The sequence below is a fragment of the Pseudomonas sp. FG98 genome (genome assembly GCF_057808595.1).
Genome location: NZ_JBMDIJ010000008.1, coordinates 57,385 through 157,243 on the forward strand (window position 1 = coordinate 57,385; position 99,859 = coordinate 157,243).

Below are 99,859 nucleotides of genomic sequence, written 5' to 3' on the forward strand. Positions count from 1 at the left end.
CAACCTCAGCTTCGTCGCCCGCCACGATTGGCCGGACGGCATGCCGCTGGACACCTTCGAAACCTTCGTCGACGGCTGTCGCAGCCACACCGCAGTGACCTTGAAGCGCTTCAAGTCGCTGTGCAGTGAGGGCGCGCAGGAGCCGCGCAGCCTGCTGCGACAACTGGGCATCGGCGTTCCGGATACCGACCCGGTGGTGCTGGTGAAAGGCCTGGAAGTCCTCGGTCGCCTGGACACCCGGGCGGCATTGCAGGCCTATGCCGGGCCGCAACTGCACCTGTTCGCCGGTGCCGACGAGCTGGTACCGGTCGAGGCCGCCCGGGCCCTGAGCGACTGGCTGCCGGATGTCGAAGTGGGCCTGGTCGAGGGCGCATCCCACGCCTTCATCCTCGAATATCCACAGGAGCTGGCGGCCAATATCAAGACCTTCCTGCATGAGAGTGGCGATGACTGATCTATCCCAACCGGGCCTGCCTGGCGCCTTGCCCGACAAGCGCCAGGTCGCGGCGTCGTTTTCCCGTGCCGCCGCCAGCTACGACAGCGTCGCCGAGCTGCAACGGGCGGTAGGTGGCCATCTGCTGGCGCAGTTGCCGGAGGATCTGGCGCCGCGTTGCTGGGTCGACCTGGGCAGTGGCACCGGGCATTTCAGCCGTCAGTTGCAACAGCGCTATGCCCAGGGACTCGGGGTGGCGGTGGATATTGCCGAAGGCATGCTGCGCCATGCCCGCGAAGCCGGTGGTGCGGACTATCACGTTGCCGGCGATGCCGAGCGCCTGCCGCTGCGCGAGGCGTGTGCCGGGCTGATGTTCTCCAGCCTCGCCGTGCAGTGGTGTGCGGATTTCCGGGCGGTACTGGCCGAGGCGCGGCGGGTGCTGCAACCGGGTGGCGTGCTGGCTTTCTCCAGCCTTTGCGTGGGCACCCTGCATGAACTGCGGGCCAGTTGGGAGGCGGTCGACGGGCTGGTGCACGTCAATCGCTTCCGCCGCTTCGAGGATTACCAGCGCTTGTGCGGCGACAGTGGCCTGGATGTACTCGATCTGCATGCACAGCCCCATGTGTTGCACTACCCTGATGTGCGCAGCCTGACCCATGAGCTCAAGGCCCTGGGTGCGCACAACCTCAATCCGGGTCGCCCTGCCGGGCTGACCGGACGCGCGCGGATGCAAGGGCTGCTGCAGGCCTACGAGCAGTTTCGCCAGCCGTCGGGCCTGCCGGCCACCTACCAGGTGGTCTACGGGGTATTGCGCAAGCCGCTGACAGAAGGGGAGTGAGATGACTGCGGCCTACTTCATCGCCGGAACCGACACCGATGTGGGCAAGACCACCATCGCTGCCGGCCTGCTGCATGCAGCACAGCAGGCCGGGCTGAGCACGCTGGGCGCCAAGCCGGTGGCCTCGGGCTGCGAGGTAACGCCCAAGGGGCTGCGCAACAGCGATGCCCTGGCATTGATGGCGCAGAGCACGCTGAAGCTGCCTTATGAGCGCATCAACCCTTTCGCCTTCGAACCGGCCATCGCTCCCCATCTGGCGGCGCGGGAGGCCGGGGTCGAACTCAGTGTGCAGAGTTTGCTCGGGCCGATGCGCGAGGTGCTGGCGCAGCAGGCGGACTTCACCCTGATCGAGGGGGCGGGTGGCTGGCGGGTGCCGTTGTCCCATCACGCCAATCTGTCCGACCTGGCCGTGGCCCTGAAGCTGCCGGTGATCCTGGTGGTGGGGGTGCGGCTGGGTTGCATCAATCATGCGCTGCTCAGTGCCGAGGCGATTGCCCGGGATGGCCTGCAACTGGCGGGCTGGGTGGCCAATATCGTCGATGCGCGGACCTCGCGCCTGGAAGAGAACCTCGCCAGCCTGGCCGAGCGCCTGCCGGCGCCGTGCCTGGGGCGGGTGCCGAAGCTGAAGATCGTCTCGGCGGAGGCCGTGGCGGAGCATTTGCAGATCGATCTTCTCGATTGAACGGATCTGGAAACTGGTGAACAACCCTGTGTGGGCTTGCCAGCGATGAGCATGGGTATCTACACAACTTCAGATCACCACAAAATGATGCGCGCCGCGTACTTGTGGGAGCGGCTGTTAGCCGCGATTGGGCGCGAAGCGGCCATAAAACCTGTGCCCTCGGTGTGTCAGGAAAACCTGGGACTCAAGTTTTACGACGGCTTCGCCGCCGATCGCGCGGTCCGGCGTCCCGGCTAACAGCCGCTCCCACAGGGTCCGTGTTGTACCTGATAGAGATGTGTAGATACCCATGCAGCGATGAGGCCGGCATTAGCAACGATGTTGTCAGGTCTGGCCCAATCGCTGGCAAGCCAGCTCCCACAGGGTTTTGTGTTGTTTCACTAGTGCCTCTCTATCGCAAGGCCCCAGGCCATTAGCCTTTTCAAAGGGCAATTTCCGCCCGTCTCTGCTTCAATAGGCCACTGTATTGCCATCCTCTTTCTGGAGTCTTTGAAATGGAAATCTCGGGCAGTTCCGCATTCTATGCCGGCCTGGGCGCCATTCAGGCCGGTCAGCAACGGGTCGACCAGGCCGCCAGCCAGATCGCCAACAACACTGTCGAGCGCGCCGCCACCAGCCAGTCCAGCGACTTCCAGGCCGAGCGCCTGCGTTCCGTAGACCGCAGCCAGCAGATGGACATGGCCACCGCCACCGTCGAGCAGGCCATGGGCAAGCATCAGGTCGAACTCGGTGTCAAAGTGGCCAAAGCATCGGACGAAATGCTCGGTACCCTGATCGACACCTACGCCTGAGGCGCGACGCTTCAGGCTTCATCTTTCCTCGATACCCTTTATTCATCAGCGCCTTGGCGATTTTGCCGGGCGTTCGGCTGCGTGTTTTCTACACTTTTTGTAGCGACTTCCTACAAACGGGGGATGACGGAAATGCCATCGGCGGGGTGCTTGACAAGTTTTCGGCTTAAACGTAAGTTTCAAACAACTGTTTGACCGGAAGCCGGCATGGGTTTGTACGAGAAGTGTCTGCGCGGCGATCAGGCAAGGCGAAAACGGGCGAGGAAGCGGAGTTTGCTGGTTGCAAATGAGCATTCCGAGCCTGTTTTCAACGCAGCATGATCGTCGCGTAGGCACTTCTCGTACAAAGCCAGAGCTGGTCGGTGTGGTCTCTCTACAACAACCAGGATTCATCAGCAGAGGTTCATCGCTATGCCTGAATACAAAGCCCCCTTGCGTGATATTCGTTTCGTCCGTGATGAACTGCTCGGCTACGAAGCGCACTATCAGAGCCTGCCGGGTTGCCAGGACGCCACGCCGGACATGGTCGACGCCATCCTCGAAGAGGGCGCGAAGTTCTGTGAACAGGTACTGGCCCCGCTGAACCGCGTCGGTGACCTGGAAGGCTGCACCTGGAGCGAGTCCGGTGTTAAGACCCCGACCGGTTTCAAGGAAGCCTACAAGCAGTTCGTCGAAGGCGGCTGGCCGAGCCTGGCCCATGACGTCGAGCACGGTGGCCAGGGCCTGCCTGAGTCGCTGGGCCTGGCGATCAGCGAAATGGTCGGCGAGTCCAACTGGTCCTGGGGCATGTACCCGGGCCTGTCCCACGGCGCGATGAACACCCTGTCCGCCCACGGTACCGCCGAGCAACAGCACACCTACCTGACCAAGCTGGTCTCCGGCGAGTGGACCGGCACCATGTGCCTGACCGAGCCGCACTGCGGCACCGACCTGGGCATGCTGCGCACCAAGGCCGAACCTCAGGCCGACGGTTCCTATAAAGTCACCGGCACCAAGATCTTCATCTCCGCCGGTGAACACGACATGGCCGACAACATCGTCCATATCGTCCTGGCCCGCCTGCCCGATGCACCGGCCGGCACCAAGGGCATTTCCCTGTTCATCGTGCCGAAGTTCCACGTCAACGCCGAAGGCGGCGTGGGCGAGCGCAACGCGGTGACCTGTGGCTCCCTGGAACACAAGATGGGCATCCACGGCAACGCCACCTGCGTGATGAACTTCGACGCCGCCACCGGCTACCTGATCGGCCCGGCCAACAAAGGCCTGAACTGCATGTTCACCTTCATGAACACCGCTCGCCTGGGGACCGCGCTGCAAGGCCTGGCCCACGCCGAAGTCGGTTTCCAGGGTGGCCTGAAATACGCTCGCGACCGCCTGCAAATGCGTTCGCTGACCGGCCCGAAAGCGCCGGACAAGGCAGCTGACCCGATCATCGTCCACCCGGACGTGCGCCGCATGCTACTGACCATGAAGGCCTTCGCCGAAGGCAACCGTGCCATGGTCTACTTCACCGCCAAGCAGGTGGACATCGTCAAGTACAGCCAGGACGAAGAAGAGAAGAAGAAAGCCGACGCACTGCTGGCCTTCATGACCCCGATCGCCAAGGCCTTCATGACCGAAGTCGGCTTCGAATCCGCCAACCACGGCGTACAGATCTACGGTGGCCACGGCTTCATCGCCGAGTGGGGCATGGAACAGAACGTGCGCGACAGCCGCATCTCCATGCTGTACGAAGGCACCACCGGCATCCAGGCCCTCGACCTGCTGGGCCGCAAGGTGCTGATGACCCAGGGCGAAGCGTTGAAGGGCTTCACCAAGATCGTGCACAAGTTCTGCCAGGCCCAGGAAGGCAACGAAGCCGTCAAGGAATTCGTCGAGCCGCTGGCCGCGCTGAACAAGGAGTGGGGCGAACTGACCATGAAGGTCGGCATGGCCGCCATGAAGGACCGCGAGGAAGTCGGTGCTGCTTCGGTGGACTACCTGATGTACTCCGGCTATGCCTGCCTGGCGTACTTCTGGGCCGACATCGCCCGCCTGGCCGCCGAGAAACTGGCTGCCGGCACCACTGAAGAAGCCTTCTACACCGCCAAGCTGCAGACCGCGCGCTTCTACTTCCAGCGCATCCTGCCGCGCACCCGCACTCACGTTGCCACCATGCTGTCCGGTGCCAACAACCTGATGGCGATGGACGAAGAGCACTTCGGCCTGTCCTACTGATTCATCTGCTTCGGCGAAAAACGCCTGCCCTCACCGGCAGGCGTTTTTTTTCGCCTTGTGAAAACCTTGAGGGCCACAAGTTGGACTGTGGCGCCGCGAGCCCTGTGGGAGCCGGCGTTGCCGGCGATGAGGCCGGTATTGACGACACATCTCTCCAATTGATCCAGCAAATGAGCTTCAAGCTCCAGCCCCTTGCTGCCGTTAAAGAAATTGACGCCAAAAATTTATCTATTCATGTGCATTGTCGATACAGTGAAGGCACAATGACATTATCGATCTGCTGGATCGGAGAGTTCTCTTGTTTCGTTTTTCCGCTGTAAAAGTCAGTCATTTCCTTCCCGGAGCCTTCCTCCTGCTGTCCGGGCTCGCGGCCGCCTACGTGCGCGATCTGTCGGTGTTCTTCACCTCGCTGTTCAACGTACTGCCGACCCTGGTGCTGCTGCTCGGCGGCGCCTACTGCGCGGTTTACCGCCGGCAGCGCGAGCTGTTCCTGATGATCACCGTGTACATCGCCTACTACTTGCTCGACACCCAGACCGATTTCTATCGCGACCACGGTCGGGTGCGCGAGGACGCGGCGGTGGTGTTCCACCTGGTCTGCCTGCTGCTGCCCATGCTGTTCGCCCTGTTCGGCGCCTGGCAGGAGCGCACCCACCTGTTCCAGGACATGGTCGCGCGCTTCGCCGTGTTGCTGGCGGTGGGCAGCGTGGCGCTGGGCCTGGAGCAGAGCTACCCGCAGGCGTTGCTGAACTGGCTGGCCGAGATCCGCTGGCCGGCCCTGCACGGGCAATGGATGAGCCTGATCCAGATGTCCTACCCGGTGTTCTTCCTCGCCTTCGTGGTCCTGGTGGTGCAGTACTTGCGCGAGCCGCGGCCGTTGCATGCGGCGCAGATCATCGGTCTGATCGGCATCTTCTGGATGTTGCCGCAGACCTTCATCCTGCCCTTCACCCTGAACATCATGTGCAGCCAGGTGATGCTGATGATTGCCGCGGCGGTGTCCCACGAGGCCTACCAGATGGCCTTCCGCGATGAGCTGACCGGTCTGCCCGGACGCCGCGCGCTGAACGAGCGCATGCAGCGTCTGGGCCGCAACTACGTGCTGGCGATGACCGACGTCGACCACTTCAAGAAATTCAACGACACCCATGGCCACGATGTCGGTGACCAGGTGCTGCGCCTGGTGGCGAGCAAGCTGGACAAGGTCACCGGTGGCGGACGCGCCTACCGCTACGGCGGCGAGGAGTTCGCCCTGGTGTTCGCCGGCAAGACCATCGAGGAGTGCATTCCGCACCTGGAAGCGGTGCGCGAGATGATTGCCAACTACGCTATCCAGCTGCGCAATCAGGAGAGCCGTCCGCAGGACGACCAGCAGGGCCGCCAGCGCCGCGGATCGGCAGGCGGTGGTAGCGTGTCGGTGACCATCAGCATCGGCGCCTGTGAGCGCCTGGCCGAGCACCGCAGCCCCGACGAAGTGCTGAAAGCCGCCGACCAGGCGCTCTACAGCGCCAAGGGCGCCGGGCGCAACTGCGTGATGAGCCACGGTCAGAAGGAGCGCCGTGGGGCCATGCGTGTGGCGTGACCAAAACTGACTGCTCGGTCTCTAGATGACCCTATGTGTCGCAAAAGTTGTTCGGTTACACTTCTGGCCTTACGTTAACGGTCCGTCCAGGACTGCCCACGACTCAAGGTGTGAGAGGTTGCCATGGCTGACTACAAAGCGCCGCTGCGCGATATGCGCTTCGTCCTCAACGAAGTCTTCGAAGTCTCGAAACTGTGGGCAGCCCTGCCCGGACTGGCCGACGCGGTGGATGAAGACACTGCCATGGCGGTGCTGGAAGAAGCCGGCAAGGTCACCGGCAAGACCATCGCTCCGCTGAGCCGCGCCGCCGACGAGGAAGGCTGCCACTGGGACAACGGCAGCGTGCGCACCCCGGCCGGCTTCATCGACGCCTACAAGACCTACGCCGAAGGCGGCTGGGTCGGCGTCGGTGGCGACCCGGTATACGGCGGCATGGGCATGCCCAAGGTGATCTCGGCCCAGGTCGAGGAAATGGTCAACTCGTCGAGCCTGGCCTTCGGCCTGTATCCGATGCTGACCGCCGGTGCATGCCTGTCGATCAACGCCCACGCCAGCGAAGAGCTCAAGGAAAAGTACCTGCCGAACATGTACGCCGGTGTCTGGGCCGGTTCCATGTGCCTGACCGAGCCCCATGCCGGTACCGACCTGGGCATCATCCGCACCCGTGCCGAGCCGCAGGCTGACGGCAGCTACAAGGTCAGCGGCACCAAGATCTTCATCACCGGCGGCGAACACGACCTCACCGAAAACATCATCCACCTGGTACTGGCCAAGCTGCCGGACGCACCGGCGGGGCCGAAGGGCATCTCGCTGTTCCTGGTGCCGAAGTTCCTGGTCAACGCCGACGGCAGCCTGGGCGCACGCAACCCGGCCACCTGCGGTTCGATCGAGCACAAGATGGGCATCCAGGCCTCGGCCACCTGCGTGATGAACTTCGACGAAGCTGTCGGCTATATCGTCGGCGAGCCGAACAAGGGCCTGGCGGCGATGTTCACCATGATGAACTACGAGCGCCTGGGCGTCGGCATCCAGGGCCTGGCCTCGGCCGAGCGCTCCTACCAGAACGCCATCGAATACGCCCGTGACCGCCTGCAAAGCCGTTCGCCGACCGGCCCGCAGGCCAAGGACAAGGTGGCCGATCCGATCATCGTCCACCCGGACGTGCGCCGCATGCTGCTGACCATGAAGGCCCTGAACGAAGGCGGCCGCGCCTTCTCCACCTACGTCGCCATGCAACTGGACACCGCCAAGTACAGCGAAGACGCCACGACCCGCAAGCGCGGCGAAGACCTGGTGGCGCTGCTGACTCCGGTGGCCAAGGCCTTCCTCACCGACCTCGGCCTGGAAGCTGCAGTGCACGGCCAGCAGGTGTTCGGCGGCCACGGCTACATCCGCGAGTGGGGCCAGGAGCAACTGGTGCGTGATGTGCGCATCACCCAGATCTACGAAGGCACCAACGGCATCCAGGCCCTCGACCTGATGGGCCGCAAGGTGGTTGGCAGCGGTGGCGCCTTCTACAAACTGTTCGCCGACGAGATCCGCCATTTCACCGCCAGCGCCGGTAGCGAGTTGGGTGAATTTGTCAAACCGCTGAATGCCGCCCTGGACGACCTCGACGCGCTGACCGCCTGGGTCCTCGACCGGGCCAAGGGCAATCCCAACGAGATCGGTGCTGCTTCGGTGGAGTACCTGCACGCCTTCGGCTATGTCGCCTACGCCTACATGTGGGCATTGATGGCGCGTACGGCGCAGGAAAAGCAGGGCGAAGAAGACTTCTACGCCAGCAAGCTGGGCACCGCCCGCTTCTACTTCGCCCGTCTGCTGCCGCGTTTGCAGTCGCTGTGCGCGTCGGTCAAGGCCGGTAGCGAGTCCCTGTACCTTCTGGATGCGGAGCAGTTCTGAGGTAAATGGGTCATGTAAGCATTTGCTTACATGACGTGGTGACGATTGCCGTCTTTCCCGAAATTGGATCCGAAGTTAATCTTCTTTCCATGGACGAAGCGCAGGACGCGCAAAGTACATCACAAGGACGGAACGAAGGAAGCCTGCCCGGGACGGTGGGAAGAAAGGGAAGTCAAAGGGAAACAGTCTGAGAAAACCTCGCTTCGGCGGGGTTTTCTTTTGCCTGCGATTTTTACCCGGACGCCGCTAGCCCAGCACGTCCAGCGGCGACACTCCCATCTGCCTCGGGTCGATCTCTTCCTCCAGCAGGGTCCGCAGCAGCTCCACCGAAGCTTGCTGGCGCTGCGCATCGCGGAACACCAGACCGACCTTGAGCGGCACCCGCGGCTCGCTCAACGGTTTCCACAGCAGTTCCTGATCGTCCGAAGCCTCCTGCGCCCGCCCCGGTAGCACCGTCGCCAGCGAGGTGTGCGGCAGGCTGTCGAGAATCCCGCCCATATTGTTCATTTCCGCCTGCACCTGCGGGCGCCGGCCGAGGTTGGCCAACTGGCCCTGCCAGATCTGCCGTACCTGGAATTCCTCGCCGAGGAGGATCATCGGCAGTTCCGCCGCCTGCTTCAGCGAGACCTTCTTGAATTCGCGCAGCGGATGGGTGTTGGGGATCACCACCTGCAATTCGTCCTCGTACAGCAGCAGCCCGTGCAGCCCCGGCTGGCGCGGCGGCAGGTAACTGATACCGATGTCCAGGCTGCCGTTGAGCAGACGCCGCTCGATCTCCATCCCCGACAGTTCATAGATCTGCACCACAAGATGCGGCTGCGCCTTGCGTACCCGGTCGAGCAACTGCGGCACCAGGCTCGGCCGTACCGTTTGCAGCACGCCGATGGCCAGGGTGCGCAGGGCCTGGCCCTTGAAGTTGCGCAGGGCGTCGCGGGCGCGCTGCATGCCGTCGAGCAGGGGCAGGGCGTGGTTGTACAGGGTATGTGCGGCGAGGGTCGGCAGCAGGCGCTTGTTGCCGCGCTCGAACAGGCTGACATCGAGGCTGTGCTCAAGCTGGCGGATCTGCTGCGACAGGGCTGGCTGGGACAAGGACAGGCGTTCGGCGGCGCGGCCGACATGGCCTTCTTCATACACCGCGACGAAATAACGCAGTTGGCGGAAATCCATAAGACTTACTTATCGAAAATGCTCGAAAAACGAAATGGCCCCGGGGCCGTCGGAGGCCTACTCTACGCCCGTATTCACAAGGTTTACAGGCCCAGAGGGCGCAATGAACACCGTACATGTGGATGGCGTTTACATAGGCAAGGCTAAAAATCTCGGTTATGGACTCATGACCGATATCGATAAGGAAGAGGTTGCACGGCGGCTCTGGTTATGGCCGCAGGGGCTTGGAAGCGACGAACACGGCGACCCACGTTTCCATACCGGCCCGGAACGGGCCCTGCACCACTATCCGGCCGAGCACTACGCCTGGTGGCGGAAACGTTATCCACAGGTGGACTGGCAGGCCCCGGCGTTCGGCGAAAACCTGTCGACCCATGGCGTCGATGAGCACGATGTCTGCCTCGGCGACCTGTTCCGCTGGGGCGGCGCGTTGTTGCAGATCAGCCAGCCGCGCTCGCCGTGCTATCGCCTCAGCCATCGCTGGGGCTTGCAGGAACTGCCGCAACTGGCCCAGGAAACCGGGCGCTGCGGCTGGTTCTACCGGGTGCTGAAACCCGGCTTCGTCAGCGCCGACGAACCGTTCGAACTGATACAGCGCAGCTATCCGGGCCTGACCGTGGCCTGGGCGCTGCACGCTTTTTACCGTGAACCTCTGGAGCATGCGGGTTTGAAGAAACTGGTGGATTGTCCGGCCCTGTCGTCACGCTGGCGCGATATCGCGATCAAGCGCCTGCGCAGCGGTCGCGTCGAAGACTGGAGCGCCCGCCTGCTCGGCCTGCCACTGGAAGGGCTGCGTGCATGAACCTGTTCAACCTGCGCCGCCAGGCGGCCCCGGCGGTCGAGGTCGCGCCGCTGCCGAGCGAGCCCGTCGATCCACTTTCGCGCGAGTGCCTGATGCCGGCCAGGCAGCTTGCGGAGCAAGTCTTCGTCCGTGGCCAGGGCTCCTGGCTGTGGGACAGCGAGGGCCGCGCCTTTCTCGATTTCACCCAGGGCAATGCGGTCAACAGCCTGGGCCACAGCCCGAAAGCGCTGGTCCAGGCCCTGAGCGGCCAGGCCCAGGCGTTGATCAACTCGGGGGCGGGCTTTCATAACCGCGGGCACCTGAAACTGGTCAACCTGCTCTGCGAGCGTACCGGCAGCGACCAGGCCTACCTGCTCAACAGTGGAGCCGAGGCCTGCGAAGGGGCGATCAAGCTGGCGCGCAAATGGGGCCAACTGCATCGCAATGGCGCCTATCACATCATCACCGCCAGCCAGGGCAGCCACGGCCGCAGCCTCGGCACCCTGGCGGCGTCCGACCCGCTGCCTTGCAACCGCTGCGAGCCGGGCCTGCCGGGCTTCAGCAAGGTGCCGTTCAACGACCTGGCGGCGCTGCACGCAGCGGTGGATTCGCGCACCGTGGCGATCATGCTGGAGCCGATCCAGGGCGAAGCCGGGGTGATCCCGGCGACCCGGCATTACCTCAAGGGCGTCGAGCGCCTGTGCCGCGAGCTGGGCATCCTGCTGATCCTCGATGAAGTGCAGACCGGCGTCGGCCGCTGCGGCACCCTGCTCGCCGAAGAAACCTACGGCGTGCGCGCCGACATCATCACCCTGGGCAAGGGCCTCGGTGGTGGCGTGCCGCTGGCTGCGCTGCTGGCCCGTGGCACCGCATGCTGCGCCGAGGCCGGCGAGCTGGAAGGCAGCCATCACGGCAACGCGCTGATGAGCGCTGCCGGGCTGGCGGTGCTGGAAACCATCCTCGACGGCGGCTTCCTCGATCAGGTCGGCGCTGCCGGTCGACACCTGCGCGATGGTCTGAGCCGCCTGGCCGGTCGCTATGGCCTGGGTGAAGTACGCGGGCAAGGCCTGCTTTGGGGCCTGGAGCTGCATGAGCCGCTGGCTGCCGAGGTGGTCAAGGCGGCCATGCAGGAAAGCCTGCTGCTCAACGCGCCGCAGCCCAACGTCCTGCGCTTCTCGCCGGCGCTGACCGTCAGCCACGGCAACATCGACGAAATGCTCCTGCGCCTGGCCCGTGCCCTGGCCAGGGTGAACACCGCGCAACTGAGCCGCCAGCGCCGCTCGTAACGCATCAACCGAACCGTCTCGCGTGTCTGCGCGTCGCCCTGGACCTGTTGTTTTTGGTCCGGGGCGTTTTTTTGTGTGCGGGAAACAAGCGGAACCGCCGGGCTTGAGCCAGAGTCAGAGGGAGGACATCACTTAGGGAGCCTTTCCATGGACTTTATCCGCATCATCATCGCCATCATCCTGCCGCCGCTGGGGGTGTTTCTGCAGGTGGGGTTCGGCGGGGCGTTCTGGCTGAACATTTTGCTGACCCTGCTGGGCTATATCCCGGGGATCGTGCATGCGGTGTACATCATCGCCAAGCGCTGACCTTGGGGGCCTCATCGCCGGCAACGCCGGCTCCCACAGGGTCCGGCGGTGCATGCGATCTCTGTGGGAGCCGGCGTTGCCGGCGATTGGCCCTCAAGGCTGGTCAAGAATCCTGCTGTAGAACTTCCATTCCTCTTCCAGCGCATGGGCCAGATTGGCCGCCGTCCTGAAGCCATGCCGCTCGGTCGGATAGAAATGCCCCTCGGCCTTGATCCCGTTGGCCTTCAGTGCCTTGAGCATCGAACGGGTCTGCTCCGGCACCACCACTGCATCCAGCTCGCCCTGGAAGAAGATCACCGGCACGCGGATATTGCCCGCATGCAGTAGCGGCGTGCGCGCACGGTAGCGTTCGATATCCCGCTCGGGATCGCCGATCAGCCAGTCCAGGTAATCCCCTTCGAACTTGTGCGTGGCCTTGCCGAGGGCCAGCGGATCGCTGACGCCATACAGGCTGGCGCCACCGCGGAACACATCCTCGAAGGCCAGTGCGCACAGGGTGGTATAGCCACCGGCGCTGCCACCGCGGATGAACGCCTGGTACGGATCGATCAAGCCTTCACCCGCCAGATGCAGTACCGCCGCGCAGGCGTCCTGCACATCGACCTCGCCCCAGCGCAGGTGCAGCGCCTGGCGATAGGCGCGACCATAGCCGCTGCTGCCGCGGTAGTTGAGGTCAGCCACGGCGAAACCGCGCTGGGCCCAGTACTGGATGCGCGGGTCGAGCACCGGGTAGCAGGCCGAGGTCGGTCCGCCATGGACGAATACCACCAACGGCGCCGGCCTCTTGCCGTTCATCGCTGGATAGAAGAAACCATGGGCCTCGCCGTCGCCGCTGGGATAGCTGAAGCCGCGCGGCTTGCTGACGTGCTCGTCCGGCAGCGGTTGCACGCCACCGGCCAGCACCTGCACCGAGTGATCGCGGCGGTCGATGGCGATCACCGCCGCCGGGTGCACCGGCGAGGCGGCAACGGCGTAGATGCAGTCGGCGTCCAGGTCCAGGCAGCGGAAGCGGCTGTAGTCGCTGTCGATCACGGTCAGTTCGCCGTTTGCGCGGCGCAGGCCAAGGCGCGAGAAGCCCTGTTCGAACCAGGTGGCGAGATAGCCGTCGTCCAGCGGCAGCCAGGTGCTGGCGCCCAGTTGCCATGGCGCGGCGGCATGGTCGGCAGGGCAACTGGGCAGCGCCTGCCAGCCCTGCGCGGTTTCGCCCCAGGGCTGCCAGAAGCCGTCGAGATCGGAGAGGCAATACAGGCGGCCCAGGCGGTCGAAGCGCGGCTGTTGCAGGGATTGCGCCGGCCCTTCGTCCCCGGCGATGCAGCGGGTCTGCCCGTCGCCTTCGCGGACGTAGAGGCGGGTGGCGGTCCATGGCTGTGCCGGGCGGCTCCATTCGATCCAGGCCAGGCGCCGGCCGTCGTCGCTGAGGGTCGGCGAGGCGTAGAAATCGGCACCTTCGGCGAGAATCTCGCGCCCCCCTTCGCTGATCGCCACCAACCGGTGCTGGATGCCTTCTTCCTCGACCGCCAGCACCCGACCATCGGCCCAGACCAGATCGCCATAGCGCCGTTCGCCCTGGGTCAGCGCCTGCGGCTGGCCGCCGTTCAGTGGCTGGCGATAGAGCTGCTGGTCTGCCTCGTTGACGAAGATCAGCGCGTTATCGGCCACGCAGAACGAACGCCCGCCGTATTCATACACCCGGCTACGGACACTGAAGCCATCCGGAGTCAGGCATCGGGCCTGGCCGTCGCGCCACTGCCAGATCCGGCAGGCACCGTCGCGGGGGCGGAATTCGTTCCAGAACAGGCCGTGGCGGCTGGCCTCCAGTTCGGCGAAGTCGGTGCCGGCGGCGACCGCCTGTTCGGCGCTGAAGCGCTCAGCTGCGGGCGATAAGTCGTGAGGTGCGCTCATTGCGGAAAGTCATCTCCTTGATGGTCAGGGTGGCGGTCTCGGCCTCCTCCCTGGCTGCGAGGATAAGGCCGTGGTCCGCCGATTTGGCACACACCGGGTCGGCCTTGCTGGCATCGCCGGTGAGCATGAACGCCTGGCAGCGGCAGCCGCCGAAGTCGCGCTCCTTTTCGTCGCAGGAGCGGCAGGGCTCGGGCATCCAGTCGTAACCCCGGTAGCGGTTGAAACCGAAGGAGTCGTACCAGATGTGCTGCATGCTGTGCTCGCGCACGTTGGGGAACTGCACCGGCAGTTGCCGCGCGCCATGGCACGGCAGGGCGGTGCCGTCCGGGGTGACCGTGAGAAACACGCTGCCCCAGCCGTTCATGCAGGCCTTGGGCCGTTCTTCATAGTAGTCGGGGGTGACGAAAATGAGCTTGCACGGATTGCCGGCGGCCTTGAGCCGTTCCCGGTATTCGTTGGTGATGCGCTCGGCGCGCTCCAGCTGCGCCTTGGTCGGCAGCAGCCCGACCCGGTTTAGGTGGGCCCAGCCGTAGAACTGGCAGGTGGCGAGCTCGACGAAGTCGGCTTCGAGGGCGATGCACAGCTCGATGATGCGGTCGATGCGATCGATGTTGTGCCGGTGGGTGACGAAGTTGAGCACCATCGGGTAGCCCTGGGCCTTCACCGCCCGGGCCATCTCCAGCTTCTGCGCGAAGGCTTTCTTCGAACCAGCCAGCAGGTTGTTCACCTGCTCGTCGCTGGCCTGGAAGCTGATCTGGATATGGTCCAGGCCGGCCTTCTTGAAGGTGGCGATCTTCTCTTCGGTGAGGCCGATGCCGGAGGTGATCAGGTTGGTGTAGTAGCCCAGCCGCCGGCCTTCGCCGATCAGCTGGGCGAGGTCCTGGCGCACCAGCGGTTCGCCGCCGGAAAAGCCCAACTGCGCGGCGCCCATCTCCCGCGCCTCGGCCATTACCCGGAACCACTGCTCGGTGGTCAGCTCCTTGCCCTGCTCGGCGAAGTCCAGCGGGTTGGAGCAGTACGGGCATTGCAGCGGGCAGCGGTAGGTCAGCTCGGCCAGCAGCCACAGCGGCAGGCCGACCTCGGGCTTGCCGGGTTGCTCACTCAAGGGTGATCCAGTGTTCGGCACGGGCCACCTCCATGAATTGCTCGATGTCTTCGGGAAGCTCGGGCACGCCAGGGAATTTTTCGTCGAGCAGGGCGATGATCGCCGCCACGTCGCGCTCGCCGTCGATCAGCTCGCCGATCAGCGCCGCGCTTTCGTTGAGCTTGATCATGCCCTCGGGGTAGAGCAGCACATGGGCCTTCTGCGCCGGTTCGTACTGGAAGCGGTAGCCGGGCCGCCAGCGCGGGGTCAGGTGACGGTCGAAGCTCATAGCGCGATCCCCTTGTGCCAGACCCGCTCGCTGGTGACGCTGTGGTAGGGCGGGCGATTGAGTTCGTAGGCCATGCTCATGGCGTCGAGCATGCTCCACAGGATGTCCAGCTTGAACTGGAGGATTTCCAGCATACGCTGCTGGCCCTCGACGGTCGTGTAGTGCTGCAGGGTGATGCTCAGGCCGTGCTCGACGTCACGTCGCGCCTGGCTCAGGCGGGTGCGGAAGTAGCTGTAGCCAGCCGGGTCGATCCATGGATAGTGCTGCGGCCAGGTGTCCAGGCGCGACTGGTGGATCTGCGGGGCGAACAGTTCGGTCAGCGAGCTGCTGGCCGCTTCCTGCCAGCAGGCGCGGCGGGCGAAGTTGACGTAGGCATCGACGGCGAAGCGCACGCCGGGCAGCACCAGTTCCTGGGACAGCACCTGCTCGCGATCCAGGCCCACCGCCTCGGCCAGACGCAGCCAGGCCTCGATGCCGCCGGACTCGCCCGGCGCGCCGTCGTGGTCGAGCAGGCGCTGGATCCACTCGCGGCGCACCTCGCGGTCCGGGCAGTTGGCGAGGATCGCGGCGTCCTTCAGCGGAATGTTGACCTGGTAATAGAAGCGGTTGGCGACCCAGCCCTGGATCTGCTCGCGGGTCGCGCGGCCTTCGTACATCGCCACGTGGTAGGGGTGGTGGATGTGGTAGTAGGCACCCTTGGCGCGCAGGGCCTGTTCGAATTCGGCAGGGGAAAGCGGCTTGCTCATGGACGGCTCCTAAAGCTCGATGCTCATGCCGTCGAAGGCGACTTCCACGCCACGGCGGCGCAGCTCGGCACGCTCGGCCGAGTCCTCGTCGAGAATCGGGTTGGTGTTGTTGATATGGATAAGCACCTTGCGCTGGTCCGGGAAGGCTTCGAGCACTTCGAGCATGCCGCCGGGGCCGTTCTGCGGCAGGTGGCCCATCTCGCTGCCGGTGCGGGTGCCGACGCCGCGGCGCTGCATTTCATCGTCGTCCCACAGGGTGCCGTCGACCAGCAGCACATCGGCGTCGTGCATGCGTTGCAGCAGGCTGGCGTCGACCTTGCCCAGCCCAGGAGCGTAGAACAGTTTGCCGCCGGTGCGCAGGTCTTCGACCATCAGCCCGAGGTTGTCGCCGGGGTGCGGGTCGAAGCGGTGCGGCGAGTAGGGCGGTGCGGCGCTGCGTAACGGGAAGGGGCTGAAGCGCAGGTTGGGGCAGGCTTCGATGGTGAAGCTGGCGTCCAGCTCGATGCGGTTCCAGGCCAGCCCGCCGTTCCAGTGTTCGAGCATGTTGAACAGCGGGAAGCCGGTGGTCAGGTCCTGGTGGACCATGTCGGTGCACCAGACCTGGTGCGGGCAGCCTTCGCGCAGGCTGAGCAGGCCGGTGGTGTGGTCGATCTGGCTGTCGAGCAGGATGATCGCGTCGATGCCGGTGTCGCGCAGGGCCCGGGCCGGTTGCATCGGGGCGAAGCCTTGCAGTTGAGCGCGGATGTCCGGCGAGGCGTTGCACAGGACCCAGTGCTCGCCGTCATCGGACAGGGCGATCGACGACTGGGTGCGGGCCGTGGCGCGCAGGCTGCCGTCGCGAAAGCCCTTGCAGTTGGCGCAGTTGCAGTTCCACTGCGGGAATCCGCCGCCGGCGGCGGAACCCAGGATCTGGATGTACATGGTTGCTCCTGTCCGTCCGAAAATGAAAACGCCCCGGCTGGCCGAGGCGTCGTACTGCGAAAAAGACTCAGCGATTCGCGAAGTACATGGTCACTTCAAAGCCGATACGCAGGTCAGTGTAAGCAGGTTTGGTCCACATGGGATTACTCCTTCCGGATAGGTCAGGTGAGGGACGGCTACTCATTTAGTCCACCCGGTGGGGCTGGCGTTCAACGAGTCGGGATTGCGCAATCCTACAAGATTTTTTGTACCGGATGGTTAATCAAGGATGAAAGGTGTTTTACCTGGGCGGTAAGAATCCTTCTGGCGCGGGGCTGTTGGCGAGGATCAGCCAGTGCCTTTCACTGCCCAGGTCGTTCCAGGCGCGGTCGAGATCGGCCTGTTGCAGATGGCGGATTTGCCTCGCGAGCTGTTCCGGCTCGGCGCTGTCATTGCCCGCCAGATGTGCCTGCCACAGCCATTCGGCGACCTCGGCATTGGGCATGGCGGGTTCGTGGAATTGCCCGGCCAGGACTTCACGGGACGCATCGAGCTGTGGCGTCGGGCGGGCGAAGAAGTCGCGCAGGTGGCCGAGGATGTCCGCGTGGCTGGCGCTCGGCGACTGCACGCCGAACATCAGGCCGCTGTGGCCCTGGACCTGACGGAAGCTGCTGAACACTGCGTAGCCCAGTTGCAGTTCGCTGCGCAGGCGCTGGTAGAACGGGCCCTGGATGAGTTGGGCCAGCAGGCGGCCTGCCGCTTCGTCGGCTACCGGGGCGAACAGCAGCAGGGCCGCTTCGCCATCGGCTGCCGGGCACTGTTGCCAGCGCACAGGTTGGGGCCGGGGCGGCACGGGGGCTTGCGCAGTGTCGGGCAGGCGCTTGAGCAGATGGTTCAGGGCATTCAGGGCCTGCGCGTCGAAGCCTGTCGCCAGTGCGGTCCAGCCGGGTTGGTTTTCATTGGCCAGGATGTGCGGCAGTTGCTGCATCAGTTGGCGGATCGGGATCAGCGGCGGCTCACTGGTCGGGGCGGCGGTCGGCGGGTTTTCCAGGATCGCCAGCGCCAGTTCGATTACCCCGAGCACCGCTGCCGGAGCCCCGGCGCAGCGCAGTTGCCAGCTGCTGGCGCTGCGGGTCCAGTGCAGCTCGACCCCGGCGCGGTTTGCCCGCTCGATCAGCGGCTTGAGCACGTCCTGCAAATGCCCGGCCTGCCAGCGCAGGTAGAGCACGGCGTATTGACGGGAGGTCGGGAGGATGTGACTGATGATCAATCCGGCGGGGACGGGCGTCGCTTCTCTTGCGGGAACGACTGCCGCCAGCAGCGGCTCCGGTGCCGGGAGTGTCCAGGGATGGCGGGAAACACCGGGGTACTTCGGCACCGTCGGTTCGCCCTCATCCTGCCGGGCCAGCTCCAGCGCGCCGGGCAGGCGACAGGCTTGCAGCCGTTGATATTCCAGCAGCAGCTCCGTGTGATCGGCATTGGCGAAGAACACCAGCCAGTCGCGGACCAGTCTCCCGGTCTCCGTCCTGTCCGCCATGGCGCCCAGCTTTGCCCGCACATGCAGCAACGCCTGCCCGGCGAAGCTGTACAGCGTTGTGAAGGCGAAGTCCTCCAGCCAACCGCGCTCACGCAGCGCGTGCACCAGCCCGCCGGAGCGACCATCGGCGATCCAGGTGGCGAGGTAGTCGAGGGAGGCGTTGTCGGGAAGGTCTTCGTGGGCGATCAACAGGTCCAGTTGCCCGTCGATCTGTTCGGGTTGCAGCGGCCCTTCGAGCAGCGGTGGGGGAGCGGTCTGCGTGACCTTCGCGCCTGCTGCGAACAGCCCGCCGAACTGCCGCGCCAACTGCTCAAGTGCCCCCAGCGATTGCGGGCCGCTCAGGGTCAGGATCATCTGTCCGGCTTGATAGAACTGGCGGTGGAAACCCGTCAGTGCTTGCTGGAACGCCGCTTCATGCATCGGCAAGGAATCCCGGTTGCCCGCATGGAAGCCGCTCAAGGGATGCCGCGCCGATACGCTGCGCAGCAGCTCATATTGGCGCTGGGCTTCGGCATTGCCACACCAGGCGACCCACTCGGCATGGATCACTTCGCGCTCGGCCTGCTGGCGCTCCGGCGTCAGCAGCGGTTGGGCAAGCATCTCGCACAGCCGCTCCAGTGCCCCGGCCATGGCGCCCGGCGGCACTTCGAAAAAGAACTCGGTATGGCGCTCGCGGGTGCTCGCGTTGAGCTGTCCGCCCTGGCCCTGGACGAAGCGCATCAATCCGTCTTCCACCGGAAAACGTGCGGTGCCGAGAAAGAACAGGTGTTCGAGAAAATGCGCCAGCCCCGGATAGGCCAGTGGCGCGTCGTGGCTGCCGGCCTGCACTCGTAGCAGGGCGGCGCAGCGCTTCAGGTGCGGCGCATGGCACAGCCTGACCCGCAGGCCATTGCTCAGGACGAGGTGCTGGAAGGGGCTGGACATGACGGCTCCGGAACGTGCGAGCCGTCATGCTAGCGGATAAATCAGTCCCGTGGCGCGCTGTGCAGCTCGGCGCGCAGGTCGTGCAGGTACGGGGTGCTGGCGCGGCCTTCATGGACCCGTTGCAGGTCGATATCGGCCGAGAGCATCACGCTGTCGCGGCCGGCCATGGCGAGGATGCTGCCGTCCGGCCCGACGATGCTGCTCTGCCCGCAGTAGCGGATTTCGCCTTCGGCGCCGCAGTAGTTGGCGTACACCAGGTAGCACTGGTTCTCGTGGGCGCGGCTGCGCACGGTGACCTGGCAGATGAAGTCGTAGGGCTCCATGTTGGCCGTCGGCACCAGGATCAGCTCGGCGCCGTCGCGGGCCAGGCGCCGGGCGTTCTCCGGGAACTCGATGTCGTAGCAGATCAGCAGGCCGAGCTTCCAGCCGTTCAGCTCCACCACCGGGAAGTGATTGCCGCCGGGGCTGAACATGGCCCGGTCGAGGCCGCCGAACAGGTGGGTCTTGCGGTAGTTGGCCAGGCTGCTGCCGTGGCCGTCGATCAACTGCACGCTGTTGTAGATTCGCCCGTCCTCGCCCAGCTCCGGGTAGCCGTAGACGATGGCGATGCGGTTGGCCTGGGCGATTTCCACCACGCGCAGCGCCGACACGCCGTCGGCCTCCTCGGCCAGGCGCGCGACCGCCTCGCTGCCGATGTTATAGCCGCTGAGGAACATCTCCGGACACACCAGCAACTGCGCGCCACGGGCGGCGGCCAGTCGCGCCTGGTGCTCCAGGCGCTCCAGGTTGCCGGGGACGTCCAGCGGCTGCGGCGAGCCCTGGTAGAGGGCGATACGCATGATCAATCTCCTGTCAGTCGGCCAGGGCGATCGGGCCGATCTCGTCGAACACATCGCCCGGGCCGGGGTTGTCGGGGTGGGTGCGACCACCGAAGTGGTTCATGATGCCCCAAACCGCGTTCAGCGAGGTCTGCACCGCGCCTTCCACCCAGGCCGGGGTCCAGGATACGTCGTCGCCGGCGATGAAGATGCCGCGCTGCTCGGCGGGCATCTCCTGCTGCATGAAGTGCGCGTACATGCGCTGGTTGTAGCGGTAGTGACCAGGCAGGGCGCCCTTGAAGGCACCGAGGAAATGCGGGTCGGCTTCCCACGACACGGTGATCGGGTCGCCGATGATATGCCCGGCGATATCCACCTTCGGATAGATCTTCTTCAGCGCATCGAGGGCCAGTTTGACGCGCTTTTCCACCGGGTGCGGGAGCATCTTCAGGGCGTCGCTCATCCACGAGTAGGACAGGCAGATCACCCCCGGCTTGTCGTCACCGTTGTCGAACAGGTAGGTGCCGCGGGTCAGGCGGTCGGTGAGGGTCATGCTCATCAGGTCGCGGCCGGTTTCCGGGTCCTTGTCCTTCCAGAACGGCCGGTCGACCATGACGAAGGTCTTCGACGACTGCATGTAGCGGGTGCGGTCCAGGGCCATCCACATCTTCTGCGAGAACAGCGATTCCTCGCATTCGATCTGGGTGGTCAGCAGCCAGCTCTGGCAGGTGGTCAGCACGGCGGCGTAGTTGCGCGTGTCGCCCCAGTTATCGGTGACCGCCAGGCTGCCGTCGGCGTTGCGGGCGATGCGCTTGACCCCCGGACGCGGCGCGCCACGGTGCAGCGAGGCCAGGCTGGTGCCGGCCGGCCAGTGCGCGCAGCGCTCGGGCACGTGCTTCCAGATGCCCAGCGGCACCTGCTCGACACCGCCGACCACCAGGTGCTGGTGGTCGTCGCAGTTGGTCATCACCACGCGGAAGATTTCCAGCATCGAGTTGGGGAAGTCCGAGTCCCAGCCGCCGGTGCCGAAGCCGACCTGGCCGAACACCTCGCGGTGCAGGAAGCTCAGTTTGGCGAAGGATTTCGAGGTGGCGACGAAGTCGTAGAAGGTGCGGTCGTCCCACAGCGGCACGAGGGTGTTCCACAGCTCCTTGAGGCGCGGCACGTCGCGGTCGCGGATGGCCTGCTGGATATCGCCGAAGCGCGCGCCGTCTTCCAGGGCGTCGGCCCAGGCATCGGCCACTTCCTGGAACAGCGCCGGCAGGTCGGCGAGTTTTTCCGCGTAGTGGGTCTGGCCTTCGAGGTCGATCACCGTGCTGCCCGAGGCCGGGGTCAGCGGGTTGGGGAAGGGCTTGGTCTCAAGGCCGAGCTTGTCGACGTAGTGATAGAAGGCCGTGGACGACACCGGAAAACGCATGCCGCCCAGCTCGGCGACGATGCCCTCGGTACCGGCGAAGGCTTGCGAGCGCAGGCGTCCGCCCATCTTCGAGGCCTCGTACACCACCGGCTTGAGGCCCAGCTTCATCAGTTCGTAGGCCGCCACCAGCCCGGCGATCCCGGCACCGACGATCGCCACTTCCTCGCCGTGGCGTTCGGCGGGAATGCTGCCCAGTCCGGCGGGGTGCTCGATCCAGTCGTCGAAGGCGAAGGGGAAGTCGGGGCCGAAGATGGTGACGGGCTTCTTGCCGTCGGCGGGGTGGCGGTTGTTCTTGTTCATGAGTGACCTTGCCAGCGGGGCTGCGCGGGGTGCGGAGCCTGAGTATAGGAAATGCCTGGGGGTCAATTTTAGGGAGGCGGGTGTTCGTAATTAAGATGCAGAGTGTTGTCGTTTTGTGGGTTTTTTGGTCGATGTGACCAAAGTTTTATACATATTGGCTGGTGCAGTGATTCTTATGGCCTCATCGCTGGCAATGCCAGCTCCCACAAGACCGCGTGCGCCGCTTAACCCTGTGGGAGCCGGCGTTGCCGGCGATTGGGAGGACCACAGATCAAACAGGCTGCCCGCGATCCACCTTGCTGCTGAGGATGATCGAGGTAGTGGTCTTCTCCACCCCTTCCAGGCTGCCGATCTGGTCGAGCAACTGGTCCAACTGCTCCGGCGAATCGCTCCTCAGCCAGGCCACATAGTCGAACTCGCCACTGACCGCACACAACTGCTGCACCTGCCCCATGGCACTCAGACGGCGGACGATCTCGCGCCCGGCCCGGGGCTGCACGGTAATGCCTACATAGGCCTGCAAGCCGCCATCGATCACCCGCTGCCCGAGCCGTACGCCATAGCCGCTGATGACCTTGCTCTTTTCCAGCCGGGCGATGCGCGAAGTCACCGTGGTGCGGGCGATGCCCAGTTGCCTGGCGAGGGTGGCGACGCTTTCGCGGGCGTTGATCTGCAGTGCGGCGAGCAACTGGCGGTCGATTTCGTCGAGGGCGAGGGTGCGGCTGTCGGACATGGGCTTCTCAAGGGCAACGCGGAGACCGGCCCAGTGTACTCAACCCGTCGCCTTGAAGCAGTGTTCCAGCCCGGGGAACTGTCCGCCGCGTACCTCCCGCGCATACTCCCCCAGTGCCTGGTCGATCGAGCCGTGCAACTCGGCATAACGCTTGACGAAGCGCGGCTGGTATTCGCCGAACAGGCCCAGCAGGTCCTCGGTGACCAGCACCTGGCCGTCGCAGGCGGGGGAAGCGCCGATGCCGATGGTAGGAATCTCCAGCTCCTCGCTTAGCGCCCGCGCCAATGGCTCGGCAATGCCTTCGAGGACAATGGAGAAGGCGCCGGCCTGCTGCATCGCCAGGGCATCGCGACGAACCCTTGCCGCGCTTTCAGCATCACGTCCCTGGGCCTTGAACCCACCCAGCGCATTGACCTGCTGCGGCATCAGGCCGACATGGGCCATCACCGGGATGCCGCGCTTGACCAGGTAGGCCACGGTCTCCGCCATCTCCTCGCCACCTTCCAGCTTGAGGCCCTGGGCACCGGTCTCGCGCAGGACTTTCGCGGCATTCATGAAGGCCTGCTTCAGCGAGGCCTGGTAGCTGCCGAACGGCAGGTCTACCACCACGCAGGCCCGCTGTGCGCCACGCATCACCGCCTGGCCGTGGGCGATCATCATGTCGAGGGTGACGCCCAGGGTACTGGGCATGCCGTACAGCACCATGCCCACCGAATCGCCGACGATGATGACGTCGGCATGGGCATCGACCCAGCGGGCCATCGGCAGGCTGTAGGCGGTCAGGGCCACCAGGCTGCCGGCGCCCTTGCGCTGGCGGATGGCGGGGATGCTCAGGCGGCTTTGCTGAACCTGCGTGCTCATGAATGAAACTCCTGTTGTTCAAGCAGACGCGGCGCAGGCTAACATCGGCATCTGTGGCTCACTTGAGCAAAGGGGACGATCAATGCAGCACACGGGACAAAACTCGGTACCGCCCGTGCCGGAGCAACTGGTGCGGCCGGTGCATGGGCGCATGTTCGATATCCCGGCGGGATACCGGATCGACATGCACAGCCATGAATGGGTGCAGTTCACCTATGCCGGCGCCGGGAGCATGCAGGTGCTCACCGAACAGCACAATTTCCTCCTGCCGCCACAGTGCGGCATGTGGCTTCCCGCCGGCCTGCGCCACACGGTGTACAGCGAGCGGACCCTGGCCTTCCGCAGCCTGTACCTGAGCGAAGCGGTGCTCAACGGTTACCAGCGTGACTGCTGCGTAGTGCAGGTCACTCCGTTGGTACGCGAGTTGATCGAGAAGGCCAGCGGCTTCGGCAACGACTATCCGGAGCAGGGCCCGCAGGCGCGGCTGTTGCAGGTGCTGGTGGATGAGATCCGCGACCTGCCGGAAGCGCCCTTCAACCTGCCGCTGCCCAGTGACCCGCGCCTGCGGCGGATCACCGATGCCTTGCAGGCTACCCCCGAGGACAACCGCAGCATCGAGGCCTGGGCGCAGCAGGTGGGGGCGTCGCGGCGCACTCTGGCGCGGTTGTTCCAGGCGCAGACGCAGATGCCTTTCCAGACCTGGCGCCAGCGTCTGCGCCTGCTCGCCGCGCTGCCGATGCTGGAACAGGGCGGCAGCGTTACGGCGGTGGCCAACGAGCTGGGCTACGACTCGGTGTCGGCCTTTATCGCCCTGTTCCAGCGGCATTACGGCACCACACCGGGGGCCTGGGCCGCACGGCTTTAACGCAACGGCATGGCGATCGGCCGCAGCGGTGCCGAGTCGCCGCCACGAATCTTCAGCGGCCCGCCAATAAAGGCGAACTCGTAGACCTTGTCCCGGGCCAGGTCGTCCAGCGCCACCAGTTCCATGATCGGCACACCTTTCTGCGCCAGCAGGTAACTGTGCAGCGGCACGTAGTCATCGGCGACCTCGGACGGGAAGGCCTCGAAGCTCAGGTTGTCGGCACCGAGGATCATCGCCTTGCCTTCCTCCACCAGATAGCGCGCGGCATCCAGGCCCATGCCCGGAGACTGGCGCATGTAGGCCTGGGGCTGCTCGTAGAGTTTCATCCGCCCGGTGCGAATCAGCACGATATCGCCGCGTTCCAGCTTGGTGCCCTGGCGCTTCAGGGCGTCCTGCAGATCGTCGCGGGTGATGCGGTAGTCGTCCGCCAGCATCTCCACGCCCTTGGCTGCCGCCACATCGATCAGCACGCCACGGGCCACCAGGGGCGGGAATTTCTCCACGCCGGTCTTTTTCCAGCCACGGTCGCCCAGGTGCTGGTCGGCGCTGAAGCCGTTCCAGATCTTGCCGTCGATGCCGAAGTGGTTGAGGGCATCGATATGGGTGCCGGTATGGCCGTACATGGAGAACGCCGTGCCGGTGTAGCTGCGCAGGGCGTTCATCTCGTGGCCGACGCCGAGCGGATCGTCGACCACCGTGCCGCGCGGGGTGTGGGTCATCCAGAACTGGTAGTGCGGATCGCCGGCGGCCTGCCAGCTGGGCATGCCGATGTAGTACTCGGTGGCGAGGTCGTAGACCTTGCTGGCGTCCACTCGCGACATCACTGCGGCACGGGATTTGTCGGTGATCAGGTTGAGCCGGCCGATCTCGTCGTCCGGGCCCCAGGGGCTGATGCCGACCTTGGGCGCTTCGGCGGCGTGGGCAGCGCCGGCCAGGGCCAGTGCCAGCAGGGTGGAAAGCAGTGGAGTGTTCATACGCGTCGTTCCTGTGTCGCCAATGCCCGGGCGCGGCTGTCCCTTGGCGCGCCGGTGGCGGCCACGGGGACAGGGCGGGGCGGGAAGGTTGGGACTGCGTCGGGCCCGACGAAGTGGCTCCAGTCTAGGCGTGACGCCCGGCGGGATTAAGACGCGGGCGGTGCAGGAATATTTCGCTCAGGGTTGATAATCCCGGCCCATGGCGGCAGGCAGGTGCGCGGCCAGGTAGTCGACGAACGCCCGTACCTTGGGCAGCAGATGCCGACTGGTGGGGTACACGGCGTAGACCTGGCGATTGTCTTCGTGACCCGGCAGCACCTGGACCAGACCTCCGTCGGCCAGCGCGGCGTCCGCGAGGAATGACGGCAGCCAGCCGATACCCAGCCCGGCGATCAGCAGTTCGCGCAGCATCAGGCTGTTGTTCACCGTGACCCGTGGATCCTGGCCGGGCGCGGTAGGCGTTTGCTGGCTGAGGCTGTAATGCAGTAACGCGTGTCCGGCCAGATCGTCGAGGCTGGATGGCTGGCCATGGCGGTGCAGGTAGGCGGGCGCGGCACAGAGCACCTGGCGCAGCGACGCCAGGCGCCTGGCGATCAGCGAGGAGTCGGCCAGCGCCGGGGCCAGGCGGATCGAGACATCGAAGCCCTGGCTGACTGCCTCTACCAGGCGGTCTTCCATGACCAGGTCCAGTTCGATGTCGGGATGCGCTTCGAGGAAGCCGGCGAGCAGCGGCGACAGGGTACTCAGGGCAAAGGACAGCGGCGCGTTGACCCGCAGCTTGCCGCTGATCCGTTGCGACTCCTGGTGCACCGAGCGCTCCAGCTGTTCGAGCTGGTCGAGCAGTTCGCAGCAGCGCTGGTAATAGGCCTGGCCGGTGGCGGTCAGGCTCATGCGCCGGGTGGTGCGTTGCAGCAGCACGGTGCCGAGGTGGGCTTCGAGAGTGCGCAGTTGCTTGCTCAGGCCGGCAGCGGAGAGATCGAGGTCTTCCGCCGCCTTGCCCAGGCCGCCCAGTTCGACGATGCGCCTAAAGGAGCGCATCAGGGTGAAGGTGTCCATGCTCGCCCTCCCTAGGGTCTGTCTGAAAAGCCTTGATACTCGGTGATGCTGCGTTGAAAACAGCCTCGGAATGCTCATTTACAACCAGTAAACTCCGCTTCCTCGGCTGTTTTCGCCTTGCCTGACCTTCGTCTCAAGACTTTTCAGACAGACCCTGGTTTCGAGGCGAGCTATTTGATCAGATCCGGAAGCGCGCGACGACCTGGTTGAGGTCCTCGGCCAGGCGCGAGAGCTCGTTGCTCGACGCGCTGATCTGGTTGGCGCCCTGGGTCGATTCGCTGGACAGGTCGCGGATATTGACGATGTTGCGGTCCACTTCGCGGGCCACCTGGGCCTGTTCTTCGGCAGCGCTGGCGATCACCAGGTTGCGGTCGGAGATCTGGCTGACCGAATCGGTGATCTGTACCAGCGATTCGCCGGCGCCCTTGGCCATGTCCAGGGTCGATTCGGCACGCTGGCAACTGGTGAGCATGGCGTCCAGCGCCTGGGAGGAGCCGCTGCGGATGGCGGTGACCATGCCGTCGATTTCCAGGGTGGATTGCTGGGTGCGGTGGGCGAGGGCACGGACCTCGTCGGCGACCACGGCGAAACCACGTCCGGATTCGCCGGCGCGGGCGGCCTCGATGGCAGCGTTGAGGGCAAGCAGGTTGGTCTGCTCGGCGATGGCGCGGATCACGTCGAGGACCTTGCCGATGTCCTGGGACTGGTCCACCAGCCGGCGTACCAGGCCGGCGGTGCCCTGTACGTCGTCGGTCAGGGTCTGGATCGATTCCACGGTCTCCAGCACCCGGGTCTGCCCGGCGCGGGCGGAGTCGCTGGTCTGGCTGGAGGCATCGCAGGTCGAGGCGGCATTGCGCGCCACTTCTTCCACCGCCGAGGTCATTTCGTTGACCGCCGTGGCCGCCTGCTCGATCTCGGCATTCTGCTGGTGCAGGCCACGGTAGCTGTCTTCGGTGACCGAGTTCAGTTCGGTGGCGGCGCTGGCCAGCTGGGTGGCCGAGTCGCTGATATGGCGCATGGCTCCGCGCAGGTTGTCCTGCATCTGTTGCAAGGCGCGTTGCAGGCGGGTGACTTCGTCGTTGCCTTCGATATGGATCTGCTGGGTCAGGTCGCCCTCGGCCACATGCTCGGCGGTGCGCACGGCGCGCTCCAGCGGGCGGACGATGCCCCGGGTCAGCCACAGCGCCAGGGCGATGGTGGCCAGGGCGGCGATCAGCACGAAGACGATGATGATCTGCAGCGAGCGGTCGTACTGGGCTTCGGCGGCTTTGCCCTCGGCGTCGATCTGCTTGCCGTAGAGTTCGCCGAAGTCGGCCAGGGCCTTGCCGGAGTTTTCCACCACTTGCTTCATGTCCACCAGCAGCAGCTGGTTGAGGCCGGCGAGGTCTTTTTGCCGGGCCAGCTCGAAGGAGCGTGCCAGGCCACTGCGGTATTGCTCCAGGCTGGTGCGGAAGGCCTGCGCCAGGGCCTGTTCCGCCGGGGTGTCGATAAAGCCGTCGAGCACTGCCAGCTTGCTGTCGAGGTCCTTCAGGCGGGTGTCCATCTGGCCCTGGTAGGTCGCGGTGTTGGCCGGGTCGGGGTCGAGGGCCATGCGCAGGGAAATGGTGCGGATACGCAGCATGATCTCGCGGGTATCGGCGATCACCCGCAGGCTCGGCACCCAGTTGGTCTCGACGGCGACTTCGCTCTGGCGGATGGCCTGCATCTGTACCACGGCGAACCCGCCGAGCAGGGCGACCAGCAGGGAAATCAAGGTAAAGCCCAGGCCGGCGCGGCGGGCGATGGTCAGGTGGCGTAGGTTCATGGGGCAGGGATCCAGGGTGAGAGGCCGGTTTTTATAGTTGTACGATAACGTTCTCCATTTATCGGCGAATCCAGCCCCTTCTTGAGCTCCCTCGCGCGTATAAACAGGCTTTTTGCTAATAAAAGACCGATGAACGGTAGGTTGAGATCTGATGACTGGTGCATTTGTCCTGTTTCAGGGGCTAGTCATCGTACAACTTGTACGATAACCTACATCTACTTCGAAGCACTTACCTTCATCACCCAAGCGCCACAGGATGCCTACAACAATGACTCCACAAGAACTGCGCACCGTCCTCTCCCATGGCTTGCTGTCTTTCCCTGTCACCGACTTCAATGCCCAGGGCGACTTCCACCAGGCCGGTTACATCAAGCGTCTGGAATGGCTCGCCCCTTACGGCGCCACTGCCCTGTTCGCCGCCGGTGGTACCGGTGAGTTCTTCTCCCTGGCCGCCAGCGAATACAGCCAGGTCGTGAAGACCGCCGTCGACACCTGCGCCGGCTCCGTACCGATCCTCGCCGGCGTTGGTGGCTCGACCCGCCAGGCCATCGAATACGCTCAGGAAGCCGAGCGCCTGGGCGCCAAGGGCCTGCTGCTGCTGCCGCACTATCTGACCGAAGCCAGCCAGGACGGTGTTGCCGCCCACGTTGAAGCGGTGTGCAAATCGGTGAAGATCGGCGTGGTGGTGTACAACCGCAATGTCTGCCGCCTGAACGCCACCCAGCTGGAACGCCTGGCCGAGCGCTGCCCGAACCTGATCGGCTACAAGGACGGCCTGGGCGACATCGAACTGATGGTGTCCATCCGTCGTCGCCTGGGTGATCGCTTCAGCTACCTGGGTGGCCTGCCGACCGCCGAGGTTTATGCTGCTGCCTACAAGGCCCTGGGCGTACCGGTGTACTCGTCCGCGGTGTTCAACTTCGTGCCGAAGACCGCCATGGACTTCTACAACGCCATCGCCCGCGACGACCACGAAACCGTTGGCAAGCTGATCGACGATTTCTTCCTGCCGTACCTGGACATCCGCAACCGCAAGTCCGGCTATGCCGTGAGCATCGTCAAGGCCGGCGCCAAGCTGGCTGGCTACGACGCAGGCCCGGTGCGTACCCCGCTGACCGACCTGACCGCTGAAGAGTACGAAATGCTCGCAGCCCTGATGGACAAGATGGGTCCGCAATAAGCGTCGACCCTGCGGCCTGCCCCCAAGCCGCGCACCGGAGCGGGAAATCCCCGCTCCGGCTTACAACTCAAGAGCCCGCACAAGAATAATTAGTGGGAGTAACTTCAGATGCATGCGACTAAAAAGACGCACGTCCGTTATCTGATCCTGTTCATGCTGTTCCTGGTGACCACGATCAACTACGCCGACCGCGCAACTATCTCCATTGCCGGCTCGAGCCTGCAGAAGGACCTCGGCATCGATGCTGTCACCCTCGGTTATATCTTCTCGGCATTCGGCTGGGCCTATGTGCTCGGTCAGATTCCAGGCGGCTGGCTGCTGGACCGCTTCGGTTCGAAGAAGGTCTACGCCTTCAGTATCTTCACCTGGTCGTTGTTCACCGTATTGCAAGGCTTCGTCGGCTACATGCCGGTAGCCAACGCGATCATCGCCCTGTTCATGCTGCGTTTCCTGGTGGGCTTCGCCGAAGCGCCGTCCTTCCCTGGTAACGCGCGTATCGTCGCGGCCTGGTTCCCGACTGCCGAACGCGGTACCGCTTCGGCGATCTTCAACTCCGCGCAATACTTCGCCACCGTGCTGTTCGCTCCACTGATGGGCTGGATCGTCCATGCCTGGGGCTGGGAGCACGTGTTCATCGTCATGGGCGTCATGGGCATCCTCTTTGCCGGGGTCTGGCTGAAGGTGGTGTACAACCCGAAGGAACACCCGATGATCGGTGCCCAGGAACTGGAGCACATCGAGAAGAACGGTGGTCTGGTGGACATGGACAAACCCAAGGCGGCCGGTGCCAGCGGTCCGAAGTGGGGCTACATCAAGCAACTGCTGTCCAGCCGCATGATGCTCGGCGTCTACCTTGGCCAGTACTGCATCAACGCCATCACCTACTTCTTCCTCACCTGGTTCCCGGTGTACCTGGTGCAGGAGCGCGGCATGTCGATCCTCAAGGCGGGCATCATCGCCTCCTTGCCGGCGATCTGCGGCTTCGTCGGTGGCGTGCTGGGCGGGGTGATCTCCGACCACCTGCTGCGCCGCGGCAACTCGCTGACCTTCGCCCGCAAGGCGCCGATCGTCATCGGCCTGCTGCTGTCGACCTCGATGGTGATCTGCAACTACGTGGACGCCGAGTGGATGGTGGTCGGCATCATGGCCCTGGCGTTCTTCGGCAAAGGCCTCGGCGCGCTGGGCTGGGCGGTGGTATCGGATACCTCGCCGAAGCAGATCGCCGGCCTGTCGGGCGGTATGTTCAACACCTTCGGTAACATCGCCTCGATCACCACGCCGATCATCATCGGCTACATCATCAGCGCCACCGGTTCGTTCAAGTGGGCCCTGGTGTATGTCGGCGCCAACGCCCTGGTGGCGGTGTTCAGCTACCTGGTGATCGTCGGCCCGATCAAGCGGATCGAGCTGCGCGATACCCCGAAGGATGAAGCCACGGGCGTGCCTTCGGGCAAGCTGGCCGAATCGTCGAACTAAGAAGAACACGCAGCGCCCGGCCTTTTGGCCGGGCGTTCGCGGAAGAAACAAGCCTGAGAGATAACAAGAAGGGCACCATCATGCAGTTGATCGAAACTTCCGACTCGCCTCGCTATGTACGCCTGCACGATGACGACAATGTCGTCGTGGTGGTCAATGACGGTGGTCTGGGCGAGGGCGCCCGCTTCGCCGACGGCCTGACCTTGGTCGAAGGCGTGCCGCAGAGCCACAAGGTGGCTGTCACCGCGATCGCCAAGGGCGAGCCGGTGCGGCGCTACGGGCAGATCATCGGCTATGCCCTGGAAGACCTGCGCCAGGGTAGCTGGGTCAAGGAAACCCAACTGGCCATGCCCGCCGCGCCGGAGCTGGACAGCCTGCCGCGCTGCGACGCCGTGCCCGATGCCCTGCCGCCGCTGGACGGCTATACCTTCGAGGGCTACCGCAACGCCGACGGCACTGTCGGTACGCGCAACATCCTCGGCATCACTACCACCGTGCAGTGCGTCACCGGCGTGCTCGATCACGCGGTCAAGCGCATTCGCGAAGAACTGCTGCCCAAGTATCCCAACGTCGATGACGTGGTCGCCCTGACCCACAGCTACGGCTGCGGCGTGGCGATCAACGCCCGCGACGCCTATATCCCGATCCGCACCGTGCGCAACCTGGCGCGCAACCCCAACCTCGGCGGCGAAGCCCTGGTGATCAGCCTGGGCTGCGAAAAGCTCCAGGCCGGCCAGGTGATGCACGACAACGATCCGTCGGTGGACCTCAGCGAGCCATGGCTGTACCGCCTGCAGGACGCCAGCATGGGCTTCGTGGAGATGATCGAGCAGATCATGGCCCTGGCCGAAGCGCGCCTGGCCAAGCTCGACCAGCGCCGCCGCGAGACCGTGCCGGCCAGCGAGCTGATCCTCGGCATGCAGTGCGGCGGTAGCGATGCCTTCTCCGGCATCACCGCCAACCCGGCCCTGGGGTACGCCTCCGACCTGCTGGTACGGGCCGGCGCCACCGTGCTGTTCTCGGAAGTCACCGAAGTGCGTGACGCCATCTACATGCTCACCTCCCGTGCCGAGTCCCAGGACGTGGCCGATGCGCTGATCCGCGAGATGGACTGGTACGACCGCTACCTGGAAAGCGGTGCTGCCGACCGCAGCGCCAACACCACGCCGGGCAACAAGAAAGGCGGCTTGTCGAACATCGTCGAGAAGTCCCTCGGTTCCATCGTCAAGTCCGGCAGCGGCGCCATCCAGGGCGTGGTCGGGCCGGGCGAGCGGGTTGACCGCAAGGGCCTGATCTTCTGCGCCACCCCGGCCAGCGACTTCGTCTGCGGCACCCTGCAACTGGCCGCCGGGATGAACCTGCACGTGTTCACCACCGGTCGCGGCACGCCTTACGGCCTGGCCATGGCGCCGGTGGTCAAGGTCTGCACCCGTACCGAGCTGGCCCAGCGCTGGCCCGACCTGATCGATATCGACGCCGGCCGCATCGCCTCGGGCCGCGCCACCATCGAGGAGCTGGGCTGGGAGCTGTTCCACTACTACCTGGATGTCGCCAGCGGCCGCAAACAGACCTGGGCCGAGCAGCACAAGCTGCACAACGACATCACCCTGTTCAACCCAGCCCCGATCACCTGACTCAAGAGCACCTCAATCCCTGTGGGAGCTGGCTTGCCAGCGATTGCAGCTCCCACTGATTCAACCTTGTCCACAGGAGCCCCGAAATGCCAGAGATCCTCGGCCACAACTTCATCGCCGGCCAGCGTAGCGCTGCCGGTTCGCAGCGCCTGCAAAGCCTCGACGCCACCACCGGCGAAGCCCTGCCGTACAGCTTCGCCCAGGCCACCGAAAGCGAAGTGGACCAGGCCGCCCAGGCGGCTGCCGCTGCCTTCGCCGAATTCCGCCAACTGGCCCCGGCCCGTCGTGCCGAGTTCCTTGATGCCATCGCCGCCGAGCTGGACGAACTGGATGACGCTTTCGTCGCCATCGTCTGCCGCGAAACCGCACTGCCCGCCGCCCGTATCCAGGGCGAGCGTGGTCGTACCAGCGGTCAGATGCGTCTGTTCGCCCAGGTCCTGCGTCGTGGTGATTTCCTCGGTGCGCGTATCGACCTGCCGCTGCCTGATCGCCAGCCGCTGCCGCGGGTGGATATCCGCCAGATGCGTATCGGCGTCGGCCCGGTCGCGGTGTTCGGTGCGAGCAACTTCCCGCTGGCCTTCTCGACTGCCGGTGGTGACACCGCAGCGGCCCTGGCTGCCGGCTGCCCGGTAGTGTTCAAGGCCCACAGCGGCCACATGGCTACCGCCGATCTGGTCGGTTGCGCCATCCAGCGCGCCGCCGAACGTACCGGCATGCCGAAAGGCGTGTTCAACATGGTCTTCGGTGGTGGTGTCGGCGAGTGGCTGGTCAAGCACCCGGCGATTCAGGCGGTCGGCTTTACCGGTTCGCTGAAAGGTGGTGATGCCCTGTGCCGCATGGCCGCAGAGCGTCCACAGCCGATTCCGGTGTTCGCCGAGATGTCCAGCATCAACCCGGTGATCATCCTGCCGGCGGCCCTGGCCAAGCGTGGCGAGGCCATTGCTCGTGAACTGGCTGGTTCGGTGTGCATGGGCGCCGGTCAGTTCTGCACCAACCCGGGCCTGGTCATCGGCCTGCAATCGCCGCAGTTCAGCCAGTTGCTGGCTGATGTGGGTGGCCATCTGGATCAGCAGGCCGGGCAGACCATGCTCAACGCTGGCGGGCTGCGCAGCTATGTTGGTGGTCTGGAGCATCTTCAGGCGCACGATGGCATCCAGCACCTGGCCGGTCAGGCGCAAGAGGGCAGCCAGGCCCGTGCCCAGCTGTTCAAGGCGGACGCCCGTCTGCTGGTGGAGTCCGATCCGCTGTTGCAGGAAGAAGTCTTCGGTCCGACCACCGTTGCCGTCGAAGTTTCTGACAACGAGCAACTGCGCAGTGCGCTGCTGGGCCTGCGCGGCCAGTTGACCGCCACCCTGATCGGCGAGCCGGAAGACCTGGAAGCCTTCGCCTGGCTGGTGCCGCTGCTGGAAGAGAAGGTTGGCCGGATCCTGATCAACGGCTACCCGACCGGTGTGGAAGTTTGCGATGCCATGGTCCACGGCGGTCCGTACCCGGCCACCTCCGATGCTCGCGGTACTTCGGTGGGCACCCTGGCCATCGACCGCTTCCTGCGCCCGGTGTGCTACCAGAACTACCCGCAATCGCTGCTGCCGCAAGCGCTGCGCGACGCCAACCCGCTGGGGCTGCGTCGTCTGGTCAACGGTCAGTGGAGTGATGGCGCGATCGCGTGATCCTGCCGTAAAGAACAAGCCCCGCAATTGCGGGGCTTGTTCGTTTCAGGCGGTCTGGCTTTGCTGCTGTTCGGCGTCTTCGTGGGCCTGGCGCAGGCGCTCGCGGCTGTTGCTCAAGTGCATGCGCATGGCCATCTTCGCGCCTTCGCTGTCGCGGCGGGCGATGGCTTCGTAGATCGCCTCGTGCTCGTGACGCAGGCGGCCGAGGTAGTGGGACTGGTCGTCATGGGCCAGGTGCGCCGAATTCAGCCGGGTGCGCGGAATGATGCTGGTGCCCAGGTGGTTGATGATGTCGGCGAAGTAGTGGTTGCCGCTGGCCTGGGCGATCTGCAGGTGGAACTGGAAGTCCGCCGACACCGCGTCCGAGGCATGGGCGGCGCTCTCGTTCAGCTCATCCAGAGCCGCGCGCATACCGGCCAGGGCCTCGTCGCTGCGCCGCTGTGCGGCCAGGCCGGCCGATTCCACTTCCAGGGCGATACGCAACTCGAGGACCGCGAGGACTTCACGCAGGGTCACGATGGTTGCCGGATCGATGCGGAAGCTGCCGCCGCTGGGCTGGTCGAGCACGAAGGTGCCGATGCCGTGGCGGGTTTCCACCTGGCCGGAGGCCTGCAAGCGCGAGATGGCTTCGCGTACCACCGTGCGGCTCACGCCTTCCTCGGCCATGATCTGCGACTCGGTGGGAAGCTTGTCGCCGCGCTTCAATTGCCCGCTACGAATCCGCTCGGTCAGCACCGCGACCAGTTCCTGGGCCAGGCTACGCGGCTTGCGCCGGCCCCGCACCTGTACCTGCTGCTCTGTCATGCCTGTGTCGTTCATGTTGAAAAATAACCGTCATCATAGCTGATGCGGTTGTACGATCACATGGGCGGAGTGGGGAAAAGGGTAAAGAAAAATGAGGGTAGGACCAAGAGTCTGACTTGGTCCCAATTAGGGATCTTTAGGTCCCAAAAAAGGACCTATTGGGGCGAGACCATTGCCTGGTAGGTAGCGACCTGAAGTTTGGCTGTGGCTGCTATCAGCTCTGCTAGCAGATTCTCGTCCTCATCCATGTAGCCTTCATATTCCGCGAGGTTTCTTCGTTCGTGACAAAGCGCAAACAGGCGCACAGCAGCTTTGTCCAATGCCAGGGTATGACAGAGGCATTGAAAGACCAGATAGCGCCGATCAGAGCGGTATCCCTGGAGGCGCAAGGCAACAAGCGCCAATGCATGGGCCGAGTTGTAGGCGAGATCGAAACGGCTGGAAAACGATAGTCCTGATGCCTGGGCGTCCTTCAGGCGGTCGGTCGCTGATCTGAACAGACCCTCACATTCCTTGATGTCGTGCGGCTCAGCCTTGAGGCCTCCGGAGCGAACGAGGTTCTCCAGGCTGTCGTTGCTACCCATGTACGGCAACTTCCGGATCGTGTCCTACCAGTTCGATTTTTTCCTGCTCTGCTACTCGCAATACAAAGCTGTTTCCGGCGGCTTTCTTTTTCTCCCAGTCCGCAGGGGTATACAGCGTCGGGTTGATGGTTCTACCCAGACGTTCCTCGACGGGTAGCAAGCGCTCCATCACATCGCCGTAAACAAGGCCGTCACCGATCAGCATCAGATCCACATCACTACCTGCATGATCACTGCCTTTTGCAATGGAGCCATACACGAAGGCCCAGACCAGTTGCCCGGCAAGCGGCTCCAGCGTCATGCGCAACTGTTCGGCAATGCCAAAGGTCTTGCGCACGATGCCCAGAAGTTCGGCATGAATCGGGCAATCCGGATTGGCTTGGTAATGCGTTTGGTTGCCCTGGCGTTTCAGGGTCAGGATGCCGGACTGATGGAGGCGTTCCAGTTCGCGAAGGAGGCCGCCTTTACCCACCTGTGCCCAGCGGGAAATTTCGTTGGTGTAGAAGCTTTGGTCCGGCTTGCCGTAAAGCAGGCTCAGGATTTTTTGCTGCGTAGTGGAGAACAGGACAGCGCTGAGTGATATGGCTGGCATGAACGTCTCAAGAGGTCTCAAAAAAGGAACGATAGGTCCTGTTTTGGGGGCTTTCAAGTCATGGCTTTCGCAATTCCTCATCAAGGCTCCGAATCCCTCCACCATCTCGGCAAAAATGTCACGTTTCACAAGAGTTCCTCATGCACAGTTCGACTACGAAGGAAAATGAGCGGTGGGGAACAGCTTCCTCCATAAGCGGCGAGCGATTAAGAGGACGACGTCTGACGTGAAGGTAGGATCGGTCTGGCTTTTCTTACGCCCATAAAAAAGCCGCGCATTCGCGCGGCTTCGGCGTATCTGGTGGGCCCACACGGAAAAGGATCATGAGCCCGAGAAGAACGCCCATGGTCGTTGGTAAAACTCAGCATCTAGCTGATTTTATTGGATATTGAAATTTATTGAGGCGCGATATCCGATCCCGGTGTGGACGTGATGTGGACGCTCAGAACTGTACCACCCTTCACACCTTTTCAATTCCTTGCACACCGTGCAATGCCTCTCGCCTGCCCAGGGCCCACGGGGGGGCTGATCCGCGCCCCCGTTTCATCGCACCTGATTTTTGCATTTTTTCTGATGCAAAGCGCGTCGGCGGGAGGGGGATAAGTGATTTTTCGTGCAGTTTTTTTCTCGCGCTGAAGATTTCCCTCGCCGACACTGAGTGGCGTTGGGGCGCGGTTGCGGCACTAGCAACTCAGTATATGCTTGAGCAGCAGATATAGAGGGGGATCGAAAAGCTATTCGAAGCGCACCGTTTTGATGATATGGCTTAGCATAAATTTTGGCATTAATAAAATAATCAGGGGTCGTCAATGTTTCTAACTAAAAGTTGTAGGCGGGAGTTTAATGTAAGGAATAGTGGAACATTGATGCTGGGGACACTTCATGAGTACAGAGAAACTGAAGAAGACCAAATAGCGGATAGGAATGAAGGGGAACTGATTTTTGAGCTTGAGTTTAACGGAGAGGTAAATATACCGGTTCATTGGTTCAATGCATTCACCAATGGCGCGATTCTAATTCCCGTAGAGCCGTTTCCGCGGTTCCCTGGACACACAAGCGCCATGTTCGAACGGCTGGAAATTCTAAAAGCTAATAGAACGTCTGTGACTGTTTGCAATACTAAAGCATTGATCCATCGTCAATCTCTTAACAGCTTCGTGTATTGCATGTCTGCGGTTGCGCAGCCGGATCAATGCAAGGGAATTTTCCAGGGATATGATGATTATTGGCACATTGATGCGAAACATGTTGGTAACTTCTCACGTGGAATGTGCCAGGCTTTGAGGACCAAGATTCAAGACGGGCGTGAGAGAAATGAACATATTGTCCCTCCCGAAATTAATTTTAACAATTTAATTATACATGTTATGGCGGACCACGTTAAGTATATTCCAAGGAGCTATGAATTCACTAACGCCAATCAGCAGGAGATGGAAGAATTTTTTAGGAGGATGGCATATATGGCATTTATAAAGCCCCCGGAGAAATTTTCGCACGAGAAGGAGTTCCGATTTGAGTTTGCAATGTCGTATGAGGATGAGTATGTTGAGCCGCTGATGAAGAATGTGATATTGAACTCTAGGTTTTTAGAGCAGTATTTACTCTAGATCTATCCTGGGATTGTTATGGGCTTCATGACTCCTGAGAACTTCCGGGCGGCTAGTTGATAGGCTGCAAATGCAGCAGCGTTGTTTGGAACTGGGCTTGAAGCATGGGTGTGGCTTGCGATCTGATCGTTCATTTGTTCAACCAGGTCCAGCAGGTCGCACAGCACCTGTAGCACGTTCACCCCTTCGAACCCCAGCCAGGTCTTCGGCGCGATGCTCCGTCGAATGCCCTGGATGCGCTCCTGCAGGTCGCCGCCGACCGTGGTGTTCAGCTTCTGCCCGACCACCAGGTTCAGATCCCGTCCAGTCGCCTGGTGCAGGTCGTCGATCGCCGCCAGGCTGGCCGCTCCGCCCGACAGCAGCTTGAGCGCGCCCAGGGCCTCCACTCGCGCTCGATCGTTTCCGCCCCTCTGACATAGCCAGTTCCCGCGTCGACGCGCTGCTGGGATGCTGTCAGACCTAGTCCTTTTCGGTGCTCGGGGCCAGGCCGTGCGGCATGAATTGCTGGATGAAGGGCTTATGCAGCAGGCCGTATCGAAGGGCAGCGGCTGCATGACTTGCTGCTTTCTTTGCAGCAGGGTGGACGTTTTGTGGGCATTTCAGTTCTGAGTGATCTCGTGAACTGATTCGCCAGAAACGCGAAAGCCGCGCAGTGCGCGGCTTTCAACCTGGTGGGCCCACACGGACTCGAACCGTGGACCAAAGGATTATGAGTCCTCTGCTCTAACCAACTGAGCTATAGGCCCCAGTGGTCGCGGATTATATCGAGGGATTCCAGGCAGTGCCATCCGAAAGATCGGAAAGTACTATGCGCAAAAACGACTCGGCGAAGGCGTTTGCCGGTAGCGGCAGACTGACGATGTAGCCCTGGATCTGTTCGCAGCCTTCGTCGGCGAGGAATTGTTGCTGGGCCTGGGTTTCCACGCCTTCGGCGATGACCGTGAGTTGCAGGCTGCGGCCGAGGGCGATGATGGCGCGGGCGATGGCGGCGTCGTTGGGGTCGTCGGGCAGGCCGCGGATGAAGGATTGGTCGATCTTGAGGATGTCCAGCGGCAGGCGCTTGAGGTAGCTGAGGGACGAGTAGCCGGTGCCGAAATCGTCGATCGCCAATTGCACGCCGAGGCGCTTGAGCTGGTGGAGGATCGCCAGGCCTTCTTCGGCCTGGCTCATGATGAAGTTCTCGGTGATCTCCAGTTGCAGGTCGCCGGCCTTGAGCTGGCAGCTTTTGAGCAACTGTTCGATGCGTCGCACCAGGCCCGGCTGGCGCAACTGGGCGCCGGCGAGGTTGACCGAGAGCGGGCCGAAGGCCTGGTATTGGCGTTTCCAGGCCTGCATCTGCCGGCAGGCATGCTCCAGCACCCAGTCGCCGAGCTGGAGGATCATGCCGTTTTCTTCCGCCAGGGGGATGAAGTGCTCGGGAGGGACGTCGCCGAAGGTCGGGTTGCTCCAGCGGATCAGCGCTTCGGCACCGACCAGGCGCTGGGTCTTCAGGCTCAGCTTGGGCTGAAAGTACAGGCGCAGTTCGTTGCGCTCGATGGCCCGGCGCAGTTCGTGTTCTAGGGCGATGCGCTCGCTGGCCTGGGCGGTTAGGTCGCGGGTGTAGGCTTCGACACGGTTGCGGCCCTTGGCCTTGGAGCGGTACATGGCCGCATCGGCGTTGCGGATCAGCGAGGCGACATCGGTACCGTCCTGTGGATAAAGGCTGATGCCAATGCTGGCGCTGGAGAAGAACTCGTGGTCGCCGGCCTGGAAGGGCGCGTTGAAGCAGGCCAGGACCTTCTGCGCGATATGCTCGGCGTCGCTGGCCTGATGCAGGCCGGGCAGGAGAATGATGAATTCGTCGCCGCCGAGGCGGGCGACGGTATCGATGTCCCGTACCTGTTCCTTGAGACGGTGGGCGATGGCCTTGAGCAGCAGGTCGCCGACCGGGTGGCCGAGGCTGTCGTTGATGTGCTTGAAGCGGTCCAGGTCAAGAAACAGCACCGCGCCCTGGCGGCTCGATGCCTGTGGACAACTCAGTGCGCCCTGCAGGCGGTTCTCGAACAGGGTGCGGTTGGGCAGGCCGGTGAGCGGGTCGTGGTGGGCCTGGTAGTCGAGCTTGGCCTGGGCGTGCTTGAGACTGGAGATATCGGCGAACACGGCGACGAAGTGGGTGGTGCCCAGTTCCGGGTTGCGCACGGCACTGATGGTCAGCCAGGCGGGATAGAGCTCGCCATTCTTGCGCCGGTTGAGGATCTCGCCCTGCCAGTGGCCATCGGCACTGAGCTGGTGCCACATGGCGGCGTAGAACGCGCTGTCGTGCTGGCCTGAGGCAAGCAGGCGCGGGGTGCGGCCAAGGGTCTCGGCCTCGCTGTAGCCGGTGATTTCGCTGAAGGCGCGGTTGACTGCGCTGATGCGTTGGTCGGTGTCGGTGATCAGTACGCCCTCGGCGGTGTTTTCGAAGACGGTGGCTGCCAGTTGCAGCTTTTCCTGCATCTGGTGACGGTCGGTGATGTCCCGGGCGATGGTCAGCATGCAGTCGGTGCCGCCAATCGGCAGCGGCCTGGCCGACAGCTCGCAGAGACGGATCTGACCGTCGGCACGGCGCAGGTTGCAGCTGTAGTCGCGTACGAAACCGTCTCGTTTAAGCAGTTCGAGCATCTCTCGGCGTTCGTTGAGGTCGACCCAGATTCCCAGGTCGATCGCGGTATGGTCGAGGGAGTTCTGCATTTCGAAGCCGGTCAGGCGGCAGAAGCCTTCGTTGACCTCCAGCAGCAGGCCATCGCTCTGCCGTGACAGCAGCATGCCGTCGGGAGAGGCATGGAAGGCCTTGGCGAATTTCTCTTCGGAAATCTGCAGTTGTTCCTGGGTTTCCTTGAGCTGGCTGATGTCGCGCACCGACACCACCAGCGCCGGGGTGCTTTCCAGGTCGAAGGACTCGGCGGAGATCAGGCCGGTGAACAATTGGCCGTTGCTGCGCCGGAAGGTCATTTCCAGGTTGCGCACGCTACCCCGTTGCAGGCGCTGCAGCAGGTTGGGGCCGATGCCGTCGATCCCCCAGATATTCAGCTCGGTGGCGGTGCGGCCAATGACCTGGGCCGGTGTGAGGCCGATCTGTTCCTCGAAGGTTTCGTTGATTTCCAGCAGGCAGCCATCGCTGAGGCGGGCGATGACCAGGATGTCCGGGCATTGATGGAACACCGAGGCGAACTTCTGTTCCGACAGGCGCAAGGCCTGTTCGGTGTGTTTGGCCTCGCTGATGTCGATCATCAGGCCGCGCATTACCGGGCGGTGCCCGTGTTCGATAAGGCTGACGATGTCGCGGATCCACAGGGTCCGGCCGTCGGCACGGATCACCCGGTAGTCGAGGCTGTGATCGCGACCGGCGGCGGTTTCCGCATCGCAGTAGGCCTGGGCCCACAGGGCGTCATCAGGGTGCAGGATGGAGCGCCAGAAACCAGGGGTGAGCCAGTCGCTCAAGGGATAGCCGAGCAGATCCTCGGCGTGGGGCGAGACATAGTTGTAGGTGAAGTCGTTGGCGTCGGCTTCCCAGGCAATGGCCGAGAGGCTCTCGACCAGGCCGCGATAGTGGTATTCGCTGCTGCGCAGTTCCTGTTCCAGGGCGATGCGTCGGGAAATTTCCGAGCTGAGGCGGCGATTGACGCGAATCACCGCCGCCAGGATCGCCACCAGGAACAGCACGCCGGGCAGACCGTAGAGCAACAGGTCGCGCCATAGCGGGCGCTGGTCGAGTACCTTGCCGACCCAGCGCTCCTGGATGCTGGCGATTTCTTCCGGGGTCATGTCCGCCAGCACCTTGTCGAGGATGCCGACAAGGACCTTGTTCTCCGGCGGCGTGCCCATGGCCAACTGATAGCGGTAGGGCGTTTCGCCGCTGACGTAGAGGCCTTCCAGTTTGAGTTCGCGCAGGCTCCAGACGCTTGAGGCCAGATCGCCGACCACCGCATCGACCTCATCGGTGGCCAGCGCCTGCAGCGCCGAACTGACGTTGGGCATGGCGACCAGGTTGAGGTCCGGATAATGGGTGCGCAGCAGTTCGTGGGGGGCGTAGTTCTCCACCACGGCGATCTTCAAGCCGTACAGGTCCTTGATCGTACTGGGATGCGGGCCGCCTTCGTGGGCGAGGATGACGATGGGGAAATCCAGGTAGGGGCGCGTGAAGGACAGGTAGGCCTGGCGCTCCGGCGTGGACATGGCTGCGGGCAGCAGGTCGAGTTGCTTGTTCTGCGCTTGTTCGAGCACCTGGGTCCAGTTGGCGGGTGCGCCGAGGACGAAGTTGATTCCCAGGCGTTCCCGGATCACGGCGATGTAGTCGGCGGCCAGTCCCTGGTAGCGGCCTTCCTGGTCCCGGTATTCGAAGGGTAGCCACGAAGCGTCAACGCCGAGGCGCAGGCTGGGGTGGGCATCGAGCCACGCCTGCTCTTCATCGGTCAGGGTCAAGGCGCCGGCCACGGCGCTCCAGAAAGGCAGGAGCGACAGTAGAAGGGCCGGCAATCTCGGCATAGCGGCCTCGTCGAACAAATGGATAGCTTCGAGTGTAGACGGGCATTCCGCCTTGAGGGCTGCGGTCGACCGGCAGTTTGCCGTTGCCGAAAAGAAAAACCCCGGCGGCTGCCGGGGTTCGTCTTGTTACTCGTCGAGGAAGGAGCGCAGATGCTCGCTTCGCGTCGGGTGGCGCAGCTTGCGCAGCGCCTTGGCTTCGATCTGACGGATCCGCTCGCGGGTCACGTCGAACTGCTTGCCGACTTCTTCGAGGGTGTGATCGGTGTTCATGTCGATACCGAAACGCATGCGCAGCACCTTGGCTTCGCGTGCGGTCAGGCCCGAGAGCACGTCACGGGTAGCTTCCTTGAGGCTTTCCACCGTGGCCACATCGATTGGCGACTGCATGGTCGAGTCCTCGATGAAGTCGCCCAGATGCGAGTCTTCGTCGTCACCGATCGGGGTTTCCATGGAGATCGGCTCTTTGGCGATCTTCAGTACCTTGCGGATCTTGTCCTCAGGCATTTCCATGCGCTCGCCCAGCTCTTCCGGGGTCGGTTCGCGACCCATTTCCTGGAGCATCTGCCGGGAAATGCGGTTGAGCTTGTTGATCGTCTCGATCATGTGCACCGGGATACGGATGGTGCGCGCCTGGTCGGCGATCGAGCGGGTGATCGCCTGGCGAATCCACCAGGTGGCGTAGGTCGAGAACTTGTAGCCGCGACGGTATTCGAACTTGTCCACCGCCTTCATCAGGCCGATGTTGCCTTCCTGGATCAGGTCGAGGAATTGCAGGCCGCGGTTGGTGTACTTCTTGGCGATCGAGATCACCAGACGCAGGTTGGCCTCGACCATTTCCTTCTTGGCGCGACGAGCCTTGGCTTCACCGATCGACATGCGACGGTTGATGTCCTTGATCTCGGCGATGGTCAGGCCGGTCTCGGCCTCGAGGTCGACCAGCTTCTGCTGGCAACGCACGATGTCGGCGTCCAGGCGACCCAGGGCTTCGGCCCACTTGGTGCTGCGCTTGGAGAGATCGCCGCTCCAGGTCATGTCGACTTCGTTGCTCGGGAACAGACGCAGGAAGTCGGCACGAGGCATGCGGGCATCACGAACGCACAGTTGCATGATGGCGCGTTCCTGGGCACGCAGGCGATCCAGGGCACCGCGCACGCGCTCGACCAGGGATTCGAACTGCTTCGGCACCAGCTTGATCGGCATGAACAGCTCGGCCAGGGCCAGCAGCTCGGCAACGCCTTGCTTGCTGTCGCGACCATGCTTTTTCAGGACCTTGACGGTGGCTTCCAGTTGCTCGGCGACGGCGCCGAAACGCTGGCGGGCGACTTCCGGATCGGGACCGCTTTCGGTCTCTTCCTCTTCGTCGCCGTTTTCGTCCTTTTCCTCGTCCTCGTCGTCACTCTCTTCTGCCGGGGCAGCCTTGGGGTCGACGGGCGGTGGCATCTCGGCCGGGGCCGCGATGCTGTCATCGGGATCGATATAGCCGCTCAGGACGTCCGACAGACGGCCGCCTTCAGCGGTAACGCGATCGTATTCACCGAGGATGTATTCGACGGTACCGGGGAAGTGGGCGATGGCGCTCATCACTTCGCGAATGCCTTCCTCGATCCGCTTGGCGATTTCGATCTCGCCTTCACGGGTCAGGAGTTCGACGGTACCCATTTCGCGCATGTACATGCGCACCGGGTCGGTGGTGCGACCGATGTCGGTTTCCACAGCCGCCAGCGCAGCGGCGGCTTCTTCGGCCGCGGCTTCGTCGGTGTCGGCTTCGGCCAACAAAAGGGCATCCGCATCCGGAGCACTCTCGAATACGTTGATCCCCATGTCGTTGATCATGCGGATGATGTCTTCCACCTGTTCCGGATCTGAAATATCCTCCGGCAGGTGGTCGTTGACCTCCGCGTAAGTCAGGTAGCCCTGCTCACGACCGCGGGTGATCAACTCTTTGATGCGAGACTGCTGTTGCGCTTTTCCGGACATAACACCCTATCCACTGAAGGTCTTGGCGGGCAAAAAACAAGCCGAGGATTATACCCGAGCATGGACCTCACGCGCCAGTTGAGGTCGGGGTTTGTGCGGGAACATTGCGACTCAGGAGGTCGCGCAGCTGATTTTTTTCCTCTGCGCTCAATTCGCTCTGACGTGCTTTCCGGAGCAGATGTTCCAGGCTGCGCTCGCGTTGGCGAGCGGACAAGCTAGTTATAGTGTCGAAAAACTGTTGTTCAAGGTTGTCGGCATCGATCAGCCATTCCTTTTCCGCCAGCGCCCGCAGCAGACGGCCCTGCTCGGTACCGTGCCAGCGCGCGATCAACTGTAGTGAGCGTAGCTCAGGATTCTTTTGCAGGGCCTCCAGCAGTGCCACCAGCAACTGGGCGTAGACGTGCTCTTCGTCGGCGAAGTGGCTGGCGTCCTCGACCTTGCGCGCCAGTGCCGGGTGGTGCAGCAGGGTGCGCAGGGCGCTGAGCGTCGGCGGTTCGACCGAGGTCGGCACCCGTGGTGGATGATTCTGCTGCTGGCCGTTGCGATCCCAGGGCTTGCCCTTGCCGCCTTTCTTGTCCCACGGCTTGCCGTCCCACTTCTTCTTCTGCTGGCCGCCACCCTGCTGTGGTGTCCACTGTTGCTGCGCCTGCGCCTGCGGCTGGAAATGTTCCGCGTGGTGGAAGTCGCTGTAGTCCGGGCTGTAGTCGGGAATCGCATCGTAGTCGATGCCCGGGTCGTAGGCCGGCGGCGGGGTTTCCCGCGGCGCACTCTGGGCCAGTTGCTCGACCTGCTGATTGTCCAGGCCGGTGATTTCCTTCAGGCGGTTGCGCATCAGCGCGCGCAGGTTGGCACCCGGGACCTTGTCGATCAGCGGCGCGGCCAGGGTGGCCATGTGCGCCTTGCCTTCCAGCGAGCGCGGGTCGGCTTCCTCGGTGAGTTGCTGGAAGAAGTAGTCGGCCAGGGGCTGCGCATGCTGGTTGATGCGGGCACGGAAGGCGTCGGTGCCTTCGGCGCGGACCAGGGTGTCCGGGTCCTCGCCCTCGGGGAGGAACAGGAAGCGCGCCTTGCGCCCATCCTGCAGACTCGACAGCGTGGCCTCCAGCGCTCGCCAGGCGGCGTTGCGGCCGGCCTGGTCGCCGTCGAAGCAGAACAGCACGCTGGGCACCACGCGGAACAGGCGCTTGAGGTGTTCCTCGCTGGTCGCCGTGCCCAGGGTCGCCACCGCATTGCGCAGGCCCTGCTGAGCCAGGGCGATGACATCCATGTAGCCCTCGACGACGATGATCTCGTCGAGGTTGCGATTGAACTTGCGCGCCTCGTACAGCCCGTACAGCTCCTGGCCCTTGTGAAACACCGGGGTTTCCGGGGAGTTCAGGTACTTGGGCTTGTCGTCGCCCAGTACCCGGCCACCGAAGGCGATGACCCGGCCGCGGCTGTCGCGGATCGGGAACATCACCCGGTCGCGGAAGCGGTCGTAGCGCTTGCCGCTTTCGGCGTTCTCGATCAGCAGGCCGGCGTCGATCATGGCCTTTTGCTGCAGATTGTCGCTGCTCAGGTGCTTGAACAGGTTGTCCCAGCCCGGCGGGGCAAAGCCCAGGCCGAAATCACGGGCGATTTCCCCGGACAGTCCACGACCTTTGAGGTACTCCACGGCGGCCTTGCGGGTCGGGTGGCTTTTCAGGGCCTGGCGATAGAACTCGGCGGCGGCGGTAAGCAGCGGATAGAGCGGCGAGTCGGTGGGTTGGCGCGGTGTGCGTCCGCGTCCGCCTTCCTCGCGGGGGATCTCCATGCCGGCGGCTTTCGCCAGTTCCTCGACCGCCTGGGGAAAGTCCAGGTTGTCGTGGTCCATGATGAAGCCGAGGGCATTTCCGCCAGCGCCGCAGCCGAAGCAGTAATAGAACTGTTTGTCGGGACTGACGCTGAAGGACGGGGTCTTTTCCTTGTGGAACGGGCAGCAGGCGGTGAGGTTCTTGCCAGCTTTTTTCAGCTGCACGCGCGAACTCACCACATCGACGATATCGGTGCGGTTGAGAAGGTCGTCAATGAAACTCTGGGGAATCAGCCCGGCCATGGCTCTCTCGTCATCAGGCGATAATCAAGTCTATCGCTAATGCTGCGGGAACGACGGTGCATTCGAAACCAGGTCGAATGGCAGACGCAAGAAACGGAAAAGAAGATGTGCTCGTCGATAACCCGTGAGGGCCCGTCAGTGTGACGTGCACGACTGGCGATAAAGCCAGTTCTGACGATTGGGGCAGGCTGCCCGGGCTGGGAACCAGTCTGGGCGTCTCCGGCGATACGACAGGTGTCGTGGCTGGAGTGAACAGCTCAATCGACTGCCGGCAGCCCGGCTTTAGGCCGGGCGAGGCAGAAGCTTGCGTAGAACGTCTGTATCAGTACAGACGAACGGCGCGGCGCTGTTCGCGCTGAACTTTCTTGGCGTGACGCTTAACAGCAGCAGCTGCTTTGCGCTTACGCTCGGAAGTCGGCTTCTCGTAAAATTCGCGGCTACGAACTTCAGCCAGTACACCGGCTTTTTCGCAGGAGCGCTTGAAACGACGCAGAGCTACGTCGAAGGGTTCGTTCTCTTTAACTTTGACGGCTGGCATCCAGAGCTACCTTCATTCATTACCGGGGTCAACGAACTCGTGGCAGAAAATGTGCACTGGAGTACGTCGGTTTTTAAGGGTTGCGGATGTTAACTCTTAGCCAGCCGGAATGCAAAGCCTCTGATCGAAAACCGCTGGTCGGCACCGGGAGCGAGGACTATCATGCGCGCCTTCGAATTCAGCCTCGACAAGGCAAGAACCCATGCTAGTACTGGGATTGGAAACATCCTGCGATGAAACCGGCGTCGCCCTCTACGACAGCGAGCGCGGCCTGCTGGCCGACGCGCTGTTCAGCCAGATCGACCTGCACCGCGTCTACGGCGGCGTGGTGCCGGAGCTCGCCTCCCGCGACCACGTCAAGCGCATGCTGCCGCTGATCCGCCAGGTCCTGACCGAGGCCGACTGCGTCGCCACCGATATCGATGCCATTGCCTACACCGCCGGTCCCGGCCTGGTCGGCGCCTTGCTGGTCGGCGCGTCGTGCGCCCAGGCCCTGGCGTTCGCCTGGGGCATCCCGGCGCTGGGCGTGCATCATATGGAAGGTCACCTGCTGGCGCCAATGCTCGAAGAGCAGCCGCCGGAGTTTCCGTTCGTCGCCTTGCTGGTTTCCGGCGGGCATACGCAATTGGTTCGCGTCGATGGCATCGGTCGCTACGAACTGCTCGGCGAGTCGCTGGACGACGCCGCCGGCGAGGCCTTCGACAAGACCGCCAAGCTGATCGGCCTGCCTTATCCCGGTGGTCCGGAAATCGCCCGTCTGGCAACCCAGGGTGTGCCGGGGCGCTTCACCTTCCCGCGGCCGATGACCGATCGTCCCGGCCTGGATTTCAGCTTCAGTGGCCTGAAGACCTTCGCTCTGAACACCTGGCAGCAGTGCAAAAGTGCTGGGGACGACGGAGAACAGACTCGCAGCGACATCTCTCTGGCCTTCCAGCAGGCGGTGGTGGAGACTCTCACCATCAAATGCCGTCGCGCCCTCAAGCAGACTGGCCTCAAGCGTCTGGTGATCGCCGGTGGCGTGAGTGCCAACAAGGCGCTGCGGGCTTCGCTGGAAGAAATGACTGCCGGACTCAAGGGCAATGTCTTCTACGCTCGCCCGAAGTTCTGCACTGATAACGGTGCGATGATTGCCTACGCCGGTTGCCAGCGCCTCGCCGCCGGTCAGCAGGAAACCCTGGCGATCAGCGTGCAGGCGCGCTGGCCGATGGAAACCTTGCAGGCGATTTAAAAGTGACGCTCGCGTCCGGCGAACAGATCGCGCAGGTTGCCGCGATGACGCCAGACGATGAGCAGGGTCAGCAGGGTCATCGGCAGCAGCGCTTCCGGCTCGCGCCAGGCCAGCAATGGCAGGGTCAGCGGCGTGGCGATCAGCGCCGCCAGCGAACTGGTACGGGTGAGGTAGAAGGTCAGCAGCCAACTGGTGATGGCCAGCAGGGCGGCCGGGGGATACAGGCCGAGGAGCATGCCGGCGGCGGTGGCGACGCCCTTGCCGCCGCGGAAGCGGAAGTACAGTGGAAACAGATGGCCGAGTACCGCGCAGAGGCCGATCCAGGCCTGTTGCTGCTGGTCCAGGCCAGCCAGTTTGGCCAGCAGGACTGGCACCAGGCCCTTGCACAGGTCGCCGAGCAGGGTCAGGATCGCCAGTTTGCGCCCCGCCAGGCGCAGCATGTTGGTGGCACCGGCGTTGCCCGAGCCGCTCATGCGCGGGTCGGGGCTGCCGTTGAGGCGGCTGAGGACGATGGCGAAGGACAGAGAGCCAAGCAGGTAGGCGAACATCGCCAGTAACCAAAACATGCTAACTATTCCGGGCAAGGACGCCCCTGATTCTAACGGCGCAAGGCGCCCTTGTCGTGCTGTGGAGAGAAGTGCTTGGACAGAGTGTTCATCGAGGGGCTGGAAGTCGACACCGTGATCGGCGCCTACGACTGGGAGCGGGGCATTCGCCAGTGCCTGCGCCTTGACCTGCGGTTTGCCTGGGACAATCGCCCGGCCGCGGCCGGCGACGACCTCACCCTGGCCCTGGACTATGCCAGCGTTTCCGCGCGCATCCAGGCCTTCGCCGAGCAGGCGCAGTTCCAGTTGGTGGAAACCTTCGCCGAGCGCCTGGCCCAGGTGCTGATGGAGGAGTTCAACATTCCCTGGCTGCAACTGAAGCTGACCAAGCCCGGCGCAGTGCCGGCAGCTACCGGTGGTGTCGGCGTGGAGATCGAGCGCGGATGCCTCTGATACGGGTTTACCTGGGGCTTGGCAGCAACGTCGAGCGCGAGCGGCACCTGACCGCCGGGCTCGATGCGCTGGCCGGCTTTCTCCAGCAGATGCACTGCTCGCCGGTCTTCGAGAGCCAGGCAGTGGGTATCAAGAGCGGACCCTTTTTCAATCTGGTGGTGACCGGCCTGACCGACCTGCCACTGATCGAACTGGATCGCCGGCTCAAGTTCATCGAGGCCGACAACGGCCGCTATGCGCCGGAGCGCAAGGGCCTGCCGCTGGATATCGACGTGCTGCTGTACGGCGATCTGCACGGCAATTTCGATGGGCTGATCCTGCCCCGCGCCGAGATCCTGAAGAACGCCTTCGTCCTTTGGCCGTTGTCGTTGATCGCTCCCGAGGTGCTGCATCCCGGTGCGGGCAAAACCATGGCCCAGCTGTGGAGCGAGGCGCAGATCGAGCAAGTCCTGGCCCCCGTGCCGTTTCTCTGGCATGAGCAGCAACTGACGCCTGCCACTCTCTGAGCGATCGGCAGGCGGAGTACAAGAAGGGTTGCGATGCATGTGATAAGTCTTATCATTCGCGTCTTGTTCCCTTCTCCTACTGCGTGCCGCTGCCATGCCTTCTTCCCCTCAGACCGGTACTACCGATATTGCGGCGCTGTATGACAGTCAGCACCGTTGGTTGCTGAACTGGCTGCGGCGTCGGCTGAACTGTCCGCAAAGCGCCGCCGACCTCGCCCAGGACACCTTCCTGCGTCTCCTGGCAAAAAATCAGCCGCTCGAGATCCATGCTCCGCGCAGTTTCCTGGCGACGGTGGCGCAGAGTGTGCTGTCCAACCATTTCCGTCGGCAGAAGCTCGAACGTGCCTACCTTGAGGCTCTGGCAGCCATGCCGGACGCGCTTGCCCCCGATCTGGAAACCCAGGCCATTCTTCTGGAAACCCTGGTAGCACTGGATGCCGTGCTGGAGCGATTGGAGCCGCCGGTACGTCAGGCGTTTCTTTGGTCGCAGCTGGATGGCCTGAGCCATGCGCAAATCGGCGAGCGGCTTGGCGTGTCGGCGTCCACCGCCATGCGCTACATCGCCAGGGCCGGGGCCCGCTGCATTGTGCTCGACCCCAGCCTGGACCTGGCATGAGCGGCGCTGCGGAGATCACCCTGGAAATCGCCGAGCAGGCGATGTCCTGGTACCTGGAACTGGCGGAACCGCAGGTCAGCGCCGAAACCCTGCTGGCCTGCCAGCGCTGGCGGCAAGCCAGCCACCTGCATGAACAGGCCTGGCAGCGCGCGGAAAACCTCGGCCGACGCATGAGCGGCATGCGCCAGCACCGACCGTTGGCCAACGCCACGCTGTGCGGTGGTGGATCGCGTCGCCGGGTGATCAAGCAACTGGCCCTGTTGCTGGTGGCCGGGGCGGGCACCTGGGCCGCGCGGGAAAGCGGACTGGTAGCACCCCTGCTTGCCGATTACCGCAGTGCAGTGGGCGAGCGACGTAACCTCGCGCTAGCCGATGGCCTTCAGCTTCAGCTCAACACGGACAGCGCCATCGATGTTCAGGAGCGGCGGATCGAGCTGCTACGCGGTGAAATCCTGGTGACACTCGACCGTTCTGCGCCGGGCCGGCGCTTGCGGGTTGAAACCCGAGAGGGGGCGGTGACCTCGGCGCAGGGGCAGTTCAGCGTGCGTCAGCGCGATGGTTACAGCCAGGTTGCCCTGCTGCGTGGTGACGCGCGGATCGAGCCATACAGCGGAGCGCCTCGCAGCCTGGAGAGGGATGAGCGGGTGAACTTCACTCGGCAGGAGATCTTCGCCCGCCGTGGTAGCAGCGCCGAACTGGCCTGGACCCAGGGCATGATCGTCGCCGACAGCCAGCCGCTGGGCGATTTTCTCGTCGAGCTGTCGCGCTACCGTCATGGTCACCTGGGCTGTGATCCGTCCCTCGCTGGTCTGCGGGTTTCCGGAACCTATCCACTGGACGATACCGACCGTGTGCTGGCGGCGGTAAGCCGTACCCTGGATCTGCAACTGAACTCGGTGACCCGCTACTGGGTCACCCTGCAACCCCGTGCCGTGAACGGTTGAAACTTTTTTCCGCGAAGGTGATGCGTTTGCTTCTCTCGCGAGACTCAACCCGCAGACGTTCAACATTCATCGGGGGAGTCGTTGCATGAACAAGGGTGTACAAACACTGGCAGGGGCAGTAGCGCAGGGCATCGCCTGCATGGCGCTGGCCGCTCCGCTGGCATTGCTGCCGGGCTGGGCCGGTGCCGCCGAACAGGCTGTGCAGACGTTCGATATCGCACCTGGTCCTTTGGCCGGGGCGCTCAACCAGTTCGGTCAGACGGCGCATATTTTGCTGTCGTACCCGGCTCAATTGGTCGAAGGAAAATCCAGCCCAGGCCTGCAAGGCCAGCACGCTGTCGAGGGTGGCCTGGCGCTGTTGCTGGCAGGCACGGGTATCCAGCCGGTCCGCGAGGCCAATGGCAACTACTCGCTGACGCTGGCGGCCGCCCCGGACTCACTGCAACTCGGCGCCGTGTCGATTTCCGGCAAGGCTCCGGGCTCCACCACCGAAGGCTCGGGGCTGTACACCACTTACTCCTCCAGCAGCTCGACGCGCCTGAACCTGACGCCGAAGGAAACCCCGCAGTCGCTGACGGTGATGACCCGCCAGCGTCTGGACGACCAGAAGCTCACCAGCCTCAACGAAGTACTGGATGCGACCCCCGGGATCACCGTGTCCCACGCCAGCGTCGGCGCGGAGAACAACACCTACTGGTCCCGCGGTTTCATGATCAACAACTTCGAGATCGATGGCGTTCCGACGTCCTCTCGAATCGATAACTCGACCCAGTACACCGCGATGTACGACCGCATCGAAGTGGTCCGCGGGGCTACCGGCCTGATCAGCGGTACCGGCACACCGGGAGCGACCATCAACCTGATCCGCAAGCGACCGACCTATGACCCGCAGTTCAGCGTCACTGCCGAAGCCGGTAGCTGGGACCGTTATGGCACCGGCTTCGACGCCTCCGGCCCGTTGAACGACGAGGGCACCGTGCGCGGTCGCCTGGTGGTGGATATCAAGGACCAGGGCTCCTGGGTCGATCGCATGTCGTCGGATTCGCAACTGGTGTATGGCATCAGCGAGTTCGACCTGTCGGACGCTACCTTGCTGACTGTCGGTTTCAGCTACGCCAACTCCCATACCAATTCGCCTTTGCGTGTAGGTTTCCCGGTCTACTTCAGCAACGGGCAGAAAACCGATTTTTCCCGTTCCACCAACAGCTCGCCGGACTGGGCCTATTACGACCGCAAGGTGACCAATGTCTTCACCTCGCTGGAACACCGCTTCGATAACGGCTGGAGCGGCAAGATCGAGCTCAGCCATACGCAGAACAGCTTCGACCAGTTGACCAACTACCTGGCGGGCTCCATCGACCAGCAGACCGGCGCAGGCAGCTACATGTACCCCAACCGCTGGAGCGGCACGCCACGGCAGAACAACCTGGATGCCTACCTGACCGGGCCGTTCAGCCTGTTCGGCCGCGAGCATGAGCTGATCCTCGGCACTACCTTGTCACGCTACAAGGAAAACACCCCGGATCGGGGCGGCTGGAAAGGCCCGTGGACCGGCTATGACGGCACCATCGATAACTTCTTTACCTGGGATGGCAGCGGTCCGAGACCGGACACGACCCCGGTGGGCAAGAACTACATCACCGAGAACCAATACGCCTTGTACCTGACCTCGCGCTTCAGTCTTGCCGATGATCTGCACTTGATGCTCGGTGGTCGGGTGACCGACTGGAAGCGCGAAAGCGAGAATCAGCCTTATGGCGCCGAGGCGACGGAAAGCGACGAAAACCGCCATGGAATCTTCCTGCCCTACGCGGGGCTGGTGTACGACCTGGATGACACCTGGTCGGTCTACGGCAGCTACACCAAGATCTTCAACCCGCAGTCCTACGGCATGAAGGACATCAACGGCAAGGCGCTGGAGCCGCAGGAAGGTGTGGGCTATGAGGTCGGGGTCAAGGGCAGCTTCAACGAGGACCGGCTCAACGCCAGCCTGGCGCTGTTCCGCATCGAACAGGACAACCTGGCGGTGTGGGTGATGGACCCGGACATCTACCGGACCGAGAAGGGCACCACCACCGAGGGCGTCGAGCTGTCCCTGGATGGCCAGTTGGCCGAGGGCTGGCAGCTGATGGCGGGGTATGCCTATAGCGTCAGCACCAATGACGAGGATGAGCGCATCGTCACCAACATCCCGCGGCACAGCGTCAAGACCTTCAGCACCTACCGCCTGCCGGGCCTGCTGGACAAGGTCACCGTCGGCGGCGGGGTCAACTGGCAAAGCAAGTACGGGCAGAACCTTCGCGAGTTCACCCAGGGCAGCTACGCGTTGGTCAATCTGATGGCGCGCTATGACGTCACCGAGGACCTGAGCGTGAAGGTCAATCTGAACAATGCCTTCGACCGCAAGTACTACGCCTACTCGGACACCTGGGGCGTGTATGGCGAGCCGAGGAATGTCATGACGTCGATGGAGTATCGCTTCTAGCGTCAGGGCCTGCAGCGTTCTCCTTGTAGGCCTTGAGCGCATTCAGCCGCGCCTTCTTCAGCGCCTCGCCCAGCGCCTGTCCGGTATGGCCCTGTTCCACCAGCGGCTGTACCGCTACCTTGCGCGCCGCTTCGGCGGCGCCGCGCAGGTAGTCGGCCTGTGGATAAGCACGCTTTTCCAGGCCGAGGCGACCGCGGGCATCCATTTCGCAGGCCATGATGAACTCTTCGAACCGCTGCGGACGGCGATAGACGTCGAAGCGCTGCAGCAACTCCAGCAGCGTGGAAGGCTTCAGCTCCAGGGCGCGGTGCCCGTGGGTGTGGTACTCGCCCACCAGCATCGCCAGTTCCTGGCAGTCGCGCGGTACCTTGAAGCGCTGGTTGACGGCTGCGATCAGCTTCAGCCCGCGATGTTCATGGGCGATATGCCTTGGCCACTCGTCTTGCGGCGTGGTGCCCTTGCCCAGGTCATGCAGCAGGCAGGCCCAGCGCACGGTCAGCGGCTGGTCGTGCAGGGCTGCTTGTTGCAGTACCGACAGGGTGTGCGCTCCGGTGTCTATTTCCGGGTGATGGGCAGGCGGCTGCGGCACTCCGAACAGTGCATCCACCTCCGGCAGCAGTTGCCTCAGTGCATCGCAGTCGCGCAGTACCTGGATGAATACCTGTGGCTGGTATTCCATCAATGCGCGAGAGGTTTCCTTCCAGATGCGCTCGGGAGTGAGGGCCTGGAGCTCGCCGGAGTCGCTGAGTTGACGCATCAGCTCCAGGGTTTCCGGGGCGACCTTGAATCCTAGCCCGGCGAAGCGCGCGGCAAAGCGGGCAACGCGAAGCACACGCAGGGGATCTTCGGCGAATGCCGGGGAAACATGGCGCAAAACGCGGTTATCCAGGTCTTGCTTGCCGTTGTAGGGGTCGGTCAGGGTGCCATGGTCGTCCTCGGCCATGGCGTTGATGGTCAGGTCGCGGCGAATCAGATCCTGTTCCAGGGTGACGTCGGGGCTGGCGTGGAAGGTGAAGCCGCCGTAGCCGACGCCGCTTTTCCGTTCGGTGCGGGCGAGGGCGTATTCCTCGCCGCTTTCGGGGTGCAGGAACACCGGAAAGTCCGTGCCCACCGGGCGATAGCCCAAGGCTTGCATCTGTTCGGCGCTGGCGCCCACCACCACCCAGTCGTTGTCGGTGACTGGTCGGCCGAGCAGACGGTCACGCACAGCGCCGCCGACTTTGTAGATCTGCATGAAAAACCTCCGTAGATGCCGCACAGAATAACCTGTGCGGCACCTCGGAGGCGTTTGGCGTTAGAGGTGTACTACGGCGAGATCGAGACGACCGTGGTCGCTGTCGCCGTGTTCACCCTTTGGGGGGACGTGGTGGGTCTTCATCACCTGATCGCCTTGCAGGGTTTCCAGGTGGATATCGAAGCCCCACAGGCGGTGCAGGTGCTTGAGGACTTCCTCGGTGGAGTCGCCCAGCGGCTTGCGGTCGTGCTGCTGGTGACGAAGGGTGAGGGAGCGGTCGCCGCGGCGGTCGATGCTCCAGATCTGCACGTTGGGTTCGCGGTTGCCGAGGTTGTATTGCGCCGCGAGGGTCTCGCGGATGATGCGGTAGCCGCTTTCGTCGTGGATCGCCGGGACCAGCAGATCGTCGCGCTGGTCGTCATCGAGGATGCTGAACAGCTTCAGATCGCGAATCACCTTGGGCGAGAGGTACTGCAGGATGAAGCTTTCATCCTTGAAGCTGCTCATGGCGAATTTGACCGCGGACAGCCAGTCGCTGCCAGCGATTTCCGGGAACCAGCGGCGATCTTCCTCCGTGGGGTGCTCGCACATGCGGCGGATGTCGGTGTACATGGCAAACCCCAGGGCGTAAGGGTTGATGCCGCTGTAGTAGGGGCTGTCGAAGCCTGGCTGGAACACCACGCTGGTGTGCGACTGGAGAAACTCCAGCATGAAGCCGTCGGTGACCAGGCCTTCGTCGTACAGGTCGTTCATCAGGGTGTAGTGCCAGAAGGTGGCCCAGCCTTCATTCATCACCTGGGTCTGGCGCTGTGGATAGAAGTACTGGGCAATCTTGCGCACGATGCGCACGATTTCGCGCTGCCAGGGCTCCAGCAGCGGGGCGTGCTTCTCGATGAAGTAGAGGATGTTCTCCTGCGGCTCGGCGGGGAAGCGGGCCGTGTCCTTTTCGCTGATCTTGTCCGCACTTTTCGGGATGGTTCGCCACAGATCGTTGATCTGTTTCTGCAGGTGCTCTTCGCGGTCCTTCTGCCGCCGCCGTTCCTCTTCGGCGGAAATGGGGTAGGGCCGTTTGTAGCGGTCGACACCGTAGTTCATCAGGGCGTGGCAGGAGTCGAGCAGGTCCTCCACCGCGTCGATGCCGTGGCGCTCTTCGCACTGGGTGATGTACTGCTTGGCGAATACCAGGTAGTCGATGATCGAGCTGGCATCGGTCCATGTGCGGAACAGGTAGTTGCCCTTGAAGAAGCTGTTGTGCCCGTAGCAGGCATGAGCCACCACCAGCGCCTGCATGCAGATGGTGTTTTCCTCCATCAGGTAGGCGATGCAGGGGTCGGAGTTGATGACGATCTCGTAGGCCAGGCCCATCTGGCCCCGGCTGTAGGATTTCTCGGTGCTCAGGAAGTGCTTGCCGTAGGACCAGTGGTGGTAGCCCAGCGGCATGCCCACCGAGGCGTAGGCGTCCATCATCTGCTCGGCGGTGATCACTTCGATCTGGTTGGGGTAGGTGTCCAGGGCGTAGCGCTCGGCCAGGCGGCTGATCTCGCGGTCATAGGCCTGGATGAGCTCGAACGTCCACTCGGACCCGGTGGAAAGGGGTTGGCGCTTCTCTCTGGCGGTCATGTCACTAACCTGCGCTGGAAGAGTTCACGGAAGACCGGATAGATATCGCCGGCCGACACCAGCTGCTGCTGGGCGAACGTATCGGGAAAGGCTTCGCCGATGCGTTCGTATTCGAACCACAGTGCCTGATGTTCGCGGGGAGTGATCTCGACGTAAGTGTAGTACTGGACGAACGGCATGATCTGCTTGCTGAGGATGTCGCGGCAGATGGGCGAATCGTCGTTCCAGTTGTCGCCGTCCGAGGCCTGGGCGGCATAGATGTTCCATTCGTTGGCGGGATAGCGCTCGGCCATGATCTCCTGCATCAGTTTCAGGGCGCTGGAGACGATGGTGCCGCCGGTTTCCCGGGAGTAGAAGAATTCCTCCTCGTCCACCTCGCGGGCGCTGGTGTGGTGGCGGATGAAGACGACTTCGATGCGGTCGTAATTGCGCTTGAGGAACAGGTACAGAAGGATGAAGAAGCGCTTGGCGATGTCCTTGGTGGCCTGGGTCATGGAACCGGAAACGTCCATCAGGCAGAACATCACCGCCTTGGAGCTGGGGTTTGGGTGCTTGACCAGCAGGTTGTACTTGAGGTCGAAGGTATCGAGGAAGGGGATGCGGTGGATACGTGCGCTCAGGCGCTCGATTTCCGCTTCGACTTCCTGGATGTCGCCGAAGTTGTCCGGCTCTTCCCGTTTCAGTCGTGCCAGTTCTTCCTTGGCTTCACGCAGTCGCGCGCGGCTGCTGCCGGACAGGGCGATGCGCCGCGCGTGGGCCGAACGCAGGGTGCGGATGATGTTGATCCGTGATGGATTGCCTTCGTTGCTGATCCCGGCGCGGACGGTCTTGAAGGTATCGGTGCCGGTCAGGTGGCGCTTGACCAGGTTGGGCAGCTCAAGGTCCTCGAACATGAATTCGAGGAATTCCTCCTGGGTGATCTGGAAGACGAACTCGTCCATGCCTTCGCCGGAGTTGCCCGCCTTGCCGCGGCCTCCGCCACCGGCACCGCCCTGTGGACGTGGGATGTGTTCGCCAGCGGTGAACTCCTTGTTGCCTGGGTGGACGACGGTCTGCTTGCCGCCGCGGCCATGGTGCAGCACGGGTTCGTCGATATCGCGGCCGGGGATGCTGATCTGTTCGCCATGTTCCATATCAGTGATGGAGCGGCGACTTACGGCTTCCTCGACGGCTTTCTTGATGTGGTCACGGTAACGCCGCAGGAAACGCTGGCGGTTGACCGTACTCTTGTTCTTGCCGTTCAGGCGTCGGTCGATGACGTAGCTCATGGGCCCTCCGGTAGCTGGGGTACAGCTGCAAGCTTCAAGCTACAAGCTGCAAGAAAAGCTCACCCGCCGTGAGCGACGCGGAGTGCCTGGACACCCACGCGCGGCTCGCGACGTTCAGCTTGCAGCTATTACTGGGACTTTCTGACCCGCAGGTACCATTCCGAAAGCAGGCGAACCTGTTTGTCGGTGTAGCCGCGTTCCACCATGCGCGTAACGAAGTCGTTGTGTTTCTGTTGGTCCTCCTTGCTCGCCTTGGCGTTGAAGCTGATGACCGGCAGCAGATCCTCGGTGTTGGAGAACATTTTCTTCTCGATGACCACCCGCAGCTTCTCGTAGCTGAGCCAGGTCGGGTTCTTGCCGTTGTTGTTGGCGCGGGCACGCAGCACGAAGTTGACGATCTCGTTGCGGAAGTCCTTCGGATTGCTGATGCCGGCAGGCTTCTCGATCTTTTCCAGCTCCTCGTTGAGGGCGATGCGGTTGAGGATCTCGCCGGTTTCCGGATCGCGGTATTCCTGGTCCTGGATCCAGAAGTCTGCGTACAGCACATAGCGGTCGAAGATGTTCTGGCCGTACTCGCTGTAGGACTCGAGGTAGGCCGTCTGGATTTCCTTGCCGATGAACTCGATATAGCGCGGTGCCAGGTATTCCTTCAGGTAGCGCAGGTAGCGTTCGCGCACTTCGGCCGGGAACTGTTCCTGCTCGATCTGCTGTTCCAGCACGTAGAGCAGGTGCACCGGGTTGGCCGCGACTTCGTGCGGGTCGAAGTTGAAGACCTTGGACAGGATCTTGAAGGCGAAGCGCGTGGACAGGCCGTTCATGCCCTCGTCGACGCCGGCGGAGTCTCGGTATTCCTGGATCGACTTGGCCTTCGGATCGGTGTCCTTGAGGTTTTCGCCGTCGTAGACGCGCATCTTCGAGTAGATATTGGAGTTCTCCGGCTCTTTCAGGCGCGAGAGCACGGTGAACTGGGCCAGCATCTTCAGGGTGTCGGGTGCGCAATGAGCCTTGGCCAGGGAGCTGTTGAACAGGAGCTTGTCGTAGATCTTGATCTCGTCGCTGACGCGCAGGCAGTACGGCACCTTGACGATATAGATCCGATCGATGAACGCCTCGTTGTTCTTGTTGTTGCGGAAGCTGTGCCATTCCGATTCGTTGGAGTGGGCCAGCAGGATGCCGGAGTAGGGGATCGCGCCCAGGCCCTCGGTACTGTTGTAGTTGCCCTCCTGGGTTGCGGTCAGCAGCGGGTGCAGAACCTTGATCGGCGCCTTGAACATCTCGACGAATTCCATCAGGCCCTGGTTGGCCCGGCACAGCGCGCCCGAATAGCTGTAGGCGTCAGCATCGTTCTGCGGGAATTCTTCCAGTTTGCGGATATCCACCTTGCCCACGAGGGCCGAGATGTCCTGGTTGTTCTCGTCACCGGGCTCGGTCTTGGCCACGGCGATCTGGTTGAGAATCGATGGGTAGAGCTTGACCACCTTGAACTGGCTGATGTCGCCGCCGAACTCGGCCAGGCGCTTGGTCGCCCAAGGGGACATGATGGTGTTCAGGTAACGGCGCGGGATACCGAAGTCTTCTTCGAGGATCGCGCCGTCTTCAGCCGCGTTGAACAGCCCCAGCGGCGACTCGAAGACCGGTGAGCCCTTGATCGCGTAGAAGGGCACCTTTTCCATCAGCTGCTTCAGTTTTTCCGCCAGGGACGATTTGCCGCCGCCTACCGGGCCGAGCAGATAGAGGATCTGTTTCTTCTCTTCCAGGCCTTGGGCGGCATGGCGGAAGTAGGAGACGATCTGGTCGATGCACTCTTCCATGCCGTGGAAGTCGGCAAAGGCCGGATAACGGCGGATCACCTTGTTGGAGAAGATGCGCGACAGCCTGGAGTTGCTGGAGGTGTCGACCAGTTCCGGCTCGCCGATGGCCATGAGCAGGCGCTCGGCCGCCGAAGCATAGGCGCTGCGGTCGTTCTTGCAGAGCTCCAGGTACTCCTGTAGCGAGAGCTCCTCCTGGCGGGTGGACTCGAAGCGTTGTTGGAAGTGGCTAAAAATACTCATGACGTCACCTCGCTCGATACGTGAGGCCGACGCCGGATCAGTCAGCTGATGCTGGCATGCAATCGCGATTGACGATTGCTGTATACCCCCCAGAACACCCTGAAATCGCTACCGATGACCCGCACGCCGGTGTACCGGCTCTCCCCTTTGTTTGGATGGCCTGGGCTTAAGGATAGTTGGTTCTCGGGGAGGTCAAGGGCGGATGGCGGATAAGTTCGCCATGACCGTTCGTCCGGTCAGGCGCGAGCCCGCGCGGGACGCGGGCTGCGGGGCAGGAAAAAAATTATTCGGCGCTTCCTGCGCTGGTTTCCGCCGGGAAGGTGCCACGCCACAGCTCGAAGCCGCCGTCGAGGCTGTAGACATCGGAGAAGCCCTGGCTGACCAGATAGGCTGCCGCGCTCTGGCTGGAGTTGCCGTGGTAGCAGACCACCACGGTCGGGGCGTCGAGGTCGGCGTTGCGGATGAAGTCGGCCACCGAATGGTTGTCCAGGTGGCGGGAGCCGGTGATATGGCCGTTGGCATAGGTTTGCGGGTCGCGAATATCGACCACGACCGCACCTTGTTCACGCAGCGCCTGGGCCTGCTCGGGAGGGATGCGTTTGAATTCGCTCATGGGGTGGTTTCCTTCAACGATGACGGGCCATTCTAGCTGTTTGTAACGGGCGCCGGCGGGTGGGCGGGTGTGTCCTTGGCTGGGCACTCGCAGCGGTGCATCTCACCGCTGTCGACGTTCATCAGGGTCATGGCACCGCCCCAGACGCAACCGGTATCCAGGGCAAATACCCCAGGGGCATTGCAGCGTCCTTCGAGGGCGGCCCAGTGGCCGAAGATGATCTTCACATGCCGCGAGCGTCGCTCCTTGTGCGCGAACCACGGCTTGTAGCCTGGCGGGGCGGTGTCGGCGCCTTCCTTGCCCTTGAGGTCGAGCTTGCCCTCGGCGGTGCAGAAGCGCATGCGCGTGAAATAGTTGGTGATCACCCGCAGCCGGGTCACGCCGGTCAGATCCTTGTTCCATTTGGCCGGATCGTTGCCATACATGCCGTCGAGGTACTGTTTGATGCGCAGGTCGTCGCGCAGCACTTCCTCGACTTCCCCGGCCAGCGCCAGCGCCTTGCCCAGGGTCCATTGCGGTGGAATGCCGGCATGGACCAGCACGGCGCCGCGAGCCTCGTCGAAATGCAGCAGCTTTTGCCGGCGCAGCCAGTCGAGCAGCTCCGGGGCATCCGGTGCCTCGACGATCTCGCGCAGGGTGTCGCTTTTCTTCAGGCGTTCGATGTTGTGCCAGACCGCCAGCAGGTGCAGGTCATGGTTGCCCAGCACGCACACCAGCGAGTCACGCATGGCATAGAGGTAGCGCAGGGTCTCCAGCGACTGCGGGCCGCGGTTGACCAGGTCGCCGACCAACCACAGGCGATCGACGGCCGGGTTGAAGCTGACCCTCTCCAGCAGGCACTTGAGCGGCTCCAGGCAACCCTGGAGATCGCCGACGGCATAGGTTGCCATCAGTGCAGGGCTCCGGGCACGGCAAGGCGGAAGGGTGCGATCACGGCATCGAAGCGCTTACCGTCCTGGGCGAACATCTGGTAACTGCCTTCCATGGTGCCAACCTTGCACGAGATCACGGCGCCGCTGCTGTAGGTGTGGCTCTGGCCGGGGGCGATCAACGGTTGTTCACCGACGACGCCATCACCCCGCACTTCTTCTACCTTGCCGTTGCCGTGGGTAATCACCCAGTGGCGCGACATCAGCTTGGCGGCAACGCTGCCGTTGTTGCTGACGGTGATGGTGTAGGCGAATGCGTAGCGGTCGTGTTCGGGTTGCGACTGTTCTGGAAGGAAGCGGGTGACGACGCTGACGTCGACCTGGTACAGGGGATCGGACATGCGGGGAAGCCTTCAAGACGAACGGATGCGGCAATGGAGGGTCAGTCTAGGCCATGGGCGGGGCAGCCGGCCAGCCTCGCGACGAGACTGGCCGGGCTGTGAATCACTTGGCGGCGGACTGTTCGGCCAGCTTGTCCGCGAGGCGGACGAAGGCGGCCAGGTCGAGTTGCTCGGGACGCAGGCTGCCATCGACGCCGGCGGCCTCGATGGCATCGCTGCTGAGCAGGGCCTTCAGGGTGTTGCGCAGGGTCTTGCGCCGCTGGTTGAAGGCTTCGCGGACGATGCGTTCGAGCAGGCGGTGGTCCTTGGCCGGGAACGGCAGGGTCTCGTGGGGCACCAGGCGGACGATGGCCGAGTCCACCTTCGGCGGCGGGTTGAACGCGCCGGGGCCGACGTTGAACAGGTGTTCCACGCGGCAGTGGTACTGAACCATGATCGACAGGCGACCCCAGTCGCCACCACCAGGACCTGCGGCCAGACGCTCGACCACTTCCTTCTGCAGCATGAAGTGCATGTCGCGGATCAGTTCGGCGTTGTCCAGCAGGTGGAAAATCAGCGGCGTGGAGATGTTGTACGGCAGGTTGCCGACTACTCGCAGCGAGCGCGGTGCGGCGCCCAGGGTGGTGAAGTCGAATTTCAGCGCGTCGCCTTGATGCAGGCGGAAGTTGTCGCGGCTGGCGAACTGCTGGTTGAGGATCGGTACCAGGTCCTTGTCCAGCTCGACCACGTCCAGTTGCGCGCCGCTGCCCAGCACGCCTTCGGTCAGGGCGCCCTGGCCCGGGCCGATTTCGAGGATGTGCTCGCCGGACTTGGCATTGATGGCGCGCAGGATGCGGTCGATCACCCCGGCGTCGTGCAGGAAGTTCTGGCCGAAGCGCTTGCGCGCCCGGTGTTGGTATTGCTCGGTCATAGTCGGGTCTCGGCCATCTGGTAGGCGGTTTCCAGGGCGACCTGCAGGCTGCCGGTGTCGACCTTGCCGGTACCGGCAAGGTCCAGGGCGGTGCCGTGATCCACCGAGGTGCGGATGATCGGCAGGCCAAGGGTGACGTTCAGCGCCGCGCCAAAGCCCTTGAACTTGAGCACGGGCAGGCCCTGGTCGTGGTACATCGCCAGCACTGCGTCGCAGTGCTCCAGATATTTGGGGGTAAACAGGGTGTCGGCCGGCAGCGGGCCACGCAAGTCCATGCCTTCGGTGCGCAGACGTTCCAGCGTCGGCTCGATGATGTCGATTTCCTCGCGTCCCAGGTGGCCGCCTTCGCCCGCGTGGGGGTTCAGGCCGCAGACCAGGATGCGTGGCTGGGCGATGCCGAACTTCTGTTGCAGGTCGGCATGCAGGATCCGTGTGACCCGCTCCAGGCGCTCGACGGTGATGGCGTCGGCCACGTCGCGCAGGGGCAGGTGGGTGGTGACCAGAGCGACCCGCAGGCCGCGGGTGGCGAGCATCATTACGACCTGGGCGGTATGGGTCAGCTCGGCGAGGAATTCGGTATGCCCGGAGAACGGAATGCCGCTCTCGTTGATCACGCCCTTGTGCACCGGGGCGGTGATCATGCCGGCGAAGTGCCCATCCAGGCAGCCTTGTCCGGCACGGGTCAGGGTTTCCAGGACGAAGGCGGCGTTGGCCTTGTCCAGTTGGCCAGCCACTGCCGGGTTCGCCAGCGGGGTATCCCAGACATACAGGCTGCCGGCCTTGGCCGGCTGGTCGGGAAACGCATCGGGGCTGACCGGAAGCAGTTCGATAGCCACGCCCAGCTGCGTGGCCCGCTCGGCGAGCAGGTCACGGCTGGTAATGGCAATCAGGGGGTGTGGCTGGGCTTGCGAGGCGAGTAGCAGGCACAGGTCGGGACCTATGCCTGCGGGTTCGCCGGGGGTGAGGGCGAAGCGCTGCGGTTTCACTGGGCGGCCTGTTCGGCGCCAGGAAGCTTGATCTCTACGTAGGCTTCGTCACGGATCTGACGCAGCCAGGTTTGCAGCTCTTCATCGTACTTGCGGTTACGCAGTACGGTCATCGCCTGTTGCTCGCGAGCCTGGGCGGTGCTGTCGGTGGCGCGGCGGCCAAGGACTTCCAGGACGTGCCAGCCGTATTGGGTCTGGAACGGTTTGGACACTACGCCTTGCTGGGCGTGGGCCATGACTTCGCGGAACTCCGGCACCAGTGCATTCGGATCAACCCAGTTCAGGTCGCCGCCGTTGAGTGCGGAACCCGGGTCTTCCGAGTAGCTCTTCGCCAGTTCGGCGAAGTCTTCGCCAGCCTGGATACGGTCGTACAGGCGCTGTGCGAGGACCTTGGTCTCGGCTTCGCTGCGGATCTCGCTTGGCTTGATCAGGATGTGGCGAACATGCACTTCGTCACGCAGTTGGGTCTCGCCGCCGCGTTTTTCCTGCAGCTTGAGGATGATGAAACCGCCCGGAGTGCGAACTGGTTCAGTGACATCGCCAACGGCCATGGAACTGAGCATGCGATCGAACGGAGGAGGCAGCTGGGCCGCTTTGCGCCAGCCCATCTCGCCGCCTTCCAGCGCGGTTTCGCTGGCGGAGCGGGCGATTGCCAGCTGGGCGAAGTCGGCGCCTTGCTTGAGCTGCTGGTAGATCTCGCCGGCCTGGCGGGCCGCGGCCTGGATAGCGGTGGAGCTGGCGCTTTCCGGGGTCGGGACCAGGATGTTGGCGAGGCGGAACTCTTCCGACAGCTGCATCTTGCCCAGGTCGGAAGCGAGGAAGTTCTTCACTTCCTGCTCGGAAACCTGGATGCGCTCGGCGACGCGACGCTGGCGTACGCGGCTGATGATCATCTCGCGACGGACCTGCTCGCGAGCGTCGTTGAAGGACAGGCCGTCATGGGCCAGGGCAGCGCGAAACTGCTCCAGGCTCATGTTGTTGCGCTGGGCAATGGTGCCGATGGCCTGATTGAGCTCTTCGTCGGTGATGCGGATGCCGGAGCGTTCGCCGATCTGCAGTTGCAGGTTTTCGACGATCAGGCGTTCCAGGACCTGCTGGTCCAGCACGCTGGAAGGCGGCACGGCGCCGCCACGCTTGGCGATGGTCTGCTGCACCTCATGGACGCGCTGGTCCAGTTGGCTTTGCATGACTACATCGTTGTCAACGATGGCGACGATCTTGTCCAGGGTCTGCACCGCGGCGTGCGCGGTGCTGCTCAACATCAGAGCGCCCAGCATCAGCGGGCGCAGACAATCAATAAGCTTGGTCTTCACGTGTACGGTAACCTTGAATGCCTGTGTCGAGGAAACTCTCGACTTTATTGCCCACTACGCCACCAAGGCCCTTCAGCACGATCTGCAGGAAGATACCGTGGTCGCCCTTCTCGTTTTCCGGTGCGTCCTGGCTGAATTCGTCGTAATCGACCCAGTAGCGGTTGATCAGACGCAGTTTCCAGCAGCAGTTGTCGTATTCGAAACCACCGAAGGCCTCGAGGGTACGGTTGCGGTTGTAGTCGTGCTGCCAGCGAGCGATCGCGGTCCACTGTGGAACGATCGGCCACATGACGGAGAAGTCATGTTGCTGGATCTTGTAGTAGTCCTTGACGTAACCGGCAGTACCTGGGGTGCCATAGTCACCGCCCATGCGCCACTGACCGGTGGTCTGGTCGTAGCGGACGGTGTCGTTGCGATAGCGGTAGCCAAGGTTGACGACCTTGTTCAGGTTGTCTTCAGGCTGGTAGTGGAACATCGCGCTGCCCGAACGGGTGCTGCGGCTGTCCGGATCCCAGTTGAAGTCGGAGTTGAAGCGCCAGTCGCGGTTGAAGCGATATTCGTATTCCAGCGCATAAGGCGAAACATCGGCCTGCGCGTCGTCGCGGGTGCGATAGTCGATACCCGGCAACTGCACCTTGCGATCCTTGAAGTAAACGGCCTGGCCAATGCTGAAGCGTTGGCGTTCGAAACCGTTTTCTTCGATCCAGCGGTTGGTCACACCCAGGGACAGCTTGTTCTCGTCGCCGATGCGGTCGCCGCCGGAGAAGCGGTTGTCGCGGAACAGTGCCGAGTAGTTGAAGGTGTATTCGCCTGTGTCGAATGCCGGGATGTCTTTCTGGTTCTCATACGGCACATACAGGTAGTACATGCGCGGTTCGAGGGTTTGCCGGTAGTTCTTGCCGAACCACTGGGTGTCGCGGTCGAAGTACAGGCCGCTGTCGACACTGAAGGTTGGCAGGCCGCGATCAGGGGTGCTGTTGAAGTCACCGTTAAGACCAGCCTTGCCCTGGCTGTCCAGGCTCAGGTCGTACTTGGTGTAGGTGTACTTGACGGCGGGTTTCACGAAACCGTAAGTCCACTCCAGAGGTAGGCTGACTTGCGGTGCGATCGTTGCACGGTCACCGTTGGCACGGGCCAGGCCGGAAACACGAGCGTCATACCAGCGGGTCTCAACACCATTCTCGTCCTTGAAGTTGCCGCTCTTGAGATTGCGGTCGAAACGCACGAACTCGGTGTTGTAGGCAAAGTTCAGACCGCCTGGCTGGAAGGGCAGCACGCCATTGAGGGAGAGCTTCGGCAGCATGTCGTAAGGCGTGATGTTGGCAACGGATGCGCGCTCGAAAGCATGAACGTTGATGCGGGCGGTATAACTGTCGCCACGGTAGGTCGCTGTGGCCCGCTGGTTCAGGAAGTCGCGGCGCTCCACGCCGATCTGGTCGCTTTCCAGGTCCTGGAAGTAATACGGATCGCTGATATCGGTGTAGTCGACTTCAGTCATCAGGCGCGAGTCCAGGCCGCCCTTGTGCTGCCAGTTGACCATCCAGCGCTGATCCGTGTAGTCGGACATCTCCTTGCGCTCGTCTTCCTTGTCATTCAGCCAGGCACCACCGAACTGACCTTCGCTGCTCGGCGTCAGGTAGCGGAATTCGCCTTCCATCAGCAGGCCGCGCTTGGCCATGTAGCGTGGGTACAGGGTGGCGTCGTAGTTTGGCGCAAGGTTGAAGTAGTACGGCGTGACCAGCATGAAGCCGGTATCGCTGCTACTGCTGAACGATGGTGGCAGGAAGCCGGACTGGCGACGGTCGTCGATCGGGAAGTAGATATACGGGGTGTAGAGCACCGGAATATCTTTGACCCGCAGGGTGACGTTGGTCGCGGTACCGAAACCGGTGGCCGGGTTCAGGGTGATGTTGTTGCCCTTGAGCTGCCAGGCGTTGCTGTTCGGCTCACAGGTGGTGTAGGTGCCGTCCTTCAGACGAATGATGGCGTTTTCCGAACGCTTGGCGTACAGCGCGTTACCGCGGATGCGCGACTTGTGCATCACGTATTCGGCGTTGTCGACCTGGGCTTCACCGGTATCCAGCTGGATCTCGGCGCGGTCGCCGACGACCAGCGAGCCGTTGTCGCGGATCTTCACGTTGCCGACCAGCTCGCCACGGTTCTCGGCCTGGTACAGGTTGGCCTCGTCGGCCTCGGCCTGCATGCTGCCCTGGCGCATGACCACGTCACCCGCGAGGGTGGCGATCTGCTGTTCCTGCTGGTAGCGCGATACCTTGGCACCGAGGAAGGTCGGCGATTCGTCCTTCGGCGTGCTGTCGTTCATGCCCGGGCGGGTCGGCTCGATGTAGGCACCGGAGCAGTACGGGCCAGTCTCGGCGAGCTGGGCTGCAGTCAGTTGCTCGCGAGGAACCCAGTCCAGGTGGCTGTAGTCGGCGCTGCGGGATTTCAGACCACGGCCCTTGGATTCGGTGACCAGGGTGGGCTTGGGACCTTTGTCCTCGACGGCACCGCCTTCGGCGGCCTGTTCCGGGGACGCATTGGCCGAACTGACCGCTGCACCGTCATGAATCGGGCGAGGCGGCAGCTGTGTGGCGCTGGTCTTGGGTTTGCAGTCCCATCCGCCGGAAGCGGAGACCTGGCAGTCGAACTGCTCGGCGGCGACTACATAGGAGGTCGCCAGGGGTTGCAATGCCAGCAGACCGCCGGTGACCAGCAACGGGAATTTTTTGCGAAACGCGGGGGATTTCAATGCCATCTTATTAGTCCGGGCTTCCTGCGTGCCATCTGCCCGCGTGTGGGGCCGCACGCCTCTCGATGGTCTGAAAAAGATGCTGGATGATAAAGCATGCCCCGCTTGACGGCTAGGCTCTGTAAGAAATGCATCCTGCTTGCATCGGCCGCATTGAAAACGGCTCGGAATGCGCATTTACAACCAGTAAACTCCGCATCCTTGCCCGTTCTCGCCTCGCCTGGCCTGCGCACGAATACCTTCGATACAGCGACCAGGGCCTTCGGAGACCCTTGTAATGCCTGATCACGATGTACGCCTGCACCACCTGACCGCCTGGCTCGACGAGCAGCTGGCGCTTCTGTTTCGGACCCAGGGCTGGGGGCCGGTCCCCGAGGGCAGCCTGACCGCCGCCAGCAGCGACGCCAGTTTCCGTCGTTATTTCCGCTGGCAGGCCGACGGCCGCAGTTTCATCATCATGGATGCGCCGCCGCCCCAGGAAAACTGCCGTCCCTTCGTCGATATCGCCCGCCTGCTGGCCAGTGCCGGGGTCAATGTGCCGGTGATCCACGGTGAAGACCTGGAGCGCGGCTTCCTCTTGCTCAGCGACCTGGGCAACCAGACCTACCTCGACGTGATCGACGCCGACAACGCCGACGAGTTGTTCAGCGATGCCATCGATGCGTTGCTGGCCTTCCAGCGCCTGCCGATGGATGCGCCGTTGCCGAGCTATGACGTGGCGTTGCTGCGCCGCGAAGTCGAGCTGTTTCCCGAGTGGTACGTGGGGCGCGAGTTGGGCAAGGCCTTCGACGAACGGCAAGCGGCACTCTGGCAGCGGGTCAGCAGCCTGCTGATCGACAGCGCCCTGGCCCAGCCCAAGGTACTGGTGCACCGCGACTACATGCCGCGCAACCTGATGCGCAGCGAGCCGAATCCGGGTGTGCTGGATTTCCAGGATGCGGTGTACGGCCCGGTCACCTACGACATCACCTGCCTGTTCAAGGACGCCTTCCTCAGTTGGCCGCAGGCGCGGGTCGCCGGCTGGCTGCGTAGCTACTGGGAACGGGCCCGTGCCGCAGGTATTCCGGTCCAGGCCGATTTCGAGGACTTCCACCGCGCCAGCGACCTGATGGGCGTGCAGCGCCATCTCAAGGTGATCGGCATTTTCGCTCGTATCTGCCACCGCGATGGCAAGCCTCGCTACCTGGCCGACGTGCCACGTTTCTTTGCCTATATAGATGAAGTGATTGCGCGCCGGCCGGAGCTGGCCGAACTGGGTGAGCTGATCGCCAGCCTGGGGGCGCGTCCATGAAGGCGATGATCCTCGCCGCCGGCAAGGGCGAGCGCATGCGTCCGCTGACCTTGCACACACCCAAGCCACTGGTGCCGGTGGCCGGTGTGCCGCTGATTGAGTATCACCTGCGTGCCCTGGCCGCAGCGGGTTTCACCGACATCGTCATCAATCATGCCTGGCTCGGTCAGCAGATCGAGGATCACCTCGGCGATGGTTCGCGCTTCGGCCTGAGCATCCGCTATTCCGCCGAGGGCGAGCCGCTGGAAACCGGCGGCGGGATCTTCAAGGCGTTGCCGTTGCTGGGTGACGAGCCGTTCCTGTTGGTCAACGGCGATATCTGGACCGACTACGATTTCGCCCGCCTGCGCCAGCCGCTGCCGGGCCTGGCCCATCTGGTGCTGGTGGACAATCCCGGCCATCACGGCGCCGGCGATTTTCGCCTCGCTGCCGGCCAGGTCGAGGATGGCGCGGGGGCCGAGGATACCCTGACCTTCAGCGGCATCTCGGTGCTCGACCCGGCGCTGTTCACCGATTGCCAGGCGGGTGCTTTCAAGCTGGCACCGCTGCTGCGCGCGGCCATGGCCAACGGCCAGGTCAGCGGCGAGCACTTCGGCGGCCACTGGGTGGACGTCGGTACCCTGGAGCGCCTTGCCGAAGTCGAGCGCCTGCTCGCCGAGCGCCGCTGACATGTTGTGGCCGAGCACAGTGATTGGAGCCGGAGCCGGCTTCGCCGTCGCCAGCATTCCTGGCGCGCTGTTGGGAGCCCTGCTCGGGCAGGCGATGGACCGCCGCTTGCAGTTGCACAGTTGGGCGCACCTGCGGGAAAAACTGGGCGGTCGTCCGGTACTGCGCGATGACGAGGTGTTGTTCGTCCTGTTGGGACGCATGGCGAAGAGCGATGGCCGGGTGGTCGAAGGCCATATCCAGCAGGCCCGCCAGGAAATGCAGCGGCTGGAGCTGAACGATGAGGCGCGCAAGAAGGCCATCGCTGCCTTCAATCTCGGCAAGTCCGGGCGCGAGAAGGTCGAAGGCCACCTGCAACGCTTGAAGCTGCAACCCCATGCCGCCGAGGGCGTGTTACGCGCCTGCTGTCGCATGGCCTGGGCCGATGGCCGGGCCGGCCGTGACGAGCGGGAGCTGCTCCTGCACTGGGGGCGACAACTGGGGTGGTCGGCGGCCAAGGTCCAGGCCCTGGCCGGTGACTACGAGCCGCGCAAGGCGGCCCTCGATGGGCCGGGTAGCTACGCCGAGGCTCTGCGTCTGCTTGGGGTCGGCGCAGACACCGAAGCGGGGGAGATCAAGCAGGCGTACCGCCGTCTACTCAGTCGCCACCACCCGGACAAATTGCAGGGCAGTGGCGCCAGCCCGGCCAAGGTGCGCGAGGCAACCGAGCGCACCCGCGAACTGCACCAGGCCTACGCCATCATCCGCAAACGACGCGATTTCTAATCGATTGCGCTCGGGCTCAACCAACCCCTGATCCGCCTGAACAACTGCTCCTGCTCGGCAGAGCGGTTGCCGGGCATTGCGGTCAGGGCGACCTGTCTGTAGTTACTGTCCTTCAGACGCTTGCTGGCCTGCAGGCGTTGCTGTGCTGCCTGACGGGCCGATCCCTGGTCGTTGTAGTAGAAATCGGCGGTCGGCACCTTCAGTGTCGGCGCCAGGCTCTCCAGGCTGTGCTCGGCCTTGAGCGGCATCTGCGCCGAGACCATCACCAGTTTCTGCACCTGCGCCGGTTGCCGTTCGCTCATGTAGCGGGCGGCCCAGTAAGCGCCGGTACCGCTGCCGAGGACCACGATGCTGCGCGCGTTCTGCTGCTGGGCGTAGGCCACGGCGGCATCGAGGCGGGCGAAGATGCGCTCGGCGTCGGTGCTGTCGCTGCTGGCGTCGGCGGGTGCGCTATCGCTGGATTCCGCGTCAGTCTCCGGGGCCGTGGCCTGAGCGATATTGGCGTTGGCGTCGGCCGGAGTGTCTTTGGCCGGAGCGGCCTTGCTGGTGTCCTCGGCCTTGGGCGCCGGGGCCGGGCTCTCGCTGCGCGCCACCGGGCTGTCGCTGAGCAGATCGGGCAGGGCCAGGCTCAGGGTGCCCCAGTCCGCATCCGGGAACTTGCGTCGCAGTGGCCCGACGGTCTTCGGCCAATCGGCGGTTTCACCGGCACCCGCGAGGATCACCAGTGCGCCCTGGGGCGTCGCGCTGTTGGCCGGCTTCCATAGGGCGAGGAAAGCGTCGCTGCCGGCTTGCAAGGTCTGTTGCTCTTCCTTGGGCACCTGACGTTCCAGGGCGAGGGCGTCTTCCTGGGTGCGCTCGATCAGGGCCGGGCGCTCCGCTTGGGTTTCTGGCGCTTTGCCATCCACGGCATTGGCGCTGCAAGGTAGTATCAAGGTCAGGCATAACGCAGGAAGCGTCGTGCGATAGAGTGAGAACATTGATCGATCCAGGCCAGAATGATACCGGCAGCCTAAAGGTATTTGTCCGGGACGGCCACGCTGGGTAGCCGTCCTTCTATATGACGAGATTCAAGATGATTGGTTTGCGCCGTCTGTGGGTTATCGGCTGTTTTTTCCTGCCCTTGATCGTCTGGGCCGCCCCGGCACCGACTGCGGTGCAATTGGATCCGGCGCAGCGGGACTGGCTGGAACAGCATCGCAGCCTGCGGGTCGGGATGATCCTGCAAGCACCGTTCGCCCAATTCGACCGGCGCCTGCAGCAACTGTCCGGGGTCAACGTCGAGGTGATGAACCTGCTGGCGCGCAACCTGGGCCTGGACCTGACCTGGCGCAACTTCTCCGACCAGGCCGAGCTGGAGCATGCCCTGGTCCACGGTGAGATCGACCTCGCCCCGGGCCTGACCCAGACGCCGGCCGGCTTGCGCCTGTGGCTGTTCAGCGACCCTTACATGCGTGTACCGCAACTGATCGTCGGCCAGCGCAATGGTGCGGTGGCCGTGGATGTGGAGAAGATCGGCGACATCGAGCGGGTCGCCGTGCGCATGCCCAGCGCGGTCGCCGATTACCTGCGCGCCACCTACGGCAACCTCAACCTGCAGGGCGTGCCGGGCGAGCGCCAGGCCCTGCAACTGGTGGTCAGCGAGCAGGCGCGCTATGCCGTGGTGGACGAAGCGCAGTTGAGCCGGTTGTCCCGCGAGAGCGAATTCAGCGAGCTGGCGGTGGTTGGCGATATCGGCCGCCCGCAATTGCTGCGGGTCGCGTCGCGACGTGACTGGCCGATGCTGGCGGATGTCCTCGAGCGCGGTTTGCAGGCGATTCCGGCGAAGGACCTGGAAGAGCTGCATACCCGCTGGCTACAACCCAAGTACCCACGCCTGAGCGAGTCTCCCGGTTTCTGGCAGAACCTTGCGCTGCTGTTTGCTGCACTGTTCTTCAGTGGCGTGGCGATCATCATCTGGCAGCGTCGCCAGCAACATTTCCTTGAGCACAGCCTGCTTGCCGCGCGAGAAGACCTGGCCCTGCGCCTGGGCCGCGAGGAAGCCCTGCGCCTGAGCCAGTTCTCCCTCGACCAGAGCACCGTGGGCATCCTCTGGGTGCACTGGGATAGTCATGTGCGCTACGCCAACCGTGCCGCGGAAGCGATGCTCGGCTACGAACCCGGCGCGGTGGTGGAGCGCCCGCTGATCGACTTCGAACCGCAATTGCACATGGACCGCTGGCTTGACCTGTGGAAGCGCGCGCGAGCCAGCGACGAGTCGGCGCAACGCTTCGAAACCCGGTGGCTGCGGGCCGATGGCAGCTTCCTGCCGGTGGATGTGTCACTGAGCTTCCTGCGCTTTCGCGATGCCGAGTACCTGGTGGTCTACCTCACCGACGTCAGCGAGCGGCGCCGTGCCCAGGCAGCCCAGCGCGAGAGTGAGGCGCGGCTCAAGGGCATCGCCGCCAACGTACCGGGCCTGGTGTTTCGCCTGGAGCGCGACCCGGGGATCGACGAGCTGGAGTTTCCCTACATCAGCGAGGGCAGCGAAGCGCTGGTCGGCTATGCACCGAGCGAAATCCAGCATCCGGAAATGGGTCTGCGCAACCTGGTGCATGCCGATGACCGCGCCGATTATCACCGGGTCCAGGACCAGGCCCTGGCCTCGGACAGCGATTGGTCATGGCAGGGACGCATCCTGACCCGTCAAGGCGAGCAGCGCTGGGCCGATATCAAGGCCAGTGCGCGGACCCTGAGCAATGGCCGGGTGGTGTGGGACGGTATCGTCTGGGACATCACCCAGAGCAAGCAGGTCGAGCTGGAGCTGGCTCGCTCCCAGGAACAGTTGCGGGAGCTGGCCGCGCACCTGGAAAGCGTGCGCGAGGAGGAAAAGGCGCGAATTGCCCGGGAAGTGCATGACGAACTGGGTCAGATGCTGACCGTGCTGAAGCTGGAAACGTCCATGTGCGAACTGGCCTACGCCGATCTCGACCCGGGTCTGACCGAGCGACTGGGCAGCATGAAGCGCCTGATCGCCCAACTGTTCCAGTTGGTGCGCGACGTGGCTACGGCCTTGCGTCCGCCGATTCTCGATGCGGGCATCGCCTCTGCGATCGAGTGGCAGGCAAGGCGCTTCGAGGCACGGACCCAGATCCCGTGTCTGGTGCAGGTTCCGGAGCACTTGCCACCACTGAGTGACGCCAAGGCCACCGGGTTGTTCCGGGTGTTGCAGGAGGTACTGACCAATGTCATGCGCCATGCCCGGGCGCATACGGTGGAGATCAGCCTGACGCTGGAGGGGCCTATGCTGTGTCTTGCGGTGAGTGACGATGGCGTAGGATTTGTCGCGGATGATAGTCGGCCAAGTTCCTTCGGACTGGTCGGCATGCGCGAAAGGGTGCTGATGCTGGGCGGCGAGATGCACCTGGAAAGTGAACCGGGCGAGGGCACCAGCCTGAGCGTGCGTATTCCTCTGGACTGAAACAGGAGCGGGGCAGTGATTCGAGTATTGGTGGCCGAAGACCACACCATCGTGCGCGAGGGCATCAAGCAGTTGATCGGCCTGGCCAAGGACATGCAGGTGGTCGGCGAGGCGGGCAATGGCGAGCAATTGCTCGAAGCGCTGCGGCATACCCCGTGCGAGGTGGTGCTGCTGGATATCTCCATGCCCGGGGTCAACGGCCTTGAGGCGATCCCGCGGATCCGCGCGCTGAATGCGCCGCCGGCGATCCTCGTGCTGTCGATGCACGATGAGGCGCAGATGGCCGCCCGCGCCTTGAAGGTCGGCGCCGCCGGTTATGCCACCAAGGACAGTGACCCGGCGCTGCTGCTCACCGCGATTCGCCGGGTGGCCGGGGGCGGGCGCTATATCGATCCGGAACTGGCCGACCGGATGGTCTTCGAGGTGGGCCTGACCGATACCCGGCCGTTGCATTCCTTGCTGTCGGAGCGCGAGTTTTCGGTGTTCGAGCGCCTGGCCCAGGGCGCCAACGTCAACGATATTGCCCAGCAGTTGGCGTTGAGCAACAAGACCATCAGTACCCATAAGGCGCGGCTGATGCAGAAGCTCAATGTCACTTCGCTGGCGGAGCTGGTGAAGTATGCGATGGAGCACAAGTTGCTTTGAGTGTTCTGAAAGCGACCTGTGGGATTGATGTTGCCTGTCGGGGCCTCATCGCTGGCAAGCCAGCTCCCACAGGTTTTGCTGGTGTCGCCGGCAGTGTGGGAGCTGGCTTGCCAGCGATAGGGTCGGGAGGGCATATCTAAATCCGTCATCTTTGTAGGGCAATCCCTACAAGCACCCTTCCACCCGGCTGATATCAATCTCTCAGCACCCCCGATTTGCGCCACCCTTGCCTTTCCTTACGCTTGGATCACAGCAGTCATCCAACAAAAAGGTGCGGGTATGAGTGAGGTCAATTCGAACGCTGCGTCCGGCGAGATCCTGGTCAGCTTCCGTGGTGTGCAGAAGAGCTACGACGGCGAGTCGCTGATCGTCAAGGACCTCAACCTGGATATCCGCAAGGGCGAGTTTCTCACCCTGCTCGGTCCTTCCGGCTCGGGCAAGACCACCAGCCTGATGATGCTGGCCGGCTTCGAGACGCCGACCGCCGGCGAGATCAAGCTGGCCGGTCGTTCGATCAACAACGTGCCGCCGCACAAGCGCGATATCGGCATGGTGTTCCAGAACTACGCGCTGTTCCCGCACATGACCGTGGCCGAGAACCTGGCCTTCCCCCTGAGCGTGCGCAACCTGAGCAAGACCGACATCAGCGAGCGGGTCAAGCGCGTGCTGAACATGGTCCAGCTGGATGCCTTCGCCCAGCGCTACCCAGGCCAGCTCTCCGGTGGCCAGCAGCAGCGCGTGGCCCTGGCCCGTGCCCTGGTGTTCGAGCCGCAACTGGTGCTGATGGACGAACCCCTCGGCGCCCTCGACAAGCAACTGCGCGAACACATGCAGATGGAGATCAAGCACCTGCACCAGCGCCTGGGCGTGACCGTGGTCTATGTGACCCACGACCAGGGCGAGGCGCTGACCATGTCCGACCGCGTGGCGGTGTTCCACCAGGGCGAGATCCAGCAGATCGCCGACCCGCGCACCCTCTACGAAGAGCCGAAGAACACCTTCGTCGCCAACTTCATCGGCGAGAACAACCGCATCAACGGTCGCCTGCTCAGCCGTGACGGCGAACGCTGCCTGGTGGCCCTGGCCCGTGGCGAGAAGGTCGAGGCGCTGGCGGTCAACGTCGGCGAGCCGGGCGAGCCGGTGACCTTGTCGGTGCGCCCGGAGCGCGTGCGCCTGAATGGCCACAGCGAAAGCTGTGTCAATCGCTTCTCCGGTCGCGTGGCCGAATTCATCTATCTGGGCGACCACGTGCGGGTCCGTCTGGAAGTCTGCGGCAAGGCCGACTTCTTCGTGAAGCAGCCGATCGCCGAACTCGACCCGGCGCTGGCCGTGGGCGACGTGGTACCGCTGGGCTGGGAGGTCGAACACGCACGCGCACTCGATCCTATCCTGGAAGCCCACTGAGGTTTGCTAACCAACACCCTGCACTGTGGAGAGAATAAGAATGCTCAAACACTTGAAGTTGACCGCTCTGGCACTGGGTCTGTGCACTGCGACCCACGCAATGGCGGCAAGCGATCTCACCGTGATTTCCTTCGGCGGCGCCAACAAGGCGGCGCAGGTCAAGGCGTTCTACGAGCCTTGGGAGAAGGCCGGCAAGGGCAAGATCGTCGCGGGCGAATACAACGGTGAAATGGCCAAGGTCAAAGCCATGGTCGACACCAAGAGCGTGTCCTGGAACCTGGTGGAAGTGGAGTCGCCGGAACTGGCTCGCGGTTGCGACGAAGGCATGTTCGAGGAGCTGGATCCTGCGCAGTTCGGTAACGAATCCGACTACGTGCCGGGTGCTATCCAACCGTGCGGCGTAGGTTTCTTCGTCTGGTCCACGGTCATGGCCTACAACGCCGACAAGCTGAAAACCGCCCCGACCAGCTGGAAGGACTTCTGGGACACCAAGAACTTCCCGGGCAAGCGTGGCCTGCGCAAGGGCGCCAAGTACACCCTGGAATTCGCCCTGATGGCCGACGGCGTTGCGCCGAAGGAAGTCTACAAGGTGCTCGCCACCAAGGAAGGCCAGGACCGCGCCTTCAAGAAGCTCGACGAGCTGAAGCCGAACATCCAGTGGTGGGAAGCCGGCGCCCAGCCGCCGCAGTACCTGGCCTCGGGTGACGTGGTCATGAGCTCGGCCTACAACGGCCGGATCGCCGCAGTACAGAAAGAAAGCAACCTGAAAGTGGTGTGGAACGGCGGCATCTACGACTTCGACGCCTGGGCCATTCCGAAGGGTGCGAAGAACGTCGAGGAAGCGAAGAAGTTCATCGCCTACTCGGTGCAGCCTGAGCAGCAGAAGATCTACTCGGAAAACATCGCCTACGGTCCGGCCAACTCCAAGGCGGTCGCCCTGCTGTCCGACGAGATCAAGAAGGACATGCCGACCACCCCGGAAAACATCGCCAACCAGGTGCAGATCGACGTCGCCTTCTGGGCTGACAACAGCGAGCAGCTGGAACAACGCTTCAACGCCTGGGCGGCCAAGTAAGCCGTACCGATGGGGCGCCGGCGGCCTGCCGGCGCTCCCCGTTTTCCAAGATTTCCGGAGTTCGCTATGGCCATCGCAGTGCCCCTCAAAGAAGGCGCAGGTCCTACCCTCAAGCAGCGCCTGGCGCGTGCCGAGCGGGTCAACCGCTTCAAGGCGCAGGCGTTGATCGCGCCGCTGGCGCTGTTCCTGCTGCTGGTGTTTCTCGTGCCGATCGCCGCGCTGCTGTACAAGAGCGTCGGCAACCCCGAGGTGGTCAGCGGCCTGCCGCGTACCGTGGTGGCCGTGGCCGAGTGGGATGGCAAGAGCCTGCCGGGCGAGCCCGTCTACAAAGCACTCAGCGAGGACCTCGCCGAGTCGCGCAAGAACCAGACCCTGGGCGACCTGTCCAAGCGTCTGAACATGGAACTGGCCGGCTACCGCAGCCTGCTGGCGAAAACCGCCCGGGCCCTGCCGTTCAAGGCCGAACCCGCTTCTTATAAGGATGCGCTGCAAGAGCTCGACGAGCGCTGGGGCGACCCCGCCTACTGGCAGGCGATCCGCCGCAACACCAGCAGCGTGACCCCGTTCTATCTGCTGGCGGCCCTGGACCATCGCATCGACGACCTCGGTGAAGTGGCCCCGGCTACCCCTGACCAGGCCATTTACCTGGACATCTTCACCCGTACCCTGTGGATGGGCTTCGTCATCACCGCCATCTGCCTGGTGCTGGCTTATCCGCTGGCCTACCTGCTGGCCAACCTGCCGACCCGGCAGAGCAACCTGCTGATGATTCTCGTACTGCTGCCGTTCTGGACCTCGATCCTGGTGCGGGTGGCGGCGTGGATCGTGCTGCTGCAATCCGGCGGTCTGATCAACAGTGCGCTGATGGCCATCGGCATCATCGACAAGCCGCTGGAACTGGTGTTCAACCGCACCGGCGTGTACATCTCGATGGTCCACATCCTGCTGCCGTTCATGATCCTGCCGATCTACAGCGTGATGAAGGGCATCTCGCCGACCTACATGCGTGCCGCGATTTCCCTCGGCTGCCATCCGTTCACCAGCTTCTGGCGCGTGTACTTCCCGCAGACCTACGCCGGCGTGGGCGCCGGGTGCCTGCTGGTGTTCATCATGGCCATTGGTTACTACATCACCCCGGCGCTGCTCGGCAGCCCGAACGACCAGATGGTCAGCTACTTCGTGGCCTTCTACACCAACACCAGCATCAACTGGGGCATGGCAACCGCGCTGGGCGGCCTGCTGTTGCTGGCTACCGTGCTGCTTTACCTGATCTATAGCTGGCTGGTCGGCTCCAGCCGCCTGCGCCTGAGCTGAGGAGCGAAGTCATGCTGAGTCCGTACATGTCGCCCGTCGAGCGGGTCTGGTTCTACAGCTTGCGCATTCTCTGCGGGCTGATCCTGCTGTTCCTGGTGTTGCCGGTGCTGGTGATCATTCCACTGTCGTTCAACTCCGGCAGCTTCCTGGTCTACCCGCTGCAGGGCTTCTCGTTGCAGTGGTACCACAACTTCTTCGCCTCCGATGAGTGGATGCGCGCCCTGAAGAACAGCATCATCGTCGCCCCGGCGGCCACGGTGCTGGCGATGGTCTTCGGCACCCTGGCGTCGATCGGCCTGACCCGCGGGGACTTCCCCGGCAAGTCGCTGATCATGGCCCTGGTGATTTCGCCGATGGTGGTGCCGGTGGTGATCATCGGTGTGGCCAGCTATCTGTTCTTCGCCCCGCTGGGGCTGGGTAACAGCTTCCTCTCGCTGATCCTGGTGCATGCGGTGCTCGGCGTGCCGTTCGTCATCATCACCGTGTCGGCGACCCTGCAGGGCTTCAACCACAACCTGGTGCGTGCGGCGGCCAGCCTGGGCGCCTCGCCGGTGACCACCTTCCGCCGCGTGACCCTGCCGCTGATCGCTCCCGGGGTGATTTCCGGGGCGCTGTTCGCCTTCGCCACCTCGTTCGACGAAGTGGTGGTGACCCTGTTCCTCGCCGGTCCCGAGCAGGCCACCCTGCCACGGCAGATGTTCAGCGGCATCCGCGAGAACCTCAGCCCGACCATCGCTGCTGCGGCGACGCTGTTGATCGCTTTCTCGGTGATCCTGCTGCTGACCCTGGAATGGCTGCGTGGGCGCAGCGAGAAACTGCGGACCCAGCAGCCCGCCTGACGGCAACTCGGGATCCTGTGGGAGCCGGCGTTGCCGGCGATGAGGCCAGGCCAGGCAATGATGTTGTCGGTTCTGGCCCCATCGCTGGCAACGCCAGCTCCCACAGGGTTTTGTGTTGTTCCGTCCATCTCCAGACAACATCCATCAGTCTCCTTGTCCCTGATGTACAATGCGCGCCACCGTGAATTCGCCCAAAGGTGCGCCATGCAGCCCTTCGCTATTGCTCCCTCGATCCTTTCCGCCGACTTCGCCCGCCTGGGTCCGGATGTCGATGCCGTGCTCGCGGCTGGCGCCGATATCGTCCACTTCGATGTGATGGACAACCACTACGTGCCCAACCTGACCATCGGCCCGATGGTCTGCTCGGCGCTGCGCAAGTACGGCGTGACCGCGCCGATCGACGTGCACCTGATGGTCAGCCCGGTCGACCGCATCATTGGCGATTTCATCGAAGCTGGCGCCACCTACATCACCTTCCACCCGGAAGCCTCGCAGCACATCGACCGTTCGCTGCAACTGATCCGCGACGGCGGCTGCAAGGCCGGTCTGGTGTTCAACCCGGCCACCGGCCTGGATGCGCTGAAGTACGTGATGGACAAGGTCGACATGGTCCTGCTGATGAGTGTCAACCCCGGCTTCGGCGGGCAGAAGTTCATCCCCGGCACCCTCGACAAGCTGCGCGAGGCGCGCGCCCTGATCGATGCCAGCGGTCGTGATATCCGCCTGGAAATCGACGGCGGCGTGAACGTCAACAACATCCGCGAGATCGCTGCTGCTGGCGCCGATACCTTCGTGGCCGGCTCGGCGATCTTCAATGCCCCGGACTACAAGGAAGTGATCGACAAGATGCGCGCCGAACTGGCCCTGGCCCGCCCATGAGCGGCTTCGAGCAGCTGTTCCCGCAACGTCTGCCGCAGTTGGTGATGTTCGACCTGGACGGCACCCTGATCGATTCGGTCCCGGACCTGGCGGCGGCGGTGGACCGCATGCTGCTCGAAATGGGCCGTGAGCCTGCCGGGGTGCAGGCTGTGCGCCAATGGGTCGGCAATGGTGCCCCGGTGCTGGTGCGCCGGGCCCTGGCCGGTGGCATCGAGCATGCGGCGGTCAACGACCAGGAAGCCGAGCACGGCCTGGAGATCTTCCTGCGCGCCTATGGCGAAAGCCACGATCGCACGGTGATCTACCCGGGCGTGCGCGATACCCTGCGCTGGCTGCAGGAGCAGGGCGTGGAGATGGCCCTGATCACCAACAAGCCGGAGCGCTTCGTCGGCCCGCTGCTCGATCAGATGCAGATCGGCCCGTACTTCCGCTGGATCATCGGCGGTGACACCCTGCCGCAGAAGAAGCCGGACCCGGCGGCGCTGCTGCATGTGATGCGCATGGCTGGCGTGAGTGCCGACGAGGCGCTGTTCGTCGGCGATTCGCGCAGCGATGTACAGGCGGCGAAGTCGGCCGGGGTGAAGTGCGTGGGGCTGACCTACGGCTATAACCACGGTCGGCCGATCAGCGAGGAGTCGCCGGCGCTGGTGATCGACGATCTGCGCGCCTTGCTGCCGGTTGCTTCGGTGCAGCCACTGAGCTAACGTTGAGCCCTTCAACTTCCCACCCGGTAGAGATTCCATCGTGGTAGCAGCTGGCAAACTCTGGATGAAAGTCATCAAGGCCCTGGCCCGTTGGCGTTGGCGCGCCTGACTTCTGCCCAGCCGGCTATGTCCGGCACGTTTGCCATTTGACTCTTCTTGCCCTACTGCCACGAGGCAATCATGACCCGCGAAGAATTCCTGCGCCTGGCCGCTGAAGGCTACAACCGCATTCCCCTTGCCTGCGAAACCCTGGCCGACTTCGACACACCGCTGTCGATCTACCTGAAACTGGCCGACCAGCCCAACTCCTACCTGCTCGAATCGGTGCAGGGCGGGGAAAAGTGGGGCCGCTACTCGATCATAGGCCTGCCGTGCCGCACCGTGCTGCGGGTGCATGACCATCAGGTACGCATCACCGTCGACGGCGTCGAGACCGAGCAGCATGAGGTGGAAGACCCGCTGGCCTTCGTCGAGACCTTCAAGGAACGCTACAAGGTTCCGACCATCGCCGGTCTGCCGCGGTTCAATGGTGGTCTGGTCGGTTACTTCGGTTATGACTGCGTGCGCTACGTCGAGAAGCGCCTGGGCAAATGCCCGAACCCGGATCCGCTGGGCGTGCCTGACATCCTGCTGATGGTCTCCGATGCGGTCGTGGTGTTCGACAACCTGGCCGGCAAGATGCACGCCATCGTGCTCGCCGATCCGGCCCAGGAAAATGCCTACGAACAGGGTCAGGCCCGCCTGCAGGACTTGCTGGAGCAACTGCGCCAGCCAATCACCCCGCGCCGTGGCCTCGACTTCACTGGCCCGCAGGCCGCCGAACCGGCCTTCCGCTCGAGCTTTACCCAGGCGGACTACGAGCGCGCGGTGGATACCATCAAGGAGTACATCCTTGCCGGCGACTGCATGCAGGTGGTGCCGTCGCAACGCATGTCCATCGACTTCAAGGCCGCGCCGATCGACCTGTACCGGGCGCTGCGCTGCTTCAACCCGACGCCGTACATGTACTTCTTCAACTTCGGTGACTTCCACGTAGTGGGCAGTTCGCCGGAAGTGCTGGTGCGGGTCGAGGACAACCTGGTCACCGTGCGCCCGATCGCCGGTACCCGCCCGCGCGGTGCCACCGAGGAGGCCGACCGGGCGCTGGAAGAAGACCTGCTGTCCGACGACAAGGAAATCGCCGAGCACCTGATGCTGATCGACCTGGGCCGCAACGATACCGGTCGGGTGTCGGAAGTGGGTTCGGTGAAGCTCACCGAGAAGATGGTGATCGAGCGTTATTCCAACGTCATGCACATCGTGTCCAACGTCACCGGCCAGCTGAAAAGCGGCCTGACCGCGATGGACGCCCTGCGCGCCATCCTGCCGGCCGGGACCCTGTCGGGCGCGCCGAAGATTCGCGCGATGGAGATCATCGACGAGCTGGAGCCGGTCAAGCGCGGTGTCTACGGTGGTGCGGTGGGTTACTTCGCCTGGAACGGCAACATGGATACCGCGATTGCCATTCGTACTGCGGTGATCAAGGACGGCGAGCTGCATGTGCAGGCCGGCGGCGGCATCGTTGCCGACTCGGTGCCGGCGCTGGAGTGGGAAGAAACCATCAACAAGCGTCGCGCCATGTTCCGGGCGGTGGCGCTGGCTGAGCAGACACCGCAGAAATAAGTGTTGGCCCTAATCGCTGGCAAGCCAGCTCCCACAGGATTCAGCGGTGACGCGGAGCTTGTGGGAGCTGGCTTGCCAGCGATGAGGCCATCAGCAACAACATGGCCTCTTAGGTTTAGAACTCTAGGCTCAACGCCAGATTGACCCCTTGCTGGGTCAACTCGTCGCTTTTGCGCCAGTTATAGCTACCGCGCAATGCCACGCCAGGCGCCACGGTCTGGCTCACCCCCAGGCTCAGCCGGTTCAGATTGCTCTGTGGCGTATACCCGGTGAGGGTGAAGTCATTGGCCGGCAGGCTGTTGAGGTGCATGGTCAGGTCCTGACGGTCATCCTCGAACTCATGCTCGTGAGCCACTTCGCCGAACACCAGGGTCGCTGGCGCTACCCGGTATTTGCCCTGCAGACCGGCACCCAGCCGCCGTGAGTCGCGCTTCTGGTCGTCGAAGGTCAGCGCCGTGGCACGTGCGCCTTTCTCGCTGTAGCCATCCACCTCGATCCGCGCATAGTCGGCGCTGATGAACGGCGACAGACTCCAGTCGCTGCCCGGCTGCGCCAGGTCGAAGCCGAGTCGGGCGGAGACAGCCAGGACATCGCCATCGGTGTCGCCTTTCTCGCTGCGGTCACTCGGGCCGAGAGCGAAGGTGCGTTGCAGGTCGTCGTAGTCCAGGCGCCCGCCAGTCAGGGCGGCGTCGGCCCACCAGCGGTCGTGGTTGAACTGGGCGAACACGGTGGCCAGGTAGCTGTTCAGGCGGTAGTCGGAGTCCCGCGCGCCGGCCTCCAGTTTCTGCCGGTAGACGCCGCCGGCAATGCCGACTCGCCAGTCCTGGTCAAGGCGATAGCTGCCGCCCACGGTAAGGTTGTAGCCGTGGCCGTCGGCGCTGGCCGAGCTGCGCTGGCTGTCGATATCCAGGTTCTGGCCGCCGGCGGCGACGATCGCCTGCCATTGTCCGACCGCCTGCCAGTCGGCCTGCCACTGGTTGCGCAGTTCGTCCTGGTGGGCGCGCAAGGTGCCGTGGGCCATTTCCGGTAGCAGGGTCAGCTCCCAGGGGGCGGAGAGGATGGAATAGCCGTAGTCGGCGATCATCCGCTGGCCGGCGATGGTCGGGTGGACCGAATCGTTGAACAGCAGCTTGCTGGCGTCCGGGTTGGTGCCGCTGGCGCCATACACCGGGTTCTGCGTACAACCGTTGCCGCTGTAGCAGGTCTGCAACAGGTTCTGGTCAGCGGCGAGGCCGAACAGGCTTGGCGAAGCGAGGGCTTCCTGGAATAGCAGCGGAATGTTCAGCGGGATGATTTCGGCATCGATCTGGGCCAGTTGGGTGACCAGGGTCTGGTTGAAGAAGGCGCTGAGCTGCGAGCTGGCGCTTTGCAGTGGCGTGCCGTTTAGTGCCGGAGTCAGGCCCAGGTCGGGCAGCAGCCAGACCATGATGTAGCGCGCCCCCGCCTGCTGCAGGGCCTGGGCGCTGGCGGCCAGTTGGGTAGCCGAGGTCGCGGCGGCGGCGGGCGAAGTCACCAGTCCCTGGAGGAAGTCGTTGCCGCCACCGGTGAGGTAGTACAGCGCATTGGGATCGGCCAGTCGTCCGCCGGCCAGGTAGCCGGGCTTCTGGCGCAGTACGGTCCCGGCACCGGGATTGCCGGGCGGGATCATCACCAGGGATTCGCCGGTGATCGACTCGTAGATCTGGTCGGTACGGTAGCCCCCGGTCGCCCAGTTGTTGCCGTCCGGGATGCCCAGGGCGGCGTTGACCGGCGAGGTGGAGGCGTTCAGGTCGCCGGGGGCGACGCCAAGGTAACCGCCGAGGATCATCGACGACACCGGGGCGAAGCTGCCATCCGGGTTGCGGTTGGTATAGCGCTGGCTGGTGCCGGGCGCTCCATCGGGGTCGGGGAACTGGCCCGCATCGGCGAGGCTGTCGCCGAAGACGATCATGGTGGAGTAGGGGGAGGGAGCCGCGATGGCTTGTGAACAGGCGAGTGCCAGCAGGCACGCGGTGGATTGACGCAGATAACGGCGTTTTCTCATCGCAAGAGTCCTTTTGTCGTTGTTTTTGGGCATTGCGCCCGCTGACGGTAGCAAATCCTTCGCTTCGTGGCGTGCCGATATTGCACGCATTGTTTCCGTAAGCTACTGTGCCGAAACGTATGAACGAGACTTACCCCGTGTTGATCGTCAGCAAACTCTTGATGCGCGTTATCAAGGCCCACGCCCGTTGGCGTTGGCGCGCCTGACTTTATCTCCTGCCGGTTCGCCGGCCCGTTACGTTTTGCCTTTCTGAAATGAATTCACACACCTTCGCAACAGTTTGAAACGACTGGGGCGGGTGAAACTGCATGTCGGCAGTCGGGAAGGCAGCCTTTCAAAGTCAGTATTCAAGAGGTTGAACCCAGATGTTACTGATGATCGACAACTACGACTCCTTTACCTACAACGTCGTTCAGTACTTCGGCGAGCTGGGGGCAGAGGTCAAGGTCATTCGCAACGACGAACTGACCATCGAACAGATCGAAGCCCTGCAGCCAGAGCGCATCGTCGTTTCCCCAGGCCCGTGCACTCCGACCGAGGCCGGGGTGTCCATCGCCGCCATCCATCATTTTGCCGGCAAGCTGCCGATCCTCGGCGTGTGCCTGGGACACCAGTCCATCGGCCAGGCCTTCGGCGGTGATGTGGTACGCGCGCGTCAGGTGATGCACGGCAAGACCAGTCCGGTGGTCCACGAGAACAAGGGCGTATTCGCCGGTCTCAACAATCCGCTGACCGTGACCCGCTACCACTCCCTGGTGGTCAAGCGCGAAACCCTGCCGGATTGCCTGGAAATGACCGCCTGGACCGCACTCGAAGACGGCTCCGTCGACGAAATCATGGGCCTGCGTCACAAGACCCTGAATATCGAAGGCGTGCAGTTCCACCCCGAGTCGATCCTCACCGAGCAGGGCCATGCGCTGTTCGCCAACTTCCTCAAGCAGACCGGCGGCCGCCGCTAAGGATCGCGCAATGGATATCAAGACTGCCCTGGCCCGGATCGTCGGCCACCTGGATCTGTCCACCGAGGAAATGCGCGATGTGATGCGCGAGATCATGACCGGCCAGTGCACGGAGGCGCAGATCGGCGCCTTCCTGATGGGCATGCGCATGAAAAGCGAAAGCATCGACGAGATCACCGGTGCGGTGTCGGTCATGCGTGAGCTGGCGGACAAGGTCGAACTCAACACCCTCGATGGCGTGGTCGATATCGTCGGTACCGGCGGCGATGGCGCCAACATCTTCAACGTCTCCACCGGCTCGGCCTTCGTCGTGGCCGCTGCTGGCTGCACCGTGGCCAAGCACGGCAACCGCGCGGTGTCCGGCAAGAGCGGCAGCGCCGACCTGCTGGAAGCCGCCGGTATCTACCTGAACCTGACGCCGGTCCAGGTGGCCCGTTGCATCGACAGCGTGGGCATCGGTTTCATGTTCGCCCAGACCCACCACCGCGCCATGAAGTACGCTGCCGGCCCGCGCCGCGACCTGGGCCTGCGCACCCTGTTCAACATGCTCGGCCCGCTTACGAATCCGGCTGGTGTGAAGCACCAGGTGGTCGGCGTGTTCACCCAGGCCCTGTGCCGGCCGCTGGCCGAAGTGCTGCAGCGGCTTGGCAGCAAGCATGTGCTGGTGGTGCACTCCAAGGATGGCCTGGACGAGTTCAGCCTGGCCGCGCCGACCTTCGTTGCCGAACTGAAGAACGGCGAAATCACCGAGTACTGGGTCGAGCCGGAAGACCTCGGCATGAAGAGCCAGAGCCTGCATGGCCTTGCGGTCAGCGGTCCGGAAGAATCCCTGGCGCTGATCCGCGATGCCATTGGCCGGCGCAAGACCGAGAACGGCCAGAAAGCTGCGGAAATGATCGTCCTCAACGCTGGTGCCGCGCTCTATGCCGCAGACCTGGCGATGACCCTCAAGCAAGGTGTCGAGTTGGCTCACGACGCACTGCACACCGGCCTGGCTCGGGAAAAGATGGAAGAGCTGGGTGCCTTTACCGCGGTATTCAAACTGGAGAATGAAGGATGAGTGTGCCGACGGTTCTGGAAACGATTCTTGCCCGCAAGGTCGAGGAAGTCGCCGAGCGTAGCGCCCGGGTCAGCCTTGCCGAACTGGAGCGCCTGGCCGCTGCCGCCGATGCCCCGCGTGGCTTCGCCAATGCGTTGATCGAGCAGGCCAAGCGCAAGCAACCGGCGGTGATCGCCGAGATCAAGAAGGCTTCGCCGAGCAAGGGCGTGATTCGCGAGCACTTCGTCCCAGCCGAACTTGCCGTCAGTTACGAGAAGGGCGGGGCGACCTGTTTGTCGGTACTGACCGACGTCGATTACTTCCAGGGCGCCGACGTCTATCTGCAGCAGGCGCGTGCCGCCGTACAGCTGCCGGTGATCCGCAAGGACTTCATGATCGATCCGTACCAGATCGTCGAAGCCCGCGCCCTTGGCGCCGACTGCGTGTTGCTGATAGTCGCTGCCCTGGATGATGTGAAGATGGCCGAGCTGGCTGCGACAGCGAAGAGCGTCGGCCTCGACGTGCTGGTGGAGGTACATGACGGCGATGAGCTGGAGCGTGCGCTGAAGACCCTCGACACGCCGCTGGTCGGGGTCAACAACCGCAACCTGCACACCTTCGAAGTCAGCCTGGAAACCACCCTCGACCTGCTGCCGCGCATCCCTCGCGATCGTCTGGCGATTACCGAGAGCGGCATCCTCAATCGGGCCGATGTCGAGCTGATGGAAATCAACGAGGTCTATTCTTTCCTGGTTGGCGAGGCGTTCATGCGTGCCGAGGAGCCGGGGGTGGAACTGCAGCGTCTGTTCTTTCCCGGAGGCGTGCCAGGCCTGAACGGGCTGGACTGATCGATTCGAAGCCGGCGTTTGCCGGCTTTTTCATTTCAGGAAGAAAGTTATGAGCGAACAAGCGATGGCCGTCACCGTCGAAGCGGGCCTGCACGCCGAGCAGGATCTGCTGGCGGCGGTGTGCAAGGGCGAACGCGAGCATGGGTTGTTGTTCTGGCGCCCAACTGACCGGGCATTGGTGATGCCGCGGCGGATGAGTCGGCTGGAGGGATTCGAGGCGGCCTGTGGCGAGCTGGCGATTTCCGGCTGGCCCGTGCTGCTGCGCGAAACCGGTGGTGAGCCGGTGCCGCAGTCGTCGGCGGTGATCAATATCGCCCTGGTGTATGTCGCGCCGCGCAGCGAGGGGGATAACGGTCGTATCGAGAATGCCTATCTGCGTCTTTGCGAGCCGTTGTGCGAAGTCCTGCGGGACTGGGGTGGCATGGCGTCGGTCGGTGAGATCGAGGGTGCGTTCTGCGACGGTCGTTACAACGTCAATCTCAACGGGCGCAAGCTGGTCGGCACGGCCCAGCGCTGGCGCCAGGGGCTCGGCGGCAAGCGTCCGGTGGTGCTGGTGCACGGTGCCTTGCTGCTGGATAACGAGCGCGAGTCGATGGTCGCGGCGGTCAACCGCTTCAACGAGTGTTGCGAGCTGGAGCAGCGCTGTCTGGCCGACAGCCATATCGCGCTGCATGAGGTGGTGCCCGAGGCACCGTTGCTGGAGCGCCTGGGCCAGGCCTACGCCCGGACCCTCGGCGCCATTGCCAAGGATTAACGGGTACCGAAGACCACCATGGTCTTGCCTTTCACATGCACCAGGTTGCGTTCTTCGAGGTCCTTGAGAACGCGACCGACCATCTCCCGCGAGCAACCGACGATCCGGCCGATTTCCTGACGAGTGATCTTGATCTGCATGCCGTCCGGGTGGGTCATGGCGTCCGGTTGCTTGCACAGTTCCAGCAGGCAGCGGGCAACGCGGCCGGTCACATCGAAGAACGCCAGATCGCCAACCTTGCGCGTGGTATTGCGCAGGCGCTGGGCCATCTGGCTGCCGAGTGCGTAGAGAATGTCCTGGTCCTGACGTGCCAGCTCGCGGAATTTCTCGTAGCTGATTTCCGCGACCTCGCATTCGCTCTTGGCGCGCACCCAGGCGCTGCGCTGCTGCTCCTTGCCCGCAGGCTCGAACAGCCCCAGCTCACCGAAGAAGTCGCCGCTATTGAGGTAGGCGATGATCATTTCCCGACCATCGTCGCCTTCGATCAGGATGGTGACCGAGCCCTTGACGATGAACGACAGGGTCTCGGCCGTATCGCCGGCACTGAGAATGTTGCTTTTGGCCGGGAAGCGGCGGCGCTGGCAATGCGCGAGCAGCTTGTCGACGTTCTTGATCTTGGCTGGAAGTGTTGCGGCAACCATGGTTAAGCCCCGAAATACGCGGTCCGTGAGTATTTATAGTTCTGGGATGGGTGCAAAACGCCATCAATTTGGCGTCAGTTTATCAGACGTAGCACCTGTGTCGGCATATTTACTCGAACGCTTAAGCCTTTTCGCCTTCGCCTGTAGGGACTAAGCTGGCAGCCATTTTTTCAAGCGAGGGGAGACCAGGTATGAAGGCGCGTATTCAGTGGGCCGGCGAGGCCATGTTCCTGGGTGAGTCGGGCAGTGGTCATGTGGTGGTGATGGACGGCCCGCCCGAGGCGGGTGGTCGCAACCTGGGTGTTCGTCCGATGGAAATGTTGCTGCTGGGCCTGGGCGGTTGCAGCAACTTCGACGTGGTCAGCATCCTGCGCAAGTCCCGCCAGGCCGTTGAAAGCTGCGAAGCCTTCCTCGAAGCAGAGCGCGCCAGCGAGGACCCGAAGGTGTTCACCAAGATCCACCTGCACTTCGTGGTCAAGGGCCGTGGTTTGAAAGAGGCCCAGGTCAAGCGGGCGGTGGAACTGTCGGCGGAGAAATACTGCTCGGCGTCGATCATGCTGGGTCGCGCCGGTGTCGAGATCACCCACGACTACGAGATCGTCGAACTCGGCTGATTCGTCAGCGCCGTAATGCCGGCAGCCAATCCACCAGGCTGGCCGGCAGCGCGGCGCGCAGTTGGTCGCTAAGGCGCTCGCGGTGTTTCTGATACCACAGGCCGAGCCCGATCACCGCCAGGCCGATCAGGCTCAGCACCAGCGGGAACAGCAACGACTCGGCGAACACCTCGTATGACAGGTAGCCAAGATAGGCCGCCACACCGAGGGCGCCGAAGACCATGAACAGCGGTCGGCGCAAGAATACGGCCACCAGCATCAGACCCAGGTTGATCAGGCAGTAGAGGGCCTTGCCCAGTTCGCTGTCGCTGTTCATCGAGGTCAGCCCGCCCCAGAACGCCAGCAATCCGGCCAGATAGCCCCAGAACGCATAGTCCTCGCGGGTACGGCCGTCGACCAGCAGCACCACCAGCAACAGCCCCAGGCCGAACCACAGCGAGACCTGCTGGCGCTGCTCCCAGGTGAAGACATCCCCGTAAATCCACTCGCTCAGGTCCATGGACATGAACCACAGCGCGACGGCGATCGGCATGACGATGAAGGGGAAGGGAATCAGGCGCAGCATCAGCAGGCCGGCGCAGACGGTGGCGGTTTCCATCAACAGCCAGCCGCCCTGCACGTAGCGATAGTAGTCGTGGTAGTCGGATTGCTGGTCGTCCAGTGGCCAGATGCCGGTCAGGCGCTCGATGGCGAACACCGCCAGTGGCACGATGCTGACCGCGACCGCCGCGAGCACGCCGCCGGGAATCAGTTGGCCGCGGCGCTGCATGGCCAATCCGGCGAAGGTCAACAGAACGATATAGGCGAGGGCGATGGCCAGTAGCGCGCTATCGCCGATGCGCATCCAGGCTTCGCTGAGCAGCCAGCCCATGGCTCCCATGATCAGCAGGGCGCCAAGATAGAAGGCGACATGGGCCAGCTGGAAGCCGGGGCGGTGGGCCGGTTGCTCGCGCAGGAAGCGCAGCAACGCCTGTTCCTGCTCTGCGCTCAGCAGGCCCGCTTCAACTGCGCGGGCCAGGTCCTTGGCTTCGAAGCGCCCGGTCATGATGGGTCAGATGCGGTAGGTGCTTTTGGTCATGACCTTGGCCATCAGGCTCATGCCGAACTTGACCGGGGCGGGGAAGCGGAAGCCGCCGGCATCCAGCGCCATGTCGGCGTGGTGTTCCTCGTCGATGCGCATCTGTTCGAGGATCGCCCGGGATTTTTCGTCTTCAGGCGGGATCTGCTCCAGGTGTTCGTCGAGGTGCTTGCATACCTGGTGCTCGGTAGCGGCGACGAAGCCCAGGCTGACCTTGTCGCTGATCAGCCCGGCGACCGCGCCGATGCCAAAGGACATGCCATAGAACAGGGGATTGAGGATGCTCGGGGAACTGCCCAACTGGCGAATGCGTTGCTCGCACCAGACCAGGTGATCGATTTCTTCGTCGGCGGCCTGTTCCATCGCCTTGCGCACTTCTGGCAGCTTGGCGGTCAGGGCCTGGCCCTGGTACAGCGCCTGGGCACAGACTTCACCGGTGTGGTTGATGCGCATCAGGCCGGCGATGTGGCGGGTCTGCTTGTCGTCGAGCTCGGCGTCGGGCTGGACGATCGCGGGAGAAGGACGGGTCGGTTGGCCGCTGAAGGGCAGCAAGGTGCGCATGGCGGTGTCGGCCTGCAGCAACAAGCGGTCGAGCGGCGAGTATTGACGTTCGGTAGCCATCGGGCACCTCCGCAAGAATGTGCCCGACAGTTTAACTCAAAGCCTGTTACAGGGCTTGCGCTGGATCAGCCCGGCGGCCAGTGCATCTGGCGCTGGCCAAGCACGTGCATATGGATGTGGTAGACGGTCTGGCCGCCCAGCTCGTTGCAGTTCATGACGACGCGGAAACCGTCCTCGCAACCCAGTTCCTTGGCCAGGCGCTGTGCGGTGAACAGGATATGCCCGGCCAGGCCTTTGTCTTCCTCGGTGAGGTCGTTGAGGGTGCGGATCGGCTTTTTCGGGATTACCAGGAAATGCACGGGTGCCTGCGGGGCGATATCGTGGAACGCCAGGACCTGGTCGTCTTCGTAGATGATCTTCGCCGGGATTTCCCGGTTGATGATCTTGGTGAAAATAGTCTCCACAACGCTTGCTCCATGGTGGTGGTCGGGCCTGAGTGTACTCAGCCGGCACGCCGCCGCCCAGTGGCGATTCGATTCAGCGCGGCGCGTAGGCGCGGTTGATGGCGCCGGCCAGCTTGCGGCTGATCCAGCGGCCCAGCAAGCGTGGTGCGCGGGCCAGCCAGCGGTTGCGGCGGCCGGGGATGATGATCGCCTTGTTGCGGTCGAGGGCGCGCACGGTGTACAGCGCCACTTCTTCCGGGGTCAGGCAGCGCTTGCCGTTGTCCAGGCGTGGGATGCGCCGGTTTGGCGAGCGTACCGGGCCCGGGCAGAGTACCGAGACCTTGATCCCGGTTTGCTTGAGTTCTTCGCGCAGGCCTTCGGAAAAGTGCAGGACGTACGCCTTGCTCGCGGCGTAGCTGCTCATCCACGGACCCGGGGCGAAGGCCGCCAGCGAGGCGACATTGAGGATCTGCCCGCCGCCCTGTACCGCCATGGCATTGCCCAGGGCGTGGCAGAGGCGGGTGAGGGCGAGGATGTTGACCTCGATCAGGTCCTGTTCGTCGCCCCATTCCTGGGCGAGGAAATGCCCGTAGGAGCGAATCCCGGCGCAGTTCACCAGCAGGTCGATCTGCCGCTCGCCTTCCTCCAGTTCCAGCAGGAAGCCCGAGAGGCGCAGCGGCTCGCCAAGGTCGCAGGCGCGGAACAGCACTTCCACGCCGAAGCGCTGGGTCAGTTCGATGGCCACGGGTTCCAGCAGGTCGCGCTGGCGCGCCACCAGGATCAGGTTGCGCCCCCGCCGCGCCAATGCTTCGGCCAGTGCCAGTCCCAGACCGCTGGAGGCACCGGTGATCATGGCGTAACGGGTCATGCGGTTCTCCAAGGGCGGGGGCTGGCGAAAGGGGGCCTAGTCTACACAAAGGCCGCTGAATCAGCGCGGCCAGTGCGTGCCCAGGCGGTTCGCGGTGTTGAGTGCCTGGCGGTATTCCTCGTCCAGGCGGGCGATCAGTTGTTCCACCGGCAATTGCTCATCGATGGCGCCCGCGCCCTGGCCGGCAGACCATACGGTCTTCCATGCCTTGGCTTCCTCGTGGATCGGCTTGAGCTGGATCTCGCCGCCCTTGGCCAGAGCGGCGAGATCGTAGCCGGCCTTTTCCAGGCTTTGGCGCATGAAGCTGGCGGGAACGCCGGAGACCACCGGGGTATGGACGATATCGGCGGCCTTGGCCTCCAGCAGCATCGCTTTGTACTCGGGCGACGCTTGGCTTTCCAGGCTGGCAATGAAATGGGTGCCGAGGTAGGCGAGGTCGGCGCCGAGCAATTGCGCGGCAAGGATTTCGTGGCCGCGGTTGAGGCAGCCGGCGAGCAGCAGGGTCTTGTCGAAGAACTGGCGGATTTCGGCGACCAGGGCAAACGGACTCCAGGTTCCGGCATGGCCGCCGGCGCCGGCTGCTACCGCGATCAGGCCGTCGACACCGGCCTCGGCGGCCTTCTCGGCATGCCGGCGGGTGGTGACATCGTGGAACACCAGGCCACCATAGCTGTGCACAGCGTCCACCACTTCCTTGACCGCGCCGAGGCTGGTGATCACCACCGGTACCTTGTGTTCGATGCACACCGCAAGATCAGCCTGCAGTCGCGGGTTGCTCTGGTGCACGATCAGGTTTACCGCATAGGGCGCCGGGTCTGCCAGGTCGGCCAGTCCTGCTTCGATTTCCTCCAGCCAGGCCTTGAAGCCGGCGGTATCACGCTGGTTGAGTGCGGGGAAACTGCCCATCACGCCGTTGCGGCAACAGGCCAGGACCAGCTTCGGATTCGAGATCAGGAACATCGGTGCCGCCACCACGGGCAGGCGCAGGCGTCGTTCGAGCAGTTCGGGCAATGACATGGCAGATTCTCGGGTTGTTTAGGGTCAGAACGGTTTGACCACCACCAGAATTACGATGAGCAGCAGGAACAGCACCGGCACTTCGTTGAACCAGCGGAAGTAGGTGTGGCTGCGGTTGTTGTCGCCGCGGGCGAAGCGTTTCACGTTGGCGCCGCACATGTGATGGTAGCCAGTCAGCAGCACCACCAGCGTCAGCTTGGCGTGCAACCAGCCCTGGCTTAGCCAGCCGGGAGTGAGGTAGAGCATCCATATGCCGAAGACGAACGTGGCGATCATCGCCGGCCCCATGATGAAGCGGTAGAGCTTGCGTTCCATGACCACGAAGCGGTCACGGCTGATCTGGTCCTCGCTGGCGGCGTGGTAGACGAACAGGCGGGGCAGGTAGAAGAGACCGGCAAACCAGCAGACGACGCTGACGATATGCAGGGCTTTGATCCAGAGATACATGTTTTTTAGTCCTTGGCGATTCACGGTCGTCAGATAGTAGTGGTTAGGCGCCGCCAGCGTCATCTCAACGGTTGTAGGTGTCACCACGGCCCCCTATCATCGCTGGTTTTCCAGTCGGTTCGTTGATAGGGGGCAGTTCATGGTCAAGGTCGGTATCGTCGGCGGCACGGGTTACACCGGTGTCGAGTTGCTGCGTCTGCTGGCACAGCATCCTCAGGCTGAAGTCGCAGTCATCACCTCGCGCTCGGAAGCGGGCCTGGCGGTGGCAGACATGTACCCGAACCTGCGAGGCCACTACGACAACCTGGCGTTCAGCGTGCCGGACACCAAGGCCCTGGCGGCCTGCGACGTGGTGTTCTTCGCTACCCCTCACGGGGTTGCCCACGCCCTGGCCGGCGAGTTGCTGGCGGCTGGCACCAAGGTCATCGACCTGTCTGCCGACTTCCGTCTGCAGGACGCCGATGAGTGGGCCAAGTGGTACGGCCAGCCTCACGGCGCGCCAGAGCTGCTGAAGGATGCGGTCTACGGTCTGCCGGAAGTGAACCGCGAGCAGATCCGCCAGGCGCGCCTGATTGCCGTGCCGGGTTGCTACCCGACCGCTACCCAGCTGGGCTTCCTGCCGCTGCTGGAGGCCGGCATCGCCGATGCCTCGCGCCTGATCGCCGACTGCAAGTCCGGCGTCAGCGGCGCCGGTCGTGGTGCCAGCGTCGGTTCGCTGTTCTGCGAGGCGGGCGAGAGCATGAAGGCCTATGCGGTGAAAGGTCACCGCCACCTGCCGGAAATTCGCCAGGGGCTGCGCCGAGCTGCCGGTGGTGAAGTCGGCCTGACCTTCGTGCCGCACCTGACCCCGATGATCCGTGGCATCCACTCGACGCTGTACGCGACTGTCGCCGATACCTCGGTAGACCTGCAGGCACTGTTCGAGAAGCGCTACGCCAACGAGCCGTTCGTTGATGTCATGCCGGCCGGCAGCCATCCGGAAACCCGTAGCGTGCGTGGTGCCAACGTCTGCCGCATCGCGGTGCATCGTCCGCAGGGTGGTGATCTGGTGGTGGTGCTGTCGGTTATCGACAACCTGGTCAAGGGGGCGTCGGGCCAGGCGGTACAGAACCTCAACATTCTCTTCGGCCTGGATGAGCGCCTGGGCCTGTCCCATGCTGGTCTGCTGCCGTAAGCGTCGGACTGTCAGGCTGCAAGCGGGTCTTATACTTTCCGCTTGTAGCCTGATACCGCATCTATAGTTGACCGATTTTCTCGGGGAAGCGGATAATGCGCGCCATCACGCACGATGGCGGACTAGCGCCGGGAGATATTCAGCATGAGCGTCGAATCCTTCACCCCTACGGCTTTGCAGTTCACGCACAACGCCGCGCACAAGGTGAAGACCCTGGTTGACGAAGAGGGCAATGATCGTCTGAAGTTGCGGGTTTTCGTGACGGGCGGTGGCTGTTCCGGCTTCCAGTATGGCTTTACTTTCGATGAAGACGTCGCAGAAGACGACACCATCGTCGAGCGCGAGGGGGTTTCCCTGGTGGTCGATCCGATGAGCTTCCAATACCTGGCGGGTGCCGAGGTGGACTACCAGGAAGGCCTGGAAGGTTCGCGTTTCGTCATCAAGAACCCGAATGCCACGACCACTTGCGGTTGCGGTTCTTCGTTCTCGATCTGATCGCCGGGCTCTTTGCTAAAACGCCGCGCTTATGCGCGGCGTTTTGCTTTCTGCAGGTTATGCCGGGTAGATGGCGCCGAGCACTCGCAGGCCGCGGGCGCCGGTGACGCTGGGGCGGTTGCCGGCTATGCCTTCGAGGCAGCAGTGGGCGAGCCAGGCAAAGGCCATTGCCTCGACCCAGTCCGGGTCGACACCGAACTGTGCAGTGCTGCCGACCCGGGCGCCGGGTAGCAGGCTGGCCAGTCGTGCCATCAATGCACCGTTATGCGCGCCTCCGCCACAGACCAGCAGGGTCTGGGTGTCTTGCTGAGCCTTCTTCAGCGAGTCGACGATGCTCAGCGCGGTCAGTTCCAGCAAAGTGGCCTGGACATCCTCGTCGGCGCTGGCTGGCTGGGTGCCCAGATGCTGATGCAGCCACGGAAGGTTGAACAGTTCGCGGCCGGTGCTCTTTGGGCCGGTGCCGGCGAAGAATGGATCGCTGAGGAAGCTGCCCAGCAGGCCTGGTAGTACCTTGCCACTGGCTGACCATGCGCCGTTGGCGTCGTAGCTACGGCCCAGCTTTGCATTGATCCAGGCATCCAGCAGGACGTTGCCGGGACCGCAGTCGAAGCCGGAGACAGGCTTGTCGTGCTCGATCAGGCTGAGGTTGCTGAAGCCACCGACATTGAGCACTGCAAGGCGCTCGACCTGGTTGTTGAACAGCGCATCGTGGAAGGCCGGTACCAAGGGAGCGCCCTGTCCGCCAGCAGCGACATCGCGGCGACGGAAATCGCTGACCACGCTGATGCCGGTCAACTCCGCGAGCAGGGCAGGATTGCCGATCTGCACCGTGAAGCCGCGGGCGGGTTCATGGCGGATGGTCTGGCCGTGGCTGCCGATGGCACGGATGTCCTCGGGACGTAGCCCCTGTGCATCGAGCAAGGCTTGAATGCCGTGTGCCGCCAGACGCACCCACTCGGCTTCGGCCAGGGCGGAGCGAGCGATCTCGTCGGGGCCGCTGACGCACAGGTCGAGCATGGCCTGGCGCAGCGATTCGGGCATGGGGATGTAGTGGGTGGCGAGTAGAGAGACCCGCGGCTCGTTATCGATCAAGGCGATGTCCAGTCCGTCGAGGCTGGTGCCGGACATCACTCCCAGGTAAAGGGCCATGGGTCAGCGCTTGTTCAGGGCCAGCATGGTGGCCTTTTCCTGGTCCATGCGTGCGATCAGCGGCTGGCTGAGCTGCATGAAGCGCTGACGTTCGGCCTTGGCGATCGGATCGGCCATTGGCAGTTTCTGGCCCAGTGGATCGACATGTACGCCGTTGACCTGGAACTCGTAGTGCAGGTGCGGCCCGGTTGACAGGCCGGTAGTGCCGATGTAGCCGATGACCTGGCCCTGCTTCACGGAACTGCCGGTCTTCACGCCTTTGGCAAAGCCTTGCATGTGTCCGTAAAGGGTCTGGTAGGTGCTGCCGTGCTGGATGATCACGGTGTTGCCGTAGCCGCCGCGACGACCCGCGAGCAGGACCTTGCCGTCACCGGCGGCCTTGATCGGCGTACCGCGTGGTGCTGCATAGTCGACGCCCTTGTGAGCGCGGATCTTGTTGAGGATCGGGTGCTTGCGGCCGGCCGAGAAGCGCGAGCTGATACGGGCGAAGTCCACCGGAGTACGGATGAACGCCTTGCGCATGCTGTTGCCGTCGGCGGTGTAGTAGCTGGTGCTGCCGGCCTTGTTGGTGTAACGCACGGCGCTGTAGCTCTTGCCGCGGTTGGTGAAGCGGGCGGAGAGAATGTTGCCGGTGCCGACCACCTTGCCATCGACCACTTTCTGCTCGTAGATGACGTCGAATTCGTCGCCCTGGCGGATGTCCTGGGCGAAGTCGATGTCGTAGCCGAAGATGTTGGCCATATCCATGGTTATGTTGTGCGAAAGGCCGGCGCGCTGGGCCGAGGCCGACAGCGAACTCTTGATCACGCCGTGCACGTAGGTGGAGCGGGTAACCGGCTTGGTGACCTCGCGGTTGAAGGCGTAGCCATTGGCGCTCTTGGTCAGGCGGATGGTTTCCAGGTCGCTGACCTTGCTGTGCAGGCTGGCCAGTTGGCCGTCCTTGTCCAGTTCGATCTGCAGTACCTGGCCGTTCTTGAGCTGGCTGAATTGCTTGGCCTGCTTGTTACTGGCCAGCACTTCGTGCACGGCGCTGGCTGGCAGTCCGAGCTTGGCGAACAAGGTGGACAGCGTGTCGCCGCGGGCAACGGTTACTTCACGGTGGTCCGGTTCCTTGGCCGGTTCGGCTTTGGCTACTTCAGCCGATTTTTCGGCCGGCTCGGACTTGGCGGTGCCTTCGGACTGGGGCTCGGCGTTGTCGATCTGGGCGAATGGCGAGGCGCTGGTTTCTTCTGCGGCCAGCGGCTGTTCTGGCTGGGCCTTGAGCTGTTCGGCCGGGGCTTCCAGCTCCAGGTTGAGAGTGGTTCGTTTGGCTTCTACTTCGCTGGAAGGAAATACCAGCAAGGCCAGGCTGAGCAGGGCGGCGATGCCGCTGGCGGCCAACAGGTGGCTCTTCGGATAAAGCGGAGGCGCTTTAGTCGGTTCGTTGGTCATGAGTGAAATAACTTTGAAAAAGATGAAAAGGAAAAGATGAATGACATGATGAAGATGAAATAACTGTATAAAATATAACCAAATCCCCCTCAAGGCAAGCGCGCAGACGTCAGCAAAGGTGTCACGGGTCACATCAGGCCCCGGAACTTGTATTTGATGGCTGATCTTGTATGGTTGGGGCCCTTTGAATCTGAGCCTGCGGGTCTGTGTATGAAGTCGGTTGAAGAGCAGCTAGCGCTGATCAAGCGCGGTGCGGAAGAGGTACTGGTCGAGTCCGAACTGGTCGAGAAACTCAAGCGCGGTCAGCCGCTGCGGATCAAGGCGGGCTTCGATCCTACTGCGCCTGACCTGCACCTGGGGCACACGGTATTGATCAACAAGCTGCGCCAGTTCCAGGATCTGGGGCATCAGGTGATCTTCCTGATTGGTGACTTCACCGGGATGATCGGCGATCCGAGCGGCAAGAGTGCTACTCGCCCTCCGCTGACCCGTGAGCAGGTGCTGGATAACGCCGAGACCTATAAGCAGCAGGTCTTCAAGATCCTCGATCCGGCCAAGACCGAAGTGGCGTTCAACTCCACCTGGATGGACAAGCTGTCCCCGGCGGACTTCATTCGTCTGGCTTCGCAGTACACCGTGGCGCGCATGCTCGAGCGCGATGACTTCGACAAGCGCTATACCAGCAATCAGCCGATCGCGATTCATGAGTTCCTCTATCCGCTGGTGCAGGGCTATGACTCGGTGGCGCTGAAGGCGGATGTCGAGCTGGGTGGCACCGACCAGAAGTTCAACCTGCTGATGGGGCGCGAGTTGCAGCGCGGTTATGGTCAGGAGGCTCAGAACATCGTGACCATGCCGCTGCTGGAAGGTCTCGATGGCGTGAAGAAGATGTCCAAGTCCCTGGGCAACTATGTCGGCATCCAGGAAGCGCCAGGGGTTATGTACAGCAAGCTGGTGTCTATCCCGGACACCTTGATGTGGCGGTACTTCGAATTGCTCAGCTTCCGCTCCATGGAAGAGATCGATGGATTCCGTGCCGAGGTGGCCGCGGGTGCCAATCCGCGTGACATCAAGATCAAGCTGGCCGAAGAGATTGTCGCCCGCTTCCACGGCGAAGAAGCGGCGGCGAATGCCCATCGTGCTGCGGGTAACCGGATGAAGGATGGCGAGCTGCCAGAGGATCTGCCGGAGATCGAAGTAGCTGCGGCCGAGGATATGCCGATATCCGCTGTGCTTAATAAGGCTGGTCTGGTGAAGAACTCGGCGGTGGCACGTGACCTGTTGGCGTCTGGTGGTGTTCGTGTCGATGGTGCGGTGGTTGATCGCGGTTTTGTCTTTGCGCTCGGCAAGACCCACGTTTGCCAGGCTGGCAAGAAGTCGTTCGCGCGGATCACGCTGAAGTCTGAATAAGGCGCCTCTATATATAGAGGCGTAGGGGTGTCAGGCCTGATTTGAATCAATTTGAAATTAGTGCTTGACGCCCCGTTTTATGTCTCTATAATTCGCCCCACTTCCGGCGCAGTCGGAACGGAAAACTCCTTGAGAATCAACGAGTTGAACGTTTCAGGTGGTATCGGAAGTGCTTCGGTCTTCTCCGAAAGCGGTTGAAAAAGGTGGTTGACAGCAGGTTGTAACGCTGTAGAATTCGCCTCCCGCTGATGAGAGATCGCAGCGAGCCAAGTGTTTGAAGTTGAACGAGAAATTCTGAAAGACTTCAAAATAAACGCTTGACAGGCTCAGAGGAAAGCGTAGAATGCGCGCCTCGGTTGAAGCGAAACGCTTCGCCAAACGCTCTTTAACAATCGAATCAAGCAATTCGTGTGGGTGCTTGTGGTAATGGACTGGTAGTCAGAAAGATTATCAGCATCACAAGTGACTATACGAGAAATCGAAATAGTTCATTTTGAGATTGCTGAGCCAAGTTTAGGGTTTTCTCAAAACCCAAGCAGTATTGAACTGAAGAGTTTGATCATGGCTCAGATTGAACGCTGGCGG

88 protein-coding genes, 1 tRNA gene and 2 pseudogenes (1 of these 91 cut by a window edge) are annotated in these 99,859 nt (G+C 63.3%); 43 read left to right on the forward strand and 48 right to left on the reverse strand.

The annotated features are described in order from the left end of the window. From ACODSK_RS08390 to ACODSK_RS08425, 8 genes are all read left to right on the forward strand, one after another. Positions 1-454, forward strand: the 3' portion of a protein-coding gene (locus ACODSK_RS08390) for an alpha/beta fold hydrolase (RefSeq protein ID WP_489015307.1). It extends 278 nt beyond the left edge of the window; the window shows 454 of its 732 coding nt (coding positions 279-732); its start codon lies off the left edge, out of view; the stop codon is at positions 452-454. Continuing rightward, entirely contained in the window at positions 447-1,271 is an 825-nt protein-coding gene (gene bioC / locus ACODSK_RS08395; RefSeq protein WP_489015309.1) for a malonyl-ACP O-methyltransferase BioC, read from the forward strand. The genes ACODSK_RS08390 and bioC overlap by 8 nt, the downstream gene beginning before the upstream one ends. 1 nt (position 1,272) lies before the next feature. Continuing rightward, positions 1,273-1,953: a dethiobiotin synthase gene (gene bioD, locus ACODSK_RS08400; RefSeq protein ID WP_489015311.1), complete on the forward strand. Its 681-nt coding sequence runs from the start codon at positions 1,273-1,275 to the stop codon at positions 1,951-1,953. A gap of 51 nt (positions 1,954-2,004) precedes the next feature. Beyond that, a complete protein-coding gene (locus ACODSK_RS08405; RefSeq protein WP_489015313.1) occupies positions 2,005-2,190 on the forward strand; it encodes a hypothetical protein in 186 nt (61 codons plus the stop codon). 257 nt (positions 2,191-2,447) lie between these two features. Further along, positions 2,448-2,744: a pyrroloquinoline quinone biosynthesis protein PqqE gene (locus tag ACODSK_RS08410; protein ID WP_458980188.1), complete on the forward strand. Its 297-nt coding sequence runs from the start codon at positions 2,448-2,450 to the stop codon at positions 2,742-2,744. A 411-nt stretch (positions 2,745-3,155) separates the two neighbouring features. Then, entirely contained in the window at positions 3,156-4,961 is a 1,806-nt protein-coding gene (locus ACODSK_RS08415; protein ID WP_489015315.1) for a phenylacyl-CoA dehydrogenase, read from the forward strand. Positions 4,962-5,259: 298 nt separating this feature from the next. After that, positions 5,260-6,543, forward strand: coding sequence for a GGDEF domain-containing protein (locus ACODSK_RS08420; RefSeq protein WP_489015317.1), 1,284 nt, complete (start codon positions 5,260-5,262; stop codon positions 6,541-6,543). 123 nt (positions 6,544-6,666) lie between these two features. Beyond that, positions 6,667-8,445, forward strand: a complete 1,779-nt coding sequence (locus tag ACODSK_RS08425; protein WP_489015318.1) for an acyl-CoA dehydrogenase C-terminal domain-containing protein — start codon at positions 6,667-6,669, stop codon at positions 8,443-8,445. A gap of 246 nt (positions 8,446-8,691) precedes the next feature. On the opposite strand, the gene ACODSK_RS08430 is transcribed toward ACODSK_RS08425, so the two are convergent. Next, positions 8,692-9,612 (reverse strand): LysR family transcriptional regulator, encoded by a 921-nt coding sequence (locus ACODSK_RS08430; RefSeq protein WP_489015320.1) that lies wholly within the window; start codon positions 9,610-9,612, stop codon positions 8,692-8,694. A gap of 103 nt (positions 9,613-9,715) precedes the next feature. Here ACODSK_RS08430 and ACODSK_RS08435 point away from each other — a divergent pair, with 103 nt between their 5' ends. The 3 genes from ACODSK_RS08435 (at position 9,716) to ACODSK_RS08445 (ending at position 11,985) form a co-directional block, all read left to right on the forward strand. Then, positions 9,716-10,414, forward strand: a complete 699-nt coding sequence (locus ACODSK_RS08435) for an MOSC domain-containing protein (protein WP_489015322.1) — start codon at positions 9,716-9,718, stop codon at positions 10,412-10,414. Next, positions 10,411-11,679: an aspartate aminotransferase family protein gene (locus tag ACODSK_RS08440; protein ID WP_489015324.1), complete on the forward strand. Its 1,269-nt coding sequence runs from the start codon at positions 10,411-10,413 to the stop codon at positions 11,677-11,679. The genes ACODSK_RS08435 and ACODSK_RS08440 overlap by 4 nt, the downstream gene beginning before the upstream one ends. A gap of 147 nt (positions 11,680-11,826) precedes the next feature. Further along, positions 11,827-11,985 carry a YqaE/Pmp3 family membrane protein gene (locus ACODSK_RS08445; protein ID WP_009681539.1) on the forward strand — a complete coding sequence of 53 codons (159 nt, stop codon included), beginning with the start codon at positions 11,827-11,829 and terminating at the stop codon, positions 11,983-11,985. A gap of 93 nt (positions 11,986-12,078) precedes the next feature. On the opposite strand, the gene ACODSK_RS08450 is transcribed toward ACODSK_RS08445, so the two are convergent. From ACODSK_RS08450 to panB, 11 genes are all read right to left on the reverse strand, one after another. Then, positions 12,079-13,887, reverse strand: coding sequence for a S9 family peptidase (locus ACODSK_RS08450; RefSeq protein ID WP_489015326.1), 1,809 nt, complete (start codon positions 13,885-13,887; stop codon positions 12,079-12,081). Then, positions 13,853-15,013: a pyrroloquinoline quinone biosynthesis protein PqqE gene (pqqE, locus tag ACODSK_RS08455; protein ID WP_489015328.1), complete on the reverse strand. Its 1,161-nt coding sequence runs from the start codon at positions 15,011-15,013 to the stop codon at positions 13,853-13,855. Before pqqE ends, ACODSK_RS08450 begins: the two co-directional genes overlap by 35 nt. After that, the gene (pqqD, locus tag ACODSK_RS08460; protein WP_476744708.1) at positions 14,985-15,260 is read right to left on the reverse strand and encodes a pyrroloquinoline quinone biosynthesis peptide chaperone PqqD; all 276 of its coding nucleotides are present in this window, start codon (positions 15,258-15,260) and stop codon (positions 14,985-14,987) included. The genes pqqE and pqqD overlap by 29 nt, the downstream gene beginning before the upstream one ends. Next, positions 15,257-16,006 carry a pyrroloquinoline-quinone synthase PqqC gene (gene pqqC, locus ACODSK_RS08465; protein WP_489015330.1) on the reverse strand — a complete coding sequence of 250 codons (750 nt, stop codon included), beginning with the start codon at positions 16,004-16,006 and terminating at the stop codon, positions 15,257-15,259. Before pqqC ends, pqqD begins: the two co-directional genes overlap by 4 nt. Before the next feature lie 9 nt (positions 16,007-16,015). Further along, positions 16,016-16,927 (reverse strand): pyrroloquinoline quinone biosynthesis protein PqqB, encoded by a 912-nt coding sequence (gene pqqB / locus ACODSK_RS08470; RefSeq protein ID WP_489015332.1) that lies wholly within the window; start codon positions 16,925-16,927, stop codon positions 16,016-16,018. Between the two features lie 67 nt (positions 16,928-16,994). Beyond that, on the reverse strand, positions 16,995-17,066 hold the full coding sequence (gene pqqA / locus ACODSK_RS08475; protein ID WP_003243383.1) for a pyrroloquinoline quinone precursor peptide PqqA: 72 nt from the start codon (positions 17,064-17,066) through the stop codon (positions 16,995-16,997). Positions 17,067-17,207: 141 nt separating this feature from the next. Then, positions 17,208-19,367 (reverse strand): pyrroloquinoline quinone biosynthesis protein PqqF, encoded by a 2,160-nt coding sequence (pqqF, locus tag ACODSK_RS08480; RefSeq protein ID WP_489015334.1) that lies wholly within the window; start codon positions 19,365-19,367, stop codon positions 17,208-17,210. Positions 19,368-19,408: 41 nt separating this feature from the next. Further along, positions 19,409-20,206, reverse strand: coding sequence for a carbon-nitrogen hydrolase family protein (locus ACODSK_RS08485; protein WP_489015336.1), 798 nt, complete (start codon positions 20,204-20,206; stop codon positions 19,409-19,411). Positions 20,207-20,219: 13 nt separating this feature from the next. Then, complete coding sequence (locus tag ACODSK_RS08490; RefSeq protein WP_489015338.1) at positions 20,220-21,902, reverse strand: flavin monoamine oxidase family protein; 1,683 nt, start codon at positions 21,900-21,902, stop codon at positions 20,220-20,222. Between the two features lie 271 nt (positions 21,903-22,173). After that, positions 22,174-22,635: an Lrp/AsnC family transcriptional regulator gene (locus tag ACODSK_RS08495; protein WP_489015340.1), complete on the reverse strand. Its 462-nt coding sequence runs from the start codon at positions 22,633-22,635 to the stop codon at positions 22,174-22,176. 39 nt (positions 22,636-22,674) lie between these two features. Beyond that, a complete protein-coding gene (panB, locus tag ACODSK_RS08500; RefSeq protein WP_489015341.1) occupies positions 22,675-23,496 on the reverse strand; it encodes a 3-methyl-2-oxobutanoate hydroxymethyltransferase in 822 nt (273 codons plus the stop codon). An 82-nt stretch (positions 23,497-23,578) separates the two neighbouring features. Between panB and ACODSK_RS08505 the strand changes: the two genes are divergently transcribed. Further along, entirely contained in the window at positions 23,579-24,361 is a 783-nt protein-coding gene (locus tag ACODSK_RS08505) for an AraC family transcriptional regulator (RefSeq protein ID WP_489015343.1), read from the forward strand. Here ACODSK_RS08505 and ACODSK_RS08510 read toward each other — a convergent pair. The 4 genes and pseudogenes from ACODSK_RS08510 to ACODSK_RS08525 all read right to left on the reverse strand — a co-directional run. Then, positions 24,358-25,335 carry a cyclase family protein gene (locus tag ACODSK_RS08510; protein WP_489015345.1) on the reverse strand — a complete coding sequence of 326 codons (978 nt, stop codon included), beginning with the start codon at positions 25,333-25,335 and terminating at the stop codon, positions 24,358-24,360. The two genes, ACODSK_RS08505 and ACODSK_RS08510, sit on opposite strands and share 4 nt — an antisense overlap. 177 nt (positions 25,336-25,512) lie before the next feature. After that, positions 25,513-26,391: a LysR family transcriptional regulator gene (locus tag ACODSK_RS08515; protein ID WP_489015347.1), complete on the reverse strand. Its 879-nt coding sequence runs from the start codon at positions 26,389-26,391 to the stop codon at positions 25,513-25,515. Positions 26,392-26,569: 178 nt separating this feature from the next. Beyond that, on the reverse strand, positions 26,570-27,433 hold the full coding sequence (locus ACODSK_RS08520) for a methyl-accepting chemotaxis protein (RefSeq protein WP_489015417.1): 864 nt from the start codon (positions 27,431-27,433) through the stop codon (positions 26,570-26,572). Continuing rightward, positions 27,428-28,195: pseudogene (locus ACODSK_RS08525) on the reverse strand (MCP four helix bundle domain-containing protein); the annotation flags it as partial. The gene ACODSK_RS08520 and the pseudogene ACODSK_RS08525, both read right to left, overlap by 6 nt. A gap of 268 nt (positions 28,196-28,463) precedes the next feature. Between ACODSK_RS08525 and kdgD the strand changes: the two are divergent. The 4 genes from kdgD (at position 28,464) to ACODSK_RS08545 (ending at position 34,155) form a co-directional block, all read left to right on the forward strand. Then, complete coding sequence (gene kdgD, locus ACODSK_RS08530; protein WP_489015349.1) at positions 28,464-29,375, forward strand: 5-dehydro-4-deoxyglucarate dehydratase; 912 nt, start codon at positions 28,464-28,466, stop codon at positions 29,373-29,375. Positions 29,376-29,483: 108 nt separating this feature from the next. Continuing rightward, complete coding sequence (locus ACODSK_RS08535) at positions 29,484-30,851, forward strand: MFS transporter (RefSeq protein ID WP_489015351.1); 1,368 nt, start codon at positions 29,484-29,486, stop codon at positions 30,849-30,851. Positions 30,852-30,931: 80 nt separating this feature from the next. Then, positions 30,932-32,485, forward strand: coding sequence for a galactarate dehydratase (garD, locus tag ACODSK_RS08540; RefSeq protein ID WP_489015353.1), 1,554 nt, complete (start codon positions 30,932-30,934; stop codon positions 32,483-32,485). An 86-nt stretch (positions 32,486-32,571) separates the two neighbouring features. Next, positions 32,572-34,155, forward strand: a complete 1,584-nt coding sequence (locus ACODSK_RS08545; RefSeq protein WP_489015355.1) for an aldehyde dehydrogenase (NADP(+)) — start codon at positions 32,572-32,574, stop codon at positions 34,153-34,155. A gap of 45 nt (positions 34,156-34,200) precedes the next feature. Here ACODSK_RS08545 and ACODSK_RS08550 read toward each other — a convergent pair whose 3' ends face one another. The 3 genes from ACODSK_RS08550 to ACODSK_RS08560 form a co-directional block, all read right to left on the reverse strand. Continuing rightward, a complete protein-coding gene (locus ACODSK_RS08550; protein WP_489015357.1) occupies positions 34,201-34,959 on the reverse strand; it encodes a FadR/GntR family transcriptional regulator in 759 nt (252 codons plus the stop codon). 155 nt (positions 34,960-35,114) lie between these two features. Further along, the gene (locus ACODSK_RS08555) at positions 35,115-35,543 is read right to left on the reverse strand and encodes a hypothetical protein (RefSeq protein WP_489015359.1); all 429 of its coding nucleotides are present in this window, start codon (positions 35,541-35,543) and stop codon (positions 35,115-35,117) included. Continuing rightward, positions 35,536-36,135 carry a nucleotidyltransferase domain-containing protein gene (locus tag ACODSK_RS08560; protein ID WP_489015418.1) on the reverse strand — a complete coding sequence of 200 codons (600 nt, stop codon included), beginning with the start codon at positions 36,133-36,135 and terminating at the stop codon, positions 35,536-35,538. Before ACODSK_RS08560 ends, ACODSK_RS08555 begins: the two co-directional genes overlap by 8 nt. Positions 36,136-37,001: 866 nt before the next feature. On the opposite strand from ACODSK_RS08560, the gene ACODSK_RS08565 reads away from it, so the two are divergent. Beyond that, a complete protein-coding gene (locus tag ACODSK_RS08565) occupies positions 37,002-37,742 on the forward strand; it encodes a hypothetical protein (protein WP_489015360.1) in 741 nt (246 codons plus the stop codon). 2 nt (positions 37,743-37,744) lie between these two features. On the opposite strand, the gene ACODSK_RS08570 is transcribed toward ACODSK_RS08565, so the two are convergent. The 6 genes from ACODSK_RS08570 to rpsU all read right to left on the reverse strand — a co-directional run bounded on the left by ACODSK_RS08570 (position 37,745) and on the right by rpsU (position 46,831). Continuing rightward, positions 37,745-38,128: a hypothetical protein gene (locus ACODSK_RS08570; RefSeq protein ID WP_489015361.1), complete on the reverse strand. Its 384-nt coding sequence runs from the start codon at positions 38,126-38,128 to the stop codon at positions 37,745-37,747. Between the two features lie 283 nt (positions 38,129-38,411). Continuing rightward, positions 38,412-38,488, reverse strand: a tRNA-Ile gene (locus ACODSK_RS08575). A gap of 13 nt (positions 38,489-38,501) precedes the next feature. Next, complete coding sequence (locus ACODSK_RS08580) at positions 38,502-42,245, reverse strand: bifunctional diguanylate cyclase/phosphodiesterase (protein WP_489015362.1); 3,744 nt, start codon at positions 42,243-42,245, stop codon at positions 38,502-38,504. Between the two features lie 126 nt (positions 42,246-42,371). Then, positions 42,372-44,222, reverse strand: a complete 1,851-nt coding sequence (gene rpoD, locus ACODSK_RS08585) for an RNA polymerase sigma factor RpoD (RefSeq protein ID WP_489015363.1) — start codon at positions 44,220-44,222, stop codon at positions 42,372-42,374. Positions 44,223-44,289: 67 nt separating this feature from the next. Then, a complete protein-coding gene (gene dnaG / locus ACODSK_RS08590; protein ID WP_489015364.1) occupies positions 44,290-46,293 on the reverse strand; it encodes a DNA primase in 2,004 nt (667 codons plus the stop codon). Between the two features lie 322 nt (positions 46,294-46,615). Then, on the reverse strand, positions 46,616-46,831 hold the full coding sequence (gene rpsU, locus ACODSK_RS08595) for a 30S ribosomal protein S21 (protein WP_002551877.1): 216 nt from the start codon (positions 46,829-46,831) through the stop codon (positions 46,616-46,618). Between the two features lie 202 nt (positions 46,832-47,033). On the opposite strand from rpsU, the gene tsaD reads away from it, so the two are divergent. Beyond that, a complete protein-coding gene (gene tsaD, locus ACODSK_RS08600; protein ID WP_489015365.1) occupies positions 47,034-48,059 on the forward strand; it encodes a tRNA (adenosine(37)-N6)-threonylcarbamoyltransferase complex transferase subunit TsaD in 1,026 nt (341 codons plus the stop codon). Here tsaD and plsY read toward each other — a convergent pair. Next, positions 48,056-48,625, reverse strand: a complete 570-nt coding sequence (gene plsY, locus ACODSK_RS08605; RefSeq protein WP_489015366.1) for a glycerol-3-phosphate 1-O-acyltransferase PlsY — start codon at positions 48,623-48,625, stop codon at positions 48,056-48,058. The genes tsaD and plsY overlap by 4 nt on opposite strands. Before the next feature lie 75 nt (positions 48,626-48,700). Here plsY and folB point away from each other — a divergent pair, with 75 nt between their 5' ends. From folB to ACODSK_RS08630, 5 genes are all read left to right on the forward strand, one after another. Then, the gene (gene folB, locus ACODSK_RS08610) at positions 48,701-49,057 is read left to right on the forward strand and encodes a dihydroneopterin aldolase (RefSeq protein WP_489015367.1); all 357 of its coding nucleotides are present in this window, start codon (positions 48,701-48,703) and stop codon (positions 49,055-49,057) included. Continuing rightward, positions 49,048-49,563 carry a 2-amino-4-hydroxy-6-hydroxymethyldihydropteridine diphosphokinase gene (gene folK / locus ACODSK_RS08615; RefSeq protein WP_489015368.1) on the forward strand — a complete coding sequence of 172 codons (516 nt, stop codon included), beginning with the start codon at positions 49,048-49,050 and terminating at the stop codon, positions 49,561-49,563. Before folB ends, folK begins: the two co-directional genes overlap by 10 nt. Positions 49,564-49,657: 94 nt before the next feature. Next, positions 49,658-50,179 carry a sigma-70 family RNA polymerase sigma factor gene (locus ACODSK_RS08620; RefSeq protein ID WP_489015370.1) on the forward strand — a complete coding sequence of 174 codons (522 nt, stop codon included), beginning with the start codon at positions 49,658-49,660 and terminating at the stop codon, positions 50,177-50,179. After that, positions 50,176-51,123, forward strand: a complete 948-nt coding sequence (locus tag ACODSK_RS08625) for a FecR domain-containing protein (protein WP_489015371.1) — start codon at positions 50,176-50,178, stop codon at positions 51,121-51,123. The genes ACODSK_RS08620 and ACODSK_RS08625 overlap by 4 nt, the downstream gene beginning before the upstream one ends. An 85-nt stretch (positions 51,124-51,208) precedes the next feature. Continuing rightward, positions 51,209-53,608 carry a TonB-dependent siderophore receptor gene (locus ACODSK_RS08630; protein ID WP_489015372.1) on the forward strand — a complete coding sequence of 800 codons (2,400 nt, stop codon included), beginning with the start codon at positions 51,209-51,211 and terminating at the stop codon, positions 53,606-53,608. On the opposite strand, the gene ACODSK_RS08635 is transcribed toward ACODSK_RS08630, so the two are convergent. From ACODSK_RS08635 to ACODSK_RS08685, 11 genes are all read right to left on the reverse strand, one after another. Next, positions 53,580-54,842: a multifunctional CCA addition/repair protein gene (locus ACODSK_RS08635; RefSeq protein WP_489015373.1), complete on the reverse strand. Its 1,263-nt coding sequence runs from the start codon at positions 54,840-54,842 to the stop codon at positions 53,580-53,582. The genes ACODSK_RS08630 and ACODSK_RS08635 overlap by 29 nt on opposite strands. Before the next feature lie 60 nt (positions 54,843-54,902). Next, entirely contained in the window at positions 54,903-56,462 is a 1,560-nt protein-coding gene (locus ACODSK_RS08640) for a SpoVR family protein (RefSeq protein WP_489015374.1), read from the reverse strand. Next, a complete protein-coding gene (locus ACODSK_RS08645) occupies positions 56,459-57,730 on the reverse strand; it encodes a YeaH/YhbH family protein (protein WP_489015375.1) in 1,272 nt (423 codons plus the stop codon). Before ACODSK_RS08645 ends, ACODSK_RS08640 begins: the two co-directional genes overlap by 4 nt. A gap of 128 nt (positions 57,731-57,858) precedes the next feature. After that, the gene (locus tag ACODSK_RS08650) at positions 57,859-59,781 is read right to left on the reverse strand and encodes a PrkA family serine protein kinase (RefSeq protein WP_075801604.1); all 1,923 of its coding nucleotides are present in this window, start codon (positions 59,779-59,781) and stop codon (positions 57,859-57,861) included. Between the two features lie 283 nt (positions 59,782-60,064). Beyond that, positions 60,065-60,394, reverse strand: coding sequence for a thiosulfate sulfurtransferase GlpE (gene glpE, locus ACODSK_RS08655; protein ID WP_489015376.1), 330 nt, complete (start codon positions 60,392-60,394; stop codon positions 60,065-60,067). Positions 60,395-60,426: 32 nt separating this feature from the next. Then, positions 60,427-61,284 (reverse strand): symmetrical bis(5'-nucleosyl)-tetraphosphatase, encoded by an 858-nt coding sequence (locus tag ACODSK_RS08660; RefSeq protein ID WP_489015377.1) that lies wholly within the window; start codon positions 61,282-61,284, stop codon positions 60,427-60,429. Then, positions 61,284-61,664 (reverse strand): Co2+/Mg2+ efflux protein ApaG, encoded by a 381-nt coding sequence (gene apaG, locus ACODSK_RS08665; RefSeq protein ID WP_489015378.1) that lies wholly within the window; start codon positions 61,662-61,664, stop codon positions 61,284-61,286. The genes ACODSK_RS08660 and apaG overlap by 1 nt, the downstream gene beginning before the upstream one ends. A gap of 103 nt (positions 61,665-61,767) precedes the next feature. Then, positions 61,768-62,574 (reverse strand): 16S rRNA (adenine(1518)-N(6)/adenine(1519)-N(6))-dimethyltransferase RsmA, encoded by an 807-nt coding sequence (gene rsmA / locus ACODSK_RS08670; RefSeq protein ID WP_489015379.1) that lies wholly within the window; start codon positions 62,572-62,574, stop codon positions 61,768-61,770. Next, complete coding sequence (gene pdxA, locus ACODSK_RS08675; RefSeq protein WP_489015380.1) at positions 62,571-63,560, reverse strand: 4-hydroxythreonine-4-phosphate dehydrogenase PdxA; 990 nt, start codon at positions 63,558-63,560, stop codon at positions 62,571-62,573. The genes rsmA and pdxA overlap by 4 nt, the downstream gene beginning before the upstream one ends. Continuing rightward, on the reverse strand, positions 63,557-64,873 hold the full coding sequence (gene surA, locus ACODSK_RS08680; RefSeq protein WP_489015381.1) for a peptidylprolyl isomerase SurA: 1,317 nt from the start codon (positions 64,871-64,873) through the stop codon (positions 63,557-63,559). Before surA ends, pdxA begins: the two co-directional genes overlap by 4 nt. Further along, entirely contained in the window at positions 64,854-67,628 is a 2,775-nt protein-coding gene (locus ACODSK_RS08685; protein WP_489015382.1) for an LPS-assembly protein LptD, read from the reverse strand. The genes surA and ACODSK_RS08685 overlap by 20 nt, the downstream gene beginning before the upstream one ends. A gap of 271 nt (positions 67,629-67,899) precedes the next feature. Between ACODSK_RS08685 and ACODSK_RS08690 the strand changes: the two genes are divergently transcribed. Genes ACODSK_RS08690 through ACODSK_RS08700 form a run of 3 tightly spaced genes read left to right on the forward strand, consistent with a single transcriptional unit; the run spans position 67,900 to position 70,344 of the window. Beyond that, complete coding sequence (locus ACODSK_RS08690) at positions 67,900-68,913, forward strand: aminoglycoside phosphotransferase family protein (protein ID WP_489015383.1); 1,014 nt, start codon at positions 67,900-67,902, stop codon at positions 68,911-68,913. After that, complete coding sequence (gene murU, locus ACODSK_RS08695) at positions 68,910-69,581, forward strand: N-acetylmuramate alpha-1-phosphate uridylyltransferase MurU (RefSeq protein WP_489015384.1); 672 nt, start codon at positions 68,910-68,912, stop codon at positions 69,579-69,581. Before ACODSK_RS08690 ends, murU begins: the two co-directional genes overlap by 4 nt. A 1-nt stretch (position 69,582) precedes the next feature. Next, the gene (locus tag ACODSK_RS08700; protein ID WP_489015419.1) at positions 69,583-70,344 is read left to right on the forward strand and encodes a TerB family tellurite resistance protein; all 762 of its coding nucleotides are present in this window, start codon (positions 69,583-69,585) and stop codon (positions 70,342-70,344) included. Here the strand turns inward: ACODSK_RS08700 and ACODSK_RS08705 are convergent. After that, positions 70,341-71,321, reverse strand: a complete 981-nt coding sequence (locus ACODSK_RS08705) for an alpha/beta hydrolase family protein (protein ID WP_489015385.1) — start codon at positions 71,319-71,321, stop codon at positions 70,341-70,343. The genes ACODSK_RS08700 and ACODSK_RS08705 overlap by 4 nt on opposite strands. A gap of 95 nt (positions 71,322-71,416) precedes the next feature. Here ACODSK_RS08705 and ACODSK_RS08710 point away from each other — a divergent pair, with 95 nt between their 5' ends. The 9 genes and pseudogenes from ACODSK_RS08710 to trpE all read left to right on the forward strand — a co-directional run bounded on the left by ACODSK_RS08710 (position 71,417) and on the right by trpE (position 82,323). Further along, on the forward strand, positions 71,417-73,801 hold the full coding sequence (locus ACODSK_RS08710; RefSeq protein ID WP_489015386.1) for a PAS domain-containing sensor histidine kinase: 2,385 nt from the start codon (positions 71,417-71,419) through the stop codon (positions 73,799-73,801). 15 nt (positions 73,802-73,816) lie between these two features. Beyond that, entirely contained in the window at positions 73,817-74,446 is a 630-nt protein-coding gene (locus ACODSK_RS08715) for a response regulator (protein ID WP_075801591.1), read from the forward strand. Between the two features lie 279 nt (positions 74,447-74,725). Beyond that, positions 74,726-75,850 (forward strand): ABC transporter ATP-binding protein, encoded by a 1,125-nt coding sequence (locus tag ACODSK_RS08720; RefSeq protein ID WP_489015388.1) that lies wholly within the window; start codon positions 74,726-74,728, stop codon positions 75,848-75,850. Positions 75,851-75,890: 40 nt separating this feature from the next. Beyond that, positions 75,891-76,925, forward strand: coding sequence for an ABC transporter substrate-binding protein (locus ACODSK_RS08725; protein ID WP_489015390.1), 1,035 nt, complete (start codon positions 75,891-75,893; stop codon positions 76,923-76,925). A 66-nt stretch (positions 76,926-76,991) separates the two neighbouring features. Next, complete coding sequence (locus ACODSK_RS08730; RefSeq protein ID WP_489015392.1) at positions 76,992-78,239, forward strand: ABC transporter permease; 1,248 nt, start codon at positions 76,992-76,994, stop codon at positions 78,237-78,239. An 11-nt stretch (positions 78,240-78,250) separates the two neighbouring features. Then, the gene (locus ACODSK_RS08735) at positions 78,251-79,078 is read left to right on the forward strand and encodes an ABC transporter permease (protein WP_489015394.1); all 828 of its coding nucleotides are present in this window, start codon (positions 78,251-78,253) and stop codon (positions 79,076-79,078) included. Between the two features lie 204 nt (positions 79,079-79,282). Continuing rightward, entirely contained in the window at positions 79,283-79,957 is a 675-nt protein-coding gene (rpe, locus tag ACODSK_RS08740; protein WP_489015395.1) for a ribulose-phosphate 3-epimerase, read from the forward strand. Continuing rightward, positions 79,954-80,770, forward strand: a pseudogene (locus ACODSK_RS08745) (phosphoglycolate phosphatase). The gene rpe and the pseudogene ACODSK_RS08745 overlap by 4 nt, the downstream one beginning before the upstream one ends. A 71-nt stretch (positions 80,771-80,841) precedes the next feature. Further along, positions 80,842-82,323 carry an anthranilate synthase component I gene (trpE, locus tag ACODSK_RS08750; RefSeq protein WP_489015397.1) on the forward strand — a complete coding sequence of 494 codons (1,482 nt, stop codon included), beginning with the start codon at positions 80,842-80,844 and terminating at the stop codon, positions 82,321-82,323. A gap of 115 nt (positions 82,324-82,438) precedes the next feature. Here trpE and estP read toward each other — a convergent pair whose 3' ends face one another. Further along, on the reverse strand, positions 82,439-84,346 hold the full coding sequence (gene estP / locus ACODSK_RS08755; protein ID WP_489015398.1) for an esterase EstP: 1,908 nt from the start codon (positions 84,344-84,346) through the stop codon (positions 82,439-82,441). A 365-nt stretch (positions 84,347-84,711) separates the two neighbouring features. Between estP and ACODSK_RS08760 the strand changes: the two genes are divergently transcribed. The 4 genes from ACODSK_RS08760 to ACODSK_RS08775 are packed head-to-tail and all read left to right on the forward strand — an operon-like array spanning position 84,712 to position 87,946. Beyond that, complete coding sequence (locus ACODSK_RS08760; RefSeq protein WP_489015400.1) at positions 84,712-85,305, forward strand: aminodeoxychorismate/anthranilate synthase component II; 594 nt, start codon at positions 84,712-84,714, stop codon at positions 85,303-85,305. A gap of 10 nt (positions 85,306-85,315) precedes the next feature. Beyond that, on the forward strand, positions 85,316-86,365 hold the full coding sequence (gene trpD, locus ACODSK_RS08765) for an anthranilate phosphoribosyltransferase (RefSeq protein ID WP_489015401.1): 1,050 nt from the start codon (positions 85,316-85,318) through the stop codon (positions 86,363-86,365). Continuing rightward, positions 86,362-87,192 (forward strand): indole-3-glycerol phosphate synthase TrpC, encoded by an 831-nt coding sequence (trpC, locus tag ACODSK_RS08770; protein ID WP_489015402.1) that lies wholly within the window; start codon positions 86,362-86,364, stop codon positions 87,190-87,192. Before trpD ends, trpC begins: the two co-directional genes overlap by 4 nt. A 49-nt stretch (positions 87,193-87,241) precedes the next feature. Next, on the forward strand, positions 87,242-87,946 hold the full coding sequence (locus ACODSK_RS08775; RefSeq protein ID WP_489015403.1) for a lipoate--protein ligase family protein: 705 nt from the start codon (positions 87,242-87,244) through the stop codon (positions 87,944-87,946). Here the strand turns inward: ACODSK_RS08775 and crp are convergent. Continuing rightward, positions 87,943-88,587 (reverse strand): cAMP-activated global transcriptional regulator CRP, encoded by a 645-nt coding sequence (gene crp, locus ACODSK_RS08780; protein WP_075801580.1) that lies wholly within the window; start codon positions 88,585-88,587, stop codon positions 87,943-87,945. The two genes, ACODSK_RS08775 and crp, sit on opposite strands and share 4 nt — an antisense overlap. Before the next feature lie 191 nt (positions 88,588-88,778). Here crp and ACODSK_RS08785 point away from each other — a divergent pair, with 191 nt between their 5' ends. Next, positions 88,779-89,201 carry an OsmC family protein gene (locus ACODSK_RS08785; protein WP_064302966.1) on the forward strand — a complete coding sequence of 141 codons (423 nt, stop codon included), beginning with the start codon at positions 88,779-88,781 and terminating at the stop codon, positions 89,199-89,201. Positions 89,202-89,205: 4 nt separating this feature from the next. Here ACODSK_RS08785 and ACODSK_RS08790 read toward each other — a convergent pair whose 3' ends face one another. The 6 genes from ACODSK_RS08790 to hemJ all read right to left on the reverse strand — a co-directional run bounded on the left by ACODSK_RS08790 (position 89,206) and on the right by hemJ (position 93,615). Next, complete coding sequence (locus ACODSK_RS08790) at positions 89,206-90,246, reverse strand: DUF2157 domain-containing protein (protein WP_489015404.1); 1,041 nt, start codon at positions 90,244-90,246, stop codon at positions 89,206-89,208. A gap of 6 nt (positions 90,247-90,252) precedes the next feature. Further along, positions 90,253-90,900, reverse strand: coding sequence for a 2-polyprenyl-3-methyl-6-methoxy-1,4-benzoquinone monooxygenase (coq7, locus tag ACODSK_RS08795; RefSeq protein ID WP_489015406.1), 648 nt, complete (start codon positions 90,898-90,900; stop codon positions 90,253-90,255). Positions 90,901-90,965: 65 nt separating this feature from the next. Further along, positions 90,966-91,304, reverse strand: coding sequence for a histidine triad nucleotide-binding protein (locus ACODSK_RS08800; RefSeq protein WP_009408519.1), 339 nt, complete (start codon positions 91,302-91,304; stop codon positions 90,966-90,968). 73 nt (positions 91,305-91,377) lie between these two features. After that, a complete protein-coding gene (locus ACODSK_RS08805; RefSeq protein ID WP_489015407.1) occupies positions 91,378-92,151 on the reverse strand; it encodes an SDR family NAD(P)-dependent oxidoreductase in 774 nt (257 codons plus the stop codon). Between the two features lie 60 nt (positions 92,152-92,211). Then, on the reverse strand, positions 92,212-93,168 hold the full coding sequence (locus ACODSK_RS08810) for an NAD(P)H-dependent flavin oxidoreductase (RefSeq protein WP_489015409.1): 957 nt from the start codon (positions 93,166-93,168) through the stop codon (positions 92,212-92,214). Positions 93,169-93,192: 24 nt separating this feature from the next. Further along, positions 93,193-93,615 (reverse strand): protoporphyrinogen oxidase HemJ, encoded by a 423-nt coding sequence (gene hemJ, locus ACODSK_RS08815; protein WP_489015411.1) that lies wholly within the window; start codon positions 93,613-93,615, stop codon positions 93,193-93,195. Between the two features lie 139 nt (positions 93,616-93,754). Between hemJ and argC the strand changes: the two genes are divergently transcribed. Together argC and erpA are read left to right on the forward strand one after the other, a co-directional pair. Then, entirely contained in the window at positions 93,755-94,789 is a 1,035-nt protein-coding gene (gene argC, locus ACODSK_RS08820) for an N-acetyl-gamma-glutamyl-phosphate reductase (RefSeq protein WP_009408527.1), read from the forward strand. Positions 94,790-94,933: 144 nt separating this feature from the next. Continuing rightward, positions 94,934-95,284: an iron-sulfur cluster insertion protein ErpA gene (gene erpA, locus ACODSK_RS08825; RefSeq protein WP_476744656.1), complete on the forward strand. Its 351-nt coding sequence runs from the start codon at positions 94,934-94,936 to the stop codon at positions 95,282-95,284. Positions 95,285-95,341: 57 nt separating this feature from the next. On the opposite strand, the gene ACODSK_RS08830 is transcribed toward erpA, so the two are convergent. Further along, the gene (locus ACODSK_RS08830) at positions 95,342-96,433 is read right to left on the reverse strand and encodes an anhydro-N-acetylmuramic acid kinase (RefSeq protein WP_489015412.1); all 1,092 of its coding nucleotides are present in this window, start codon (positions 96,431-96,433) and stop codon (positions 95,342-95,344) included. A gap of 3 nt (positions 96,434-96,436) precedes the next feature. Next, positions 96,437-97,864 carry a peptidoglycan DD-metalloendopeptidase family protein gene (locus ACODSK_RS08835; RefSeq protein WP_489015414.1) on the reverse strand — a complete coding sequence of 476 codons (1,428 nt, stop codon included), beginning with the start codon at positions 97,862-97,864 and terminating at the stop codon, positions 96,437-96,439. Positions 97,865-98,074: 210 nt separating this feature from the next. On the opposite strand from ACODSK_RS08835, the gene tyrS reads away from it, so the two are divergent. Further along, positions 98,075-99,274 (forward strand): tyrosine--tRNA ligase, encoded by a 1,200-nt coding sequence (gene tyrS, locus ACODSK_RS08840; RefSeq protein WP_489015420.1) that lies wholly within the window; start codon positions 98,075-98,077, stop codon positions 99,272-99,274. Positions 99,275-99,859: the final 585 nt, after the last annotated feature.

What these genes read in the sequence shown, in the direction of transcription:
- bioC (WP_489015309.1), top strand. Translation starts at nt 447, where the DNA reads ATGACTGATCTATCCCAACCGGGCCTGCCTGGCGCCTTGCCCGACAAG.
- bioD (WP_489015311.1), top strand. Translation starts at nt 1,273, where the DNA reads ATGACTGCGGCCTACTTCATCGCCGGAACCGACACCGATGTGGGCAAG.
- ACODSK_RS08405 (WP_489015313.1), top strand. Translation starts at nt 2,005, where the DNA reads ATGGGTATCTACACAACTTCAGATCACCACAAAATGATGCGCGCCGCG.
- ACODSK_RS08410 (WP_458980188.1), top strand. Translation starts at nt 2,448, where the DNA reads ATGGAAATCTCGGGCAGTTCCGCATTCTATGCCGGCCTGGGCGCCATT.
- ACODSK_RS08415 (WP_489015315.1), top strand. Translation starts at nt 3,156, where the DNA reads ATGCCTGAATACAAAGCCCCCTTGCGTGATATTCGTTTCGTCCGTGAT.
- ACODSK_RS08425 (WP_489015318.1), top strand. Translation starts at nt 6,667, where the DNA reads ATGGCTGACTACAAAGCGCCGCTGCGCGATATGCGCTTCGTCCTCAAC.
- ACODSK_RS08430 (WP_489015320.1), bottom strand. Translation starts at nt 9,612, where the DNA reads ATGGATTTCCGCCAACTGCGTTATTTCGTCGCGGTGTATGAAGAAGGC.
- ACODSK_RS08435 (WP_489015322.1), top strand. Translation starts at nt 9,716, where the DNA reads ATGAACACCGTACATGTGGATGGCGTTTACATAGGCAAGGCTAAAAAT.
- ACODSK_RS08440 (WP_489015324.1), top strand. Translation starts at nt 10,411, where the DNA reads ATGAACCTGTTCAACCTGCGCCGCCAGGCGGCCCCGGCGGTCGAGGTC.
- ACODSK_RS08445 (WP_009681539.1), top strand. Translation starts at nt 11,827, where the DNA reads ATGGACTTTATCCGCATCATCATCGCCATCATCCTGCCGCCGCTGGGG.
- ACODSK_RS08450 (WP_489015326.1), bottom strand. Translation starts at nt 13,887, where the DNA reads ATGAGCGCACCTCACGACTTATCGCCCGCAGCTGAGCGCTTCAGCGCC.
- pqqD (WP_476744708.1), bottom strand. Translation starts at nt 15,260, where the DNA reads ATGAGCTTCGACCGTCACCTGACCCCGCGCTGGCGGCCCGGCTACCGC.
- pqqC (WP_489015330.1), bottom strand. Translation starts at nt 16,006, where the DNA reads ATGAGCAAGCCGCTTTCCCCTGCCGAATTCGAACAGGCCCTGCGCGCC.
- pqqB (WP_489015332.1), bottom strand. Translation starts at nt 16,927, where the DNA reads ATGTACATCCAGATCCTGGGTTCCGCCGCCGGCGGCGGATTCCCGCAG.
- pqqF (WP_489015334.1), bottom strand. Translation starts at nt 19,367, where the DNA reads ATGTCCAGCCCCTTCCAGCACCTCGTCCTGAGCAATGGCCTGCGGGTC.
- ACODSK_RS08485 (WP_489015336.1), bottom strand. Translation starts at nt 20,206, where the DNA reads ATGCGTATCGCCCTCTACCAGGGCTCGCCGCAGCCGCTGGACGTCCCC.
- ACODSK_RS08490 (WP_489015338.1), bottom strand. Translation starts at nt 21,902, where the DNA reads ATGAACAAGAACAACCGCCACCCCGCCGACGGCAAGAAGCCCGTCACC.
- ACODSK_RS08495 (WP_489015340.1), bottom strand. Translation starts at nt 22,635, where the DNA reads ATGTCCGACAGCCGCACCCTCGCCCTCGACGAAATCGACCGCCAGTTG.
- panB (WP_489015341.1), bottom strand. Translation starts at nt 23,496, where the DNA reads ATGAGCACGCAGGTTCAGCAAAGCCGCCTGAGCATCCCCGCCATCCGC.
- ACODSK_RS08505 (WP_489015343.1), top strand. Translation starts at nt 23,579, where the DNA reads ATGCAGCACACGGGACAAAACTCGGTACCGCCCGTGCCGGAGCAACTG.
- ACODSK_RS08510 (WP_489015345.1), bottom strand. Translation starts at nt 25,335, where the DNA reads ATGAACACTCCACTGCTTTCCACCCTGCTGGCACTGGCCCTGGCCGGC.
- ACODSK_RS08515 (WP_489015347.1), bottom strand. Translation starts at nt 26,391, where the DNA reads ATGGACACCTTCACCCTGATGCGCTCCTTTAGGCGCATCGTCGAACTG.
- ACODSK_RS08520 (WP_489015417.1), bottom strand. Translation starts at nt 27,433, where the DNA reads ATGCAGGACAACCTGCGCGGAGCCATGCGCCATATCAGCGACTCGGCC.
- kdgD (WP_489015349.1), top strand. Translation starts at nt 28,464, where the DNA reads ATGACTCCACAAGAACTGCGCACCGTCCTCTCCCATGGCTTGCTGTCT.
- ACODSK_RS08535 (WP_489015351.1), top strand. Translation starts at nt 29,484, where the DNA reads ATGCATGCGACTAAAAAGACGCACGTCCGTTATCTGATCCTGTTCATG.
- garD (WP_489015353.1), top strand. Translation starts at nt 30,932, where the DNA reads ATGCAGTTGATCGAAACTTCCGACTCGCCTCGCTATGTACGCCTGCAC.
- ACODSK_RS08545 (WP_489015355.1), top strand. Translation starts at nt 32,572, where the DNA reads ATGCCAGAGATCCTCGGCCACAACTTCATCGCCGGCCAGCGTAGCGCT.
- ACODSK_RS08550 (WP_489015357.1), bottom strand. Translation starts at nt 34,959, where the DNA reads ATGACAGAGCAGCAGGTACAGGTGCGGGGCCGGCGCAAGCCGCGTAGC.
- ACODSK_RS08555 (WP_489015359.1), bottom strand. Translation starts at nt 35,543, where the DNA reads ATGGGTAGCAACGACAGCCTGGAGAACCTCGTTCGCTCCGGAGGCCTC.
- ACODSK_RS08560 (WP_489015418.1), bottom strand. Translation starts at nt 36,135, where the DNA reads ATGCCAGCCATATCACTCAGCGCTGTCCTGTTCTCCACTACGCAGCAA.
- ACODSK_RS08565 (WP_489015360.1), top strand. Translation starts at nt 37,002, where the DNA reads ATGCTGGGGACACTTCATGAGTACAGAGAAACTGAAGAAGACCAAATA.
- ACODSK_RS08580 (WP_489015362.1), bottom strand. Translation starts at nt 42,245, where the DNA reads ATGCCGAGATTGCCGGCCCTTCTACTGTCGCTCCTGCCTTTCTGGAGC.
- rpoD (WP_489015363.1), bottom strand. Translation starts at nt 44,222, where the DNA reads ATGTCCGGAAAAGCGCAACAGCAGTCTCGCATCAAAGAGTTGATCACC.
- dnaG (WP_489015364.1), bottom strand. Translation starts at nt 46,293, where the DNA reads ATGGCCGGGCTGATTCCCCAGAGTTTCATTGACGACCTTCTCAACCGC.
- rpsU (WP_002551877.1), bottom strand. Translation starts at nt 46,831, where the DNA reads ATGCCAGCCGTCAAAGTTAAAGAGAACGAACCCTTCGACGTAGCTCTG.
- tsaD (WP_489015365.1), top strand. Translation starts at nt 47,034, where the DNA reads ATGCTAGTACTGGGATTGGAAACATCCTGCGATGAAACCGGCGTCGCC.
- plsY (WP_489015366.1), bottom strand. Translation starts at nt 48,625, where the DNA reads ATGTTTTGGTTACTGGCGATGTTCGCCTACCTGCTTGGCTCTCTGTCC.
- folK (WP_489015368.1), top strand. Translation starts at nt 49,048, where the DNA reads ATGCCTCTGATACGGGTTTACCTGGGGCTTGGCAGCAACGTCGAGCGC.
- ACODSK_RS08620 (WP_489015370.1), top strand. Translation starts at nt 49,658, where the DNA reads ATGCCTTCTTCCCCTCAGACCGGTACTACCGATATTGCGGCGCTGTAT.
- ACODSK_RS08625 (WP_489015371.1), top strand. Translation starts at nt 50,176, where the DNA reads ATGAGCGGCGCTGCGGAGATCACCCTGGAAATCGCCGAGCAGGCGATG.
- ACODSK_RS08630 (WP_489015372.1), top strand. Translation starts at nt 51,209, where the DNA reads ATGAACAAGGGTGTACAAACACTGGCAGGGGCAGTAGCGCAGGGCATC.
- ACODSK_RS08635 (WP_489015373.1), bottom strand. Translation starts at nt 54,842, where the DNA reads ATGCAGATCTACAAAGTCGGCGGCGCTGTGCGTGACCGTCTGCTCGGC.
- ACODSK_RS08640 (WP_489015374.1), bottom strand. Translation starts at nt 56,462, where the DNA reads ATGACCGCCAGAGAGAAGCGCCAACCCCTTTCCACCGGGTCCGAGTGG.
- ACODSK_RS08645 (WP_489015375.1), bottom strand. Translation starts at nt 57,730, where the DNA reads ATGAGCTACGTCATCGACCGACGCCTGAACGGCAAGAACAAGAGTACG.
- ACODSK_RS08650 (WP_075801604.1), bottom strand. Translation starts at nt 59,781, where the DNA reads ATGAGTATTTTTAGCCACTTCCAACAACGCTTCGAGTCCACCCGCCAG.
- glpE (WP_489015376.1), bottom strand. Translation starts at nt 60,394, where the DNA reads ATGAGCGAATTCAAACGCATCCCTCCCGAGCAGGCCCAGGCGCTGCGT.
- ACODSK_RS08660 (WP_489015377.1), bottom strand. Translation starts at nt 61,284, where the DNA reads ATGGCAACCTATGCCGTCGGCGATCTCCAGGGTTGCCTGGAGCCGCTC.
- apaG (WP_489015378.1), bottom strand. Translation starts at nt 61,664, where the DNA reads ATGTCCGATCCCCTGTACCAGGTCGACGTCAGCGTCGTCACCCGCTTC.
- rsmA (WP_489015379.1), bottom strand. Translation starts at nt 62,574, where the DNA reads ATGACCGAGCAATACCAACACCGGGCGCGCAAGCGCTTCGGCCAGAAC.
- ACODSK_RS08685 (WP_489015382.1), bottom strand. Translation starts at nt 67,628, where the DNA reads ATGGCATTGAAATCCCCCGCGTTTCGCAAAAAATTCCCGTTGCTGGTC.
- ACODSK_RS08690 (WP_489015383.1), top strand. Translation starts at nt 67,900, where the DNA reads ATGCCTGATCACGATGTACGCCTGCACCACCTGACCGCCTGGCTCGAC.
- murU (WP_489015384.1), top strand. Translation starts at nt 68,910, where the DNA reads ATGAAGGCGATGATCCTCGCCGCCGGCAAGGGCGAGCGCATGCGTCCG.
- ACODSK_RS08700 (WP_489015419.1), top strand. Translation starts at nt 69,583, where the DNA reads ATGTTGTGGCCGAGCACAGTGATTGGAGCCGGAGCCGGCTTCGCCGTC.
- ACODSK_RS08705 (WP_489015385.1), bottom strand. Translation starts at nt 71,321, where the DNA reads ATGTTCTCACTCTATCGCACGACGCTTCCTGCGTTATGCCTGACCTTG.
- ACODSK_RS08710 (WP_489015386.1), top strand. Translation starts at nt 71,417, where the DNA reads ATGATTGGTTTGCGCCGTCTGTGGGTTATCGGCTGTTTTTTCCTGCCC.
- ACODSK_RS08720 (WP_489015388.1), top strand. Translation starts at nt 74,726, where the DNA reads ATGAGTGAGGTCAATTCGAACGCTGCGTCCGGCGAGATCCTGGTCAGC.
- ACODSK_RS08725 (WP_489015390.1), top strand. Translation starts at nt 75,891, where the DNA reads ATGCTCAAACACTTGAAGTTGACCGCTCTGGCACTGGGTCTGTGCACT.
- ACODSK_RS08730 (WP_489015392.1), top strand. Translation starts at nt 76,992, where the DNA reads ATGGCCATCGCAGTGCCCCTCAAAGAAGGCGCAGGTCCTACCCTCAAG.
- ACODSK_RS08735 (WP_489015394.1), top strand. Translation starts at nt 78,251, where the DNA reads ATGCTGAGTCCGTACATGTCGCCCGTCGAGCGGGTCTGGTTCTACAGC.
- rpe (WP_489015395.1), top strand. Translation starts at nt 79,283, where the DNA reads ATGCAGCCCTTCGCTATTGCTCCCTCGATCCTTTCCGCCGACTTCGCC.
- trpE (WP_489015397.1), top strand. Translation starts at nt 80,842, where the DNA reads ATGACCCGCGAAGAATTCCTGCGCCTGGCCGCTGAAGGCTACAACCGC.
- estP (WP_489015398.1), bottom strand. Translation starts at nt 84,346, where the DNA reads ATGAGAAAACGCCGTTATCTGCGTCAATCCACCGCGTGCCTGCTGGCA.
- ACODSK_RS08760 (WP_489015400.1), top strand. Translation starts at nt 84,712, where the DNA reads ATGTTACTGATGATCGACAACTACGACTCCTTTACCTACAACGTCGTT.
- trpD (WP_489015401.1), top strand. Translation starts at nt 85,316, where the DNA reads ATGGATATCAAGACTGCCCTGGCCCGGATCGTCGGCCACCTGGATCTG.
- trpC (WP_489015402.1), top strand. Translation starts at nt 86,362, where the DNA reads ATGAGTGTGCCGACGGTTCTGGAAACGATTCTTGCCCGCAAGGTCGAG.
- ACODSK_RS08775 (WP_489015403.1), top strand. Translation starts at nt 87,242, where the DNA reads ATGAGCGAACAAGCGATGGCCGTCACCGTCGAAGCGGGCCTGCACGCC.
- crp (WP_075801580.1), bottom strand. Translation starts at nt 88,587, where the DNA reads ATGGTTGCCGCAACACTTCCAGCCAAGATCAAGAACGTCGACAAGCTG.
- ACODSK_RS08785 (WP_064302966.1), top strand. Translation starts at nt 88,779, where the DNA reads ATGAAGGCGCGTATTCAGTGGGCCGGCGAGGCCATGTTCCTGGGTGAG.
- ACODSK_RS08790 (WP_489015404.1), bottom strand. Translation starts at nt 90,246, where the DNA reads ATGACCGGGCGCTTCGAAGCCAAGGACCTGGCCCGCGCAGTTGAAGCG.
- coq7 (WP_489015406.1), bottom strand. Translation starts at nt 90,900, where the DNA reads ATGGCTACCGAACGTCAATACTCGCCGCTCGACCGCTTGTTGCTGCAG.
- ACODSK_RS08805 (WP_489015407.1), bottom strand. Translation starts at nt 92,151, where the DNA reads ATGACCCGTTACGCCATGATCACCGGTGCCTCCAGCGGTCTGGGACTG.
- ACODSK_RS08810 (WP_489015409.1), bottom strand. Translation starts at nt 93,168, where the DNA reads ATGTCATTGCCCGAACTGCTCGAACGACGCCTGCGCCTGCCCGTGGTG.
- hemJ (WP_489015411.1), bottom strand. Translation starts at nt 93,615, where the DNA reads ATGTATCTCTGGATCAAAGCCCTGCATATCGTCAGCGTCGTCTGCTGG.
- argC (WP_009408527.1), top strand. Translation starts at nt 93,755, where the DNA reads ATGGTCAAGGTCGGTATCGTCGGCGGCACGGGTTACACCGGTGTCGAG.
- erpA (WP_476744656.1), top strand. Translation starts at nt 94,934, where the DNA reads ATGAGCGTCGAATCCTTCACCCCTACGGCTTTGCAGTTCACGCACAAC.
- ACODSK_RS08830 (WP_489015412.1), bottom strand. Translation starts at nt 96,433, where the DNA reads ATGGCCCTTTACCTGGGAGTGATGTCCGGCACCAGCCTCGACGGACTG.
- ACODSK_RS08835 (WP_489015414.1), bottom strand. Translation starts at nt 97,864, where the DNA reads ATGACCAACGAACCGACTAAAGCGCCTCCGCTTTATCCGAAGAGCCAC.
- tyrS (WP_489015420.1), top strand. Translation starts at nt 98,075, where the DNA reads ATGAAGTCGGTTGAAGAGCAGCTAGCGCTGATCAAGCGCGGTGCGGAA.